We start from the raw sequence: 115,343 nt of genomic DNA on the forward strand, positions 1-115,343 counted from the left end.
CTTTTGGCACAGTGAAGCGTGAAGCAGAAGATCCGCATTTGAAAGATTGGCAAGAAATCGGCTGGCGTGAAGAACCAACAGCTATTTACCCCATGCTAAAATGGGTTAATGTTCACGATGATAAAAACAGTTGGACGGTTTTTGCCAAAGGAATCAAAGAATATCAATTAATCGGGGAAAATCACCATCAGTTAGCTTTAACCCTCTTTCGAAGTGTCGGATTTTTAGGACGGCCTGATTTGCTCAGAAGGCCAGGTGTAGCTTCTGGTAATGCTTTTAAGTACATCCCAACACCTGATAGCCAATTGTTGGAAAAATTAACATTCAAATTTGCCATAAGTTTAGAACAGGATTATAACCCCGCACGACTTGCTAAAAGTTACCTTGATTATGCTTTATCCTTGCCGTTCTATCAAATTCAGAGTCTAAATCTTTTTACAACGACTTTAAAATATTTTGTGTCAAATACCTTGAAAGAAAAAATTTGCAGTCCCCAGAATATCAGCTTGAAAGCACCTGACCTTGTCTTTAGTTCACTCCGTAAGAATAAGCTTTACGGCGGTTGGGACTTACGGGTGTATAATCCAAGTACCCAAGCTGTTCAGGGTGAGAATTTTATTCTGTCAGAGCAGGAGCTTCGCTATGAGTTTGTTGACTTGAAAGGAATCGCGCTAACCGAACGACAAAAAAATAGTAAAATTAATCTGGGAGATTTTAGAGCAGGACAGATTAAAACTGTTCATTTCATAGATTGAGGAAAAATCATGAAGGAAGATATTTTCATATTAATTGAATCGCACCGTTTGGAATTAACCTATGTTGAGGAGATTATAGCCAACTATTTTATCAGTAAAAAGGCACCGCTGAATATAGATAAATTAGCACAAACACTTGCTGTATCAAAGGCATCGATTACTCGCTTTTGTAAAAAGATTGGTTTGGATAATTACAAGGAACTCATGTTTTTATATAACCTTTCCTTGGATAAAAAAGAAGAGCCATCGATTTCATCGGCAGTGACAGCTATTTACCATGCCTTAGCCACACGAAGTGACAATGCTTATTCCGAGGTGGAAGTGGACAAGCTGTGCGCTTTAATAAAAGATCATAACATCATTCATTTTTTTGGAAAGGGCTTTAACAGTTATACAGGAGCTGATTTTTCATTCAAATTTTCACGGTTTGGCAAGTATGTTCGTGTCATTTCAGAGGAAAAGTCAATCTTAATGTCAGCAGAATTTGCCCGTGAGGGTGAAATGATACTCGTGGCATCCTTGAGAGGAATAGACAGCAACCTTCTTGAAGCGATGACCATAACAAAGGAAAAAAATATTCCGATAGCACTGATTACTTCCAATCCTAATTCTGATTTGATTAAACAAGCAGATATTACACTAATATCAGCGGGCTTAACACATGAAGAATCTATCGGGAATATCTCACCACAAATTCCGATTTTGATTCAATTAGACATACTTTACGAACGCTATCTTCATCTCTTTTCTGATTCTGTAAAGAAATGGATCAAATCTGAAGAAATTTTACATAAAAATAAAAAATAAGAAGGTTTAAACATGAAAAAATTTCCTGAAGGATTTTTGTGGGGTGCAGCTTTATCCGGTCCACAAACTGAAGGTTATTCTCTAAAAGAGGGTAAATCTGCTTCTACATGGGATTACTGGTTTAAAGAAAATCCTGAAAGATTTAATGAAAAACAAAGCCCAGAAATAACTTCTAATCTTTACGAAAATTACGCAGAGGATTGCCAACGGATGAAAGCTATCGGGCTTAATTCGATTCGTACCTCTATCCAATGGACACGACTACTTCCTGACGGTAAAACGCTCAACCCTCAGGCGGTTGATTTTTATAGAAATTATTTTACAAAGATGAAAGAAAATGGTGTCAAGCCAATAATTAACCTTTTTCATTTTGATATGCCCATGTGGTTGATGGATAAAGGTGGGTGGGAAATCCGAGAATCTGTTGAGGCTTTTCGTTTTTATGCCCAAACAGCTTTTGAATGCTTTGGTGATTTAGTTCAGGATTGGACCACTTTCAATGAACCAATGGTTCATGTGGAATGTGGTTATTTACAAGGCTTTCATTATCCTGCAATTGTTGATATCAAAAAAGCTGTTCAAGTGGCTTATCATACCTTAATGGCACATGTAAAAGCTGTTCAAACCTTTAGAGAACTTATGCCGCAAGGATCCATCGGTATTATTCTTAATGTATCTCCGAGCTATGCGCGCAGTCAGTCAGCAGCAGACTTAAAAGCTAAAAAAGCCGCTGATTTAGTCAATATAAAAAGCTTTCTTGATCCTGCGGTGCTTGGAAAACACAACACTGATTTGGTTGAACTTCTCAAAATTAACCAACTCTTACCTGAAACATTACCAGAAGATGAAAAAGATGTAGCAGCCAATACAGTAGACTTTATCGGTTTAAATTATTACCAACCGAGTCGCGTTCAAGCACCTGAGAATGCGAGCTTCCCCGCTAAAACCTTAGATGATTTTTACCAACCTTATGATTGGCCTGAAAAGAAAATGAATCCTTATCGTGGGTGGGAAATTTACCCGCAAGCCATTTATGATGTAGCGATGATGATGAAAAAGGACTATCATAATCTTCCTTGGTTTGTCAGTGAAAATGGCATGGGGGTAGCTGATGAGGAGCGGTTTATGGATGATTCAGGCATGATCCAAGATGATTATCGCATTGAATTTATGAAGGAGCATCTCAGTTACCTTCATCAAGCCATTGAAGAAGGAAGCAATTGCTTTGGTTACCACACGTGGACTTTTATTGATTGTTGGTCTTGGCTGAATGGTTATCGCAACCGCTATGGTTTTTATCGGGTTGATTTGGAAGAGGATTATAAACGTACCGTGAAAAAGAGCGGACTTTGGTATAAGAAATTAAGTGAGCATAATGGATATGAAGAATAATGGACATAAGCTCGCCGTGTTTGATATTGGCGGCACAGCAGTAAAATATGGTTTATGGGATGGAGAAAAAATCCTGAATAATGCTTCTTTTAAAACACCTGAAAGCTTTGAAAAGCTTACTGCGAAGATGGGCAGTATTATCAAGGACTATCCACAGCTTAAAGGAATAGCGATATCGTCTCCAGGCGCTGTCAATACAGCGAAAAGAAGGATTGAAGGAATCAGCGCCGTACCCTATCTGCACAATCGTCCTATATTTGATGAAATTGAACAATGCTTTGACTTGCCCGTGGCTATCGAAAATGATGCCAATTGTGCAGGGATTTGTGAAATTGATTATGGTGCAGGAAAAGAAGCCCAGAATGCTGTTTTTTTGGTCATAGGTACAGGAGTAGGTGGAGCTATCTTTATTAACCGCAAGCTTTATAAAGGTGCGCATCTTTTTGCTGGCGAATTCGGTTTGATGAAAAACACGAAGCATAAAACTTTTAGCGAAACCGGACCATTGGTTAAAGCTGCGGAAACTTATTCCAAAGAGACAGGGCAGAAAATTTCAGGTAAGGAACTGTATGACTTAATGGATCAAAAAAATCCCCAAGCTACTTTACTTATCGAAAATATGCTGGAGATTATTTCTGATTATTTATATAATATCCAAGTTTCGCTTGATCCAGATACAATTATCATTGGTGGCGGAATGTCAGCGCGGAAAGATTTGCCAGAAATCCTCCAAAAAAAATTAGCAGAACGTCTTCAAAATTATGATATAGCTCATATCCTGCCAAGAATTGAAAGTTGTCATTATATGAACAATGCAAATCTGATTGGGGCAGCTTTAAATTTTTACACTATTTTCCCGAAAGCTCAGAGATGATTTGACAAAAAAACCAGCGCTCTATATACTTAAAAGAAAACGCTTTATAGAGGTAAAGAATATGGCAAGCACTGATCGTGTAAAACAGATGAAATTTGAAACCGTTTATCCGCTTTACTTGGCAAAAGTAGAGAAAAAAGGACGGACAAAAGAAGAATTAGATGAGATTTTGACTTGGTTAACAGGATACACGAATCCTAGCCAGCTCACGGGTAGCTTGGGGCAATTGATTGAAAATCAGCCTTTTAATGACAATGCGCCTCTTATCACTGGAGTGATTTGCGGTGTTCGTGTAGAAGAAATCGAAGACAACTTTATGAAAAAGCTACGTTATATGGATAAAGTAGTAGATGAACTCGCCAAAGGGAAAAGTCTGGAAAAGATTAAAAGAATAACCTCATAACTCGTGGACATAATGAAGCTTTATGTGTCCAGACTGAGTCCAATTCTTGCATTTACTAAGGGAATTTGTTATTATTAAAGAACAATATTGAATATGAATTCCCAAAGGGGAGTAGCGTCGGTGCAAACCGAAACAAAGTCGTCATTCCGTGAGCATTAATCTCACCGGCTTTGTTGACATGGATATGACATGTTTAGCAAGACCTTTGCCAGATTTGGCAGGGGTCTTTTTAATACGCTACATACAAGCATTGAAAGATGTTCATGCTGGAGGGAAAATCATACTATCTATCGATTACCGTAGCGTCTTATTCGTTTCGAATCAAAAAATATTGCTTTTGATATCAAGCGTCATATTTAACTATTGGAGAAGGAGCTAAAATGGAATTCTACAACAAAGAAACAGAGCTTGTCCTTGAGGAATTGCAGACAACCGTTGAAGGTCTAACGGAGCAAGAAGTCAAAGAAAGACAAGAACGAGACGGCTTTAATGAGCTGAAGAGTAAAGACAAAGTTCCAACTTGGAAAATATTACTGGACACTTTTAAAGATCCGATGGTTATTGTCCTGCTGATTGTTACCATTGTTCAGCTGGCATTAGGCGAAGTGGTTGAAGCCTGCATCATTCTTGGTGTAGTATTAATCAGCTCAATCGTCACTGTGATACAAACCAAAAAAGCAGAAAGTTCATTGGATGCCTTGAAACAAATTTCGGCGCCCCATGCAAAAGTGTTACGTAATGGTGAAAAAATAACGATTCCAGCACGTGAACTTGTTGTGGGTGACCTTGTCTTGCTTGAAGCAGGGGACTTTGTTCCTGCCGATGGACGTGTCTTGACTTGTAAGAGCTTGCGTGTAGAAGAAGGCATGTTAACAGGTGAGTCCGAAGCAGTTGAAAAGACAGATGTAGCGCTTGAAGGGGAACTTCCTTTAGGCGACCGTAAAAATATGCTCTACAGTGGAGCGCTCACTGTTTATGGGCGTGGAGAATTTATCGTTACCGGTACCGGAAGTCAAACAGAGATTGGTAAAATCGCCACGCTCCTTGAAACGGCTGAAGATAAACAAACACCCTTGCAACAAAAACTGGAGAAATTCAGTAAACAACTGGGTATTGCTATCCTGATTCTCTCTGTTGCTATCTTTGCAATTCAAGCGGCACGTATCTTCTTTGCTGGAGACGGTGCAAATATTGAAGTGAAGATGTTAGATGCCTTCATGTTTGCTGTTGCTGTCGCTGTTGCCGCAATTCCAGAGGCACTTTCTTCAATTGTAACGATTGTCCTTTCAGTAGGTACAAACAAAATGGCAAAACAACATGCTATCATTCGTAAGTTGCCTGCAGTTGAAACTTTAGGTTCAACAAGTGTTATCTGTACGGATAAAACAGGGACATTAACCCAAAACAAAATGACGGTTGTCGATTACTTTTTGCCTACAACCACAAAAGAAACTTTCCCAGATCAGCCAGAAACTTGGACGTCGGACGAAGCACTGCTGATTGAAGCAGCTGTCTTGTGTAATGACTCAAGTATCAATGAAGAAGGGCAAGAGCTCGGCGATCCAACAGAAGTTGCACTTATTGCTTTTAGCAACAAGGTAGGTAAACCTTATCAAGAACTTCGTGAAGCTTACCCTCGTTTAGCAGAACTTCCTTTTGATTCCGACCGTAAGTTGATGTCAACGATTAACCTTATTGATGATGAAAAACTCATGTTGACTAAGGGTGGACCAGACGTGATGTTTGCACGTTGTTCGAAAGTTCTTATCAACGGTCAAGTCCAAGACTTTACTGAAGAATTAAAAGCAGAATTCCAAAAACAAAATGAAGCATTCAGTAACAAAGCACTCCGTGTTTTGGCTTATGCTTACAAACCTTTGGCGCAAGACAAAGAAGTTCTGGATTTGGAAGATGAAAATGACTTGATCTTGATTGGTTTAACAGCCATGATTGACCCACCACGTGAAGCTGTTTATGATTCAATTGCGGAAGCGAAAAAAGCAGGTATCCGTACAGTGATGATTACGGGTGACCATAAAACAACAGCGCGTGCGATTGGGCAAGATATCGGTCTCTTTGGGGAAAACGACATTGCTGTGACTGGGCAAGAATTAGATGCTATGTCAGAGCAAGAGTTGGATGACAACTTGGCGAAAATCTCTGTTTATGCGCGTGTGTCACCGGAAAACAAGATTCGTATTGTTCGCGCATGGCAGAAGAAAGCAAATGTTACTGCGATGACTGGTGACGGAGTTAATGACGCCCCAGCCTTGAAACAAGCCAATATTGGTATTGCTATGGGTTCAGGGACAGACGTTGCCAAAGATGCATCATCAATGATTTTGACCGATGATAACTTCGTTTCTATTGTTAATGCTGTAGCGGTTGGACGTACAGTCTACGATAATATCAAAAAATCAATTGGTTACCTCTTCTCAGGTAACTTAGGGGCGATTATTACCATTGTTTTTGCCTTAGTTATGAACTGGGCAAGTCCATTTACAGCCCTGCAATTGCTCTTCATCAACTTGGTAAATGACTCTGTACCAGCGATTGCCTTGGGTATGGAAAAAGCAGAACCCAATGTCATGAAGAAAAAACCACGTCCTTCTGACGAAGGTATCTTCGAAGGCGGTTTGATGGCAAGTGTTGCGGTTCGTGGTGTATTGATTGGTATTGCAGCGATTATTTCTCAATATATCGGGATGCAAGTTTCAGATGAGTTGGGTGTAGCTATGGCCTTCACGACTCTAATCTTGGCACGTAGCTTACAAACTTTCACAGCACGTTCAAATTCACAAACAATCCTTTCATTGGGCCTCTTCTCTAACAAATATGTTTTAGGTGCGGTAGTATTCTGCCTTGGACTTTACAGCTTGACAACTTTACCTTTCACACGTGAATTCTTCAGCATTCCGGCAAACTTCAGTATGCACTACTGGTTACTTGCTGCTGGTCTTGCTTTAGGTGCTGTCTTGATGATGGAAATCATCAAAGCACTTCGCGTACTTGTTAGTCAGAAAAAAGCAAAAGCAACAGTAAACAAAGTAGGTTAATTATCCTTTAAGAAAATTAAAAAAACGCTCCCAGCTTTTGGAGCGTTTTTTTTTTAGTTAAAGATAATAGCAATAAACAGAGTCAAAGCCAAGCTGCCATTGTAAAGAATTAGATTTTTAATTTGATAATGAAAGGTTTCGCTTTTGACTTGCTTGTGGAGGAATTTTTTCATATTAGGAATCAACTCGAAGAGGATGAGCAGCATTAAGGCAGACCATATAGGCAAGATACCTAAGATTATCGCTAGACTAACACAAAGAGCAGGAATGATATACATGACTTTATAAAGTACTAAGCTGGCAGGAATTTTAAGATAATAAGGTAAGGTGAAACGTTGATTGCGAATGTCTTGTTCCAAATCACAAATGTTATCGGAAAGCATGACATTGAAGTTCTGACAGAAACACATAATACCTATGAGAACAATCGGAAGAAGTTGGGAAAAATCCCACGTCCAGTTCATTTTCCAGCCGTCAAATTGAATGAAAAAGTACTGTAAATCATAAGAATTAATATACACAGCGAGAAAGAAACCGAAAAATCCTTCACATAGGCCAGCTAAAAATTCACCTAAAGGAAAGCGACTGAAAGCAAAGGGGCCATATGTATAAAAGATTGCTACAAGAAAGCAGAGGCCGCCAACGGGTAAAATGGCAAGATTGGTGATAAGCATAACTGCAAGCCCAACTACGATATCGATGAAAAGAAAGAGCAGGCAAATTTTTAGTGCTAACTTAGGGTTGATATTGCGATTGCTAATGATATTTTGCTGGGTTTTATATTCTGGATCCAGCGCTTTATGGTAGTCCATCAAATTATTCCATGCGGAAACAAAAAGATTGATGGCAGCAAGACCGATCAGAAAAAGAAGGGTTGGTAAAAGATGAAAAGAGTGAAAATACCATAGCGAGAACATAATTCCTGCAAGTGGCGAAAGCAGAGCCACGGGTAAGGTTTGGATTCTTGTAAAGTTAAGAAATGTTTTGACGTTCATAATGAGAATTATATCACAAAAAAAAGAGGCATTCTTAGTTGGAAAGAAAGATAGACAGTGCTCCAAGCTAGAGTACTCAAATCTCTTCAGTAAAAAGTTAAATTATAATTCTTTTTGCATATTAATATCAGTAATTTCAAAACCCATTTTTTTATAGACGTGTAAAGCTCTAGAGTTACTTCCAAAGACATGTAAAGCTAGGGATGAAAAGCCAAGTTGTTTAGCTTGTAAACTAATTAATTCAAGAGACGTAGAGCCGAAACCTTGATTTTGAAATTCTTCATAAATTTCGAAATCATAAATAAAAGCAGTTCGAGCATTGTCTGTACTTTGAGCCGTCCAAATATAACCAATGACTTCTCCCTTTTCAAGGATAGAATAAAAATAGTTATTGGGGGTTTGGAGGCCTTCAGGCAGGAGTAAATTGTATTCTGCCTGAGCCTTTGAAAAAGCCTGTTCTTCAGCCCAAGTACCGTTTAGGACTTTTTCTTTAGCAAAGGTTTCTACGGCGGAGAGCATGTAGTGTTGAAATCTTTCTTGTGTCATTTCAATAAGTTTTAGCATAATTCTCCTTAATTTAAAAAAACATCTGGTATGGGTGAGCTTAGTTTTTCCTAAATTATACCATAGGCGAGGATAAAGAAGTGATGTATAAATATTGGCCACATGGGGAAATCTCCCCATTATTTTGTCTTTAACTTTTATGAGGTATAATAGAGAAAGCGAAAAAAGTAGAAAAGGGCTGAAATTAGTGAAATTTTTACATACATCAGATTGGCACATTGGCAGAACCTTGAACGGTTGGAGTCTTTTAGAAGAGCAAAAGCACGCCTTTAAAATTATGCTGGCCGCAGCCAAGCAAGAAAAGGTTGACGGTATCATTATTGCAGGAGATCTTTATGACCGGACAGTTCCGAGCGCAGCAGCTGTGACGACCTTTAACGAAATGCTGCGAGAAATGAATATTCAGGAGAATTTTCCTATTTATGCAATTTCGGGAAATCACGACGGAGCACGACGACTAAATTATGGGCGTGAATGGATGGAATTTAACCATTTGCATTTGAATACATTATTAGAAGAAGCTTTTGTACCCATTGAAACAGCGGAGATTCAGATGTTCTTGCTTCCTTACTTTGATCCAGCTGATGCGCGTGTTTATTTTTTACAAGCGGGTATGCCGGAAGAGGAAGTGAAAGAAATTAAAACCTTGTCTCAGGCATTAGAACTAGTACTTGAAAAAATGCGAGAAGCCTTTCACCCTGAGAAAAAACAAATTTTAGTGACTCACTTTGCTGTGAGCCCTTCTGCAGATCAGGAGATTGAGCTGACAAGTGAAACCAAGTCCAAAGCTGGGGGGCTAGCTACTGTCACAGTCCAGCAGTTTGTGGATTTTGACTACGTTGCTTTGGGGCATATTCATACACATCATGCTTCACCCAGTGAGACAGTGCGTTATTCAGGAAGTCCTGTCAAATTTAATATCAAAGAAGCGAAAACGAAAAAAGGCTATTATATCGTAAATGTGGCGGATAAGGTTGAGACTGAGTTTTTCGAAATTCAACCGCAGACGGATTTGGTTGCTCTTGCTGAAGAGTGGGAAACGCTTATTGATCCAGAGTTTTACCAGCAACAACCTTTAGAATCTGCTTGGTTTGCTATATGTATTAAAAACTTTGACCGCTTTGCTCATGCTGGGCAAAATTTACGTGCCCAACTTCAGAAAATCTATGGCACTATTGTCGAACTGGATTATGAAGATAAAGAACGCATCATAGAGCATGAAACCCATCAAAATATGGAAATGATGAGTGAGGAAGAAATCGTGCAAAATTTCTACCAACAGGTGGCAGGAGAGGTACTTAGTCCATTTCAGCGAACTTTTATCGAAGAAACTTTTATTGACTTGAGAGGGGAGAAGTAGACATGAAACCAATTTACTTAGAAATGAATTATTTCGGACCTCATGCTCACTCGGAAATTGATTTTAGAGCTTTAGATGAAGCACCATTATTTTTGATTAGCGGCGATACGGGTGCCGGAAAATCTACGATTTTTGATGCAATGACTTATGCTCTTTTTGACAAGACGACAGGAGATCGTGAAGCGAGAGAAATGCGCAGCCAGTTTGCACAACCAGACCAACATACCGAAGTCATTTTCTATTTTGAGCAAGGTAACTTTCTTTATAAGGTACAACGCTGTCCTGAGCAAGAAGTCTTTAAGAAAAGAGGGACAGGTACTAAGACGGAAAAAAGTCAAGCCAGCTTAGCTATTGTAGATAGGGTATTTGGCATAGAGCAAGCCAGCTTGGCTACAAAACCGGTCGATGTTGCCAGTGAAATATATGGTCTTTTAAACCTCAGCGCCGAGCAGTTCAAGAAAATCATTTTACTTCCACAAAATGACTTCTCACGTTTTTTAAAATCAGCCACCAATGAAAAAGAAGAAATTCTGAAGAAAATTTTTGGTACGGCAATTTTTACGGTCTTTTCTGAGGAAGTGCGGAATCAATACACAAAAAACAATCAAGAAAACGCAGCTCTTGATTCAATCTTGCAAAGCCAATATAGCTCTTCTGTCTGGACGGAGGAAGAAGCCAAGGCTTTGGAAGAATGTCCAGATAAGGAAAAATTTGAAAAAGCGACAGAATTTCTAGAGCAAAAGCAGATGCAAGAAAGCAAGGCTCGTGACTTAGCAAAAATAGCGCAGCAACAAGTAGAAACTGTCGATAAAGCTTACGAAGATGCCTTGCTGCTGGAACAAGAGTTCCTTGAAGCAGAAAAGACTCAAAAAGAATATCAGGAAAAAATAGCAGAGCAGGCAGCGCTCTATGAGCAACAGAAAGAAGCCTACGAAGCCCGCAGCTGGGCGCAACAATTTAAGGATATTTTACGTGACTTGGAAGAGGTTGAAAAAGAATTAGAAGCTAACCAAGTACGTGAAGCTGATTATCGCTCAAAAGCCGAGCAAGAGCAGAAAATACTTGGAGAAGTGAAAAAACGTGAGCAAGACTTAGATCAGAAAGCTTCAGAATTTGGAGAAAAAGATAAGGATATTGAAGAGCTGACTCGCACGATTACGCAAGCCGAGCAGGCAGAAAAACTTATCCGGCAGAAAAAAGATTTGGAGAAAAAGATTGTCCACTTGCAGCTTAAGCAAAGTGAGACAGATGTGCCCCTAAAAGAAGCACAAGTCAAACTTGAACAATTACAAAAAGAGATCCTTGATGAGAGTATCTTGCAGGCGGAAAAAGATGCTTTAAGTCGTCTAAAGTTGGACTTTCACCAGCAACTTTCTCCCTTAGCAGAATATTTGGAGCGCTTAAAACAAGAAAATCAACTTGCACAAAAGGAATTAAACTTTGCTGAGGAAAACATTACGACACTGCAGCAAGATTTCATGCTCAAACAGGAAAGTTATCAGGAAAAGCGAAAATTACGTCAAAGTCTCATGATTGCTCAACTGCAAAAGGAACTCGAAGATGGGTTACCATGTAAAGTTTGTGGTGCTACAGAACATCCTTTATCACATGTTGAGCTTGATGTTTCTGACGATGACTTAAAAGAAGCTATGCAACAAGTTGACAAAGCTCAAGAAGCCTTTGCTGCTGCAGAAGAAAGGCAAGAAAAGGCTCAAAGCGAACTTGAAATGGCTCAAAAAAAAGCTGCAGAAAAAGCTGAAACACTGCAAGAAATGGAGCAGAAGTTTGACCAAGCCTACAGTCAGTTTTGTCAGGCACATGAAGACAGTTTTCCTAAAGTGTTTAGTCGCCAAGAGCTCAATATCATTTTTCAAGCTCGAGAAGACAGTTATAGGCAGAAAAGCACTGCACAAAAAGAACGTTCTCTGGAAAAAGACAAGCTGTCTGTTTTAGTAGAAAACTTAGAAGCTGAACGTCAAGGGTTGTTTCAGGAGAGCGATAAAGTCAAGGCACAGCTCGAAACAATCGCTCAAAGTTTAGCTGAGTTTGGGCAACTGCAATCCAGTCAAGCTCTAAAAGAGCAGAAGGTTATATTGCGCCAAGAAGTCGATAACTATTATACAGAGTGCCAAGAGGTGCGTGAGAAGATAATTGCCCTTGAAAAGCGTTATGCAGAACAGAAAGCAAAACATGAAGAACGTCTGATGCGTATTGAAGAGCAAAAACTGAAGCTTCAAGAAGGACAGCGCATTATCCACAAAGCATTGGCAGCCCCAAATGCTTGGACCAGTGATTTAGTCACGCTGAAAAATTGGCTTGCAGAGGATAAACTTCCTGAAATTTCCAAGTTTATTAATACTTATGAACTTGAAGAGAAACGCTTGAATCGTGCTTTAGCAAAGTATGAGGAAAAATTAAGCGGTAAGCAAAGACCTGATCTTACTGAGTTGAGAGAAGAAAAGCAAGCCTTAAACGAGCGCTATAGCCAAGCGCAAAAGACAGTTATTGAGCTATCCAATACACGACAACAACTCGAAACAACGGTTGCTAAGATTGAACAAATACTTGAGACACAAGAAAAGGCAGCGGATAAGGCGCGTGAAATGACTAAGCTCTACAATGCGATAGCAGGAAAAACAGGAGATAAGCTCAAGCTTGAAACCTTTGTTGTCCAACATTATCTTGAAAAAGTTTTGATTTATGCTAACCAGCATTTCATCAATCAACTTTCCAATAACCGCTATCGCTTTGAGTTGGCCAAAGAATCCGCCAATAAAAGGCGCGATCATGGCTTGGACATCAGCATCTATGATAATGAGACAGGCGCCTCACGTTCATCCAATACTTTGTCGGGTGGAGAAACCTTTATTGCTGCTCTGTCAATAGCATTAGCACTGAGTGAAGTAGTCCAGAATTCTGCGCAAGGGGTTCAAATAGAAGCACTTTTCGTCGATGAAGGATTTGGCTCACTTGATCAAGAAACACTCCAAAAAGCCATGACAGCGCTCGAACAAATAGGAGAAAATCGTCTTGTTGGCCTTATCAGTCACGTAGAAGAAATGAAAGATTCAATCGCACAGCAACTACGTGTCGAAAAAGTCGGAGACGGACAAAGTCAGGTAAAACTCTTTTCGAAATAAAATCTTTTAGTCAGAAATCAAGATAAAAAGTTCCGACTGCTTTCCAAAGTAGCCTTTTGAGAAAAACAATGAAATATGGTAAAATAGTAGAGTTCAAAACTCTACTCACAAAGGAGTGTGGAGTGAGATGTATGGGAAAAAGCTTTTCCAGCAAACAGCAGTAAAAAATGATGAAGTTTAGTCCTGCTGGAAAATCGAACTCGAACCAAATAGAAGAGCGCATGCTTTTAGGAAGAAATAGGAAAAATAAAAATGAGCTTGTTTTTAGATACAGCTAGAATTGAAGTAAGAGCTGGTAAAGGTGGAGACGGAGCAGTCGCTTTCCGTCGTGAAAAATACGTACCAGACGGTGGTCCTGCTGGTGGAGATGGCGGACGCGGTGGTGATATTATCTTCCGTGTCGATGAAGGGCTTTCTACTCTGATGGACTTTAAATACAACCGTATTTTCCGTGCGAAACCAGGTGAAAAAGGTATGAACAAAGGGATGCACGGACGTGGAGCAGAAGATTTGATTGTTAAAGTTCCGCAAGGAACCACAGTCAAAGACAATGAAACAGGACAAGTAATTGTGGACTTGATTGACAAAGGTCAAGAGTTTGTCGTTGCTAAAGGTGGTCGTGGCGGACGTGGAAACATTCGCTTTGCAACACCACGTAACCCTGCACCAGAAGTTGCTGAAAACGGTGAACCAGGGGAGCAAAAATGGCTTATGCTTGAATTACGCGTCCTTGCTGATGTTGGTTTAGTAGGTTTCCCTTCTGTAGGTAAATCAACGCTTTTGAGTGTTGTCTCTAATGCACGACCAAAGATTGGAGCTTATCACTTTACCACAATCACACCAAATATTGGTATGGTCCAAATCGGCTACGGTGACAGTTTCGTTATGGCGGACATGCCTGGACTGATTGAAGGCGCACACTCAGGTGCAGGTTTAGGGATTCAGTTCTTACGTCACATCGAGCGTACACGAGTTCTCTTGCATGTTTTGGATATGTCAGGCATCGAGGAACGTGACCCTTACGAAGATTATGTAACCATCAATAAGGAATTGGAAAGTTACAATCTTCGCTTGCTTGAACGTCCACAATTGATTGTGGCCAACAAAATGGATATGCCAGATGCGCCAGAGATTCTTGCAGATTTCAAGAAAAAGTTAGCTGAAAATCTACCTGAAGGGCAAGAAATGCCTCAAATATTTGAAGTTTCTGGTCTAACAAAAACAGGCTTGCAAGGTCTGTTGGCACGTACAAGTGAACTCTTAGCTGAAACACCAGAATTCTTGTTGTATGAAGACGAAGACTTCATCGATGAAGAAGCATACTATGGCTTTGAAGAAGAAGAAAAACCATTCAGTATTTCACGTGATGATGATGCCGCTTGGCGCTTGTCTGGTACTAAGCTTGAGAAACTCTTCAAGATGACTAACTTTGACCGTGACGAATCTGTCATGAAATTTGCGCGTCAACTCCGTTCAATGGGTGTTGATGAACAACTTCGTGCAGCAGGTGCACGTGATGGTGATTTGGTACGTATCGAGAAATTTGAGTTTGAATTTGTAGATTAATAGCGTAGGAGGATTGAGATGGGCTTTAAGATTATTTCTGACCGTGATGAAAACGGTGAATTTATTGCCTCAGCAGATTTTTGGACAGATGAACGGATTGATGCTTTGATTAAGAAATATAATCCCTCAGGTAAACTCCGTCTCTCTAAAGCTGCACAAGAAACAAACGAAAAAGAAGATGAATAAAAAGAAGACCATGTTTTTCATGGTTTTTATTTTTATAACATGGGAGAAAACAAGAGCAATTAGCTTGAATTTATAATTTAGTCTTGCTAAGCTAAATGAAGCAAGTTAAGAAACGAAAAGGAGAACACATGGCAGTAAAACTTTTTATCGCCCAAACATTAGACGGGTATATCGCTGATAAGCAGGATAATTTGGATTGGCTGATGGCTGTTGAAGGAGAAGGAGACAATGGTATATCGCGATTTCTCTCATCTGTAGATATTGTTATCATGGGCAGCAGAACTTACCAATGGCTTTTAGATCAAAAGTTAGAAACATGGCCCTATGAGGATAAAATGACTTATGTATTTTCAAGACAAACTTGGGAAGACAAAACCAATATCAAGTTTGTGCATCCAAGTAATCTAACATCATTTGTCAAAGAGCTTCAAGGAGAAATCTGGTTAGTTGGTGGCGGTCAGCTGATTAAGGATTTCATGGAAGCTGACCTTATCGACGAGTACCAAGTAACAATTGCTCCAGTTATTTTGGGAGAAGGTATCCCGCTCTTTCCACAAGGTAATTATGCGGCAGACTTAGAGTTACAAGGAACAACAAGATACGGACAATTTGTTGAATTGGCTTATAAGCGCAAAACGAAAGCGAAAAGTTAGTTAAAATATATTTTCTCTCTTAGGAAATTTTTAAAGCTAAAATATGGATTTGACTTAAAATACTCCATATGGAATAATAAATTTATGAAAAAAATAGCGATTATTGGTGGCGGCATCATCGGCATGACCTTGGCCAATTACTTAGATACAGAAAAATTTGACATTACAGTTTTTGATTCTGGCAAACATCAGGCGACAGGTGCCAGTGCAGGGATTATTTCTCCTTGGCTGTCCAAACGAAGAAACAAACAATGGTATGCTTTAGCTAAAGATGGTGCTGCCTTTTTTGAGCAACTGGTCAAAGACTTGAGTTTAGATGAAAACATTTACGAAAAGTGTGGGACGCTCTTCGTCAGAAGTCCACAAGCGCTTCAAGACCTCGAACAGCTTGCTTTAGAGCGACGTGCAACGGCACCAGAGATTGGGGAAGTGCGCCATCTCACCAAAGAAGAAACGACAGACATGCTGCCTTTGCTAAAACCTGTCGAAAGCTTATACATCTCTGGAGGCGCACGACTTGATGGAAAAGCTTACTTGCAACATCTTCGGGAACGTGCCCAAACACGCGGTGTTCGTGTAATAAGCGAAGAAGCCCAAGTCAAGAAGGAGAAGGCAAAATGGCGTGTGACTTCAGTGCAAGAGGAGGTGGAAGTAGATGAACTTGTTTTGACACCGGGACCAGCATTGAAAACTTTACTGGATCAACTGGGTTATACAGCCAAGGTCTCGCCCCAGAAAGGGCAACTGTTGTCTTTTGAGACCAATTTTGAAACAGAGAAATGGCCGGTTGCTTTCTTAGAAGGTGAAGCCGACTTGATTCCTTTTCAAAATGGCCGTCTACTCTTGGGCGCAACGCATGAAAATGAAGCAGGTTGGGATTTAGAACCGACACAAGAAGCTTTTGAGCAACTGACTAAAGGCGTGCAGACCTTCTTAAAGGAAGATTATTTTGCAGACACAGCTTATAGCTATCGTGTCGGGACCCGCGCATACACTGCTGATTTTGCTCCCTTCTTTGGACCTATAGTACAAGAGAGAGGTTTGAATATTGCGAGTGGGTTAGGTTCCTCAGGACTAACTACAGGACCTTACATTGCCTATCTTTTAGCGCAACATTTAAATGCAGATAATTCAAAATGGGAGATGAGTCATTATCAAAAGGAAATGAATCTCTATGTGAATAAAAAAGAAGAATGAGCTTAAAAAACATTTCAAAACAAAAGACGTCTTGTAGGGTGTGTTATAATAGAAAAGATAGATTTAAAAAACAGAAAGATAATAATGGCAAAAATATCAGATTTAATTATTAATACACCAGAAAAAAACGAAGTTGAAGGCGTTTTTCATAAGCATCCGAAGGGATTTGGCTTTGTGAACCCGCTCGATGCGATTGACAAGAGTAATGACATTTTCATCTCACCAAAATTCACCAAATCAGCAATGGATGGAGATACAGTCCTTGTTCGTGTGCTTCATCAAAAAAATGCTAAACGTGGTGCAGATGGACAGATAATCAAAATCACAAAACGTTCAGTGACGGAAACTGTTGGGAGCTATCAAAGCTTATCTAGCCGTCAAAGCAAACTTACAGGCTACAAAGGCACGATTCAACTCTACAATGATAAAATCACAGATCCTTTATACATCAAGCAACCGCTGCCTGAAGTACAAGAAGGTGATGTTGTCCGTGTCAAAGTAACGCAACATCCTGATGAAAATAAAGCATTTGAAGGTCAAATGTTAGAAATTATCGGACACAAGGATGATGTGGGGATTGATATTTTGGAAGTGCTTTGCGCTATGAAAATTCCGCAAGAATTTACAGCAGAAACAATGGCTCAGACCGAAGCAATCCCAGAAGAATTAACGGAAGAAGATTTTGTAGGGCGTGACGATTATCGCTCAGAAATCACTTATACGATTGATGGCGAAGATTCTAAAGACTTGGATGATGCCATTCATGTTAAGAAGTTAGACAACGGAAATTATGAACTGGGTGTTCATATCGCTGACGTTTCTCACTATGTCACTGACGGTTCACCTTTGGATGAGGAAGCTTTTGCACGTGCTACATCTGTCTATGTTACCGATCGTGTCGTGCCAATGTTACCTGTTAAGCTGTCCAATAATCTTTGTTCACTAAATGAAGCGCAAGAGCGGTTGACGATGTCCTGTGTGATGGAAATCAATAATTCCGGTAAAATTATCAATTATAAGATTGGTCCGTCTGTGATTAAGACAACTTATCGTATGACTTATTCAACAGTAAACAAGATGCTCAATAAAGGGCAAGAAGGACATCGCGAAAGTCTAGAGCAATTCCCTAAAATTGTAGATTCTGTCGCTATCGCTGGGGAACTTCACGCGCTACTCGAAGAGATGCGTCATCAACGTGGCATGATCGAATTTGACGAAAGTGAAGCAAAAGTTATCTTGGATGAAAAAGGACATGCGATTGATGTTGTGAAACGTGAACGTGGTACAGCAGAACGTATGATTGAATCCTTCATGTTGGCAGCCAACGAAACTGTTGCCCTTGATTTCCAAAAGAAAAAATTGCCGTCACTTTACCGCGTACATGACAAGCCGAAAGAAAAAGCATTTGCTAAATTAATGGAAAAGGCTGCTGATGCGGGCTTTAGCTTGAGTTCAAACTCTCATGAAGCTGTAAATTACTTTGCGGAAGAGATTAAAGGAACAGCTTTTGAAAAAACACTAACGTATCAATTACGCCACACGATGTCGACAGCTCTGTATTCAGAAAAAAATACACAGCACTATGGATTAGCTGCGACAGACTACACCCACTTTACCAGTCCGATTCGTCGTTATCCGGACTTGATTGTGCACCGTTTACTTCATCTTTATCCAAAAGATCACTCAAACCGTACGAAAGAAGAATGGAAAGAACGTTTACCTGAAATCGCTAAACAGTCTTCTGATATGGAACATCGCGCAGTTGTGACGGAACGAATCGTGGATGCTATGAAAAAAGCGGAGTACATGCAAGATCATATCGGTGAAGTTTACTCAGCAACCGTAACTGGTGTTCAAAAATTTGGCCTCTTCATGGAACTTGATAATACGGTTCAAGGTTTGATTCGTACGGTCAATCTTCACACAGGTGTTGAAGAAGCCATTGAATTCGATGAAGAAGAAGATATCTTCAAAGGTAAAAAATCTGAGAAAACTTATCGTATGGGGGATGTCCTAAAAATTCGTGTCATTTCAGCCAATAAACGTAAGGGAACCGTTGATTTTGAAGAAATTATTGAAGAATAATAAAAAAAGTTCTATCCTTCAAGATAGAGCTTATTTTTTTTAATATAATCGATAACAGATTGAGGCATGAGGTAAACCGGCTCGATTCCATCTTTAAACATCTTACGTAAAGAAGTACTGGAAGCAAAAGAAAGAGGTAAGTCCACCCATTGGACAGGATAAAGACTTTCAATAGCTTCAGTTGAACGTTGAACAGCAACAAACTGAACCAAGTCAAGTAAGGCATCAATCTTGTACCATTTCGGAAGATATTCCACCATATCGCTACCAATGATAAAATAAAAATCAGTATCTGGATAAGCTTGAGTGAGGTGCTTCATCGTGTCATAGGTGTAAGATTTCCCACCACGTGCAACTTCTCCCAACTCAAGTGATAAACGTGGACTATCTGCAATCGCCAGCTCCAGCATTTTCACACGATGCTCAGCCGAGATTGTTTTTTTCTCATCAATATGGGGAGGAAGAGCCTCGGGCATGAGCCAAACTTTATCTAATTCAAGACGTTGAGCGACCTGATCAGCCATCATCAGATGGGTAAAGTGGACCGGGTTAAAGTTACCGCCCAAAATTCCGATTTTATTTCTTTTTGCTTGTTCCATTAGTGGATATATAGCTCCTTTTTAATTCTTTTCATATTATACCAGAAAAGCCCACTTTCATCAGTCACATGAGCATTTTCAAATAAGAAAATAATAATTTATTGAGTTTAAACTCATGAAGAATTTAAGAAGCATTGAGATAATTTCAACATGAAGATAGAAATGTCCCTGAATATTTGTAAATAAAGGTGATGACAATACAATTTACCGTCAAATTTTGTTAAAATAGAGTTAGAATATAATTTGTCACTCATAAAAGGAGTCACCATGTCACTATATCCAGACGATAGTTTAACTTTACATACAGATCTTTACCAAATAAATATGATGCATACCTATTGGGAGCTTGGACGTCATAATCGCAATTCTGTTTTTGAAGTCTTTTTCCGTTCAATGCCTTTTGAAAACGGCTATGCTATTTTTGCAGGTCTGGAACGCATGGTTAACTACTTGAACAATCTAAGATTTACCGAAACAGATATTTCTTATCTCCGTGATTTAGATTATCCTGAGGATTTTTTGAACTATCTGGCACAGCTTCGCTTTACAGGTACAGTCCGCTCTGTCCAAGAAGGAGAACTCGTTTTTGCCAACGAACCTTTGGTTCAGATAGAAGGACCGCTGGCTGAATGTCAGCTTATCGAAACGGCTGTCCTCAATATCATTAATTTCCAAACACTGATTGCAACCAAGGCATCACGCATCAAGTCTGTGATTGGTGATGATCCTTTGCTTGAGTTTGGTACACGCCGTGCCCAAGAAATGGACGCTGCTATTTGGGGGACACGTGCGGCCTATATTGGTGGTGCAGATGCCACAAGTAATGTGCGTGCGGCTAAGATTTTTGGCATTAAACCAAGCGGAACACATGCTCATGCTTTAGTTCAGAGCTATGGCAACGATTATGAAGCTTTTAAAGCTTATGCACAGACACATAAAGATTGTGTTTTCCTTGTGGATACATATGATACTTTGAACATTGGTGTTCCCGCAGCTATTCGTGTGGCACGTGAATTTGGTGACAAAATTAATTTCCAAGGTGTCCGCATTGACTCTGGAGATATGGCCTATATCTCGAAAAAAGTACGTAAGCAGCTGGATGAAGCTGGCTTTACTGATGCCAAAATCTATGCTTCAAATGACTTGGACGAGTCAACAATTTTGAACTTGAAAATGCAGAGAGCGAAGATTGATGTTTGGGGTGTAGGTACCAAGCTCATCACGGCTTATGATCAGCCTGCGCTTGGTGCTGTCTACAAGCTCGTCTCAATGGAGGATGATCAGGGCGAAATGCAAGACACCATCAAACTGTCGAGCAACGCAGAGAAAGTTTCCACGCCTGGGAAAAAGCAAATCTGGCGTATCACAAGAGAAAGTGACGGTAAGTCTGAAGGAGATTATATTACTTTTGACGGTGAAAGACCAGACCAGAGTGAGGAAATCTATATGTTCCATCCTGTGCATACCTTTATTAATAAAAATGTACGTGACTTTACTGCTAAACCCCTACTTAAAGAAATTTTTGTCAAAGGCCAGCAAGTTTATCCTTTGCCTACCTTAGAAGAAATCAAAACTTTTGCTGAAGCCAACTTGACCGAACTTTGGGATGAATATAAGCGCAACCTCAATCCCCAACCATATCCCGTTGACTTATCACAAGAATTATGGAACCATAAGATGCGTTTGATTAGTCAAGTACGCACCAAGGTTTCTGGAATGAAATTGGATTGATACTATGAGAATAAAAAATATTGAATTAGGACATGCTGAAGCATTTGGTCAGCTCCAAATGGAAATTTTTCAAGAAAATAACTTTATGCTGGTTGAACCGGACGAACATAAAACTAAACTTCATGAATTAGCCAATCAAGTTGCCTCAACGGACTTTTTGATGGGCGCCGACAATGATCAAGGTGAATTAGTTGCCTTCTTAGCTGCCTATCGGGGCACTTACCGTCGCAATAGACATTGTGCTAAAATTGTCATTGCTGTGCTTAAGGATTATCGTCGTCAAGGGATTGCGAGCCGGCTCTTTGCAGCTTTAGAAGAATGGGCACGTAAAGAAGGAGTTTCACGTTTAGAACTCACGGTGGCAATGAACAACAGTGCAGCTATTTCATGTTATAAAACAAACGGTTTTGTGATTGAAGGAGTACGTAGCCAATCTCTTAAAATCAATGATGAATGGGTTGATGAATTTTATATGGCTAAAATTTTGGAGTGAATATGTCTTTACAAGAAAAAATTATCAAAGAACTAGGTGTTAAACCAACAATCGATGCACAAGAAGAAATCCGTAAATCAGTGGATTTCCTCAAAGACTACTTAAAGAACTATCCGTTTATTAAAACCTATGTTTTAGGAATTTCTGGAGGGCAAGATTCAACATTGGCTGGCCGCTTGGCACAGATTGCCATGGAAGAAATGCGTGCAGAAACGGGAAACGAAGCTTATACATTTGTAGCTATTCGTCTGCCTTATGGTACACAAGCAGATGAAGATGATGCGCAAAGAGCACTGGACTTTATTAAACCAGATAAAAGTTTAGTTGTGAATATCAAAGAAGCTGTTGATGCTCAAGTTGCGGCTTTAGAAGCGACTGGTGTGGAGATTTCTGACTTTAACAAAGGAAATATCAAAGCCCGTCAACGCATGATTAGTCAATATGGGGTTGCTGGAGGGATGCAAGGTGCTGTTTTGGGAACAGATCATGCAGCTGAAAATATTACTGGCTTTTATACGAAATTTGGTGATGGTGGCGCTGATCTGTTGCCGCTCTTCCGTCTCAATAAACGTCAAGGTAAAATGTTACTCGCTGCTTTGGGTGCCGAACCTTCTCTTTATGAAAAAGTTCCAACAGCAGACTTGGAAGATGGTAAGCCCGGTTTGGCAGATGAAGTTGCTTTGGGCGTGACTTATGAGGATATCGACAACTATACAGAAGGACGATCAATCAGCCCCGAGGCACAAGAAAAAATCGAAAATTGGTATCTTAAAACGGAACACAAACGTCACTTACCTATTACCGTTTTTGATGATTTTTGGAAATAATATATAAGAAGACGTGAGCGATTAAGCTGGCGTTTTTTTATACGTAAATCAATAAAATGAGGGTTGAGAGTATGGTATAATAGAGTAGTACAAACGCTTACAGGAGGGATATTATGTCCTATATTGAGATAAAAGATGAATCAAAAATATATCAATCCGGTGGAGAGAAAATCTATGCCAATGATCACGTAAACTTTGCAATTGAGAAAGGAGAACTAGCAGTTATCCTAGGAACGTCAGGTGCGGGTAAGTCCACAATCTTAAATATTTTAGGCGGCATGGATTCGAGTGATGAAGGGCAAGTGATAATTGATGGTGTAAATATTGCGGAGCTGTCTGCTAAAGAACTGATTACTTACCGTAGACGTGATGTTGGTTTTGTTTTTCAATTTTATAACTTGATTAATAATTTGACGACCAAGGAAAATGTCGAATTAGCTTCAGAGACTGTCGAAAATGCGCTTGATCCTGTAGAAGTTCTTCAAAATGTCGGCTTGGGTCATCGCTTGGATAATTTTCCCTCACAACTTTCGGGGGGAGAACAACAACGTGTGGCTATTGCGCGTGCTATCGCTAAGAATCCCAAAATCCTTCTCTGTGATGAACCAACCGGAGCATTAGACTATCAAACAGGCAAGCATGTACTGAAAATACTGCAAGACATGTCGCGCGTTCAGGGTGCAACAGTGATTATTGTGACCCATAATGCTGCCATTAGTCAAATTGCGGACCGTATCATTCATGTCCATGATGGTCGGGTCAAGGAGATTACAGTCAACGACAGTCCGGCAGATATCGAAACGATTGAGTGGTGATTCGATGAAAACAAAAATCCTCAATAAAAATATAAGACGGTCGATTACTGGATCCTTTGGACGTTTCATGTCTATTTTCTCCCTCATGGCTTTAGGGGTCTTTGCCTTTGTCGGTTTAAAAATGTCTGGGCCAAATATGAGGGCAACGGCTGAGGAATTCTATGCGCGGCATCACTTGGCAGATTTGAGTGTTACCTCAACGATGGGTTTAAATGCATCGGACCAAGCGCTTATTCGCCAGGCAGATGGACTCAAAACGGTGGATTTTGGCTATTTTCGTGATGTTTTGCTGCCCGATAAGAAAACTTCCTTGCGTATTTTCTCGCAAGCAGACAACCTTTCGACTTATGAGCTCATTGCAGGAAAAATGCCCCAAAAAAGCAATGAAATTGCCCTTGATTTTCTCTACCAAGACAAGTATAAGCTTGGCGATACAATCCGCGTAACCGAAGAAAAAAATGAGGGATCATATCTTCTAAAAAACCATGAGTTTAAGTTGGTCGGTTTTGTCAAATCAAGTGAATTTGTTGATAAAAGTCTATACGGTCCGACCAATATAGGAACGGGACAGCTTAACGGCTATGCCGTTGTTCCTCCTGAAGCTTTTCAGTCAAATGTGTATATGATTGCACGCTTGAGTTTTAAAACCATGCAAGGCCTTAGTCCATATGATCCACAATTTACGGAACGCTCAGACTATTACCAACAAAAGCTTAAAAATCTTTTGGAAGGACAACCTGAAAAGCGTTTAGCGGAGATAAGAAAAGAGCCACTAGCCCAGCTAAAACAAGCCCAAGATAAACTGAAAGCAGAAGAAATAAAACTGCAAGAATCACAGAATGCGCTTAATCAACAAAAAGCTCTAGCTGGTGAAAATCCTCAACTCCAAGCCCTGCAGGAAAGTTTGAATACAGGTAAAGCAAAACTTGTAGAAAGTAAAACTCAACTGCAAGAACAGAGAGATAAACTAGCAGCGCTTGAAGCTCCAGAATATACCGTAAATAATCGAAAAGAAGGAAACCCGGGCTATCAAACCTTTGTTGATAATTCCACTCGTATCGATGCCCTCTCAAACATTTTTCCCGTCGTGCTCTTTGCGATCGCCGTTCTTGTCAGTTTAACGACGATGACACGTTTCGTGGAAGAAGAACGAGGCAATATGGGATTACTTAAAGCCTTGGGTTACACCAATGCTCAAATTCGGAAAAAATTTATCGTATATGGAGCTGTTTCAGCCTGTGCCGGTGCAACTGTAGGTGTTATTTTAGGTCATGTTGTGCTTCCTCATGTGGTATTTAACGCTTATTCGGCTTCCTCTACATTTTCAGGATTGATTTTGACTTTCTCACCTTTCTGGACGCTTGTTTCCTTTGTTATTGCGCTTGCCTGTACCGTTTTGCCCGCTTATTTGGTGGCTCAATCTGAGTTGCGTGGCGCACCAGCAGCACTTTTCTTAGCCAGACCACCTAAAGCAGGTTCGCGTATTTTCTTGGAGAGAATCAAGCCGATTTGGAATCGTATGAGCTTTACTTATAAAGTGACAGCACGTAACCTTTTCCGTTACAAACAGCGAATGTTGATGACTATTGTTGGGGTTGCGGGGTGTACAGCACTTCTTGTTATGGGCTTTGGTATCCGTGATTCTATCTCAGGGCTGAGTCAACGGCAGTTTGGTGAAATTTTACACTACAATATGCTTGCGGTTTCTCAGGATAACTTGAATAAACAGGAGCAAGATGAACTTGACCAGTTTTTACAGTCAGACAATATTAAGTCTTACGCTCCAGTTCACTTTGAACAACTGCATCAAACGATTAACGATAATCGTCAGGATATTAGTTTAATGGTTCCGGAGAAGGAAGAAAACTTTAAGCAGTTTGTAACACTGCGTAATCGTGTAAGTCAGGAGAAACTGGCATTACCAAAAGATGGTGCAGTAATAAGTGAAAAACTGGCAGAACTGCTTGGAGCAAAAATTGGACAGACCATTTCGCTAAAAAACGATCAGGATAAAACAGTAAAAATAAAAGTTGCAGGTATTACCGAGATGTATATGGGGCACTATATTTTTATGAATCAAAACCAGTATAAAGCGCTGTTTGAAACACCGATAAAGGCAAATGCGCATCTCTTGAAGCTTAGAGATACATCAAGGGATAAAAGTCAAGCAGCTGCGGCAGACTTTATGCGAAATGCTGGGGCGCTCACTGTATCGCAAAATAGTGATTTACAAAATACAATTGATGCCTTTTTACACGGTATTAACAGTGTCATGTTTGTGCTTATTGGCTGTGCTATTCTATTGGCTATCGTTGTTATTTACAATCTAACCAATATCAACGTTTCTGAACGAATTCGAGAGTTGTCAACGATTAAAGTACTGGGCTTCTATGATCGTGAAGTGACACTTTACATTTATCGTGAAACGATTTTACTGAGCTTTATGGGAATATTAGCTGGGTTTGGCTTAGGGGCTTACTTCCATCATGTGATTATTACCATGTTACCGACCGATATGATTATGTTTAATCCTAATCTGTTATGGAGTAACCTGTTGCTCTCAACACTCATTACCCTAGCCACAACTTTAGGCTTAAGTATTGTCGTCCATCTGAAACTCAAAAATGTCGATATGCTGGGTGCATTAAAGTCTGTGGATTAAAAAAACTGTAGATTTATTCTACAGTTTTTTAGTTTAATGTTCGTAATGTTCAACTTTACGTTTGGCATCCGTGATTTGTTGTCCTTTTTCTTCGTGGGCGAGAATTTCCTCGAAGGCTGGAAGTTCCAAGTCTTGCCCGTATTTTTGATACAAGGCAGTTGTGATGAGACGATAGGCCAAGCGTGCATTGCGCGAAAGGATGGGACCGTGGAAGTAAGTACCAAATGTATTTTTATAGTGTAGCCCTTCGGTGTCATCGTCGGGATTGTTCCCGCCACCATAAACCACTTTACCTAAAGCTTTTTCGCCTTCACCAAGATAGGTAATTCCCGAGTGATTTTCAAAACCATAATAAGTTTCACCAAACTCTTCGTTATGAATTTGAATATCACCAATAAAACGGTCATTGCCAAGGTTTTTGGTGTAGTGCGGCAAGATACCGGTACAGTCAATCTTGTTGCCAGCAGCATTGATATAGTACTGACCTAACATTTGATAGCCGCCACAGATGGCAAGCATAGGCTTTTCAGCCTCAATATAGGATTTGAGTGGTGCTGTGATATTTTTGAAGCTGTCCGCGATGATTTCTTGTTCATAATCTTGACCACCGCCCCAGAAGACAAGGTCATAAAAATCTTGATCAAAGCTATCTTCAAGGGAAACGATGTCAAAAGTCATTTCAGCGCCTAATTTTTCGCCGACATACTTAAGCATGAGGATGTTACCGTTATCGCCATAAGTATTCATCAAGTCCCCATAAAGATGGGCAACATGAAGGTTGTATTTAGGATTTTCTAAATTTGATGTTAAAGAAGTATAAACCATTAGTGCATCTCCTTTCCAATCATCTTGTTTTGTGCAAGCAACTCACGCATTTCTAACATTGCAGTGTAGGTTGCTAGGATATAGATGTGCTGATCTGCTTCATTTTTGAGGGCATCAAGGATTTGGGGTAGCGACTCAAGTTCATGAATTTTGCTTTCGTCAAATCCAGAAACACGATAACGGCGAGCCATTTCACTATGGCGGACACCACCAACAAAGATTTGGTCAATATCCATGTCATGGACCAGCTCAAAGTTAGCATCCCAAATCCAGCTTGTGTCAATACCGTCAGCATAGTTGGCATTGAGCAAGCTAACCAAGGTAAATGGATAATCAGCAAGTTTCATCATTTCCAGTGCCTGGTTTGCTCCAACAGGATTTTTAATCAGGACAATAGTAGCGGACTTATCACCAATCTTAAAGGTTTCTTGACGGCCAAAGACGGCTTTAGATTGTTCGAAACCTGCCTTGATAGTTTCAGCAGGTACACCGTAAAATTCAGCGACAGAAACAGCAGCAAGAGCGTTGTAGATATTGTAGAGCCCACCCACGTTGATTTTATAAGAATGATTATCAATGACAAACTGAGAAGAAGTATTGGTAATTTCTGTGAGTTCAGAAACACGGTAATCCAGCTCAGGACGTTTGAACCCGCAGTTTTGGCAGATGTAATCGCCAAGGTTAGCATATGTATTGAGCTTATAATCTAAGATATGGTGGCATTCCGGACAAACCACCCCTTCAGTATTATAATGCGCACGTTCAGGCGCATGACTTTCATGGTCAAAACCATAATACTTGACGGGATTTACCAAAGTACGTGAATGGAAGAGCGGGCTATCACCATTGAGAAGAACAGTGGCTTCAGGTGCATTAGCGGCTCCCTTGACGATAAAGTCATAAGTTGTATAAATCTCGCCGTAACGGTCCATTTGGTCGCGGAAAATATTTGTGAAAACAAAAAGTGAAGGCTTAATGTATTCGGTGATTTTTGGCAGTGATGCTTCATCAATCTCCAGAACAGCAAAGCCTTTTTTCCCTTTTTTAACCTTAGGTGCTGTCAAGAAAGTAGCAGTAATCCCAGTAATCATGTTAGCACCAGAAGTATTTGTGACAACTTTTCCAAAAGCTTTTTCGAGTATACCGACAGTGAGCGCTGTGGTCAAGGTTTTACCATTGGTCCCTGTCACAACGATAATTTCATAATCTTTTGTTAATGTAGCTAAAATTTCAGGATCAAATTTTAAAGCAATCTTACCAGGCAGCGTACTTCCACGCTTAAAGATTTTCTCTAAAACTAAGCGTGAACTCTTTCCTGCTAAAGTTGCGAATGAAGTTTTCATAGTCATAAATGATATTATACCATAGATTGCGGTGTTGAGGAGGATAAACTTCTCGTTGGAAAAGATATTTTTTTGCTGATAAACAAGGTAATAAGAAGTTGTGTGGGGTGTTCTAACTTCATCAGATTTTTCGTTTTTCTTGCTCTTAGGAGAGCACTGTATTATAATAAATATAAAGAAAAGGACTTGCGCTAACAAGACCCATGCAGCCGTATTAGGAACGGTAGCCGATTTTTAGTTAAAAATAACGTCTTCTCGACTAAAGTAGGACGTTATTTTTTATCGTTTTTATTAACCACTGTAATCATCAATGAAAGTGTTTCATATATTGATAAAAATTGTCGCCTTTCGTTTTTGAGAGGCCAGCTCACGATAAAGCTACCATGTTATAGTATAATTACAACAAAAAAAGCTCTTGGACATTGCCAAGAGCGGGGTGTAGGAGTTTTGAGAGTTCCTCCTCTTAGTATAATATAAAAAGTACAAAATTGAAAGAACGGAGTTTTGTAGGTGTTAAACGACAAGCAAGAAAGCTTCAAAATATGCTAAAATAAAAGCATGAAAAATGCGACTGAAATTCTGCAAAAGATGAATCCTAATCAAAAGGTAAATTATGATCGGGTTTATCAAAAAATGCGTGAAAGCTGGGAGGCTGAAGGTCTTCGGCCCAAAATTTTGCTTCATTCCTGTTGTGCACCCTGTTCAACTTATAGTTTAGAATATCTTTGTCAAAATGCTGATGTGACAATTTATTTTTCGAACTCGAATATTCATCCTCGTGCCGAGTACGAAAGGCGTGAGAAAGTGCAGGCTGATTTTGTTCAAGACTTTAATGTAAAAACAGGAAATAATGTTCAGTTTATTGCGGCACCTTATGAACCCAATAAATTTATGCAGATGGTCAATTTGCATCAGCTCGCAGAAGAACCTGAAGGTGGTTCGCGTTGCACAGCTTGTTTTCAAATGCGTTTAGATATTGTCGCAGAGAAAGCTCAAGAGTTAGGTTATGATTATTTTGGTTCGGCACTCACGCTCAGCCCCAAAAAGAACGGCCAACTCATAAATGAAATAGGCTTAGATATGCAAAAAATCTATGCTGTCCAATACTTGCCTAGTGACTTTAAGAAAAACAATGGCTGGAAACGTTCCGTAGAGATGTGCAAAGAATACGATATTTACCGCCAATGCTATTGTGGCTGTGTCTTTGCAGCACGTCAACAAGGAATTGACCTCAAAGAAATTAATAGAAGTGCTGTAAAATTTATAAATAAAGTAGGCGACAAAAAATAAAGAACATGCTATAATTGTTGCATGGTTAAAAGTTTTATAAATAAAATGAGTGCAATTTTTCAGCATGGTTCTTTTAACACCCTGTATGGTGGCTTTTATGAAGGGACCATAACTGCTGGAGAAGCTTTAAAATATGGACAAATTGGTATTGGTACCTTAGATGGTGCTGATGGAGAAGTTATTATTCTTGATGGCACTGCCTATCACGGAAATTCTGAAAATCAGGTTCGCATAGTTAAGCCAGATGAAACTTTACCGTATGTTGCAGTGATTGATCACCAACCTTTTGCGACTTATAAAGTTAATGGACTGACGATGCAAACCTTGCATGATCTGACAGAGAAATTCCCAACACGGAACACAGCTTACAGTCTAAAAATGACTGGACACTTTGAGTCGGTGGAAATTAGCTCTAAACCTGCAAAGAATACGAAAAATTATTTGGAAATACTGGCTGAACAGCCTCATTTTACCGAAAAAAACATTTCGGGAACGATTGTTGGTATCTGGTCGCCTAAGTTTTTAGAAGATCTGTATGGTGATGGTGCTCATTTACACTTTTTAAGTGATGACAAGACTTTTGGCGGTCACTTGACAGAATTCTTATCTGGACAAATTACCATTGAAGTTGGTCAAGTGGGGGAAATGAAACAGGAATTTCCTCAAGAAAATGAAAATTTCAAGGCTATGCGCTTTGAGTAATAATAGATAAAAACTACCTTTAAAAGGTAGTTTTTTGTCGTTAAAATTTCTATGTGAAATAAATCGTAAAGTTTATCTTGAGCTGAGGTAAATTCCCACAAATAAATATAATTATGTTGCAAGATAAATTATAAAATAAAGAAGTGAGTTTATTCAAGGTGGATTCACATAATCTTATAAAAATTTATAGAGGAGATGTTTATTATGAAAAAAGCATTTTTAGCAACGATGGGTATGGGAATCTTGGCTAGCATGACGATGGCTTCAGCTACTACAGGATTCGCGGATGAAGCAGAGGCAAAAAATTCTACTGCTAACTTCACGATTACCGCTAAAGATCCAGGAAATCCAACGGATCCAGATAACGGCACGTTAACATTGAAAGAAGTACCAAGCTTCAACTATGGTGTTCTTGAAGCCAGCTCAATTTACTCAGGGTTCACTGGAAAAGCAGCTCAAGCTGAAGGAAAAGTTTTAGTTAGCGATACATGTTTGGGTACATCAGACTGGACATTGACAGCTAATATGGATAAATTTACAAATTCTAAAACTTCATTGGAAGGTGCAGCTTTAGACCTTTCAGCGGTCGGTACTTTAGGAGAAGATTTTACAGGTGTGATTAAAGATGACAAGAGCCCTGTAGAACTTGCAAAAGGTAATGGTTCGCATGGTAAAGATGAATTCCTTATTTCTGCAGAAAATGCTAAATTATCTTTGGGCGCAAATCCAAAGGCAAACTTGGCAGCTGATGATGCTTTTGAAACAACAATCAACTGGAACTTGAGTTCTTCACAACACGTCGCTCCAACTGCATAATCTTTGTTGTCGGATAAATGAAAATGTATAAGCAAGTACGGGCAAAACTTAAGATTTGTCGGTTCTTGCTTTTATTTTTTAGTGGAGGTTGAAAAGCATAAAATTTATAAAAGGATTAGGCTGCTTTGCCATACTGCTATTCACCTTATTTCTACCTGTGAATGCACATGCGGAAGAGGGTGCAGGTTTTACTGTCACCCCAGTACTTGGAAAGGGTCAAACGGATCCAACTGCAGGCTATTTCTCAATTAAGGGTGAACAAAATGAAAGTTATCCAGTAACGGTAGCTGTTCAGAATTTGACAGAAAATGAAAATCAAGATTTTGATGTTCAGCTTGTCCAAGCAACGACAAGTAATAATGGCCATATTGATTATACTCCCAGCTCCAAAAAAATGATAGCAGGTGGTCTTTCCCTCAAGGATTTGGTAGAGGAGAAAAAGGCGACTCAAAAAGTAACAGTTGCTGCTGGGCAGACAAAGAATATTACTTTTAATCTTAAGCTACCTCAAGATAATATAAAAGGTACTGTTTTAGGCAGTGTCTATGTTCGCAAAGTACCGAAAGAAACAGCAAAGTCTAAAGGTGTAGGTGTTCGTAATGCCTTTGCAATGACAATTCCTGTCATAATATCGGAAGATTTCAATAAAAAAATTACGCCGAAACTGGCGTTGACGAACGCACAGATGAAGTCGGATACAGGAGTGCCTAAAGTTGTAGGTGAGGTTAGTAACCAAGCTCCAAGCATGTTTGGGCAAATAAAAGTAGAGGCATGGGTGACTGAAAAGGGAAAAACGGACAAGCTTTATCAGTCACAATCAGAAAAATGTGAGATGGCCCCTTATTCTTCATTTGAATATACAATAGATACCAATAATCATCTCTTAAAACCGGGGAAATATACCTATCATATGCTGATGAAGTCGGGTGATAAAAGCTTTGATATGGCACGTGACTTTACAGTTGATAGTAAAAGTAGAGAAACCGTCAACAGCAAGCTGCTTGAGGGAGAAAAATCAAATACAAAGCTTTGGTGGATCATAGCTGCAGTAGTTGGTAGCAGTATTATTATTTTCCTCGTGGCTTATGGGCTAGGAAAAAGAAAGGGCGATACAGATGATGAAGATGAATAATAGCAAACTAAAAGTTAGTTTAGCACTCTTAGGTCTCTCTTGTCTGACGAATCTTTTCCTTATACAGCCAGTGAGCGCTAATATGATGCAAAGTAAAATTGGTTTTACTGTTCATCAGGATGTAAGAGATGCTGGTGTTTTGCCACCTGAAATTCCTCAAAATGGACAGTTGGTGCATTACGATCTCTTGCCATCTACAGGAAGTGCTCAAGAATATTCTTTAATCTTGTTTGGCTGTATGCTATTGATGTTAGTTGCTGTCTTTTTCTTGGCTCGTATATATGTAGAGAAAGGAAAACTTCAATGAAAAAAATAAATATAGGGTTTATATTGCTTTTTCTCTTGCTACATGCTGCAAGCCCTGCAGTCTATGCCTTGGACAGTGATGTGGAAGCACAGTCTTCATCTAGTGCAGCGAATGATAAGGATAGTAGCTCAAGTCTGCAAGAGTCAGAACTTGAAACACCAACATCGGATACAGATCAAACTATTGAGTCTGAAAACACAAGGGATCAAACATCTGAAGAGACAGCTCCAATAGAAAAAGAAGCACCAACAACATCTGAGGCGCCAGTACAAGAAAAGTCTCCAGAAGATAAACCTCAATCTGAAAAAGCAACTTCAGTTGCTAGCTTATCATCAGATGCAAGCTATACCGATTTGCCAGGTGCCCATGAACCAGATCGTAATGGCCTTTATTTACTCTTTCCACTACGCACAGGGATTCTTTCACAGCCCCAAGAAGAGCAGTATATTGTTGAAGGTACAACTGCTGATTTAAGTATTAAAACTACATCATGGGTGACTTCTTTGGGTAAGGTTAAAGTCAAAGTAAATGCTTGGCAGGAACAAGACGATGGAAGTTGGCTAAATATGGGAAGTATTGGTGAATTTTCGGATAGAAGTGGGATACTTGGCTCAACAAAGCAAAGCATTGACATCCCTGTAACCAATCTGCAAGCTGGTAATTATTATTTTCAGCTAGAAACAAGGCTCAATACCCTGCCAATTATTGGGAGCATCTCTGCTATGACCTATTACTCGCAACTTGCTAAAGTCACGGTTAAGGATAAGCCAGTTGCAGCTAGTGGTATTTCCATTACGACTCCGAATGTGGTGTTTGAAAAAGCGACTTATTCTGCAAAGGCTGTGACAACACCACGTGATGCGACGGGTAAAATTACTTGGAATAGTTCTTTAAAGGGAATTAATTTCCTCAAAACAGAGGGACGCAGTGTTGAATTTGATGCTGGCGATCAGCTTGATGAAGTAAACACTGATGTGCAAGCGCCGGGTATCCCTTTCACGATATCTGCAGGAATTAGAAATGATGATGGAACAACGCCAACAGATAATAAGACAATCTATCTCGGTGGTTTAGCAGCTAAAAATGTTGCAGAAGATAGTGGTATGAGCTGGGAACTTGATGGACAAGGTTTAGCAGATTTGAACAAATCGGTTGAAAGTGCCGAAGTATGGAGTTATGAATGGAAATACATAGAAGGGAAGACTTCTAAAGCTTTCTCTGAAACTCAAGGGGTCAAAAACTATAAAGGTACAGTAAGCGATTTGACCAGTCTCAATGATACAGATCACATCCTTTCTTTTGCTCAAGACAGTGCCTTTATGAAAACTGCACGGGAAGCGACAGAAAATGGGAAACCTTTTGCAGTTCAAGTCACTTTTTCAACAACGATTGATACAGGGGACGGCAAAAAGGAAACAGTTACTCTTTCTTCAAATAAGGCTCAACTCCTGGTTAATAAAGCGACAGGAAAGCTTCTTTTACAGCAAGTACCAAACTTTGATTTTGGTAAATTGCCTGCCAGTTATATCTATGATGGAACAAAAGATAGAGAGCCCACTGCACAAGATCATCTTGAAATTGTGGACAGTAGAGCAAAAGGTGGCTGGCGACTTTCTGCAAAGATGAGTCGTTTCCAAAGTAACAATAATCATAGACTGAAATTTAATAGTCAACTTACAATGTCCACTTATCCCTTTGAGATAAATCTTAAAGATGATGATATAGATAATTACATTGTAGATTCGGTAAGCAGTGAAGCTTTTGATTTAACCGGGCAGTTGCTCTTACAACCTGATCCGCTAGCCGATCTGAGTGCAGGAGAGACTTTTAGCAGTACGATAACTTGGAATCTTGTATCGACCACTAAGAGTACACCACCAGCATAAAGTTATAATAAATATAAAAACAGCGTTTCGCTGTTTTTATATTTTGAAGGCTTGAGGTAATAAAAGATGTTGGAAGATGCAAAGCGAGGAATGGAAATAGGAGAAAAAGTTATGATAGAGCTTTTCACAACGCCAAAGGAACAAGTTAAGATTGAACTCTTTCAGTACATCTTGTTTTCTCGGGCAGGTGAATTTTCTAAAGATTTAAAGGAGAAATTGAACTTGAAAAATGAGACTTTTAGACGGTACAGCAAGGAACTTGAAGAAGATATCCATGAACTTTTTGGTCAAGATATTAAGATAATAAAAAAGTCTTCAAAAATAGTCATAAAAATGAAGAATGAAATGACACCAGATTATATCGTGACCCGCTTGAAACTGAATTATATGCGGAAAAGCCCTTTATATAATCTCCTCTCTACACTTATCAGTAAAAGTTACACATCAATTCCTGAAATTGCTTATGATTTGAACTTTAGTGAACCAACAGTCTACAAGTTATTGACACAAGTGAAGGAGATTATGCTCCCTTTTAAAGCCGAATTTGACTTGGCAAATGCGACAAATTTTTCGGGAGATGAACTTGGTGTACGCTATTTTCTCTATCTCACACATTGGCATCTTTTCAATACCTTAGGAAAAAAGCCTTTCTCTGATGCCTTTCCGCCAGAATTTATCGATATAAATTTTTTAAAGCGTTCTTTAAAAATTGAGCGAAAACTTTCTAAAGCTCAGGAACAAAAGTTGCTTATACTTGCAGGCGTGACCTCCTATCGTATCGTTTACTTTAAGAAATATGTCAAGGTTGAAAAAGCATTTTTAGAGGATATTTCGATATTTTATCGAGGTCACCACTGCTTAAATCTTGCTTCTTTTAATGTAGACCCAGAGATTATTGAGAAAGAGTCAATACTTCTTAGTTTTTTAGTCAGAGGTCTTATTTTTGAGTTTGATGATATGTACGAGAAAAAAAGGGTTGTTGAAAGATTTCAAAATTCGAAACTTTCTGTTGGTTATGAAGTCAGCCTGTTTCTAGAAAAATTTCGCGAGACGTTCTCTTTTGAGTTTTCCGAAGAAAATTATGTCAAATCATACTATCTTCTAGTACTTACCAACCTATATTCACGTTACATACAATTTAATGTTGATTTTTACCGTGCAGTTCCTATCGAAAAAAATTATGAATTGTTTGAAAAAAAGCCTCGTTATCGTGCTGTTAAAGATAGGCTGAATCAGATCATTACCTATTTTCCTTCTTCACAGCAGTTGAATGATTTAGAGAGAAAAAGTTTGACAGCACTACTTTATACAATTTACGAGCTCAATGCGCCAAGTATCCCTGTCCAAGTCTATATTAATCATACCTCAAGCATTGTGAATAGCTTCTATATTCAAAACACCTTGAAAAAATTTTTTAATAGCGATTTAATCGCTTTCTGCAAAACGACACCTGAAGCTGATGTTATCATTTCGAGTGATCCCGAAGGAAATTTCCTCTCCAAAGATGTTTTTTACTTTAAAAATATTTTTGATAAAGAAACATGGACCGACTTGATTGAGTTTTTGTCTAAATCGCTTTATGAGAAGAGGTTTCGTTAAAAATAAAATCCGCCGTGTTAATGTCAGAATAATACATAGAGTAAAAAACTCTTTTTATCTATTTCTTTATTTTGAGAAAGTAACTTTATGTTATAATGATACTAATAGACTTTTTATTAAGGAAATAATGATGAATATACAAGAAATGAACGCGCGCAAGGAGAAAATCCGTAACTTTTCGATCATTGCGCATATTGACCACGGAAAATCAACGTTGGCTGACCGCATCCTTGAACTGACAGAAACGGTTTCAAAACGTGAAATGCAAGCACAGCTTTTGGACAGCATGGATTTGGAGCGTGAACGTGGTATCACGATTAAGCTCAATGCTATTGAGTTAGAATACACGGCTAAAGATGGAGAAACCTATATTTTCCATTTGATTGACACGCCTGGACACGTCGATTTTACCTATGAAGTTTCCCGTTCTTTAGCTGCCTGTGAAGGTGCTATTCTTGTTGTCGATGCAGCTCAAGGGATTGAAGCCCAAACCTTGGCCAATGTCTATTTGGCTTTAGATAACGACTTAGAAATTCTTCCCGTCATTAATAAAATTGACCTTCCTGCGGCAGATCCAGAACGAGTGCGTACTGAAGTTGAAGATGTCATCGGTTTAGACGCTTCAGAGGCTGTTTTAGCCTCTGCTAAAGCAGGTATCGGTATTGAAGAAATTTTGGAACAAGTTGTGGAGAAGGTTCCAGCACCTCAAGGTGATGTTGAAGCACCACTCAAGGCTCTGATTTTCGACTCAGTTTATGATGCTTATCGTGGTGTTATCTTGCAAATCCGTGTAGTTGACGGTTCTGTAAAGGTAGGTGATACTATTCAACTGATGTCAAACGGTAAAGAATTTGTTGTGACAGAGGTTGGGATTTTCACGCCTAAAGCAGTGGCGCGTGACTTCCTCATGGCGGGTGATGTTGGTTACTTGGCAGCTGCAATTAAGACAGTTGCGGATACACGGGTTGGTGATACAATCACTCTAGCTAATAATCCTGCAGAGGAAGCCCTTGCGGGTTATAAAAAAATGAATCCAATGGTCTTCTGTGGACTTTACCCGATTGATTCTAACCGTTATAATGACCTTCGTGAAGCCCTAGAACGCCTACAATTGAATGATGCCAGCTTGCAGTTTGAGCCAGAAACATCACAAGCGCTTGGATTTGGTTTCCGTTGTGGTTTCTTAGGCCTTTTGCACATGGATGTTATCCAAGAGCGCTTGGAACGCGAATTTAACTTAGACTTAATCATGACCGCACCATCTGTAATTTACCATGTCAACACGACTGATGGTGAAACAAAGGAAGTGGCAAATCCAAGTGAATTCCCTGATCCAACGCGTATTGAAAGTATTGAAGAACCATTTGTCAAAGCACAAATCATGGTGCCTAACGAGTTTGTCGGAGCCGTTATGGAGCTTGCTCAACGCAAACGTGGTGAATTTGTGACGATGGATTATCTTGATGCTAACCGTGTCAATGTTATTTATCATATCCCGCTGAGTGAGATTGTCTTTGATTTCTTTGATAAGCTCAAATCTTCAACACGCGGCTATGCAAGTTTCGACTATGAAATCTCAGATTACCGCCCATCACGCCTCGTAAAGATGGATATTCTCTTGAACTCCGAAAAAGTCGATGCCCTTAGCTTTATCGTGCATAAAGATTTTGCTTACGAACGTGGTAAAGTTATCGTTGAAAAACTCAAAAAACTTATTCCTCGTCAACAATTTGAAGTACCAATCCAAGCCACTATTGGTCAAAAAATCGTGGCACGTAGCGACATCAAAGCCTTGCGTAAAAATGTCTTGGCTAAATGTTACGGTGGTGACGTTTCTCGGAAACGTAAACTTTTGGAAAAACAAAAGGCTGGTAAGAAACGCATGAAATCGATCGGTTCAGTAGAAGTACCACAAGAAGCTTTCCTTTCTGTTTTGTCTATGGATGAAGAATAAAGGTAAAAAAGCTACTTTATATCACAAATAAGTAAAAGACAGTCTTTGAGGCTGTCTTTATTTTTTGGATAAAAATATAATCGTCCTGGAGATAAATCATGAAGAAAAATGATATAAAAAGAATTTATTTCATTAAATTTAAGTGAATTTTTTAGTAAATATAAGATTTGTTGTGATAAAATGAAAGTAAAAAGAAGGTAAGAAGTCGAGCATATTTAATGCTAGCCAAGTGATATTATTGAATGTTCGCGAGAGAGTACATTTTTTAAAATATGCTGTTTAGGAGGAGTGACCATGATTTATAAAAAATATGGCGAAGTTTTTAAAAAATTACGCTTGCAGCACCACTTACTTTTAAGCGATTTTGAACGTGTGGGTTTATCAAAATCAACATTGTCCTATTTTGAAAATGGTAAATCAATGATTTCGTTAGATAAATTAGACCTTGCCTTACAAGAAATGCACACGACTTTTCGTTCCTATATGCTGATGATTAATAATGATGAGGAGGATTATTGGTTATCTCAATTTAAGGAAATTGAGAAAGCTTACTTTAGCAATAACCAGAAAAACCTTCAGGATATATACATGAAAAATGTAAAATATGATATGGAAGAAAACCAAGTCATTGCTCTCTCAGCCAAAGCTTGTTATACAAAGCTTTCAACTGACGAAATAAAGTATATAGAAAACAAGCTTAAGTCTTATCAAGTTTGGTATAGTTATGAAATGTATATCTTAGTGAACACACTAGAAGAAATTAATCCTGACTTAGTCTATCATCTGATTGAAAGAATTCCATCACAAAACAGTCAGTATTTAAAAGAAATCACAGAATTTAGAAATTTATTAATTAGATTAATCATCCGTACTATTCTTTCCATGATTAGAAGAGAGCAAAAGAAATTTTCAGAGAAGTTAATAGAGGAATTAGATAAATTAACACTTGTTTTTGATACCTATGTAAGAATATCTTCTATTTTTGTAAAGGGATGTTGGATTTATAAATTTGAAGATAAAAATATGGGAACAAAACTTGTTAGTAGGTCTTTAAAGATATTATCAGAAATAAATGCTTTAGAACTTCGGGGCATTTTTAAACATAATTTTGAGAAAATAAAAGGATAGACTTATCGTAAAGGATATATGTCTCACCACATTCATAGTTAAAAATAGCAGTTACTGGCGCAATCGATCCAGTAACTTTTTTCATTTAAATTTTATTTTTAAAGTCTATAAAAGAGAAAACATAGCTAATATGAGTTCGATTTCTTGAACTATTTCTTATAAATTAAATCTGGGACTCAATGGATGAAGGTGCTTAATAGCTCCTTGACGCCAGTCGAAATGTATTGTGTAGACAATTACAGCGAAAAAGAGATTGATTTAATTTTTTTCTTATTATAATATAATGATATAAGGAATGATAAAAAAGAAAGGACAATTCTAGAAGGGTAAAGTAGTTCTAGTGGTGTTGCCCATAATAGAAGGAGGAGGAGAAAAAATGAAAAAATATCAAATATTACACAAAGTACTGTCTTTGAGAAGGCTTATGATGTTATCTGTCACGTTAATATTATTTATACTGTTAAATATAATACCTGTAGGGGTTCTTGCAACAAATGGTGGACTAGTCACAACTGCAGATAAAACTTATGCTTTTGACTACAAAACCCACATTCCTTGGGTCGGGGCTGCCAATAGCTTGTTTAAAGCTTCATTTAATATCCCCTCACCAGGTACAAGTACGATTGATGGCGACCGTTATCAGGAGACACTTACATTTACGAAATTACCTAACAGTGATTACCGACTGGTAAAGGTGATTCCATACATGGATTCTCCTACTTTTACTATTACGAATTCTGGTGGATCTACAGCTGCAACTGGCTCTTATAACTGGAATGAAGCTCTCCAAGCATGGACTCTTCCTAACCCACTGATAGACAATACGGCAACTAATGTTGATACGAGCCAAGCATTGAATGGCAGTGAGGGGATTAAAATCTACATGGCAGGACCTTACACGAGTTTTATGCCATTAAGTATGCTTAAAAATGATCCCACATTGCTTGAAACAAGACCGGTGTTTTTAGTGGGAGATGTTGCTGCGCTTGCCCCTAATCTTGCGCAAAATATCCCTTTCACCTTATATCAAGAAAGAGCTTATGATGGTGATCCGAATAAATGGCATGCTTTCAACTTTAATGTCCCCGCCTTAGTGCAATACGAATATGATGGACAGGTTACGGGGACTAATCCTAATGATCAACTTGATTTAATCCCAGGAGAACTTGCTCATTTTGAATCTGAGGTAAATTTATCTTCAGCGCAGAGAATAATAGTTGATATGATATGGCAAGTAAGTACAGATAAAGGTTTGTCCTTTAATGATATTTCTGAAAGCCTGACGAACTCAGCTGGTGATAAAACAATTCGTAAAACATTCGACTTTACTTCCGATATTTCAAATGAAGGTAATTTATACCGTTTAAAAATTACACCGCTAGATTCAATAAATAATGAACCTATTTACACTGAACCTGCTGTTTTAACATTCAAATCTGAGAGTTTAAGCTTTAATATTGCTTATGTTCTCAATGGTGGAACAAACCATCCTGCGAATCCTTTAACATATAGTTATGGTCAAGGAATAAGTCGTTTTGAAGCACCACAACGCGAAGGTTACACTTTCACAGGTTGGACAGATGGAGATGGTAACAGTATAACCAATATTCCTACCGATGCACAAGGCGACAAAACACTCCATGCAAATTGGAAAACAAATACTTATAAAATAAACTATGTTTTAAATGGTGGAGAAAATTCGCAGCAAAATCCAGATTCTTATATTTATGGACGAGGAGTAAACCATTTTGAACAAGCAACGAAGCAAGGCTATACTTTTACGGGCTGGACAGATCAAAAAGGTAAAAAAATAGAAGGCATATCAGCGCAAGAACAAGGTGATAAGATTCTCTATGCCAGTTGGGAAAAAGTTCCAGTAGCGTCAAATGAAAATGAAGAACCGAAAAATGAATAAGTAGCAAAAAAACAGGAAGATACTAATGCTAACATAAAAATAGAGAAGAGCACAGCATCACTGAGTACTAAGAAAACTCAAGATACTACTAGGTCGCTTGGATCTAGAAAAAAACTTCCGCTGACAGGTGAAAATGCAAAACCATATCTTTATGTCTTAGGGGGAAGCATTCTCGTCGCCCTTTCCTTATTGGGGGTAAAAAAATACTTAACAAAAAGGTAAAATGAAATAAGAAAAAAGACTAGCTCTCGGCTAGTCTTTTTTGTCTGGCTTCTTTCAAAAAGCATCTAACTTGGTAAATTTTTTATTTTTGAGTTGGTAGACAACATCAGAGTTTTGAGCTACCTCTGTTTCATGAGTCACGATAATTACAAGTTTATGATCTTCATGCGCTATTTTTTTGAAAAGCTCGACAATTTGGCGCGTCGTATTTTCATCAAGATTTCCTGTAGGCTCATCCGCAATGATGATATCATGATTTAAAACAAGGGCGCGTGCGATAGCCACACGTTGCTGCTGTCCTCCTGAAAGTTTACTTACAGGCTTGTATATTAAGTCCTCTGTCAAACCAACTTTTTCCAAGCTATCAATAATTGACTGCTTCTCATCGTCAAAGGAGACTTTTGAGATCCTGAGCGCTGTTTTTACATTTTCAAAAGCTGACATATAGGTTAATAAATTATAAGCTTGAAAAATGGTAGAAACGATGTTCTTACGATAATTGGTGAACTGATTTGCTTTTATCTCGTCTCCATTAAGTTTAATCTGTCCAGACTTGGGCATATCTAAACCTGCTAGAAGAGAGAGTAGTGTTGTTTTTCCACTTCCAGATTGGCCGAGAATACTGTACATAATTCCTGCTTCAAAAGTTTCTGTGACATCTTGAAAGAGGTAATCTTCAGGATGGTTATAGTAGTAAGTCAAATTTTCAATGTTTAATACTGTCATAATGTCCTCCTTCTTTAATTTGTCAGCACTTGTTTAGGGTTTAAGCGTAAAATACCAATTGCTGCTAAACCAACGGCCACAAGCGTAATCAAGAGTGCAAGAGCTGCTAAAATCGCGATTTGTTGAGGATTTGTTTTAATTTCGAGCTCATTTATGGCCTTGAGCTGTTCATTATTTTGTCCCATACCAATCGCCGTACGCATTCCGCCAGGTTGAGCATTAGGATCTCCTTTTTCAGCCTGAGGTCCATCTTCTTGTCTTTGAGTACCATTTATTTGGGTAGGTTGATTGGTTTGACTGGTTTGAGTTTCTTGATTAAGTAACTGTTGGCCGACGGCATTGCCCACAAAGTTACCAGTAGCTGAGGCTATACCGATAGAAACGACCATTATCATAAATAGTTCGGTAAAGAATTGCGCCACAATTTTTCCTTTTGACTCGCCTAAGCTCATCAAGACACCAATTTCAAAGCGACGTTCTCGCACCATGAGCATGACGATAAGCGCAAGGATGATGGCACCTGCAAGTGTCACAAGGATAACAATATTTTTAGAAAAACTGCTGATATTGTTCAGAGGTTGTAGCATTTGTTGGTAAATAGCATCATTAGACTGTACTTCAAATTTATCTGTATCGATAAGCTTGGTAGCTTCTTTGACAAACTTCTCTGAATCTTCTGGGTTTTCCAGATTAAAGATTGCACTTCCAAGCGTTCCTGTTTTACCATCGATTTGGTTTGGTACACTCAAAGCAGTGTATATCTGATTGGCTGGGTTCATAAAGCTAAAGTCTGCGGCCAAATCATTTTCTGTTGAACCTGATTTGTAAAGTCCTACAACAGTCATTTTGTAAGTTTTATCATTACTATCTTTGAGGGTAAATGTTGAGTTTACTTTGAGGTTGTTCTGTTTAGCCAAGCTCTCTTCAATGACAACATTATTCGTTCCTTCATCAGAGGACTGAATTGCGCGTCCAGAGGTTATTTTATTTGTCCCACCCGAAAACTCTGAAGAGGCGAGCAAGTCGTTTGTACCAACGATTTTGAAATCACCGGGAGTACTTCCGCTCATTTCCGGCCCTGCCATAAAGACAGCTCCTTGTTTATCATTATTTTCTGAGGTGTCAGATTGACTGATTGCTTCGATATTGCTTTCGGCATTTGCTGTAGCTTGTTTTGTATACGAGTAGGATTTTACTCCAGAAAGTTTCGCTATTTTTTCAGCATCTGCTTGAGTAATGTCAGGCATATCGGACTTGTTCGTTTTCTCTGTTGAATCATTCTTAGAAAAATTTTCCATCATTGCAGAACGATTAATGGAGAGTGTAACAGTCGCTCCGGCACTCTTCTTCGCATTTTCGATGGAACGGTTAGAAGCTGTATGAATAACCAAACCCGAAAGAACAAAAATAAGTATAGTTGAAAAGGCCACAATAAGTAGAAGGGTTCGTGATAGTTTGGCTTTAGTAAAAAGCCAGGCGCGTCTTATAAAATCCAAATGAGATTCTCCTTTGTCTAAATTAATAAAACAAATTGTATGCTTATTTACTTAAAAATTAGTTAAACGATACATAAGCGAAACTTAAGAAACATTTTATTGTAAAAAAGAGATGCGTTAGTAACTTTGAGTAGAGAGTTTAAGTCAATATTCTTGAAATTAATTAGAAAATAGAGTATTATTGACCAGTCAATGATTGATTAGTCAATTATTGTGGAAAAGAATAAAAGTCACAGAAAGAGGATGGACATTTGATTATTGTTAATGCTAAATTTTTTATCAAAGACGAAAAAAGAGAAGAATTTTTAAGAGATACAGAGGAACTGATTGCTTCTTCCAGACAAGAAGAAGGATGTTTAGCTTACGATTTATACGAAGCAGTGCTTTCAACAAATGAGTTTGTGATGATTGAAAACTGGGCTTCCTTAGAAACAATCGAAAAACACAACACCAATCCTTTGCTGCTAGCTTTCGCGCAAAATATCAGTAAGTATAGTGTTAAAAAGCCGGAATTGCAAATTGTAGAGAAGGGGGTAAAATAAGCTTATGTCAGTCATAACAACTATTTTAGGAGTCTTGGTCGCCATAGAATTCTTTTATATTACCTATTTAGAAACGGTAAAAACGACTTCTGATGCAACAGCTAGAGTGTTCAAAATGACCAGCGAGGATTTACAAAACAAAAACGTCCAAGTACTGTTTAAAAATCAAGGCGTATACAACGGGTTGATTGGTATTGGGATACTTTATGCACTGTTTGTTTCTGCCGCACGCATTGAATTATTGAGTGTCTTCTTGGTATATATTATTTTAGTTGCGCTGTATGGGAGCCTCACGAGCGACCGCTTCATTATTTTTAAACAAGGTGGTTTAGCCATCTTAACTTTACTCAGTATTATTTTCTTATAAATAGATAAAGTAATTCAATACTGAACAATAGTCTTTATAAGAATTTCTAAGCTTTATAAGAAGGTATAAGTGAGCCCAAACTGGAAAGGAAAGAAAAAAAAGACGAAAAAAATATTAATCATAGAAACAAATATGCCCAAATATGATAAGACAAATAGAGCTACAGGGCTCTGGTTGGGCGAGACAACTCATTTTTATGATGAAATAATCTCTGCAGGTTATGAAGTTGACTTTGCAAGTCCAAAAGGTGGCTATGTTCCCCTTGATCCTGAAAGTTTTAAATATGCGAACGAAATCGATTGGAAATGGTATACAGAAAGAAGTTTTAGGGAAGCTGCTCTTTCCAACACGAAAAAAATAACGGATTTAAATCCTCAGGATTATGGTGCTATATATTTTACAGGTGGCCATGGTGTACTGTGGGATTATCCGGAAGATAAAGAGTTGATGAAAGTTGCTGAAGCAATTTATTATGCGGGCGGATTTATAACGTCTGTTTGTCATGGTGCAGCTGGTCTTTTGAACTTGAAAGATGAAGAGGGGCAATACCTTATAAAAGATAAAGTCGTTACCGGATTTACAAACGAAGAAGAAGAGCTTAATGGAACAACAACTGCTGTTCCGTTCTTAACCGAAACCGAGTTAAATCAACGTGGAGCGCGATACAAAAAAGCCGCAGCTTTCAAAGAGTATGCTATTAGAGATGGGCGAATAATTACTGGACAAAATCCTCAATCTCCCCAAAAAGTCGCTGAATTACTTGTAGCTGAGTTACGTAAATTAAACCACTAAAAAAAGAAGGGTCTACCTTCTTTTTTAGTTTGAAAAATAAGAGTGTTATGGTTCTCGTTTCATATTTTTCATGATGTTATTAAGTTGAGAGAGTTGCATAATCAAACTATTATAATTAATTTCATCAGATTGTCCTGCAAGTTCTTGTCCAACTTGTAGGGAAATAGCAGGAAGCATTTTTTTGAGTTTTTTTCCATCTTCACTTAAAAATAGTTTGACAATACGCTCATCCGAACGCGAACGTTTTCGAACAAGATATCCTTTTTGTTCCAGTTTCTTTAATAAAGGACTTAAGGTACCAGAATCTAAGTATAATTCTTCCCCCAACTCATTCACGGTCATGTCATCTTCTAATGCCAGCAAAGCAATAAAGCTTGTGTATGTTAAGTCATACTTTTTTAAATACGGCTTGTACTGTTTGATAATTTCTTTAGAAGCAATGTATAGTTGAAAACAAAGTTCCTTGTTTAAAATCGAATTACTCATGGTGTCCTCCCAAATATTTTTATTATAACTGATTTCATATATTTGTCAAATTCAATTATATTTAGTAAAATTAAATTGTGCACAATTAAAAATAAAAAGAGGTAAGGTAATGCAAAAAATATTTTCAACAAAAATGATAAATACAGGTGGCCGTAATGGTGAAGTCCACTCTCCCGATAATAGCTTTAAATTAGACATCGTAGCGCCAGGAAGTAAAGCTGTGGATGCGACAAATCCAGAACAGTTATTCGCAGCGGGGTATAGCGCTTGTTTTAATAGTGCTTTAGACTATGTCAAAAAATCAAGAAATGTTGATGGAGAATCAACTATAGAAGTAACTGTATCTCTCTATAACTTAAGTCAAGGCGCAGTACCTGACGTTGTTTTAGGTGTTGATATCGTAGGACATATAGACGGTGTGAGCTTTGAGGAAGCAAAAGAATTGTTAGAAATGGCCCATGAAACCTGTCCTTATTCTCGTGCGACAAAAGGTAATATTGAAGTTACGATTGATATTTTTTAAAACTGAGAAATACTGGTAGAATAAGTATCAGGGAATAATATAAATAGAGATAGAGATAGCTACGAGCTATCTCTATTTGTTTAGACAATAACATAAAATATTATCCAATTATAAATTGTGCATAATAGACAAATAGTGTATAATTGTCTGATATATATATTCTAGGAGGAATTATTTTATGATTAAACTCATAGGTGTCTTGATTGTCTTGATTGGTTTTGTTTTCAAGATAGAGACCTTATTTGTTGTTGTTGTTGCTGGGATTTCTACAGGTCTGGTTGCAGGTTTGAGTATTCAGGAGATTCTAACTATTTTAGGTCAATCTTTTGTCGATAACCGTATGGTTTCGCTTTTTGTTTTGACTCTTCCAGTTATCGGTGTTTTGGAACGTAATGGACTTCGCCAACGTGCAGTAGATCTTATTGGCCGTATCCAGTCACTTACAACAGGTCGTATTGCCCTTGTTTATGTTTTTATTCGTTTTATTGCAGGCGCAATGTCTATTCGTATTAGTGGGCATCCACAGTTTGTTCGACCACTCATTCAGCCGATGGCCAAAGCTGCCGCAGTGAGTAAATTTGGTGATGTGGAGTCTGAAGACGATGATATTAAGGCAATTTCTGCCGCAGCAGAAAACTATGGTAACTTCTTTGGGCAAAATCTCTTTGCAGGGAGCGCCGGTGTTCTCTTGATTACTTCAACCATGTCAAGTTTTAACTATGATGTTTCAGCCGTAGACGTAGCAGTTGCCAGTATTATCATGGCTGTCCTTGCCTTTCTAGTGACAGCTATCCAGTTTATACTGTATGACAGAAAACTTCTTCGAAAATTTGGAAAGAAAGAGGTAAAATAAACCATGCAAGCTTTTATTGACGTTTCATTAAATATTTTTTATGTCCTTATGGGTTTACTCATGATTTATATGGCCTATAAAGCTTTAACTACAATACAAGGAAGCAAACGTTTCGGAACGGCTCTTTTTTGGATTTTAATTGCTATACCATTTATTTTTGGTGCACTTATCCCAGCCTGGCTTGTAGGACTCTTTATTGTTTTAAGCAGTTTGCTTACACTAACTAAGCAAGTGACCTTTGGGAAATATAAAGCTTTGGACGACAGCTTTGGCGAAAAACAGTCTAAAGTCTTGAAGAATAAAATCTTTATTCCTTCCTTTATTCTGGCATTTGTAGCTGTTGGCATTGCGATGGCTTTAGGTAAATTTACCAATGCTTCACTCTTTGCTATCGGTGTAGCTTCGGTTGTTGCCTTAGTGTTTGCATTGTTAATGACAAAAGCAAAAGTGACAGAATCCGTGGAGGATGGCGCACGCCTCTTTGATTCGATGGGGCCGGTTGCGATTTTACCACAATTGTTGGTTGCCTTAGGTGCACTCTTTACAACCGCAGGTGTTGGTGAAGTTATCTCGCAAGGGATTACAGGTATTGTCCCTGCGGATAACCGCTTGCTCAGCGTAGTAGCTTATGTTCTTGGCATGGTGATTTTCACGATGATCATGGGGAATGCTTTTGCGGCTTTCTCTGTCATCACAGCGGGTATTGGGATTCCGTTTGTCCTTGCCCAAGGAGCAAATCCCGTAATTGCTGGGGCATTAGCACTGACTGCAGGATATTGTGGTACTTTACTAACCCCAATGGCAGCCAACTTTAATATCGTGCCCGCTGCCCTGCTTGAGATGAAAGATGAGAATAAAGTGATCAAGGTACAAGCGCCAGTTTCACTTACGCTTATCGTTCTGCACATTCTCGTAATGTACTTTATCGCATTTTAAAAAGGAGATTATTCTATTATGAAAATTTTGTTAACAGGTTTTGATCCATTTGGTGGTGAAGCACTCAATCCAGCTGAAGAAGCTGTGAAACGTGTTGCATCAGAAATCAACGGTGCTGAGATTATTAAGTTGATTATTCCGACTGTGCGTTATAAATCACTCGAAAAAATTGAAGAAGCTATTGAAAAACATCATCCAGATGTGGTTGTAAATATTGGCCAAGCTGGTGGACGCTTTGCGATTACGCCAGAACGTGTCGCCATTAATGTGGATGATTTCAGAATTCCAGATAATGAAGGCAATCAGCCTGTCGATGAGCCTGTAAAAGAAGATGGTGCTCCAGCATATTTCTCTACATTGCCAGTTAAAGCAATTGTTAGCGAATTAAATAAAGCTGGCATTCCTGGAACCTTGTCTAACACAGCCGGTACCTTTGTATGCAACCATGTTTTCTATGGTGTGCGTTACCTCTTAGAGAAAAAATATCCCGAAGTTAAAGCTGGTTTCATTCATATTCCTTATGCTACATCACAAGTCATTGATAAAAAAGATACACCTTATATGTCATTGGACGAGATTGTTAAAGGGATTGAAGTTGCCTTAGAAGCATGCACGCACTATTCTGAAGATTTACGTGTTATTGGTGGGGAAATATGTTAAGGAAAGTTTTTGTATACGGTAGCTTACGTACAGACATGTTTAACTATGAAAAATATTTAAAAGGTGAGGTTCTGGAAAGTACACCAGCAAAAATTAAGGGCAATCTCTTCCATATTGAAAATAAGGGTTATCCCGCAATCTTTGACGGTGATTCAGAAATAATAGGAGAAGTTTTTACCTTTTATGACTTCTCAAAAAGTATTCGAACGCTCGATGGTATGGAAAACTTTAACCCAGAAAGTCCAGAAAACAGTGAGTACCTCCATCGAAGTACCACAGCCTCTCTCAGTAACGGTCAAACGGAAGAAGTTTACTATTATCACTATAATCCAAATGCAAGTCTTAATTCCAATGATCAGTTAGTACCTGTTGACTCAGGAGACTGGTTGGAATATATGTTGCAGACGGTTGAATAAAAACAAGAAGTCGTTGGACTTCTTGTTTTTTCTATGAAAGAAGCGTTACTCAAAAGAGAGTGAGCGATAATTTGGAGTACAAACACTCTTATTAATAAAAGTGAAAGAAAATGGAAATAATCTAATACATGTGCTATACTTCCTTTGGAAGCGTATATTTTTGATTTGTTACAAAGTAAAATTCAGAAGTAACTCTTGGAGAAGATATACTCTCACTTTACTAAAAGAAATAGACAGAGAAGTTTGCTTTATCTTTATCCTCAAAAATAAAACACACAATAAAAACCCTGACACAATAAAAAGTGCCAAGGTTTTTTTATGAAACATAATCGAAAGCGTTTACAATCTAAATATACAATATTAATTATCTTATAAGGAGTTGTAATGAAAGAAAAAACTAGTCTTAAAGTGCGGGTTCAGAAACTTGGAACAGCACTCTCAAATATGGTTATGCCTAACATTCCAATCTTAATTGCTTGGGGTGTTCTCACGATGTTCTTTATCCCAGATGGTTTCACACCAAACAGTACTTTTGCTGCTATGGTTGGCCCAATGCTTGTCTTTCTTATTCCAGTCATGATTGGTTATACAGGCGGTAAGAATATCTATGATCACCGCGGAGGTGTTGTTGGTGCAATTGCCACATTTGGTTCGATTGTTGCCACAGCAACAACTACGATGGGCGGTCTTAATGAAAACGGCAATGTTCCGATGATTTTAGGTGCTATGATTTTAGGTCCTCTTGGAGCTTGGCTGATTAAAAAATTCGACCAAGTCGTGCAACCTCATATCAAAGCAGGGCTTGAGATGTTGATTAACAATTTTTCAGCCGGTCTTGTCGGTTTTGGTATTTCATTATTTGCTGTAAAAGTAGTTGGTCCATTAGTTGCAGCTTTAACAGATATTATGGGGCAAGGAGTTGATTTCCTTGTTTCCAACCACCTTATTCCTTTAGCAAATGTCTTTATTGAACCTGCTAAAATTCTATTTTTAAATAATGCCATTAACCAAGGTATTTTGACGCCTTTGGGTATCCAACAAGCCAGTGAACAAGGAAAGTCACTATTGTTTTTACTCGAAGCAAACCCTGGACCAGGTCTTGGTATTTTGATTGCCTTTTGGCTCTTTGGTAAAGGTTCAGCAAAAGCTACAGCACCAGGTGCGATAATTATTCAATTTATTGGTGGTATTCACGAAATTTATTTCCCATACGTGATGATGAAACCAGCTCTGTTTTTCGCAGTAATTGCTGGTGGTGTATCAGGTACTTTGACAAACAATTTCTTGGGGGCAGGCCTTCAAGCACCAGCATCTCCAGGTTCAATTATTGCCATCACAGGAATGGCTTCTGGTAAGGCTGCAGGAGGCTTGGGAAATATTCTTAGTGTTTGGGTCGGTATTCTTGTAGCTGCCGGTGTTTCCTTCCTTGTTGCGTCCTTCATTTTGAAACGTGACAAGTCAATGGTTGATGATTCAGCACTTGAAGAAGCACAAGCCAATCTTTCGGAAGCGAAGGCTGTTGCCAAAGGGCAAGTTGCTCCATCTCACGAAGCAGTTGATTTTTCAGCGGTTAAACATATCATTTTTGCTTGTGATGCGGGTATGGGTTCATCTGCGATGGGTGCATCCATCCTAAGAAACAAGGTAAATAAAGCTGGTTTGCCACAAGATGTTACAAATATTGCTATTGCTAATCTGAAAGCAGGGCCAGATACTATCGTTGTCACACAAGAAGAATTAGCTGCTCGTGCGGCGACAATGTCACCAGATGCAATTCGATATTCTGTTTCCAACTTTTTAAATTCACCAAAATACGATGAGATTATTTCCCAATTGTCTCAAACACAGGCTTCAGAGCCATCTAAAAGTGAACCGGTAACCTTAACGAACAGTCCAACAGTAGAAGAAGAAATAGATTTGAATCAAATCGATGAGGTTGTCTTTGCTCATGATGGTGAGCATATCGGATCCGCAACGATGGGTAAAGAAACATTAGGTGCCATCTTTAAGATGAATGGCATTCAGCTTCCGATTTCAGATGTAGAGTTTTTAGGTTTAGCAGCTTTCAATGCAACAAACATCATGATTGTAACTACAGAAGAGTTTACCCATCGTGCTAAAAGAGTTGCGCCTAATGCTCAATATCTAGAAGTTGAAAGTCTGATTACAACACCAAGATATGATCAACTTGTCGCACGTTTGAACAAGTTATAAACCAAAAGTAAAGGGGGAAACCTCGTGTTAGTAACACAACGTGAACAACAAATCATCCAAGAATTTTTAGTGAAGAAAACCCTGACCGTTGCAGATATGATGGAAGCGACTGGAGCCAGCAGAAGAACAATTTATCGGGATTTAGATAAATTTCAACTGACTTTGCCTAATATGGGTATTTATTTACGTACTTCAACAGAAGGCTATTATTTAGAAGGAGATCTTGCCCGGTTAGAGCAACTTCAGGAGCTCAAGGAGTTTTCGCCTCAAGAAAGACAAAAAGCTGAGATTGTTCTTTTAGTCACGAAGCATCATTCTCTTGAAGAATTAGCAGAACGTTTTGCAGTAAGTTTGCCCACTGTTATTTCGGATTTGAAACATTTAGATAAAATTTGTGAAGAAAATGAACTCTTTTTACATCAAGATGACGAAATTTGGATTACTGGAAAAGAAGAAAAAATTCGTTCGGTCTTGGTTTCGATATTAAATGACTCGATGAGTATCAGTGAAGCATTGAATGGCGATTTTGCGGAAGGTAAAATTTCTTCATTTTTGGAAACACAGTTTTTAGAGACAGCAAAAGCAATCTTTGAAAAAAATGTCGAGATAAAAGCGGTCGATAAAAGTAAGGTTTTGATGCAATTTTTCCTTGGCATAACACTGCTAAGGATTAACCAAGGAAAGACAATTTCATCTGGACTTTGGCGTAAACCAAGTAAAGAAGCAATTGCCTTTGTAAGGGAAATTATCCAAGAGCTAGGGGGAACATCTTTTAGTCTCACAGAGATTGTATATCTAGCCAGTATTTATGATGTACTTTACTTTGGTTTTGGTCGTGAAGTTCTTTTTATGGAAAAATTTGACAGTCAGTTTTCGTATAAAGTACGCCAACTGATCAGTGAAGTTTCACAAAAAATGGATATTGCTTTTATCAAAGACGATAAACTCTATGGCCTTCTTTATGCTCATCTAAAAGAAACAGAAATTTTACCGGATCTTTCCTCCGAAAAAGAAAATAAGTTTATCAAAAAGATTGAAGCGGACAACAAAAAAGTTTTTAAAGTGGTGCAGGATGTTCTGCCGAAAATATTTTCACGGAAATTCTCCAGCACAGATACAGCTTTTGTAACTTTGCATTTCGTAGCGACTCTTGAAAGAAGTGATTTGGTTCTTCCCTTAACAGCGGCTATTGTGACAAGTCGGGGGCGAATCTCTTGTGAATTTTTGATCAGTCACTTAAAGAAAAATTTCCCCTTTTTGAAGCGTATCGATATTATCCAATTGTCTGAAATACCGGATCTGGAGCACTATGATGTAGTATTTACAACAGAAAAAGAGTTGGATTATATTTATGTGAGTCGTATATTGGATCAGAAAAATACGGATGATATTCGTCACCAATTGCGTGTGATTCAACAAGAGGCAAGGAAAGAAAATAGAGAAGAAGAGCCTCGACATACAGTAGATCTAAGCAGGTTATTCAGTATAAGTAATACTATATTAGAAGAATTTTCTCTGGAAACTTTAGAAAACCCACCCCATTTGCAAGCTGTTATTGAACTTATTGTACAGCGCTTGGGTTTTTCAGAAAAAGAAGGATTGGCTCGGCTCTTGTTAGAACGTTTTGAGGCGACACATTTGGCCATTCCGGATACAAATATTGCACTGCTTCATGGTCTCCATGGAACAGTGCCATATCCGCTTTTCAAAATATATGATCTAGAGGAGCGCATAGAAGTAATTGCCATGAACCAAGAAAAGATAAGCGTTAATCGTGTTCTCTTGTTATTAGCACCTCCAGAAGTTGACCATTATACGACATATCTCTTGGGAAGAATATCGAGCTCAATCATCGAAAATAAACTGTATACGAAAATTTATGATTCCGGTAATCAAGAAGTTGTTGAAGAGCTCTTAAAAACGATTATGACTGAATCAATCCAAAAATATGGAGAATAAAATGAGAATTCAAAGAAATCTGATAAAACTAAATAAACATTTTGAAACAAAAGAAGAAGCGATTGAATATTGTGGTTCCTTACTTCATGATGCAGGCTGTGTGACCGCAGCCTATATTCCAGCTATGGTTCAACGCAACGAGGAACTTTCTGTATATATGGGGAATTTTATCGCCATCCCTCACGGCACAGATGAAGCAAAAAAAGAAGTTAAAAAAACCGGCATATGTATTGTGCAAGTTCCTCGGGGCATAAACTTTGGTGATGCTGAAGAACGCAAAGTGGCGACTGTTTTATTTGGAATAGCAGGTGTGGGAGACGATCATTTGGAGCTTATCCAAAAAATCTCGCTTTTCTGCGCTGATGTCGATAATGTCGTTAAAATCGCAGATGCACAAACTGTTGATGAAATCGCAGCATACTTTGAAAACTAGACAATCTCAAAAATCTTGGCACAGTAAAAAGTGCCAAGATTTTTATTTAGTAGCGTAAAGAAAACGATTACAATGAAGGAGTAAAAAGAAGAAATGAAGGTAAATACAAATGAAAAAAGCAGTACATTTTGGCGCAGGAAATATCGGACGTGGTTTCATCGGAGAAATCTTATATAAGAACGGTTTTGAAATTGCCTTTGTCGATGTTAATGAAAAAATCATCAACGCTTTAAATGAGGAAGGGAAATATACGATTGAGCTGGCAGATCAATCGCATGAAAAAATTCAAGTCCATAGCGTTTCGGGCATTAACAATGCGCAGAATCCTGAAGCAGTAGTTGAGGCTATCGCAGAGGCTGATATCGTTACTACAGCAATTGGACCCAACATCCTTCCTTTTATTGCGGAACTGATTGCCAAAGGTATTCAAAAGCGTAAAGCCCAAGGAAATCAAAAACGATTAGACATCCTTGCCTGTGAAAACATGATTGGGGGTTCCGAATTTCTTTTTGATAAGGTCAAAGAATATTTAACTCCAGCTGATTTAGAATTTGTAGATTTGAAGATTGGCTTTCCCAATGCGGCAGTCGACCGTATCGTGCCCAATCAATCGCATGAAGATCCGCTCTATGTTGTCGTTGAACCCTTCCGTGAGTGGGTTGTGGATGAAAGTCAACTGAAGAACAGTGAAGTAAAACTTGAAGGTGTTCATTATGCCAGAGATTTGGAACCTTATATTGAACGTAAACTCTTCTCTGTTAACAGTGGTCATGCGACAGTGGCTTATACAGGCGCATATTATGGTTACCAAACTATTTTAGAAGCCTTGCAAAATAATGAAGTATTGGCCTCACTTAAAGACGTCCAAGCTGAAACACGCCAGTTGCTCTTAGCCAAATGGGACTTTACTGAGGAAGAGTTGAAAGCTTATCATGAAACGATTATTGAGCGCTTCTCAAACACAGAGATAGTGGATGAGATAAGCCGTGTAGCACGAACTCCGATGCGTAAGCTAGGCTACGATGAACGCTTTATCCGCCCAATCCGTGAACTTTCTGAATGCGGTTTATCTTATCGAAGCCATTTGGCAGTTGTGGGGAAAATATTTGCCTACAAAGACGAAAACGATAAAGAAGCTGTGGCTTTGCAAGAAGCATTAAAAGAAAAAGGGCTTAACGCAGTCATTCGTGAAGTCATTAGTCTTACAGATGAGAGCTTGATTATGGAGATTGAGGCTAGTGCGAAAAAATATATGAAGTGAATTTCCATTGAAAAAAGTTACGTTTTGATGAGGCTTTTAACTTATTTAGAAGACTAAAATGGTGAAAGAAAGGACTTTTCTGATATAATAAAACTATGAAGAAAAAAGTAATCGCTATCATCATCGCCCTTTTAGTTGGTGCAGTTGGGCTCTTCCTTTGGCAAACGAAGGTCTTTGCTCCAAAAACGGCAAAAGAAGAAGTAAAACAAGAGGAAAAATCAGGTCCTGTACGCTCAGAACTTACAGGCCTTGAAACGACAGCTGATAAGGCAAAACGCCCGGTAACTGCCGTGATGGTGGAAAATTCACCAGAAGCGCGACCGCAATCCGGTCTTAAAGATGCGGGAGTGGTTTTTGAAGCTGTCGCTGAAGGAGGCATCACACGCTTCGTAGCCCTTTATCAGGAAGCACAGCCTGATTTGATTGGCCCTGTGCGTTCTATTCGTCCTTACTTTGTGGAGTGGGCAGCTGGTTTTGATGCTGGCTTAGCTCACGTGGGTGGCTCAGAGTTAGCTTTGAACATGGTTAAGTCGGGTGATTATGTCGCAGACTTAGATCAATTTAAAGCACCTGAGGGTATCTTCTGGCGTTCTGAGGACCGCGTGGCACCACATAATATGTATACGAAAATGAGCGGTTTGGACAAGTATATGACCAAGCTGGATAAGAAGAAATCTGATTTCCAAAGCTGGGACAGACAAGCACTCAAGTCAGATAAAACAGAAAGTGACCTGCCAGCTGCTCAAGCTATCAGCCTTCCAGTCTCTACCGGTATTTTTGAAGTCAGCTATCATTACGATACAGCCAGCAAGACCTATCAACGTTTCCAAGGTGGTGAAGCACATCAAGACCGAGAAAAGGGTCAAATTTCACCAGATGTAGTTATTGCAATCATGGTCAATCAAAAACTATCCGCAGACGGTAATCACATGGACATCGAAACGACCGGCACGGGCAAGGCGTATATTTTCCAAAACGGCAAAGTCCAGGAAGGAAATTGGGCCAAACCAAATGCACAAATAAATATCAGCTTCACCGACGATCAAGGAAACAAAATCCCGCTCAAGTCAGGTCAAACTTGGATAACGGCAGTTGATAATAGTCGTGAAGTTGTTTGGGAGTAGTATATGCTTAAAAAGAACAGTGAATCTCGCTGTTCTTTTTTATTTGAAGTCCTGCATGTTATAATGGTGAGAGAATAATTTGATGGAGAAACACAAAAGGATATAGGTTTTATACATGAAGCAAGTTTTTATTTTTTCGGATAACCAAAAGGACAGTATTTTTTGCTATGAACACGATCCAGTTATCTTAGTTACAATGAATCGCGAAGATTTCCCTTATCTTAAGGAGCAAGAATTTTCTAAGTTTCCTGCTGTTTATGTGTTAATCGGGCAGAATAAAAGATACGTTGGACAAACAGCGGGTCAAACTATAACTCAGCGTCTATCTCAACATATATCTGATGAAGCAAAAAATTGGGCAGAATCTGTGGTCTTTTTTTCAAGAAAAGATGGAAAGATGTCTAAAACGGAAACAGAGTATCTTGAGCATAAGCTTATTCAAGACTTTAAAACAAAATCTGATTTTGAGTTGACAAATTTGAATAATGGGAATACGTCTTATATAGGAAAACTTCAAAAGCTCCAAGCAGAAGCGTTATATGAAACAGTTTTTGAAATAAATGAAGATATTGCAAGTTTAAACTTCTTTGGAGAGGAATCACCTTCTTATGAATTAAAGCATAAAGAGGTCAAAACAGACAAGTTTGTGATTTCTTACGATAAACAAAAAATAACGTCAAATTCAGCAAGGAAGTTATTTGTAGAGTTTGTGAGAAATCTGTTGAAGGATAACAAATATTCAGAAAAAATAAAGTCATTAATTGTGGATGACCGTCCAAGTCATGCCTTTATTTTAGGAACAAAACGTTCAACTTATGGTGGACGTCCAAGCTCTGTTCAAGTTTCAGAGAATATTTGGCTTTATACCAATTTGTCACGTAAGGATACTCGGCGAAAGTTGGAGAAATTGGCTGCTGATCTCAGTGTTAAAGTGGAATTAATTTGGGAGTAGTATAACAATTATTAATATTTAAATAAAAAGATATAAAAGAGTGTCTACAAACGTAACACTCTTTTATGCTATAATAAAACACTATGCAAAACCCGAAAATAAAAACACCTCCAAGAACAAGTAAAAAAACTAAAAAGAAAACGAAACGTATCCTCTTATCTATCATAAGCGTATTTATATTGCTCATCGTTGCTCTGCCTTTCTATGCTTGGAAAGTTGAGCCCTTCCTTGTGCATGTCAATCATGTCGAGCTGGGAAAGAAAAATGAGCGGACACCACTAAACGTTGTGCAAATCTCTGATTTGCAGGTTTCCGAGTACTATGAAACCAATCGTTTAGATAAGGTGATTGAGAAGGTTAATGCCCAAAAACCAGATATTCTTTTGTTTACAGGAGATTTGTTTGATAATTATTCCAAGTATCCAGAACAGATGGCACCAATGATTGAAAAATTAAAAGCTTTTAAGGCAAATATTGGGAAGTATGCCGTTTGGGGCAATCATGATTATGGTGGCGGTGCTGTCCGCGTTTATGAAGATGTTATGTCGGCGGGTGGATTTACCGTGCTAAGAAACCAGGGAGAAACTCTAACATTGAGCGATGGTCGCCAAGTTTTCTTAGGTGGACTCGACGATTCTCTTTTAGGAAATCCTTCGGTATCCGATACGCTTGCTTACCGTCAAAACTATGCCATCACGATGACACATGAGCCAGATGTGGCGGATGCTTTTATCGGTACAGATACACAGCTAGTTTTAGCGGGTCACAGTCACGGTGGTCAGGTCTGGATTCCCTTCTATCCGATAAAAAATGTTCTGGCTGAGAAGTATACACGGGGCTTATACCAGCTTGATGCCATTACACAATTATATGTCAATACAGGGATAGGAACCACATCGATTCACGCGCGTTTTGGAGTTATACCTGAGGTAACTCAGTTCACCATTTATATATAAATGAAAAGAGGGTCTACTCTCTTTTTTTTTTTTTTACAAAAAGAGCTTTGCCATCTCCTGTAAAGTGACTATTTTGCAGCTTTAAATATTATAAAATAGAAGAGTTGTCTATATATGAAACGGAAAGAATTGTAGGTGAAGCCTTGATTAGAGTATACTACCGCAAACCTTGTACCGCCAGTCAAAAAGCAAATTCGTGGTTTCAGAACTATGGGATAGAAGCGAAATATGTCCGAATTGAAAAAATATCAGAAACGGATTTACTGGAAATTTTATCTCTATCTGAAGGTGGTTTTGCAGAAATTACTAAAAAATCACGAACATCTTCAAAGAAGACCTTGAAAGCCCTAATGGGACTCAATAAATTAACTTTTAAAGAAGCTCTTGCTTTCGTCACTGAGCATCCAGAATGTTTGATTACACCCATTATTATTGGTAAAAATAAGATGTTGGTAGGATATAATGAAGTCGAAATGAGGAAGTTCATTCCACGTTATCTGCGCGATTAAAAACTGTAATGTTTACAAATTTAGAGTTATAATAAGGAGATAGGGCATTCAAAAAGTAAGGGATATTTATAATGAAAATAACAGCGATAGAAGATAGTGTGAGTTTGGAGCTCAAACTTTTGGAACTTATGAAAGAGAAGGGCGACTGGATTGATGCCGAAGAAATGGCAAAAACTTTGGGGATCAGTACAAAACGTACGACCAGTTTGATTAATAGTTTACTTCATGAGATAAGATCTTTTGACTCTGACAATCTCAATCTCAAAATATTAAAAGGGCGCGGAAACCTTTTAGAAATTAAGGATGCGCGTGATTATCGAAAATTTCGCCAGAAACTCATCGAAAATATCATTATTTATAAGATTCTCTTTTCGATTGCTTTAAATAAAGATGCAAATCTGGAACGCTTGGCTATGGAGAACTTTGTCAGCGAATCTTTGATTAAAAAGCGCATCGCAAATGCCAATCAAATGATGGCCAATCTAGGTGTGAAGGTTGTAACCAGAAAAAAACAGTATCTTTTTCAAGGGGATGAACAACAAGTCAGAGGAATGCTAAATATTCTCTTTTGGCGCCTTTACCGAGGCGATGAGTGGCCTTTTTCAGGAGTTAATAAAGAAAAAATCATTAACTTGATTTCGCAAATAAGTCTTGAGATAGACTTACAGATGAATCAGTTTACAGCTTATCAAATTGCCTATATGTTCGCCATAAATTTCAGCAGATATCAACGCGGCTTTTCAGTAAACTTGGAAGAAGGCTGGGAGAAATATCGTTCGATTTGTGAATGGATTGATGAGAAGACGGATATTTACGCTTTATTTTACAAAAATTATGGTTTTCCTAAACATGAAGTGGATTTTTTACTGATTGAAGCCATGACTAAGAGCAAAATTTACAATAGTCTTGAGCATAAAGCACCCGATTTTTGGAGTGTTCTTGAAGGGACACCCGCCTTTGAAGCTACAGAACGTTTGGTGCAAAAAATGGAAACCCACACAGGAAAACTCTCTGAAGAGAAAAGAAGATTGTTCTTGCGGTATATTTATCCCTGTCATTTGCACGCGGACCTATTCTCAAATATCATTTTCTCAGAGTCTGGGCACCATGCAATTAACGTTTCGTCTTACTTTTTCCCAGTCATGCGCCAGTCTTTGAAAAAACTCCTTGCTGAGCTATATCAAGAAAGTGGTCTCACACTCTTTTTAAATGAAGAATATTTGATTGGCGAGTATATATTGGCTTTATCCTTCTTTATGCCCGTCCAGTTTCAGGAAAAAGAAATCACGCTCTTCATTGATACTGACTTGTCCGAGATGCTAGAAAAATTGTTAATCCGACAAATTTTTAATCAATTTGGTCATCTTTATAATTTAAAAATAATCACAAGTCTATCAGAACCAGAACAAAATGTAGATATCGTTATTTCGACAAGCGCTATGGGTGAGCACAGTAATTTGAAAAAACCAGCGCAGTTATTCCTTGTTCATCCTTTCCTCACGCGAAGGGAAATCGAGGATATTGAGGACTATCTACATATTTTAATCACCAAAAATGACGAGTAATATTCGTCTTTTTTTGTTGCTTCCCATCTGCCTTTTTTTACCCCAATATCTTTTACTATAGTGATAAGCTAGAAGTATTAAAAAAGACGATAAGAGGTATTAAAATGGCTTTAGATGATATAAAAATATTACAAGATGTGGTCCAAATCAACTCAGTCAATGGCAACGAAGAAGAAGTGGCGAACTATTTGCGTGCGTTACTTCAAGAGCATGATATTGCAGCCAAGATAATTCCTTACAGCGAGGGACGCGCCAGTCTGATTGCCGAGATTGGAAACGGTAATGGTCCGGTAATAGGTTTTGATGGGCATGAAGATACAGTATCTTTAGGAGATGAAAGTAAGTGGACATATCCGCCTTTAAGTGCGACTGTAACCGAAGAGGGAAAAATGTACGGACGTGGCACTACAGACATGAAGTCTGGCCTTGTTGCAGCCGTTGTAGCTATGATTAATCTCAAAGAAAGTGGCGTTTCTCTGAATGGGACAGTGCGCTTACTCGCTACTGTAGGTGAAGAAAAAGGTGAACTTGGAGCAGGTCAGCTTGCAGAACTTGGTTATGCCGATGATATGGAAGCTTTAGTTGTCTGTGAGCCAACAGGCGGAGACTTCGCCACATTGCAACAAATGAAAGATACTATTCCGCTCGATATTCCGAAGTTCGACGGGGAGATGCGTCTCATCTTTATTGGCCATAAAGGTTCCGTCAACTATAAGGTACATGCCAAAGGCAAGGCTGCACATAGCTCAATGCCAGAGCTGGGTCAAAATGCCATCGAAGGTTTACTTAAGTTTTATGATAAACAAAAAGCATATTTTGATAAGCTTACAGAAGAAGATGATCTTTTAGGTTCAACTATTCCAGTCGTGACTTTGATTAATGGTGGTGAACAGATCAATACTGTTCCGGCCAACGCGAGTATGGGTGTGAAAATCCGTACCATTCCCGCATTGTCTAATGAAAAATTGATTGCGGATATTCAAGCGCTGATTGACGAATGCAATCGTGAGCAAGCAGTAGAGTTATCTTTAGAGGTCACCGAAAATGTTTCTCCTGTCAAAAGTAGCCCAGACTCAAAAATAGTAAAAGTAACTTCTGAAGTTTTGGAAGAACATCTGCAGCAGAAAGTACCACAAGTTGGTGTATCTGGTGGAACAGACGCCTCACAGTTTGTAAGAGCTAATCCTAATCTTGATATTGTGGTTTGTGGGCCCGGAAATGCTACAGCGCATGCTGTTGACGAGTATGTCCTTATAGATAGCTTTTTAGACTTTATCAAAATATACGAAAATATGATTCAAAAATATTTTGCAAGTTGAAACGGATAGGAGGAGATAACACTTTTGGCCAAGTAGCCTTTCTTGAGCCAAAGTGTTATTTTTTTGTGACTTTTCCTCAATTTTCTTCCTATATGAACTTCTATTATCTTTTATTGGCTCTATATAGTATAATAAAGAGTATGAAAAAAATAATCTCCCTTGGCTTAATACTTCTCGGTATTCTTGCAGATCAGCTATTGAAAGCTTGGACTGTTGCTAATATTCCATTGGGAGGAGAAAAGGAATTTATTCCTGGTATCCTCAGCCTAACCTATCTTCGAAACGAAGGCGCAGCTTGGTCGATGCTCGAAGGAAAACAATGGTTTTTCCTCATCTTGACACCGATCGTGATTATAGGCGCCCTTTATTTCCTTAATAAAAAACTAAATCAAAACTGGTACTTTGCCGCACTGACGTTGATTATTTCGGGAGCGCTAGGGAACTTTATTGACCGGGTGCGACAATCTTTTGTGGTGGACATGTTCCAGACGGATTTCATCAATTTTCCAATATTTAATATCGCTGATATACTGCTTTCAATAGGTTTTGTAGTACTCTTTATCGCGATTATTTTAGACAAAGAGGTAGAATAAATGACAGTAGTAATTATTGACGAGCCAAATGCGGGGCTTCGTTTAGACAAGGCTTTAGCAAACTTGAGTGATGCTTCACGTTCAGTATTGACAGAGCTGATTCGTGATGGGAAAGTAACGGTAGACGGGCAAGTAAAAAAAGCAAAATATAAAGTAAAAGCAGGGGAAACTATCGCCTACGAATTACCAGAAGTTGAAGTGCTTGATATCCAAGCTGAAGATATTCCTTTAGATATTGTTTATGAAGATTCTGATGTGGCAGTAATTAACAAGCCCCAAGGAATGGTTGTTCACCCAAGTGCGGGACATGCTTCAGGTACATTGGTCAACGCCATTATGTACCACATCAAAGATCTTTCTTCTATTAATGGTGTGATTCGCCCCGGAATTGTCCATCGTATCGATAAGGATACTTCCGGTTTACTGATGATTGCCAAAAATGATGCCGCACATGAGTCTTTAGCGGCACAGCTCAAAGCAAAAACAAATAAACGCCGTTATATTGCACTTGTGCATGGCGAGTTACCAAATGAAAAAGGTACGATTGAAGCCCCGATTGGTCGCAATCCTAAAGAGCGTAAGAAGCAAGCTGTGATTTCAGGTGGAAAACCAGCCAAAACGCATTTTACCGTTTTGGAACGTTTCCCTGGATATACTCTTGTTGCCCTTGAGCTTGAAACAGGGCGTACACATCAGATACGTGTACACATGGCTTATATTGGCTTCCCAATCGCTGGAGATCCTCTCTATGGCCCAAGTAAAACTTTAACGCCAAACAATGGACAATTTCTCCATGCCGAAACCCTAGGTTTTGAGCATCCTGCAACGGGCGAACTGCTTGAGTTCCAGGTCGACATTCCTGAAATATTTGCTCAACAACTTGATAATTTAAGAGGCTTGTCGTAAGACAGGTTTTTTATGTCCAATACGCCTTAGGTTATTGTATAATTTCAGAGTGCCTAAGTCCGTTGTGAATTCTGAGTTATTGTTAAACAAAAACCATCAAGCTGTTTTATAAATTTTTACCGTCCTAGAATGAATTTGTGGTAAAATAGTTCTATGCTAAAAAAATCTGATTTCGAAAAATTTCCTGATTTGCTTGTCAAATATGACGAGCCATTGTCAAATTACACCTACACCAAAGTTGGCGGACCAGCAGATTTTCTTGCTTTTCCCGCTTCAAGTGAAGAGTTAAGCGAGCTTCTCGACTTAGCACGAGCAGCAGAAACACCAATTACAGTATTGGGTAATGCATCCAACTTAATCGTTCGTGATGGTGGTATTCGTGGTTTAGTGATTTTACTTGAAAAAATGAATCACGTAAAAGTAGATAAAAATGTAATCACAGCTGAAGCAGGCGCAAAATTGATTGACACCACACATGTTGCGCTTGATCATGCCTTGACGGGCTTCGAGTTTGCATGTGGTATTCCTGGTTCTGTTGGTGGGGCAGTCTTTATGAATGCTGGCGCCTATAGCGGTGAAATCGCCCATGTTTTACTCAATTGTACTGTTATTGACCAGGAAGGTCATCTCCGTGTATTAGAGGCAGACCAAATGAAATTCGGCTATCGCCATTCTGTTATTCGTGATGAGGACTTGATTGTTGTATCAGCTCAGTTTAAACTTGAAGCTGGTGATGCTTCAGTTATCAAAGCGGAAATGGACCGCTTAACAGGACTACGTGAAAGTAAGCAACCGCTCGAATATCCGAGCTGTGGTTCAGTATTCAAACGCCCTGCCGGACATTTCGCCGGACAGCTTATCCAAGAGGCAGGTATGCAAGGGCACCGTATCGGTGGTGTGGAAGTATCTAAAAAGCATGCTGGCTTTATGGTTAATGTCGATCAGGGTACAGCTACAGATTACGAAAATTTGATTGCTTATGTCATTGAGCATGTGAAGGAAAATTCTGGATTAACACTAGAAGCAGAAGTCCGTATTATCGGTGAGAAATTAGAAAGATAAAAACAAAGAAAAATGATTAATGCAATAGTTTTTGACGTTGACGATACAATTTATGACCAGCAAGCACCATTCAGACGTGCCATTTTGAAAGTCTTCCCAGACTTTGACCTGACCGATATGAACAAAGCTTACATTCGCTACCGTCACTATTCAGACCTTGGTTTCCCAAAAGTAATTGCGGGCGAGTGGGATATTGAGTATTTCCGTTTTTATCGTACAAATGAAACACTTAAAGATTTAGGCTATCCTGAAATTTCACGTGCTACCGGAGATTATTTCCAAGAAATTTATGAATATGAATTGGAAAATATCACGATGCTTGATGAAATGCGTTTGACACTTGATTTTCTGAAAAAACGTAATATTCCAGTAGGTGTGATTACTAATGGCCCAACAGAACATCAGCTAAAAAAAGTACGTAAACTTGGTTTGTATGATTATGTTGAACCAAGTCATGTGATTGTTTCGCAAGCAACTGGTTTCCAAAAACCAGAAAAAGAAATCTTTAACTTGGCTGCGCAACAATTTGGTATGAATCCTGAGACAACTTTGTATGTAGGGGACTCTTACGACAATGATGTTATGGGCGGTCACAACGGTGGCTGGAAAACAATGTGGTTTAATCACCGCGGACGTAGTATTTCACAAGGAAAAAAAGTACACGACGTCGAAATTGATTCTTTTGAGCAACTCTTTGGTGCCGTAAAAGTTCTTTTTGATCTTCCAGATAACAAGTACATCATGGATTCCAATGACAAGACAAATCCTGTCCTTGAGTTGGGTATTAAGTCTGGTGTAAACCTCGCAGCAGAGCGCCTTTTGTCTACAGGGAAATTTGACTTAGAAGCGGTAGCTGATATGCTAGAATTAAGTAAAAAACAGGTCGAATTCCTGACTTTAAAAGGATACAAATAAAAAAAATGAAATCAGAGAAGTCTCTGATTTTTTAATTCGCTATGAGCAATTGCTTGTAAAGCTACTAAATCCCAAACGGCAAGCTCTATGAAATCTTGCCTAATATCCAGGAAAAGAGAAAATTCACTCTTGCATTGACATAAAATTTACGTTATAATTATAAAAGTTTCTGCTCAGCAGAAAATAGGACTCGTTTTTGCTGTGAACAAGCGAAAACTAAGGCCATACGGACAGCCAGAGTCACAGCCGATTGGCAATTTTATTGCCTTATTGATTAAGCAAATTATTTTGCTTATGGAGCTTCACACTCCACCCAAGAAACACGCTTGCGCGCATCAATAAGAGTACTAAAAGTTGACTACTCGGTCTCTCCGCAGTAAGACTGCTTTTTATATGTAATCAAAGATTGAATGTGAATCCAAGTGTGTGTACACTTGGATTTTTTGATATGCTACCATCATTGCGCCTGAAGGCGCTAATGATGGACGGAAAGTCCTATAGGACCTTTCCTGAGCATCTCATTAGTCAAAAATCAAAAAAATATCGTTTTTGATTTTTGCCGTCATAATATGCTGTTGTTCATTTAAAGGCCCTCATTAGTTGAAAAACAAAAAAGATATTTTTTGTTTTTCAACGTCAGGTGCCGTTATAATATGCTATTGATATTTACCATCAGGTAGCTCACCTTTAGCTCTATTTGCAAATAACGAAAACTTATTTCTTTCACCGGTTTTGAGATTCCGGTGTTGGTTGCCAACAATTAAAACTCTAAATCCAAGACGAAGGATAAAAATCATGACCAAAAATATCATTGAATTTAAAAACGTAACGAAAACCTATGAAGATAGTGGTACGACAGTGCTCAAAGACATTACTTTTGAGATTGAAGAGGGGAAGTTCTATACCTTACTGGGTGCTTCTGGTTCAGGTAAATCAACGATTTTAAATATTATTGCTGGACTTCTAGATGCCACATCTGGAGATATTTTGCTAGACGGTCAGCGTATCAATGATGTCCCGACAAACAAGCGCGACGTGCATACAATTTTTCAATCTTACGCATTATTCCCGAATATGACGGTCTTTGATAATGTGGCTTTTGCTTTGAAAATCAAGGGAGTAAACAAATCAGAAATCGCACAACGTGTTTCTGAGTCGCTTAAGCTTGTGCAACTAGAAGGCTTCGAGAAACGTGCTATCAGTAAGCTCTCTGGGGGGCAAAAACAACGTGTTGCTATTGCACGCGCCATTATTGACCGACCCAAAGTTCTCTTGCTGGATGAATCCCTGTCGGCTTTGGATATGAAGCTTCGTAAGGATATGCAATATGAACTGCGTGAGTTGCAACAAAGCCTGGGTATCACTTTTATTTTTGTGACTCATGATCAGGAAGAAGCTTTGGCCATGTCCGACTGGATCTTCATTATGAATGAGGGCGAAATTGTTCAGTCAGGCACCCCAACCGATATATATGACGAACCGATTAACCATTTTGTAGCTGAGTTTATTGGTGAATCAAATATTATCAATGGCCGCATGATTGAGGACTATCTTGTCGAGTTCAACGGTCAACAATTTGAAGCTGTCGATGGCGGGATGCGGCCTAATGAGCCGATTGAGGTGGTCATTCGTCCTGAAGATATTGAGTTCACCCTACCAGATGAAGGAAAATTCAATGTGAAAGTCGATACACAACTCTTCCGTGGGGTGCATTATGAGATTGTGGCTTATGACGATTTTGGTAACGAATGGCTGATTCACTCCACCCACAAGGCCTTGGTTGGAGAAACGGTTGGTTTAAACTTTGAGCCTGAAGCCATACATATTATGCGTCTTGATGAAACCGAAGAAGAATTTGATGCGCGTATCGAAGAGTATGTTGAGGAAGAAAAGCAAACTATCGGTATCGCCAATGCGGTCGAAGAAGAAGCTGCAGAAGAAGAGGCAGCCATCATGGATGCTGTTCAGGAAGCCTTGGAAAACACAATGGACTTGACTGAGCTGGCGCAAGCTGTAAACGATATTTTGCATAAGCAAGAAAACGGGGAAAGTGAGGAAGAAGAATGACTAAAAGACTCTTCTCTGTCCCTTACTTTCTGTGGGTTGGACTGTTCGTAGTAGCACCTCTTATCCTCTTACTTTGGCAATCTTTCTTCAACATTCAAGGACAGTTTACCTTTTCTAACTACAGCCAGTATTTTACAAGCTCAACTTATCTGATGATGACTTGGAATTCGATCCTCTATGCCCTCATCATTACAGTCGTTACACTCTTGATTAGCTTTCCTGTGTCCTATGTGTTAACGAAACTCAAGCACAAACAGCTTCTCTTGATGTTAATTATCTTGCCCACTTGGGTGAATTTACTGCTGAAAGCTTATGCTTTCATTGGTATCTTCGGAAAGTATGGCTCTGTGAATAGTTTCTTACAATTTATCGGACTTGGCCGACCACAGATATTGTTTACAGACTTTAGCTTTATCTTTGTAGCAACCTATATTTCTATTCCTTTCATGGTGTTGCCTATTTTTAATGCTCTTGAGGATTTGGATGAAAACCTCGTCTTAGCCAGTTATGATTTAGGTGCAACATGGTGGCAAACCTTTATTCATGTGGTTTGGCCTTTATCGCTCAATGGTGTACGCTCAGGTGTCCAAGCTGTTTTTATTCCGAGCTTGTCACTTTTCATGCTGACACGCTTGATTGGCGGAAATAAGGTAATAACATTAGGTACTGCAGTTGAAGAACATTTCCTCACCACCCAAAACTGGGGGATGGGTTCAACCATTGCCATCATCTTAGTTTTTGCGATGATGATTATTATGTTAGTGACAAGAGAAAGAAAGGTGGGTAGCTAATGCGTAGTAAAAACCGTGTCGGAAAAATCTATCTGGGCTTCGTGCTCTTTATCCTTTATGCCCCAATCTTTTTCTTGATTTTTTATGCCTTTAACGAAGGCGGGGATATGAATCAATTTACAGGCTTTACCTTAGATAACTTTAAAGAACTTTTTCAAGACAGCCGTTTAATTTTGATTGTCGTACAAACCTTTTTCTTGGCTTTCTTGAGTGCTTTAATTGCCACAATCATTGGAACTTTTGGTGCCATGTTTATCGAAAATCTTAAAGCCAAGGGTAAGACGACTTTCTTAGGATTAAACAATGTCTTGATTGTATCGCCTGACGTTGTTATTGGTGCAAGTTTCTTGATTCTCTTTACCTTAGTCGGAATGAAACTTGGCTTTGCCTCAGTTTTGTTGAGCCACATCGCCTTTTCTATTCCGATTGTTGTCTTGATGGTGTTGCCACTTTACCAAGAGATGGATAAATCTTTAGTTGAGGCTGCCTATGATTTGGGGGCAACGCAGACTCAAGCACTAAGAGAAGTGATTCTGCCCTATTTGACACCTGGTGTCATCGCTGGGTTCTTTATGGCCTTCACTTATTCCTTAGATGACTTTGCCGTTACCTTCTTTGTCACAGGAAATGACTTTACGACAATGTCTGTCGAGATTTATTCACGTGCTCGTGCAGGAATCTCCCTTGAGATCAATGCACTATCCGCAATTGTATTTCTTTTCTCAATCTTACTGGTTATAGGGTATTATATAATCATGAGAGAATCAGATACTGCCGGAAAAACGCCAAATATTACTTAAGAAAGGACAGTTATCTTGAAAAAATTAATCTATTTCTTGTCAGGGATTTTAGCAATTACTGTCCTTCTTGGGGTTACAGCTTGGCGGATGTCCGCTGCGACAGGTGTTTCAACCTCTACCAATAGCTTGACGATTTTTAACTGGGGCGAATATATCGATCCGCAGCTTCTCAAAAAGTTTGAAAAAGAGTCCGGCTATAAGGTTAATTATGTGACATTTGATTCCAATGAAGCCATGTATTCTAAAGTTAAACAAGGCGGTACCGCTTATGATATTGTTGTGCCCAGCGAATATATGGTGCAAAAAATGGCCAAAGAAAATCTTTTGCTTCCTTTAGATCATACCAAGATTAAAAATCTTAATTATGATAATCCGAAGCTCTTGGATGCGGCATTTGACCCTAAAAATACTTATTCTGTGCCTTATTTCTGGGGGACTTTGGGGATTGTATATAATGATAAATACATCACTCACCCACCCACAAAATGGGAAGACCTTTGGTCTAAAGACTACAAAAATTCGATCCTCCTCACAGATAGTAGTCGAGATGTGATGGGGATGGGCTTAATCGCTACAGGAAGCTCTGTGAATACGACGAACCAGTCAGAGATTGATCGTGCTTATGACAAGCTCCTACAGCTCACACCCAATGTTAAAGCTATTCTCGGAGACGAAATCATGAGTTATATGATTAATAACGAAACACCGTTATCTGTCGTTTATAGTGGACAAGCATCCGAAATGACTTCAAGCAATGAACATTTACACTATGTGGTCCCTGCCCGAACAAACATTTGGTATGATAACTTGGCTATCCCAAAAACAAGTAAAAATACTAAAGCGGCCTATGCCTTTATCAACTTCATGCAAGAACCAGAAAATGCAGCGGCCAATGCTGAATACGTTGGCTATTCAACACCTAACGTTAAAGCAGAAGCACTCTTACCTGCAGAAGTTCGTGAAGACAAGTCTTATTATCCTGATGAAGCTCTGATAAAAGAAGATGAAGCTTATGTTAATCTCAGTCCATATTGGACAGGTATTTATAATGATTTGTATCTTCAGTTTAAGATGAATAAATAAAAACAGCTCTAGCCTTTGTGGTTGAGCTGTTTTTAATTTCATTGTGCCAAATTATTTTTTTCTATTTATTTTGCTAAAAATATCAATAACTTTTTTGTCTTCCGCTTTTTCAAGTTCCTTGATTATATGTGAATATGTATCAAGTGTTATGGAAATATTAGCATGCCCAAGCCTTTTAGAAATAGTCATAATATTTACTGATTTATAAATTAAAACGGAAGCATGTGTGTGCCTTAATCCGTGTGTTGTTATTCTATTTTCTAGCCCAGCCCTTTGACAAATTTGCGCAAGTTCTTTATTAACGACGGCATTTTCTATAATTCCTCTTTTGGGATGCCAACAGACTAGGTTGAGTGGATTAGTAACCTCGGGTTCACTAAATACTTTGTTTTGTCTATTTTTATATCTATATAATAACATTTTAAAAGTTCCGTCTATAGTAATTTCTCTAACAGAACTTTTATTTTTTGTGGGCCCAAAATCTTTTTTATCGTTTCTCCAAGCTTTATCTACTTTTATTTTGTTGTTGGTGAAATCTATATTGTCCCAAGTCAAGCCAGCTACTTCGCTGTACCTCATTCCTGTCATTGCGCCAATATAACACATAATGGAAAATACATTTATTGGACTCATTTCTTTTTGGAGAGTACTAACAAGTTTTTCAAATTCATCAAAATCCAAATATTTTACCCAATTGCCTGTATCCTTACCTCTCCCTTTGATCGCAACTCCTTGAGTGAAATCATATTGAATACTCCTTCAGATACTAGAAACTTTATGCATGAGCGAATTTGACGGTTAAAGTTTTTTATTGTTCCGCTTGATAATTCTTTTCCCATTTCGTTAATCGCATATTGATATGAAATTCTATCAATGTTTTTTACTGTAGCATTTGGTAAATATTTGTTTAAATATGCTAAAGTTGATAAATAAGTTCCATATGTGGAATCCTGTATTTTACCTTTTTTAAAAACCTTGATCCATTCAGTGAATGCAGTTACTAATGACTTATTTTTTGTGTTAACTTTAAAACCTTGTTTTAATCTCGATTCAATATCTCCAGCTTCGGCTATCGCTTCACCTTTGGTCTTAAAACCAGATTTCCTTATTTTATTGAATGTACCATAATTATCTTTGTATGATATTTCATATTGCCATACTTTTCCTCGTTTAACGTACCTGGCCATAATTGATTTTTACTCCTTTTTCCTGTAAAATAGAGTACAAGAAAACTTCACGAAAATCGTGATTTTTCAAATACATATTGATTAAAGTCGCCCCACAGTCGCCAAACTTGGGCGGCTTTTTGTTATGCTGGTAGATTATTTATTGCGTATTGTGCTTCCTCAGGAGTGAATTTTTCACCATATTCGGAAATAAGTTGATCATAAATTGAATCTCTAGACATAGACATTGTTTCTTGATAATTTTTAGCCTTTTCTAAAGCGTTCTTATTATAATCTGCTTTTAGATTATCTATAGCATATTGAGCTGCTTCAGCTGTAAACCCTTCTCCATAAGACGAAGTTAGTTGGTCATAAATACCTGCTTTAGACATATGCATTGTATCTGAATATGCTTTTGATTTTCTCAGTGCATTTTTGTATTCTATAGGTAAAGCGGCTTCGGCAGCTTTTGCTTCAGCTTCAGCTTTTTCTTTGGCTTTCTTAGCCGCATCCTCTTCAGCTTTTTTCTTTTTTATTTCTTCATTTTGTTTTATTGTTACTTTTTCCGTAACATTATCAGAGCCGTCTTGTGCTGTAATCTCAATTACTTCGTCAGAATCATTTGTCATATCATAACTTAAACTAAATTTACCTTTTCCGTCAGAAGTAACAGAATCTCCAATAATTCCCATGCCAATTCTTACATCGGTATTTGGCAAAGTTGTACCTTCAATTATTGCTGTACCTGAACTGCTAGCAGTGACTGACTTTGGTACTTTCAGAGTTATGATTTTCTTTTCCTCTTTAGAATTAGATGATTGTATAGTTTTGCTTGACTGAGTAGTTTTAGTTGATGAGTCAGAATCTGCTTCATCTGATGGTGTATCTGATCCAGACGCACCGGCTACACCAACAATGATAAGTACAATCGCAATAATAAATGAAGTGAGTGGTTTAATTTTGGTTGATATTGATTTTCTAGATTTATTAAACGAATAAATCGCATAAACAATAGCCACAAGCCCAGCAATTAACGTTAAGGGCCAAATTTTAAAAAGTACAACTAACAAAACAATAAAAACTAATGGTTTAAACCATTTTGTATTCTTCCATAAATCTTCCAATTTTTCCATAAAATTTCTCCTTGCCCTTTTAACGTGATTAGCGCACGTATTATGTAACAACTTTTGGGTAAGTTTATGTTTATTATGAATTAATTTTTATTCTATTTTCTACAGAAAGTTGAACCAAAAATCTATAGAAATCTGAAACATCAAGTTTTTTTGGAAATTCAAAGTGATGGACAGAAAGAGAAGTTTCGTACGCTTTATAATAAGGGTTTGTGAGATAAGTAATGTAGATGTCAGTATCATCAAAACCAAATCCTGCAGCAGTAAATTTCACATCTACAATAGTATCAAGAAAAATTTGGGTGATGGCTTTCTTTTGACCGGTAACTCCTTGTGCATCAACAAATAGCAGACGATGATTAGTCACTACAATTTCATCACGAACAAGTTTATATGCCGATATAACCTGCTCATTTTCGATGAGCATATGAGACCATTTTGAGGTAACTGAATCTATATTTTGCTTCTGGTAATTCCCTAACATTCCTTGAAGCAGATTTCCTGAATCCGCACTGGTAACAGTATCATCAACTTTTTGTGTTACATCAGAAATTTTGTCAGCTGCAACCTTTGAGGCTTTATCAGCTACTTTGTTGAGGTTATCCAATAATCCCATAATTTTTCTCCTTACCCTTTTATCGTGATTAGCGCACGTATTTTTATATTAACAAGCATAATCAAGCTTGAGCATATTCTTAAAAAGTTCAACTGCTCTATCATAATTTTCATAAGGTAAATTGTATGCTTCAAGAAACTGATAAGTGTTGATTTGTTCCACAACATCGAAATGCGAAATGTAATCAATAACACATTCTTTTAGTGACATTTTACTAAAGTCTTTTTGGATGTTACCTTCTTTTTTTAATTCATTTATGACTTTTTCATTAACTTTACAAAGAAGAGAAAAAGAAGTATCACAAGGACATCCAGATATTTCAATAAACCTTTGAAAAATATCAAAGCTTCCACCCTCAGTTATGAATATGTCCCAAAGAAAAAGAATTGCTTCTTTATTAGTTCGTTTCTCTTGAGGGCTTGTAGTGTCACATTCACCTAGACGATAAGGATCATTATTTTTAATATGCATCAATTCATGGCATAGTTTAAATGCTTTAACCGTAGTGGGATTAAAAATTGTTATCTTTTTTCTATTGTTTGTTACAGCGTCTAAAGGAAATGAGTTGTCCCCGATAACTTCAATTCCATATTTTTCTATCTCAAGTATTATACGCTCTATTAGTTCCTGTTCGTTCATAGAGCCCCCGATTAGTCTTCAAGACGTTTACCCAAAATAAGTTTTAATGCTGTTTTAACTTCATCTGTGAGCGGTTTACCATCAAAAGACACCCACTCATCCCAATCAACTTTATTTTCATCTACTAAATCAGCAAGATCTATAGGTTCTTTAACTACTGGCATTTCTTCACGTCCTAACAGATAATCAATAGTAGTATGTAGTCTATCTGCTACTAAAGCTAGATCTTCCGCTTTGGGTTTAGTTTTTTTCCAAGCGTAAATGGCATTCTCGCTTAAATTAGCTTCTTTAGCTATTACTTTAACAGTTTTTCCTTGCTTTTTTGCAAGAGTATCAATTCTTTCAAATATAGTCATATCAAGCTTTCTAAATAAAAAACAAAAAATAAAATATTAATTTTCGTACTTATCCCTTGACAAAATGTATGAATTCTAATACAATATATTTTGTAAGGTAAGAAGTTAGAAAAAATATTAGAAAAACAACTTAACTGTAAACACCACAAACAAGCTTCCAGGCAGTTTAGAATGTTTCTATTAAGGCTTTTCATTATGCTTATATTGTATTAGAATTCATACATTTTGTCAAGCGCAAATATTAATAATCTAACTTTTTATCTAACTTTAGAAAATAAAAAAGCCCAGTGGGCGGAAAGAGTGGTTATATGTCAAATTATGATTGGATTAAAGCAATTATTACTCTTGTAGTTTTGATACTTGGTATAGATTTCATGGTGAATAGAACGTTATCTTCATTTATTAATCTTTCCAAGGTTGAAAAAGAAAATGAAGATGGTAAAGAGAGCTGAAATTTCAACGATGGCTGAAAATTGATTTATTGATAAAGCAAACAGAGCAACAGTGGGGATATAGCAACCTAATAATATTCTAAAGAGGGTCTCAATTATTTTTTTCTCTCTAATATTCAAATCTTCAAGTTTCCTTCCCGCCTTCCGTACCCTAAACAAGATAAACATTTCAGGAAGTGAAAACAGAAAAAAATAAACAATCCCAACAAAAATAAAAATTTTAAATAAATTGAAATAATCTATCTGAGTAATTACGGAAATTGCAGGTTCATTAGGTAACTTTATTTGTAAAAGTGTAGAGAAATAATAAGTTATCATAAAAAAAGTAATTAGCAAAAAGAAAATTAACAGTAAATAAAATAACCATTGTAAAAAACTTGTTTTTTTAATTTTATTCATAAAAAACTCCTATATATAATTTTAGTTTGGTCGCTTATATTATATCACGGAGTTATGATACGTGGCACTTGCTACAGGGAAGAAAGGCGAAGAGGTTCGATTCCTCAACTTCCCGTACTGCAAAAGCAGGATATTTAATTTGAGAAAGGATAAAAATGTCAGAAGTAGAACAAAGTTTTGATTCCCAACGATTAAAAATTGTGGAATTCATGGAGATGCAAGGAAAAAGTAACAAGGATATAATTTGGGCTTATGAAAATATTAAAAATCCTCCTTACAAGTTTGCTGCAACAGATATTAGTGCTGTATTGAATGGTAAAAGAAAATATACTCAATCAATTAAATGGTTTATTGCATTTTTGATAGAGTATTGGGACATCAAGTAGAAAGAGGTAAACATGATCAATCTTAGTTCACTAAAATCTGATGAGTGGGCAACTGATGAAAAATTAGCAGAGGCTCTAGGAGTTAAAAAAGAAACTATTCAAATTAAAATTCGCAAATTTCAAAAAGAAACCTCTGATAAAGAATATGTTATCGACTTGGGAAAGAGAATAACATTTGTACCAGCTTTTATAGCTTGGAGTAACCATTCGAAAAAATATCGAGGTGTAGCTCGAAAACCTAAGTTTGAATTTAAAGAAAACTAGAAAGGACTATTCATGTACCTAATCGTAGAGCGAGAGACTGGTGAGATACTTGCCGATTTTATCATTAAGAACACATGGTGCATGAATATGGCACTTGCTTTTTTTAAGATAAGATTTTCTTCTTCGAGTTGGGCATTCCTTTTTTGTAATTCTTGAATCTGTTTAGCAGTCAAGACCGTATTATCTTCAAGACGAACTTGAGAGTACTGCTTGATCCATTTTGCAAGTGCAGAAGGGGAGACACCATAGTCTTTACAGAGTTCGGATTGAGTTTTACCTGTTTGGTAGAGATTAACGAGAGATTGCTTAAATTCCTCGTCGTAACGTTTAAAACCTGACATAAAAGTCCTTTCATTTTTGTGTCTTAATAGACAGATTATAACACACAATTTTCTGTCCACTTTTATAGTATAGCTCCAAGCTTTGGGCAAAGCGTAAATATCTCTGAAGTAATTACTAGCGAAGGCATGAAGTGGGGAACATATACATCCTACAGTGGTGCGAAACGATATATTAGCATGGATTATTTGAAGAAATAAAAAAGAATGTCTGGTCAATTGACCGGGCTTTTTTGATTACTTTTAATTATCATGGTATAATGTGTATGAAAAATAAATTCTTTATCATTAACACTTAGCCCCTTCACGCTAGGTGTTTTTATATTTGTAATAATGTTTGTTTCATGTTATTATGTCTAGGTTAAGATTAATAAATTTTACCCTCAGCAATTGTGTTGAGGGTTTTTGTTTTGTCTAGATATTGAATAGTGATATAATATAATTATCAAAAGAAGAAGCTTGCTTCTAATTTTGTTTTTCTTAGTTCCCGGTCCTTTGACTGGGAGTTTTTTTGATACAATAAAGATATGTAAGATGTAGTTTCTCGGAATAAGGTACCAAGTGACTCTTTTGTTTTACTTTACTTCAATGGTATAGCATGTTAATATATAAGCATAAAATTTTTCACAAATTTTACTCCAAGACACCTCTGACTATTACATTCAGAGGTGTTTTTTGTTATAATATAAAAGGCAATAAAAATAAATTTTTGATTTATTATTTTTTCTATTTATCACGCCTTGCCAGCGTATTTTTTGTTAGATATTCACTTTTAAATATACTGTAGTTAACAGGTGTCTCCTTGGCACATAAGACAGATTCTTCGTGTATGAATTTCTTCGAGAGTTAGTTAAGTTTCTAACCGTTGGCATTTAATTCATAAGCGAAATTTTTTATGTCAATTTGACAAAAACAAATAAGCGTGATACTATGTACTAAGTAAGTTTAGTTAAAGTTATATATTTTAAATATGTCCTTTCACCATAATGATTTACAATCTAGTTGAAGGGAAATATATATACTATGACAAACGGAACAGTAAAATGGTTTAACGACTCTAAAGGTTTTGGCTTTATCACTGCAGAAGATGGGACAGATGTGTTTGCACACTTCTCAGAAATTCAAAGCAGTGGCTTCAAAAAACTTGAAGAAGGCGAAAAAGTAACTTTTGATATTGCGGAAGGCCAACGAGGCGCTCAAGCATCAAATATTTACCACGCATAATTAAAATCACTCTTAGGAGTGGTTTTTTTTGTATCATTATGTTATTGGACATATTAGTGTTATAGTAAGAGTGTTCGTAGGCTACTTCTCTGTGACGAAGTTAGACCTCAAATACGAACTCTAGTTATGACGAGTAATTATAACTAGGCTATTCATCAGGAAGGCGCCTCTCACATATCGGGTGTCTTTTTTGTATGGTTCGCTATTGTCAATCTATTGTGTTATACTGACTCTGTCAGGCAGCTATACAATCCACTTACAAAAGAGTAAAGTTTCTAATCAATGTCGATGCCTGGCAGAACTTCTTATTGTGCGGTCGTGTATCTCAAGAAGTTTTTTTGATATAATGTAAGTGTATCAAGCTCGCATAAACCAATCTTATGCGCTTTATAAGAAGTAGAGTTTGATATAGCTCCCTTTTCAGGTTGGGAGAACTTTTTTGTTAAATAATGCAATTACTTGACATACTTTAATAAATAAAATATGATGGTACTTGAATAGGTCTCTATTCAATATTGTTAGTCCGTCAGTACAGTACTGAGGGACTTTTTATTAAGTATTCTCTTTACAAAAATAAAGTGTTGTGTAATTAATACATTCATTTAGGGAGGATATGATATGAAAAGAAATAAAGGTAGGGAGTGGCTAGGTGGACCAGCCCTTGTGATATTGGTTATTATGGCACCATTTGCAGTGATTTTATTCGTTCAAATTATTACAGCCATTTATTTGTACCTATAGTTGATAATTGAATATCCTATAATAAACGTCTGCTCTTAATGGTAAGTCTCTGCTTCGGTGGGGATTTTTTGTGCCAAATTTGTGCCAAAAGTTTTTTATTTGTATATTTTATGTATGATTTGAAAAGCAAGAAATATTAATATATAGGCGTTTTTCGGTTCTATATTTTGTATATATAATAGAAGAAAGTTTAAGATGAATAAATGAAAACAGCTCTAACCCTCGTGGTTGAGCTGTTTTATTTTCTGTATTCCAACTTGGTGTACATATTTTTTGAAAGTTTTAGTATTCTAAACTTCCTTGATTATTATTTTTATTTTCAGGGAGACCATGCTAAAATTGATAATGTCCTAATTATATTCAAACCCTAGTATAATTTTGATTTTTCATAATAAATATCCAACCCATGGATATAACCTTGATGTCCCCCTTTCTCCATAGGGGGATTTTTGCTTTGTTCCTGCGCTTTTGACAGTTGCAACTCTCTTTGTTAACGCTTACTTTAGTGCTATAATATAGATAAGGTAAATACTGAATCCTTTATTTCAGTATACACCTTTATTTGGTCGCTCCATATCTGTGCTTTGGTTCTTTGCCCGCAGATGTGGAGTTTTTCTATATAAGCAATGATTTGTAATTATAATGTTATATAAGGTAATGAGAGGAGAAAGAGATGGAATTTCTTAGTGAAAACAAGATTTAGAAAAATAAGAAGAACAAGTGCATAAAAACAAGGAAAAATATTATGAAAAAGAGAACAAATACCATTATGAGAAAAAGTCACACAATAATTTGTTCAAGATTAAAATAAATACCATTATTGGTAGTTTAAGAAAATTATTCCAACATATGGGTAAGAAAAAATTATTTCTATTAACTGCCTCTCACATTAGAAAAAGAAGTTTTCGAGATAAATTCCTTAAACATCAATGATAATGAGCTATAAGAGTGTTTTAAGTCCAATATATAGTATAAAAAAATATGGAAATAAAAGAATGAAAACAAGAGCAATTTCTCCTTAATTTTTATTAAGAAAGTGGTTTAAAATCTTATTGTCTTAACTGAAACTAAAAATATTGAAAAAATTACTTAATTTAATTAGCAAAAATTTTTAATGTATTTAAATACAAAAAAAGACATGGTTAATTTTTTTAAAATAAGAAGCGCATTAAATAGGGGTTTTTATTATACATTTTTTCCATTTTGTAGAATAAATTTTCTGAATATTTTGTTTACAAATGTTTTCGCTTTCTTTTTTTTGTTCTGTTTATTTTAAGTTATGTTTAAGGTAAAGGTCATATAATGAGTCCCTCATGAAGGAAATGAATTTGACTTTGAAAATTTATTTTCTTCTGAGTGAACTTATACATTTTAAACCGTGAGCTTTCAAAGATATGTAATTTCGCAAGCAGCAGAGATTTGAAGGCTCCTTATAACAAACGTCCATAGCGTGCAATGACGTTAAACTGCTGACGGTAATCCTACACAAGCGTTCAAGACTTTATGATGTGTATGGGAAGTAACCATGATGATAGAGTATATACGGGGGTTCGTAATTGAGCTTTAACTCTATGGAATATTCTTAGTGGCGAAATTGAAAGGTCTAAATGAAATTCAGTAAAGTTGCTATTTCAACTGGTGTTATTGCTTCATTCATGTTTATCGGTACTGGTATGGCCCACGCGGACACACCGAAACAAACTACACATGATGTTGCAATTGAAGTTATTAACGGTAACTACGGTACAGGTCAAGATCGTGTCACAATGTTGACAAACAAAGGTTTTGACTTTGAAGACGTACAAACAGAAGTTAACAACATTTTGTTAGGAAAAGCTTCAGCAACTCCTACAACTGCCAAAAAAGTTGAAACACAACCTGCTAAATCTAAAGTAGCACAAACTGTATCAGGACTTGACTTAGGTCAAACTTCTGGTCAAGTAAATGTTGAAGCCCTTGCCAACTACATGGTTTCTAATACTGCCAACGCAGCAGGATATTCTGCAAGCGAATGGGTATATATTATTGAACATGAGTCTAATGGACGTGCAGATGTTGCAAATGCAAGTTCAGGTGCATACGGTGCGTTCCAATTGTTAGGTCACGGTGAATACGCTGGCATGACTCTTGCTGAACAAATCGAAATGGCAAGTAAACTCCCTGCAGGAAGCTGGGTTGTTTATAACTAATAGGAAGTGAATTACAATTCGTTTCCTGGAGTGCTTAACTAAGATTAAACATCCAAGGCTATCACAAACAGTGAAGGCCTTTTTGTTTTGCCTTTAACCTTTTTAAAAATCAAAAAATCAAAAAAACTCTTAAAAAATTTAAAATTATATGTTATAATAAAAGAGTAGATTTAGTAAAACGTACTAAATTCATAACAATTAAAGAGACAATATAGGTTGGGCGCAAGCTTCAAGAGATTTCCTCCGAGGGTAAGGAGGAGATTTTTTGATAGCTTGCGCCCTTTTTGTTTACATTCTTTTTTTCGATTGCTACGCTCTTGAAAAAAATGAAGTGTATGCCTAACTGTCGAAAATACAAGGAGGAAGCTTTTGGAATTTTATAAAAAAGCAAAAGTAGAAGTTATTGAGGAGTTTTTAGTTGACACTAAGACTGGCTTAAATCATGAACAAATATTGAAACAAAGGGAGCTTCATGGAGAAAATAAACTTCCGGATGAAGAGGAAGAATCATACTTAGCTACGTTCCTCAAAAGTTTTAAAGAACCTATCGTTATTGTTTTACTTGGTGCGGTAGCTCTGTCCTTTGCTAGTTCTTACTACGCTTTTCAATTTCAAAATGATAGTAAGCATGGGATGGAGGCACTATATGAAGCGATTGCTATCTTAATCTTAATTATCATAAATGCCTTTTTAGGCTTTTATCAAGAAATTAGTGCACGTAAGAGTTTGAACGCATTAAAAGAGATGAACAATCGTTATGTTACTGTGTTACGAAATGGTCAATTTGAAAAAATACTTTCAACAGAGCTTGTCACAGGGGATATCGTAAAAGCCTCAATTGGAGACTTTGTCGAAGCAGATGTCCGTTGGATTGAAACCAATGAGCTCCAAGTTATCGAGTCGCATTTGACTGGCGAAGCAGATGCGATTAGCAAGCACACAGATGCTATTCTCGAGACGACAGAACTAGGTGATCGTCATAATATGGGCTTCTCCGGTTCAAGCGTTTCTGGTGGACAAGGTTTAGGGATAGTTGTGGCTGTTGGGGAACATACTGAACTTGGTAAAATTGCCAAACTGATTCAAGCAGTTGAAAACAGGACGTCGCCACTGCAAAATACGGTTCATAAGTTAACCAAAACCTTGATGCAAGTTTCAGCCGGTATTGTTGTCTTTACCCTCGTAGTGGGTATCATCCAAGCTGGTGAATTAAGCATAGCATCAATTACATCTGTTTTATCAACCTCAATCGCCTTAGCTGTAGCCTCTATACCTGATGCTCTACCTGCTGTGCTTTCGATTGTTTTAACGATTGGCGCTGCCAAAATGGCGAAGAATAAAGGGCTTATCAAGTCACTTAACAGTGTGGAAACACTAGGAAGTACTTCCTACATCTGTTCAGATAAAACAGGAACACTTACCAAAAATGAAATGACCGTTACACATTTCTATACAAACGGCCAGTACTATGAAGTTTCTGGTCTGGGCTATACTCCAGAAGGGGAAATTCGTAGTCTTTCTGATGAAGAGCAAGAGCCTTCATATTCGGCCTTTATTGCAGGTGCACTTTTGTGTAACGAGTCTGCTCTCAAAGAAGTCGAAGGAAAATTCGTGCCTTTTGGTAATCCAACTGAAATTGCCTTGACTGTTTTGGGGCAAAAAGCTGGCCGCACAAAAACTCAACTTTTAGAATCACATGAGCTCATCCGGACGCTGCCTTTCACTAGTGATCGTAAAACAATGAGTGTCATTGTCAAGAAAGGCGACAACTATCTTCTCTATATCAAGGGAGCGCCAGATGTTCTGGTTGAGAAAAGCCGCGCCCTTTTGATTGATGGTGAATTAAATACTGAAGAAAGCGAAAAGCAAAAATTTATCACGACTGTAAATGATTATGCCAATGAAGCTTTGCGTACCTTGGCGGTAGGATACCGTATCCTCAGTAAGGAAGAAGCAGAACAAGGTCAGCTAGAAGATTTAGAAAAAGATATTATCTTGACAGGGGTTGCAGGAATTATTGATCCTGCGCGTGAAGAAGTCAAAGCTTCTGTTAAAACATTGCAAGATGCAAGTGTCGAAGTCGTTATGATTACAGGTGATCACGAAAATACAGCTCGTGCTATTGCTTATAATCTTGGCATTGTAAAATCCAAAGAGGCTAAAGTCATCAAAGGTATCGAAATTGAAGAAATGACAGATGAAGAGCTCTATGAAGTCGTTAAAACAACGAATGTCTATGCGCGTGTTTCCCCTGAACACAAGCAAAGGATTGTTAAGCAACTTCAAAAGCACGGGGAAGTTGTGGGTATGACAGGAGATGGTGTTAATGATGCGCCGGCTCTAAGAGCAGCCGATATTGGAATTGCCATGGGAATCGCAGGAACTGAAGTAACCAAGGATTCTGCTGACTTGATATTGCTTGATGATAAGTTTACAACGATTGAAAAAACAGTCGAAAATGGTAGAACTATTTATGCCAATATTAAGAACTTTATCCGTCATGAATTAACGACGAACGTCGCAGAAGTACTTTCCTTGATATTAGGCTTACTTTTCTTCACTGTAAGTATTGGGAATGTTGACTATACCACACCAACTTTAACAGCCTTAATGGTACTTTGGGTCAATATGGTCAGTGATGCCGTGCCTTCTTTCGCTCTGGGATACGATGTCGCTGAGTCAGATATTATGAACGAAAAACCACGTGACCCTAAAGAATCTGTCCTAGCTAACTACACATGGTCAAGAGTCTTGATCCGAGGCACAATTATGGGCTTGATGGTCTTTGTAGCCTTTGTTTGGGCCGCAAAACAAGGCATGTCAAGTAACGAAGCACAAACGGTGGCCTTCTTAACACTTGTTTATGGTCAGTTGTGGCATGTTTTTGATGCAAGAAGTTCACAAACTCTCTTCAGAAGAAACCCATTCGGCAACCCACGTTTAGTCCTTGCTGTTGTCTTTGCAGGTATCTCTTCATTTTTAGTGACGATAATTCCATTCTTTAATGTTGTCATGGGAACTGCACCATTGAGCTTACCTGTTTATCTTCTTGTACTCTTTGTGCCAGCTTTACCAACATTTATCCTATCAGGTATTAAAGAAATCTTTAAAGTGAAAATTTGGTAAGGAGAATTTTTGAGATGTGTAACTATAATATGCTAAAATAACAGTATAGTAATCCTTGGAAGGAAGTATATACATGGAAAAAGTAAAAAGCTTTTTTACACCCAAAAGAATTTTAGTTCTCTTGATTCTTTTGCTCATCGTAATTTTTGCGGTTCTTAATTTCTCACCTGTTAGTGTTAACATGCTTTTCTTTAACATTGATATTCCCATGTTCTACGGTATTATCGCTGTAGGGCTGATTGGGTTTATATGTGGATATGTGATGCGGGGGAGAAAATAGCCTGAAAAAATCAAGACTGAAGTGTGTTACACGCTTCAGTTTTTTTATATTATTAGGTTTCCTCTTACAAAAATATTAGAATTTAGAAAGGAGATTAAAAAGAAATGAGCATATAATATGGAAGAATTAATCCGGTTCTACATTAAAAAGAAGGAGTTTAAAAAGCTTCAAGTTATTCTTAAAGATTTACAAAGACATGAACTGAAAGAGATTTTTAAACATCTAAAGCAAGATGAACAGGTCATTTTTTTTGAAGTCCTTTCAGAAGATAAAGCAGTGGCGTTGTTCAAAATTCTTGGCACTCAGCAGCAAAAAAAATCTTTTAGATGCGCTACAACCGCCAATGGTGCAAACTTTTCTCAATCAGCTGTCGTCAGACGATCGTGTCAGACTTTTTGACCGACTACCTGAAAGACGAGTGAAGAGTCTTCTGGGTGTTTTAACACCCGATAATAGATCAGAAACACTCCATCTCCAAGCTTATGTCCCAGAAACAGCCGGTCGAATTATGACAACGGAATTTGTAACTTTGACAGAAGATATGACCCAAGAAGAGGCGTTGGCAAAAGTCACAGAGGAAGCCACGCGCAAGGAAAACATCTATATTTTGTTTATTATTGACGAGAAGTTAAAGCTCACTGGTTTTATAACTTTACATCGACTTTTGATGATGGCGCCAACAGCAGTCATTAATGAGCATATGTCGCGTCAACCGATTTCTGTTAAAACTTCTGAGGACCAAGAAAAGGTGGCACAAAAAGTCAAAGAGTTGGATCTTCTGGCTTTAGCTGTGGTGGACGATACTAATAAATTAGTAGGCATAGTAACCTTCGACGATGCAATGGAAATTCTTGAAGAAGAGGCAACAGAAGACATTTTGAACCAAGCAGGTTTATCCGACTTAAAAGATACAGAGGAGGACCGCAGCAAGCTACTTATTAATGGCAAGTTAAATAAAATTTTGGCAGTACGTTTACCCTTTCTTTTAGCCACCTTGTTGTTAAGCATGCTTTCTGGTTTAGTCATTGAAAATTTTGAACAAACTTTAGAATCCATCGCAATGGTGGCAATTTTTATCCCATTGATTATGGGCATGGGAGGAAATATTGGGACACAATCTTCAACAGTCTTTACACGAGGCTTGGTTTTAGGGCATATTGAGATTGAGAACTTCCTTGAGCACTTTTTCAAGGAATTACGTGTCGGTTTGACCATTGGCGCATTGATGGGAATTATGGCGGGGCTAATGGCGACCATATGGCTAGGTTTTCCGATGTTAGGTTTGGCAGTTGGTTTAGCCCTTTTTGCCACGATGACCGTCGCATCCTTGCTGGGCTTTTTAGTCCCTTTTATCTTAATCAAGTTAAAAATCGACCAAGCTGCAGGATCAGCACCAATCATTACAACGATTAAAGATTTAGTTGCCTTACTGATTTACTTCACCTGCATTTCGCTCTTCCTTGGTCATCTTATTTCATGAGTTTGATAAGATAGAAAAAATTTAATTTCTGTTAAAATAGACAAATATGAGACTAGATCACTACCTGTTCCTCAATGGATGGAAGGATAAGAAAGAATGCAAACGCTTGATACAGACCAGAAAGATTATAATTGATGGAGAAGTAGAGTATAACCTAAGTCGCAATGTCGATCCTCAGATGCATGAAATTATTGTCAATCAGCAACAGCTCACAACATTTGGACATCATTATTTTATGATGAATAAGGCAGCTGGTGTACTTTCAGCCAATAAAGATGAGCACCTGCCCACCTATCGTGACCTTGTGGAAGAAAAGAATGATGCACTTTATCCTGTGGGACGGCTAGACTTTCTAACGACAGGATTATTATTCATCACGGACAATGGGCCACTGGGCATCGATATGCTTAAGCCACAGCAACATGTTTCTAAAACATATTTCGTAGAGACATGGGAACCACTTGAAGTAAGTGATAGAGCTGCCTTTGAAGCAGGCCTTGAATTTATCGGAGGTGTTCGTACGCAGCCAGCGCAACTCGAAATTTTAGATGTGCATCATGCTAAAGTTACTATCCAAGAAGGCAAATATCATCAGGTCAAGAAAATGTTCTTAGCTTTAGGTAAAAAAGTTGAGCAACTTCAACGTTTAAGTTTTGGACCGCTGGTCCTAGATGAAGATTTGCAACCAGGTGCTTATCGCCCTCTTACGCAGCAAGAAATCTTGAGTCTGAAGCCCTATATGAGAAAGTAAGATTCTTTGACAGTCTGATAAGGCAAGTGTTATAATCATTATCACTTAGAGCCGATGAAGAAAGGAAGTGTCACTATGACTATTTATGATTTCACAGTGAAGGGAAAACAAGGAGATGATATCTCTTTGTCCGACTATAAAGGCAAAGTTCTACTCGTAGTGAATACTGCGACAAGATGTGGTTTTACACCACAATATGATGGACTTCAAAAACTTTATGATGAATATAAAGAGTCCGGGTTTGAAATTCTCGATTTTCCTTGTAATCAATTTAAAGAGCAAGCACCTGGCACAGCTGATGAGATTGATCAGTTTTGTACATTGAACTATGGAACAACTTTCCCACGCTTTCAAAAGATTGATGTTAATGGCGCGGATGAAAGCCCGCTCTATACATGGTTAAAAGAAGAAAAAGGAAGCCCGCTTGGAAAAAAAATCAAGTGGAATTTTACGAAGTTTTTGATCAACGCTCAGGGGGAAGTTGTCGCACGTTATGCTCCAGCAACAGAACCTGAAAAAATTGCCAAAGATATTAAAAAAGAGCTTGAAAAAGTAGAAAAATAGGAGCACGTGCCTCCTGTTTTTTCTTTTGGTATCATTATAAAGAAGCTCATATTTATAGCTGGTTTATGCTATAATTGAGTCATGAATATTCTGCTCGAAATCCAAACGAAATTAAGAGAACTTTCCCCTAACGAGTCAAAAGTTGGAAAGTATGTTCTCGCTTTTCCTGAGGCTGTCATCAACCTAAGCACTCAAGACATTGCTAAAAATAGTCAAGTGTCACCAGCTACAGTTATTCGCTTTGTCAAATCCATCGGACTTGAAGGTGTTCCCCAACTTAAGCAGCAACTTTCCGTCTGGAAGGCGAGCGCCCAATCGGATACAGATTTTCAAGAATTACGTCCTAATGAAGAGATAGACTCAATAAAATCAAAATTAAAAGCGCGCATTAATCATATGACAGAACTTGTTAATGGTCATTTAAACAATGAAAGACTTGCTAAAACGGTCGACCTGATTGATGAAGCGGAGTTAATCTTTATTTTCGGGATTGGGGCTTCTTTTCTTGTGGCACAAGACTTAGCTCAAAAATTGAACCGTATTGGCAAAATCAGTATTTGTGCGGACAATACGCATACGATGGCTGTTAATTTAACCAATAATAATCAAAAGAAACTCTTTATCGCTGTCAGTGACCGAGGGGAATCCCGTGAAGTTTTAGCTATGCTTGATTTGGCTCAAGCTGAAAACATTGAAACCATTGCGATTACCGGTATTGAAAACTCAAGTCTTGCTAAACGTGCCGAATATCCGCTCATTTCTCTATCAGGAGAGAATTTTGAGTTTAGGCATGCAGCTACGGTTTCAATGTTGGCACAATTGTATCTCATCGATTTGCTCTTTTATGCCTATGTCAGCAAAAACTTTGATGATGCACGAGAATCAGTGATTCGTTCTTTAGATATCGTTCGTCATCTGGAAAAAAATTATTGATGTGAAGTTATACATAAAAACAGTAAAAATCTTGGCGTTTTCGTTGTGAAGCGCGATTTTTACTGTTTTCTTTACCTTAAACTTTTTTATGTTAAAATAGAAGAATGATTTTACTACAAGGGAATGGGATAGCACGCACTTTTGGTGGCGATGTTTTATTCGAAAATATAAATTTTAATCTTCAGGACCACTCACGTATGGCTTTAGTCGGACGCAATGGTGCGGGAAAATCGACTTTATTGAAGATTATTGCAGGCGTTGAAGAACCTTCAGCAGGATCGATTTCTAAGGTCAAGGACTTGCATTTAAACTATTTGGCTCAAGATACAGGACTTTCTTCAGAATTAACGATTTTTGAAGAAATGTTGACGGTCTTTGAAAAACTCCGTCAAACAGAGCGACAATTGCGTCAGATGGAATTACAGATGTCGGAGTTAACGGGTGGTGACTTAGAGAGTTTGATGCACCGTTATGATTCTTTATCGGAAGAATTTCGTCAAGCCAACGGTTTTACCTATGAAGCAGAGATTAAGTCAGTACTTAATGGTTTTCGTTTCGATGAGAAGATGTGGGACCGTGCTATTTCTTCCTTATCTGGTGGACAAAAAACACGATTAGCTTTGGCAAAAATGCTTTTAGAAAAGCCTGATTTGTTGATTTTGGATGAGCCAACCAACCATTTGGATATTGAAACTTTGGCGTGGTTAGAAACTTACCTGAAAAACTATTCAGGTAGTCTTTTGATTGTCAGTCACGACCGTTATTTCTTAGATAAGGTTGTGACAGAAACTTTGGAGATTTCACGAGGCAAGCTGACACGCTTTGCAGGAAATTACAGTAAATATATTGAACTTAAAGCAGAGATGCTCGCCACTGAGCAAAAGAACTATGATAAGCAACAAAAAGAAATTGAAAAATTAGAAGATTTCGTTGCTCGAAATATGGTTCGTGCCTCCACAACAAAACGCGCCCAATCACGCCAGAAAAAGTTGGAAAAGATGGAGCGTATTGAAGCACCGACCGGAAGTGAAGCAGCTGCACATATGACCTTTTCCCCAGCTAAAAAGTCGGGCAACATCGTTCTTACAGTTGAAGATGCAGCAGTGGGATACGATAAAGTCCTCGCTGAACCTATCAATATCGATACACGCAAACATGATGCCCTTGCTATTGTTGGACCAAACGGGATCGGGAAGACAACATTGATCAAGTCAATTATTGGTCAAATTCCTCTTCTTAAGGGTCAGGTGAAGCTGGGAGCGAATGTCGACTTAGGATACTATGATCAAGAACAAGGAGCGCTGACACCTTCTAACAGTGTTCTTGACGAGATTTGGAATGAGCATCGTCTCTTACCAGAAGTAGAAATACGTAATCTTTTAGGGGCTTTCCTTTTCAGCGGCGAAGATGTGAAAAAGACCGTTTCGATGTTATCGGGAGGAGAAAAAGCACGTCTTCTCTTGGCGAAGCTCGCTATGCAACATGATAATTTTCTTGTATTGGATGAACCTACCAACCACTTGGATATCGACAGCCGTGAGGTTTTGGAGAATAGCTTGATTGACTTCGATGGTACTTTACTCTTTGTCAGTCATGACCGTTACTTTATCAACCGTGTTGCGACCAAAGTCCTCGAAATATCACCTCAAGGAAGTAAACTTTACCTGGGCGATTATGATTACTATTTAGAAAAAAAAAGCCAAGAAGAAGAGACACATCAAGAAGTTGTTTTGGAAGAACAACCAGAAAGTTCGGGCCAGATGGACTATGCACAACAAAAAGAAGCACAGAAAATCCGTCGCAAGTTCGAACGTGAAGTCAATGCTGCGGAAGAAAAACTTGCTGCTCTGGAACAACAAAGCGAAGAAATTTCCCGAGCTATGTTAGACATAACAGATGACTTTGTTAAACTAGGTGAACTCCAAGCAGCACTCGACCAACTGGCTGAACAAAAAGAAGAAACAGAGATGAACTTACTGGAAGCGATGGAAAGCTTAGAAAGTTTATGATTGCAAACTTACAGTAAATCTGTTAGACTATATAACAAGAAACCTTTAAATTAGCACGAGAGGCTAGCAAGGAAACCGTATAATTGTCTATTTGTATAGTATTTAGGTGCATTCTAAATATTATTGGCATATTTTTTTACGCACTTGCAGCTTTATGCAAGTGTTTTTTTGTGTAAAACAGCGTGCTATTGATATTAACTTAAGGGACTAGAAAGAGGATAACATGTCATTATCAAAAACTATCGCTGCTGATTTACTCGAAATAAAAGCTGTAAGCTTATCGCCGGGTGCACCATTTACATGGGCAAGTGGGATTCAATCTCCTATTTATACAGACAACCGTTTGACCTTGGCTTATCCAGAAGTACGCACTCGTATTGAGCAGGCTTTTGCGGATTTGGTCAAGGCAGAGTTTCCTGAGGTCGAAGTAATTGCAGGTACAGCAACAGCAGGTATTCCTCATGGTGCAATTATTGCTGACTATCTTCAATTGCCTTTTGCCTATATTCGTAGCAAACCAAAAGATCACGGCGCAGGAAATCAAATCGAAGGAAGTGTCTCTAAAGGACAAAAAATGGTATTGGTTGAGGATCTTATCTCAACAGGAGGCTCAGTACTAGAAGCAGTGGCTGCCGCACAACGTGAAGGGATCGAAGTTCTCGGTGTGATTGCTATCTTTACCTACCAACTCGAAAAAGCAGCAACAAAATTCCAAGAAGCGCAAGTGCCACTGCACACATTAACAAATTATTCTGAACTTATCCAAATCGCTCAGGAAACAGGTTATGTAACAGAAGCTGAACTTGAAATGCTTAAAAAATTCAAGGATAATCAAGAAACATGGAGTGAATAACATAATAAACATTATGTAAAATATAAAAAGGGGAACAGATGATACTCATAAAAAACGGCCGTGTAATCGATCCTGAGTGCGGTTTTGATCAAGTTGCTGATGTGTTAGTTAAAGATAAGAAGATTATTCGTATTGCCCAAGATTTGGAAGAAGAAGGTGCAGATATTATTGATGCCAGCAACATGATTGTTGCTCCTGGGCTCATCGATATTCATGTTCATTTTCGTGAACCAGGTCAAACGCATAAAGAGACGATACACACTGGTGCTTTATCTGCAGCACGTGGTGGTTTTACGACAGTAGTAATGATGGCAAATACTAAACCGATTTTATCGAGTCCTGAAGTGCTTGTAGAGACACTGAAACTTGCAGATGAAGAGAAAATTCATATTAAGTCCATTGCTTCTATTACCAAAGATTTTGACGGGCGACATTTGACGGATTTTGATGCTTTGTTAAAGGCAGGCGCAGTTGGCTTTTCAGATGATGGTATTCCACTGAGTGATTCAGGGGTCTTGCATGAAGCTTTGAAGAAAGCCAAGGAAACGGATAGTCTGCTCTCTATTCACGAGGAAGATCCCAACTTAGTGGATACGCTTGGAATCAATGAAGGCGAAGTGGCACACCAATGTGGTCTAACAGGAGCGACAAAGGTGGCTGAGTACAGTATGATTGCACGTGATGCAATGTTGGCTTTGGATACTCAAGCGCGTTTACATATTCAACATTTGTCTGCAGGCGAAAGTGTAGATGTAGTTCGTTTTGCACAAAAGATGGGCGCAAAAGTTAGTGCTGAAGTTACACCACAACATTTTTCACTGACAGAGCAAGCTGTCCTAGAGATTGGTACAAATGCAAAGCTTAATCCTCCACTGCGTCAAACGAAAGATATTGCGAAAATTTTGGAAGGCTTGAAAGACAACACGATTAGTGTTATTGCGACAGATCATGCGCCACATACCCATGAAGAAAAAAATGTTGCTTTGGCTGAAGCACCGAGCGGAATGATCGGCTTAGAAACTTCTTTGCAACTGGGGCTTACGCATTTGGTTACTCCTGGACATCTTGAACTGGCTCAATTGCTGGCGAAAATGACTGTTAATCCAGCCAAATTATATGGTTTTGATGCGGGATATTTAGCGGAAGGTGGACCGGCTGACATTACTATTTTTGATGCTCATAATACTTATAAAGTGGATGAAAACTTTGATTCCAAGGCAAGTAACTCACCATTTATCGACCAAGAACTTGTGGGACAAGTCAAATATACGATTTGTTCAGGAGAAATTGTTTACCGCCCATAAAAATCTTGCAAGAGCTTACATAAATTGTTAAAATGATTTTAATGTTTAATAAATTTTATTCTAAGCAATAGGAGAAATCTCATATGAAAATCAGTAAAACAATTAATGCTCCTGTCGAGTTTGTCTACAATCAGATTCTGGATTCATCACTTTACGATATCGAAAAAAATACTGGACACAGACCTGACATCAAGTCTCTTAATGGCTTTGAATACTCAAAAACATTTGGCAAAAACCAACATGGAACTATTACGATTGATGAAGTTGTGAAAGCCAATAAGTATGCTTTTACCACGAAAACCATCCGTAATACATTCAATACACGTTGGAATTTTCATCCTGTTGATGATAAGAAAACAGAGATAACTATTGAGGAAAGCCGTACTTCCAGCGGAATGATTCAAAAATTAAATGATATGTTTGTCGGAACGCTCCTGGGACACTGGAAAAAACGTCAGATGGTCGCTATTTTGAATCACATTGAACAAGCTTATAGTGGTGGGAAGTGAAAAGATGGAAAAGAAACACCATGAACTTTTAGACCTCGCGACTTATGCTTTTAATAAGCCCCGGAGTAAGGAGCGAGAAGAAGCGTTTGATAAACTTTTAAGTTTTTCAAAACCTTACAGTTACTGGGAAAACGATGAGCTATCCTCTATAATTATCGATACCTCTTTTAGGGTCTATTGGAAGGATGCAAAGCTAAAGATGTCAGGAATTGGTTATGTTGCCTCTTACCCAGAATTTAGAGGAAACGGCAGCATTCGTAAACTCATGACCGATATTTTAGAAGACAACTATGAAGCTGGCACCGCCTTAAGCTATCTGGCTCCCTTCTCTTATCAGTTTTACGGACAATTTGGTTATCATTACGCTTTTGACCAAAAAGCATATACGATTCCTGCACAAGAATTTCCTAAAGGCAAAAAAACAGTGGGTCAAGTGCACCGCCGCACTGTAAGTGAGGAGCTTTTGGAAGAAGTGGCTGAGGTCCATGATCAAGTCTATAACCAAGGTTCACTAGTCCGTCCACAACATGTTTGGGAATACTATTTCAAGTATAAAGCACAGCCCTTCTTTGCGACTTATGAGGAAAATGGCAGAGTCCTAGGTTACTTAATTTATGAATTTGCAGGTACGGCTTTTGTAATTCGTGAATGTATTACATTGACCCAAGAAGCTCAAGATGCACTTTATCGTTTTGTCTCAAGCCACGCTGCAAGTTTTGAAGTCATCAAATGGACTGCTCCTTCAAATGTTTTCCTCGAATATGATTTGGCTGAACCATCACGCATAGAGCTACAGTTGCAACCTTATATGCAAGCTCGTATTGTTAATCTGCAAGCATTTTTGAAAGTGAACGGTCAGCCTGAATTTTCTGCCCGTATTGTTGATGATATTTTGCCACAAAATAATATCTGTGTGGGCCCTGACACAGACCAACCAGAGGAAATGACCATTGGAGTATTTACTGCCCGTGTACTACGAGAAAATAAAGCCATTCTTCGTGAATATTTTTAAAATAGTCAAACTAAACACCGAATCTTAACATTTTTTGTAAGATTTGGTGTTTTTATTAATTAAAACTAAAAAAATAACATGATTTTGTTTCTAAATTTGTAACATGTTTCAGAAATCAGCCGGAAAATTAAAGTTTTTAATGGTTTGAAGAAAATGAAAGCGCTAAAAATAAGGGTTTCATTAAAAAATACTTGTTTTTTCGCTTAATATTGTTAGGACAAATTATATTTGAAATCGCTTTCTGAAACCGCTATACTATTGGTATAGATAAAAAGAAGGAGATCATAGAAATGGCAGAAAAAGTTATTGCATTAGCCTGTGCAGCAGGTATGTCAACATCATTACTCGTGACAAAAATGCAACAAGCTGCACAAGAAGCAGGAAAAGATTATGAAATCTACGCAAAGTCTGTAGCTGAAATTGACAACATGTTGTCTGGCTCAGAGAAACCAGATGTATTGCTTCTCGGTCCGCAAGTGGCTTACATGAAAAATGAAGTCATCAAAAAAGCAGCAGCAGTTGATGTTCCTTGTGATGTGATTAAAATGCAAGATTACGGCATGATGAATGGAAAAAATGTTGTAGCAGCCGCTGACGCATTAATGAATGGATAAAGAGAATTTGTAGAAATTCTAGATAAAGAAAGGAGTATTATGGGAAAACTAGGAATCTCGATTTATCCGGAACGTTCCAACTTTGAAGCTGATAAAGCCTATTTAGACTTAGCGCACCAATATGGTTACACCCGTGTCTTTACCTCACTTTTAGAAATCAAAGGAGATAAGGAAGCAGTTCTTGAGGGCTTTACGAAAGTGATTGCTTATGCTAATAGTCTTGGTATGGAAGTCATGGTAGACATTAATCCCGCCTTATTTGAACAACTTAACATTAGCTATGATGATTTAAGTTTCTTTGATGAAATGGGTGCTGATGGTATTCGTTTAGACCTCGGATTTACAGGAGCTGAGGAAGCACGTATGACGCGCAACCCTTATAATCTTAAGATTGAGATTAATATGAGTCAGGGAACAAGTTATGTGGACAGTATCATGGATTACTCGCCTAACATTGAAAACTTACTTGGCAGTCATAATTTCTATCCTCACCGTTACACAGGTCTAGCGTTTGATCATTACGTGAAATGTACCGAGAAATTCAAAAAGTATAATTTAAATACTATGGTGTTTGTTAATTCTCATGAAGCAACATTTGGGCCGTGGCCCACACAAGATGGCTTATGTACCTTAGAGGATCATCGTGACTTAAGCTTGAAGACACAAGTAAAACATTATAAGCTTTTAGATGGTATTGATGATATTACTATTGCTAATGCTTATGCGAGTGAAGCAGAGCTTAAAACAATGGCAGAAGTTTTCCATGCGCAAATGCCAGAACTGAAAGTTGTGCCAAGAGCTACGATGACGGAAAATGAACGAAAATGTGTCTTTGAGGCTACGCATAGTTATCGTGGCGACCGCTCAGAGTACATGCTACGTTCAACCATGACTCGCGTTATTTACAAAGACTTGGATTTTCCGCCACATGATACAGATACTATAAAACCAGGCGATGTGATTATTGACAATGATGGATATGGTCAATATAAGGGGGAAACCCAAATTGCTCTGAAGGAAATGAAAAATGATGGCCGGGTCAATGTTGTTGGACATATCGCGGAAGACGAAATGTTCTTACTTGACTTTATCAAGCCTTGGAGTTCGTTTAAATTTATTGAAAGTGATGAGCTATAATTTATAACCTTATACGCAAATAAATTAAAATTTTAGGAGGAATTCTATGAACGGAATTACGATGTGGATGGAGAAATATCTCGTCCCAGTAGCAGCAAAAATCGGGTCGCAAAAGCACCTGGTTGCCTTGCGTGACTCATTCATTGGTATCCTGCCAGCAACACTGACAGGTGCCCTTGCAGCGATGGTATCAGCCATCGTCACAACATTCCCACAGTCCATTCAACAAATGGTTTTGGGTCCAACCAAGTTTGCCCAACTCGCACCAGAAGATGTTTGGACGCTTGCTAATACACCAATCATTGGCGATTTGAATAACATTTCAACACTTGTCAACCAAGGGACTTTGACAGTTATTGGTCTTATCTTTGCTTTCTCTTGGGGTTACAATTTGGCCCGTGCTTATGGTGTCAATGACCTTGCAGGTGGTGTTGTAGCAGTTGCCACTCTCTTTGCTGGTTTGCCAAACCAAATGCCTAAATTCTTGGATGCTTTGGGTGTGAGCGATGCCGGCGTAGCTGCAACAGACAAAATCAATGGTGTATTGACTGGTCAAGGTCTTGCAGCATGGAAGCCACTCTTTGCTGCCGCACATATGGATGCTGGTGCTTACTTTACGATTATCATTATGGGTGCCCTTGCGGTGATTATTTATGCTAAACTTATGTTAGCAGATATCACTATCAAGATGCCTGAGTCAGTCCCACCGGCTGTAGCAAAAGCTTTCCTTGCGATTATTCCAACGATTGCTGCAATCTACGCTGTGAGCTTGATTTACTATGTTATTGATAAATTGACACATGATTCTGTAATTAATTTGATTACACACTATATTGCAGAACCCTTCCAAATTCTCTCACAAAATATTTTCTCAGTTCTTATTGTTACACTCTTCGTTTCAATCTTCTGGTTCTTCGGACTTCATGGACCAAACGTCTTGGCACCTGCTCTTGATGGGATTTGGCTTCCACTTGGTCTTAATAACCAAGCCCTTTACTTCCAAGTTCACTCAGACGGTATTCGTGACTTAGTAGCGCGTGGTGCAATTGATAAAGCACATGCGATTAATGGTGACTATGTCAGTCTTTGGGTTCGTGGTTCATGGGATGCCTTCGTCTGGTTTGGTGGTTCTGGTGGTACAATTACCTTAATCCTTGCCATTCTGATCTTCTCTAAACGTAAAGATTATAAGACAGTAGGACGTCTTGGTTTAGCACCAGGTATCTTCAATATTAATGAACCTGTACTCTTTGGTATGCCAATTGTACTGAACGCCATCTTCTTTATCCCATTTGCAATTGCTCCATTGGTAGCGGTTATTATCGCCTATATTGCAACGATGCTTCATTGGGTAGATCCAGTTGTCAGTGCTGTGCCATGGGTTACACCACCAATTATGAATGCCTTCCTTGCGACAGGATTTGACTGGCGTGCAATTATCTTAGCAATTGTCAACTTACTTGTAACCTTTGCTATTTGGACACCATTCGTTATTGCAGCAAACAAGATGGAAGAACCTGAATTATAAAAAACAGAAAGGAACCCAATGATTATTGTTAATGTAGCTATGATGCAAGAAAAAGTAATTCACCTTCTAGAAGAAAATGGATTTACTTATAAGGAAAAAAAGGGATTGAAACTCTATTTTCGAGGTCCGAATAGCGACTTAGCTACGGATGCTCAAACTGCAAAACGCTTAATTAAACAAAGTTCATTTGGTTCAGCATTATTCTTTAACGTCGAGGAGGTTTAAATATGGCTTGGATATATGCATTACTTAGTTTGTCACTCTTACTTCTAGCTTATCAAAACTGGAGTTTTGGAGGTACACTCTTTATTCTATCTGTGGTCATGCTTATACTTGCACGACAAAAGAAGAAAAAAGAAGAATAATAAAAAAGACTTGCTCCGGCAGGTCTTTTATTATGTTTGACTTTAAAGCAGAAGCGTTATAAGATGAAAGAAGTGAACATAGGCTTTATGATTTGAGGCAAATCTCATTCTTTGACTAAATACCCCTAAGGGTATATAATGGATATATCAAAAATTTGAGGAGAGAAATAGGCGTTCAATCCAAATGAAGCAATTAAAAGAGAAACTCGGTCAAGTTGCACTGATTGATGTTCGAGAAGAGGATGAATATCTCGAAGGACATGTGCCAACAGCAATCAACATGCCCCTGAGTGTTTTAGAGCAAAGATACTTAGAGATAGAAGATGAGAGCTATATTATTTGTCAAAGCGGTATGCGGTCTATGCGCGCTTGTCAATTCCTAGAGGCACAAGGAGTGGCAACTACGAATGTTACAGGTGGTATTCTGTCTTGGGATCAAGAATTAGAAAAATAAGAGGAAGAAAATGACGAAAAAATATCTTATCGTTGGGGGCGTTGCCGGTGGCATGAGTGCAGCCACTCGATTACGCCGTTTAAAAGAAGATGCAGAAATTATTGTTTTTGATAAAGGACCATATGTTTCTTTTGCAAACTGTGGGCTCCCCTACTATCTCTCTGGTGAAATCGAATCAAGAAATAAACTTATCCTACAAACACCTGAAAGTCTGGCACAGCGTTTTAATTTAGATGTTCGTCCTGAATCTGAAGTGGTTTCTATTGAGCCGGATAATAAAGAAATTACTGTAGTATCGAATGGGACAAGCTACACGGAAAATTATGATGCATTGATTTTGTCACCTGGCGCAAGTCCTTTTATTCCGCCTATAAAAGGTTTAGCGGAAGCGGATAATGTCTTTAGCCTACGTAACATTCCTGACTTAGATAAAATCACAAACTATATGGAAATGGAGCACCGCAAGCAAGCATTGATTATTGGCGCGGGTTTCATCGGTCTAGAGATGGCTGAAAACTTACGAAAACTTGGTTTAGAGGTTACAATCATCGAAAAAGCCAATCATGTTTTACCAACTCTTGATCAGGAAATGGCCATTCATATAGAAGAAGAATTGGCACATAATGGCTTGAAAGTACTCACGGGTGTCTCTGTTGTAGAGTTTCAAGACCAAGGAAAAACGGTTATTCTGGAAAATGGTGATAGCCTTAGTACGGATGTAGTTATCCTTTCTGTTGGGATTCAAGTGGAGTCAAAACTTGCTGCTGATGCGGGAATTAAGCTTGGGATGAGAGGAGCAATCCTTGTCGATGAGCAATATCAAACATCTGTGCCTGATATTTATGCCGTGGGGGATGCCATTCTTGTTAAAAATCAAATTACTGGTAATAATGCGCTCATCTCCTTAGCAAGCCCAGCCAATCGCCAAGGACGTCAAGTTGCAGATGTTTTGGCAGGATTGCCTGTTACAAATAAAGGGAGTATCGGCACAGCCATTGTTCGAACTTTCAGCTTGACAGCTGCCTCTACTGGACTTTCAGAGAAGCAAGTACAAGATTCGAACTTAAAATATAAGGCTGTGCATATCACAGCCAATGATCATGCAGGTTACTATCCTGGCGCAAGCTCTATTCTTCTCAAACTGATCTTCAATCCAGAAAGTGGTCATATCTATGGAGCATCAGCAGTTGGTCAAAAAGGTGTAGACAAGCGTATTGATGTTTTGGCAACAGCGATTAAAGCAGGGATGACGGTTTTTGATTTACCAGAACTTGAATTGAGCTATGCGCCACCATTTGGCTCTGCTAAGGATCCTGTGAACATGATTGGTTATGCGGCTATGAATATTGCTATGGGCTTGTCAGATAACATTCAGTGGCATCAGCTCGAAGCAGAACTTGCCCAAGGTAAAGTACTCTTAGATGTGCGTCAAGAAAATGAAGTGGCGCGTGGTGGTTTTAAAGAAGCGATAAATATACCATTAAACGATTTACGCCAAAGTATGGACAAATTAGATAAAAATAAAGAATACATTGTCAGCTGTCAATCAGGACTTCGCTCTTATACAGCTGAACGTATCTTGAAACAAGAAGGCTTTAAAGTAGAAAATCTTGATGGAGCTTATGGCTTGTACAGTAAGGTGAAGGACATTTAACTCAAACTGAACGAAAGGATTATTTTAGGATAGTCCTTTTTTCTTATTGAAATTTTTAATGAATTTGTAGGCAGCTTATGGTATAATATTAAAAAATATTTGTTAGATTTGGGGAAGTCATGAGACTTGAACTATATGAAGAAAAGCCAGAAGAAGCGAGTGCAGCTCTTGCTCAGGTTTTTGAAGCCTTTAGTAAAGAAACAGAAGAGGCCGAGTTGCAAACAGTACGCTATAACTTAGCTGAAGATGCGGACATCTTTGCGCATCATCCTGCTGTCAATCAAGCAATGAAAAAAATGGAAGCGGCTTTGCCTTTGATGTTGGTAGATGGAGAAATTATGACGATTGGCGCTTACCCTGATATGGAAGATTTGACGGAGATTACGGGTTTGAGTTTTCAAGATATTAGAACACGAGAATGTCAGTGTGGCAATTGTAACTGTGGAAAGGGATAAAATGATCGAAAATTTTCAACGACCAAGCAAGGAAGAATATTTTAAAGAAATCGTCGAAGTTGTAGCTAAACGCTCTACCTGTACGCACGCTCAAGTTGGTGCTCTTCTCGTGACTGCGGATGGGCAAATTCTTTCGACAGGCTATAATGGTTCTGTAGCACTTATGCCGCATTGTACAGATGTAGGGTGTCTGGAAGATAAAGACGGACATTGCATTGCGACTGTTCACGCGGAGCAAAATGCAATTGCCCAAGCAGCAAAGCACGGTGTTTCACCAGAGGGAGCAATTCTTTATACGACTTTATTCCCTTGTATCGCTTGCTTGAAGCTCGTCTTGGCATCGGGTGTAAAACATATCAAATATATCAATGAATACCATGCTAAAAATCCTTATGAGGAAGAGTTGATTGAAACTTTAGGTATTCAAGTTGAAAAAATATAAAAATCCAGAAATCATGCTGGTTTTTTTATTTTAACGTAAAAAACGGTTCCCTAAGTTTATCTGTAAAATTTATTCTTACTTGAGCTTTTTATGTCTGTTTTTGCTAAAATAAATAAATGGGAATAAAATACAGTCAAACACATAAAGTCGCTTTTTATGAGAGCGACACACGAGGCAAGATGAAAATATCAGATCTTCTTGCCGTAGCACTTCAAATTTCGGGAGAGCAGTCTTATACGTTAGACCGTAGCGACACATGGATTTGTGATAACTTCAATCTATTTTGGGCTGTTATCGAGCACGAAGTTCAGGTTCATCGCTTACCCGAGTTTAATGACCAGATTACAATTGAAACAGAAGCCACGTCTTACAATAAATTCTTTTGTTATCGTGACTTTATTTTCAAAAATACAGCTGGCGAAACCTTAGTAAAAATAAGTTCAACTTGGGTTTTGATGAACAAAGATACACGTAAGGTAGAACGTGTTGTTGATGAGATTGTGGCACCTTATGAGGCACCAAAAGTCAGCAAAATTGTTCGTCCTCACAAATATCTTACCTTGTCTGATCAAGCGCAATGCAGCCTAGCTTTTCCAATTCGTTTCTCTGATCTGGATATGAATGGACATGTGAACAATGCTAAATATTTCGACTGGGCTGTTGATCAGTTGGACTATGATTTCCGTATGGCATACGAACCTAAAAAAATATATATTCGCTATAATCACGAACTCCTTTATGGCAATCATGAGTTTATTCATCCTGTTTTTGAATTTCAAGGAGACACCACTTGCCATATTATTAGGAAAGATGGTGTAGATAATGCTAATATTGAGATTGAGTGGTCAAAAATAAGCGAGGAGAATGAACGAAAATGAGAAAAGGTTACAAAAAATATAAAGGATATCTGATTGATTTAGATGGCACGATTTATATGGGCAATCATCGTATTCCTGCAGGGGAAGACTTTGTTCATCGTTTGCAAGAAGCGAAAGTTCCTTATCTGTTTTTAACAAATAATACGACAAAAACCCCACGAGTGGTCCAAAAACGTTTGGCTACACAGTTTAATATTGATACACCTTTAGAAACTATCTATACAGCAAGTGCAGCTACAGTCGATTATATGAACGATTTAGGCTTGGAGAAGACTGTTTATATTATTGGTGAAGATGGCTTAAAAGAAGCAATCTATGAAGCAGGCTATAAAAAGGATCGTGAAAATCCAGCATATGTTGTTGTTGCTTTGGATTCTGACTTGACATATGAAATGCTTGCTTTGGCAACTCTTGCTATACATAAAGGTGCGAAATTCATCGGAACAAATCCTGATTTGAACCTTCCAAGCGAACGAGGACTTTTGCCAGGAGCGGGCTCTTTGGTTAAAATGATTGAAGCAGCTACACGTGTTCAACCCACCTTTATTGGAAAACCTGAGGCGATTATTGCAGAAAAAGCGGTGGAAAAAATGGGCATTCCTAAAGAAGATCTTTTAATGGTTGGTGATAACTATTTGACAGATATTCGTACAGGGATTGATAATGGTATCGACAGTTTGCTTGTTACAACAGGCTTTACAAAAGCTGAAGAAGTCCCTGGACTTCCAATACCACCAACCCATGTCGTTTCAAGTTTAGAGCATTGGGAAGTTTGAGATGCGTGATCGCCTGATTTTCACGAGTCTTATTTTATGGGGTATTGCAGCAGCAGTAAGTTTAACTTTACTTTTGGCTGTCCCACTCTTTTACATAGATATTCATTTGGAAAATTTGACCCAGATATCAGGACTTTCAGCAGAAGTACTAAGAAATAACTTTAATGTTCTGATGACTTTTCTGGTTAATCCATTTGAAAGTGTGTTACAGATGCCTGATTTTCCTTCGTCTCCCGATGCTTTACAGCATTTTAAGGATGTGAAAAAGCTCTTTATGCTTGCTTTAGGACTCGCGCTTGTCCTGAGTCCCGCGCTCATCTTATTTTTGAAAGAACATTTAGCCATTCTCTATCATAATGGCCTACGTTTTGTGATGGGAACTCCTTTGTTTATTGGTTTGGTTGCTGCCTTGATTGGATTTGATAACTTTTTTATCTATTTCCATGAGATTTTTTTCCCAGATGACACCTGGCTCTTCAATCCCGATACAGATCCGATCATTAATGTCTTGACGGAGAACTATTTTATGTTCACTTTTATTCTATTTGTCATCCTTTTTGAATTAATTTTTTTCCTCCTTTACTGGTCAGGAAATAAAAGACTGCAAAAGAAAACTTTCGGGAAAACCGAACAATGAGATGTAAAACTGATATGAAATCAGTTTTTTTTCTTTTGTTTTTATCAATATGCGTTAAAATAAATAAGGAAGGTTTGGTTTGCAGAGATTTTTATCGCCAAACTAGCGAGGTTGTCCATAACGGAAACTCGGTCGGTATTCTGTAATAACAAATGAATAAAGAGGCATTCTTATGAACACAATGGTTCCAGTTTTTGATTACGAAGATATCCAACTTATCCCTAATAAGTGTATTATTAACAGTCGTAGTGAAGCAGACACGTCAGTTAAGTTGGGGGATCACACTTTCAAACTTCCCGTTGTTCCAGCAAATATGCAAACAATTATTGATGAAAATATTGCTGAAATGTTAGCTAAGCAAGGTTATTTCTATATCATGCATCGTTTTGAAGAAAGTACACGTAAAGACTTTATTGAAAAAATGCATGCTCAAGGTTTGATTGCATCAATTTCTGTAGGTGTTAAAGACAATGAACGTCAGTTTGTACGTGAGTTGGCAGAAACAGCAACAATTCCAGATTATATTACAATTGACATCGCGCATGGTCACGCCAATTCTGTTATTGAAATGGTACAGCTCATCAAGCGTTTGATGCCACAAGTTTTTGTTATTGCGGGGAACGTAGGAACACCAGAAGCTGTCCGTGAGTTAGAAAATGCTGGTGCTGATGCAACGAAAGTTGGGATTGGCCCAGGTAAAGTTTGTATCACTAAGGTAAAAACAGGATTTGGTACAGGCGGTTGGCAGCTTGCAGCTTTACGCTGGTGTGCAAAAGCAGCAAGTAAACCAATTATTGCTGATGGTGGTATCCGTACGCACGGTGATATTGCTAAGTCTGTTCGTTTTGGTGCAACAATGGTAATGGTTGGTTCACTCTTTGCAGCTCACGAAGAGTCACCTGGTAAAACTATTGAACAAGATGGCAAACTTTTCAAAGAATATTTTGGCTCAGCAAGTGAATACCAAAAAGGTGAACACAAAAACGTTGAAGGAAAGAAAATTCTTTTGCCACACAAAGGTGCATTGAAAGATACACTTCAAGAAATGCAAGAAGATCTCCAAAGCTCTATTTCTTACGCCGGTGGACGTGATCTTAATGCATTACGTAAAGTCGATTATGTTATCGTGAAAAATTCTATTTGGAACGGTGATTCATTATAAAAGATAAAAACTGTCTAGTGACAGTTTTTTTATTTATATTAAATAGTAGAAAGTTAATTATTTTTGAATCCAAGTAGAAGATGATGTAGAATGTTAGTAAAGATAGAAAAAGAAAGCAGGGTGAGATATGAAAGTACTTGTCGTTGGTGCAAATGGAAAAGTGGCGAAACATTTAGCCAAAAACCTAAAAGACTATCCTAAACTTCAAGAAAAAGCTGTTATCCGTAAAGAAGAACAACAGGAATTTTTTAACCAATTAGAGATTGAAACTATTATCTTGGATATTGTCAATAATTCAATTGAAGAATTTGCTGCAGCAATGTCTGACGTTGATGCTGTTGTTTTTAGTGCCGGCGCAGGTGGTTCTGGATTGGATAAAACAATTATGATTGACTTAGATGGAGCGGTTAAAATTATGACGGCAGCCGAAAAAGCAAAGGTCAAACGTTTTGTTATGGTCAGCACTTTCCGAGTGGGAAGAGAAGAAATTACACGTCAAATTCAAGAAGATTCTTCGCTTAAGATTTACACGATTGCAAAGAATTATGCGGATGAATGGCTCAAAACACGAACAGAGTTAGACTGGACAATTATTCATCCTGGAATGCTTACAGACAAAGAAAGTACTGGTAAGGTAGCATTAGCAAGCCATGTGGAAGCAGGAGGAATTCCGCGAGAAGATGTGGCTAAAGTTATTTTGGAAACGTTGGTAAACGACGTGACCATCAGAAAAGAATTTGAAGTGGTCAGTGGAGTCACTCCGATCGATGAAGCCGTCAAAAATTTAAAGGATTAAAAGAAATGAACGTGTGACTTAAATCACACGTTCACTTTTTTTACATGAATGTCATATTGTTGCTGATAATATTGGGCAATTTCTTGACTACCAATTTGATGAAATATTTTTAATGCTTGAAGCATCATCGTATTTCCAGCCTTTTCATCTTTGAAACGATAGGTCCAGAAACCTTTGGAGAGGTTAAGGAGATTGCGCAAAAACATCGATTGTACGAGTTCTAGTGATTCAACCCGATTGAGAATATGTGCACTGTATTCTTGGTAGCCTTTGCTTGCTAAGAGTGCTATAGCACGACAGCATGCACAAACAAAAATTTCCAGATATTTCACGGAGTTAAATATTTTATGCTTTTTTTTCTAAGAGGAATAAGTCAAGAATATATAAAATATCGCGTATGCTTAATTTATTCATTGTAAAGTAAAATAGATAAAGCTCAATCTGGCCCCAAACTTTGATATCATAGAGATAATCTGTGATTGTATCAATATTTTCTGAACTTAATTCAGTATATGAAGCTTTTGCTGCTAAGGAGATATAAGGATAGCCTGCTTCAAAAGCGACTTTATAGAGATTGTCAAGTGCTTTTTTATCTTGTTTAAGAAAAGCCATCTCGATTTCCTTTAAAAGGGCTTCTGATTCATTGGGTGCATAATCGTTTAAAAGGTATTCGTATTCCTCAAGCCCAATCCCCATTAGTTGCAAAGCTTGTACGACTTTTTCAAAATTCATCATGGTTTCAGCTCGCTCAAAACGAGAAAGGGTGGCTTTTGAGATTCCTATAGAAGAAAAGTCCGATAAGGAGATATGTTTTTGCTCACGTATTTGTCGAAAAACATATCCAAATTTTTTATATACCATAAAATCTCCAGTCATTCATAGTGGCAGTTATAGCTATACTATCAGAAAATGCAACAAAAAATTAAAGTGTTATCAAATACGTGACGATAAAGAATATCGTTGCTTTTATGCAACGATATGAAAAGATAAAATTATTTATTATATTATAATATATTGTAAGAAGCAGAAGAAGAAAAGCCACTTTTCTTTTTCATCAAAAGGATAGAGGTGAAGATGATGGATCTTATCAAAGAAATACTGGGGCCTTATTTTTTTGCCAAATTATTTTTGATTCCGGCAATCCTAGGTGGTATATTTCTCACTAAAAATATCATCCATCGCAGTAAATACGCTGAAAATCCTTACTCTGCCTTTTGGTTCTATTCGAGTAATTTTACATTATGGATTTTTCTTTTAAAATTATTATTTATTGAAATAGCTCAGGATGGTGCTTATGGTTATTTACTGAGTGATATTTCGCTCATTTTTATTGCTATTGCAGTCGATTATTGTATTGTTACGCATTATGAAAAAATAGAATATGCAATGCTTCCGCTATTTACTATTTTCTATCTGTTTTATATTTACAACTATGGTTTTCATTGGAAGTCGATTTTATTAGTTACCTTATCTCTGGGTCTTTTTTGGCTGACGCTCTATTTTATTGCCAAAAATCAAACAGCTGTAATGCAAAGTTATGGTAAAATGATGCTGATAGGTTTAAGTCTGGTTGTTTCTGTGCAGCTCTTATTCCTTTCCGAATTTGCTTTTAGTTTGATACATTCATTAGAAATTTTCTGGAAAACATTTATACTCCTTGTGATTGCCAAGTTTATTTTGTTGGATATTTCTTCTATTGTAGGAGAGTATGCAAAGTACAAACGATATACTTATATTGATGCACTGACCAATGTATATAATAGGAGAAAATTTGAAGAAACGATGGATGAAATCCTCGCCAGTGATCAGATTTCCAAATTTTCATTAGTCTTTTTTGATATTGATAATTTTAAACACATTAACGATCATTATGGGCATAGCTCAGGTGATTATGTATTAAAAGAAATTTGTATGCTCATCAAAAAGTATTTGAGAGAAACAGGAGAAAACGGGCAACTTTTCCGCTATGGTGGAGATGAATTCTTTCTTCTTTTTCGCAATCGCAAAGGAGAAGTCGTACGTGATATTATGGAGCAGATAGCCAAGGAAATTTCCGAATATGTCTTTCACGCGAGTTCTAACACTATTAAAACATCAATTTCAGTCGGGGTGGTTGAAATTACGGATAAAGTAACACGTGACCAAGCCATCTATCGTGTTGATAAACATTTATATATTGCAAAAGAAAACGGGAAAAATCAAGTTTACTTTAAATAGAAAAAAAATTGATTTTTCTCTTTTTTTTTCTATTTCATTTTGTTTTAAGAAAGTTTTTAAGTATACTGAAGTTGTAGGAAACAGGAAGGTATGCTTTTACATTAAAGGAGTATCAGATATTGCAAAAGGAAGAATTAAACAAGGAACAAACCGAAGAAAATTACAGTTATTCCGATCTGTTCTTTGAAAAGGGACATTGGCTTTTAAAAATTAAACAACTCCTCATCGCTCTTTTGGGTTGGGTGTGCTTCATTGTGCCGACTTTTATTACCATAGCATCCTTTTTATATAAGACTTCAAATGGGAAGTATGGCATTGCCTTTTGGAAATTTTCCGAAGGAGTTTTGGAAATTAAATTTTTGTTGATTCTGCTGGCTTTCTGTGTGGTCATCACCTTTACTTATGCAGCGAGCATGACAATTATTCAAAATAACCGAAGGGAATCGGTCATTGAAAAATGGCCTACATTTGATTCGGTCTCCAGTATTGAGCGAAGAAAAAGGGGAAAGAAATTTATGGCGGACCGCTTCGGTGAAGAAGAATTCCGTCATAATGTAAAATATTTTGAAGTTCTACCAGAAAAGAATTTAAAAAATGACGAGCTTTCAAAAGTTCTAGGTAAAGATGAGGTTGATACTTATGATATCTGATATTTTCGGCCAGATGTTTACATCGGATAGTGGTCTACAAATGGTTATCACCGTGTGTTTAATAATCTTGTGTCTTTATCCCGTTATTGGTGCTTTGTTTTGATTTTTTGGCTCTTTGAGTTACCGTTTCCTAAAAAAAGGGCGAAAAGAGACAAATTTTGTGGAACTAGCACCTGATGAGCAACCGATGATTACGATTATGATTCCTGCTCATAATAAAGAAGTGATGATTGAGGAAACGATTGAGTACTTAGCTACAATGCTCAATTATAGTAACTATGAAATATTAGTGATTAATGATGGTAGTACCGATCAAACTTTGCCTATTCTCCAAAACTTACAAGAAAAGTACGATAAGTTGCGTGTTATTAATATCTTGAAAAATCAAGGAAAGGCACACGGATTTAACATTGGTACTTACTTTGCGAAGGGGGAATATATTTTAAGTAATGATGCGGATACAATCCCCGAAAGAGATGCGCTTATGAAATATATGAACTATTTCATGAGTGAAATCGATGTCAACACAGCTGCGGTTACAGCCAATATGGATGTGCAGAACCGGACGACTATTATGGGAAAATCGCAAACTGTTGAGTTTTCAAGTATCGTTGGTGTCATTAAAAGAAGCCAAACCGCGATCAATGATTCAATGTACTCGTACAGTGGAGCGAATACCATGTATAAAAAGCAGTTTTTGATCGACGGTGGCGGCTTTAGACAAGACCGAAGTACAGAGGATATTAGTATCGCTTGGGATCACTTAATGTATGGTGTGACGCCGCGTTTTGCCCCAGATATTATTTTTCACATGAATGTACCAGAAACCCTTTCGCAGCTCTATAAGCAAAGAAAACGTTGGGCTCAGGGAGGTACTGAAGTATGGTTTACTAACTCACTGAAGTTTATCTTGCATCCCATTAAGTACCGTTATGTTCTGTCAATGTTTATTGACACGACTTTTTCCATCATTTGGTCATTCTTCTTTTTCATTACGTCAATTATATTTATCTTGGCTATGCTCTATTTCCTTATTGTAGGTAATTATGAGCAGCTTTGGCATGGGTTTGCGATGTCCTTTATCTTTGTTACCTTCGAGCTTATAGCGGGCACCTTGCAGCTTTTAGCCGCACTAATCTTAGACAGTAAGGGACAAAAATTCAAATACTTTATTTTTGCTCCCCTCTATATGTTATTTTTCTGGATGGTCAATCCATTGACGATAATCACGACTTTTATACCAGCCATGAAGGCTTGTTTTGGTAAAAGTGAACACGCTGGTGCTTGGGTCAGCCCTACAAGGAAAAGCCTGAAGAAAGGATAAACGATGCTTTTAGATGTAATGTTTCTGTTGACAATAATCTTTATTCTTCTCTGCTTGCTCGGAATTGTGACCAGCTATGTTTGGGCGAAACGACAAAACAGAATTTATCCTAAAACAATGGAAGATGCTGAAAATTATACATTTTACTTTCAGACAATTATTGATAATAAAGGAGAAAAAACTGGTTTAGAAGCACTGCTCCGCAAGTATGATGTAGAAAAACAAGAATGGGTTTTCCCAGATGATATTGATAAATTTACCTTACGTGAAGTGATTTATCTGCTTCATAAAAGTTTTGTGAAAATAAACTATCCGTCACAATTTTTAGCCATTAATATTAGCCTGAAACAACTTGCAGATCCACGTTACGAATACTTTATTCGCTGGGTCAAAGGCGAATGCTATCCGATGGAACTGCGGATTGAAATCAATGTGGAGTTGACAGACAAGATTGGCTGGCTCATGAAATCAAGGATCAAGAAGAATTTGAAGTTAAGCCAAGACATTGGTGTTCATGTTATCCTAGAAAAAGTCGAACCAAGTAAAAAATACTTTCACAAGATCAAGTGGCTATTGAATGATATCTATGGTGTGAAAATCCCGCTTTCTAAATTTCAAAAGAAAAGTGATTCTGAATGGTTTGATCTCAACATGGGCGATTGGGTCCGTTTGATTAGAGAAAAAAACAAAAATATTGATATCACTGAGGTTGAAGATCGAGCAGGTATTGATTTAGCCGATAAATTAAAAATCGACAATCGACAAGGTTATTTTATAGACAAGCCTCATTATGAGAAATAGCTTGTTCTATTTTTTTGCTTAAATTAGTGCTTGAAAGTTGCATTATTTAGGAAAAAGAGTAGAATAGGTTTGAGCAAAACGATTTTAAAAAAATGTGGCGCATCTCAGACAATAATCAATGAAAAAAGGACGAGTACGGAAATGACTGAAATGACTTTTGAAGAACGCTTAAAACAGCTTCGAAAGACTTATCTTGAAGGCGATAGTGAAGATAAGGAAGCTCAAGAGATGAATGCTTTCATGAGTTTATCAAAAGAAGATAAAATCAAAAAAATTGAAGCCCATTTAACAGAAATTGAAAATAAAAGAGAAGCTTTGGAAAGCACTCTCTCCAATCAAACAGATGCTCTCTCACGTGAGAATATTCAGCATCATCTGGAAGCATTAGCTGACAAAAAAGAACTTATGCTTCAAAAATTAGAATATGTTAAAAAAGATGAATTTAGTGCTGCAAAACGAGAACGAATCAAACGTCAGTTGGCAGAACTGGAATTTAAACGTTGTCGTCTACGCATGAATAATAAGGACTGTTCAAAGTTGGACAAGAAAATTCAAGAGAAACAAAGACGATTTAGAAATGATATTTAAGGAGTTATATGCTTCAGTCTATCCTTCATGTGATCATTTTCTTGCTCGCATTAGTTTTTTCAAATGTTATCAATAAAATTTTCCCTAAGTTAGCCTTGCCTTTAGTGCAAGTTCTCATAGGGATTCTTTTTGGTTTTGGAGGTATTTCAGAATTTCTTCACGTTGATCCGGAATTCTTCCTTGGTTTCATTATTGCGCCGCTCTTGTTTAGAGAGAGTACAGAAGCAGAAGTGAAACGGATTGTTAAACACCGACATTTGATACTTGTGCTTATATTCCCGCTGGTTTTTGTTACTGCTCTTGGATTAGGTGGTATTTTACATCTGTTTTATATGAGCATTCCTTTAGCAGCTTGTCTGGCTTTAGGAGCTGCACTAGCCTCAACGGATGCAATTGCTGTGGGTACGTTATCGACCCGCTTTGTTTTTCCTCAAAGAATCATGAATATTCTCCAGGGTGAGGGACTCTTTAATGATGCATCTGGTATCGTATCCTTCCAGATTGCTGTGCTTGCACTTGTGACAGGGACTTTTTCTTTACCACAGGCGACCCTTAATTTAATTCTGTCCATTATAGGTGGCTTTGCTATTGGTATTGGGCTTTCGATTTTTAAAAATAAAATTTTAGAAATTCTTGATGATGTCGATGCGCGTGATGTCAGTGGCTATTTGATGCTGGAGTTCGTAATGCCGCTTGCAGCTTTGATCGGACATATTCCGTTTTTTGGCTGGTTTTTGTTGTACTACTTTTGACTTTTGCTCTATTTTTGCTAAGATTTTTAATCTTATTGTCTTATTATTTGGTGACTGTCAAAGACAAGGGAGAAATCTTTCACTCTTATTGGAGCGAACTGTTATTGTTGACTTTTTCTGGTACAAAAGGGACGGTTTCCATTGCGACCATACTTCTTTTACCTCAGCTTGCGGATAATACCAACAATCTATTAATCTTTTTTTGCGCCTCAGTTACTGGTTTAAGCTTTCTTGTGAGCTTGCTGACTTTGCCTTACTTTGCAGTTGAGAAAAAACGCACGGTCAATAATTTGGCAGTTATCGCAATTTTAGGTGACGTTGTGCAAGAATTACGGGAAAGAATTACTGAGAAAGCGCAAAATGGCTATCACCTTGTGATTGCTGATTATCAAAACCGGATTCAGAAGCTCATTGTAGAGCAAGAAAGTGCTGGAATTACAGAAAATTTTAACACCTTGCAATTATTAATTATCCGTGTAGAAATTGAAGGGCTTGAAGATGCGCTAGAGAAAGAAAAAATCTCGATGCGTACTTATCGCACCTACCATCGCTACATACATACTTTGGAGCAAGATTTGGCACATGACTTGGTTTCGAGTATCCAGTTTGCCCAAGTGGTTACTTTGCGTGCTTTGAAAGTTTTAAAAACACGTATTTCTCGTTTTGACTTCCAACTTTCCCGTCCAAAAGTTGAAGATATGGAAGAAACGCGCCAAGAGATTAGCAATCTTTATTTAGATAATACAGAACTTGTTCTTGAACTTTTGGAAAATTTAGGGACAATCTATAATGCACAACTTGTTGACTTTCTCCAAGCAGAACGCTTCCGTCAAGCAGAGCATATTGCTCAAGGTAACTGGAACTATGTTAATGGATTTCGTGTAGCTACAGAATTGACGAATATAGAAGAATTGATGGAAGCCTATTATTTAGAGCGTAAGGTGATTTTCGAATATGAGCATACAGGACGAATTGCGCTTAATGAAGCTAAAAAATTACGCCAAACCGTTAATCTTTTGGAAGAATATGCCTTAGCAAGCGATCACCGTTCCTTCCTTTACGATTTATTTGAATTTCGTAAAAGAAGAAAAGGAAAATAAAAAAGCGTGTGAGCGATCTTTTTTTTGACCAAAAATAATTTTTTGTGATATAATAAACGTATCTTCAGGGCACCGTGAAATTCGGGACCGGCGGTTAAAGTCCGCGAAGCTGAAAAGCTTGATGTGGTGTAATTCCACAACCGACAGTAAAGTCTGGATGGGAGAAGAATAGGAAATAAGACCAGCTCTTTTTGGGTTGAGTCCGTTTTCGTCAATATTCAAAAACTCCCTTCAAAATGAAGAAATATTATTTTCTATTTTGGAGGTTTTTTCGTGTCAAATTCAAAAACACGTCGACTCACACTTATCGCAATGCTCAGTGCAATTTCTTTTGTACTGTCCTACCCAATGTTCCAATTTCCTTTGGTGCCAAGTGCAAGCTTTTTAAAGATTGACTTCACAATCTTGCCCATTTTGATTGGACTATTTATGCTTGGCTTAAGCAGTGCTTTTGCTATTCTTATCATTCGTTCGCTTTTGTGGTTACTTTTAAATAGTGACGGAGTGAATACCTATATTGGTTTACCAATGAATATTTTGACAGTTACTGTCTTTGTGCTGGTACTTTGGTTCTTTCTCCGTCACAGGTTTAGCTTGCGTAACTATATTATGGCAGCCATTTTGGGGACATTGGCTTTGACTGTCTTGCAGGTAGTACTTAACTATGTATACGCTATACCCCTTTACGCAATGTTTGCTAATTTTGATATCGCAACAATGTTTCCTGGTGGTATTTCAGCTTATATTGGTGCTGTTATTGTCTTTAATATTCTACAAGGTCTCATTTTTGCAGGAAGCTTTGCTTTACTGTATTGGGCCCTCCGAGGATCAAAAGCCATCAAATTTATTAATGCTTAAACAGAAAAATAGAGCCTATAACTCAGGGCAAACTGAAAGAGAAAATGATCATGACTTCGTTAATGGTCATTTTTTTGTTTTTTTATTAATTTTTCCCTTGCATTTTTTAAAAACATCTGATATACTAATAGAAGTTCTGAAAAGGACTGACCGAAGACAGTTGGGGACATAAGTCATAAGCATCCAACCGAGGACAAACATTTTAAACAATGATTGAACTCTCTATGTCTTTTGGTCGTGGGGATTTTTATTTGTAAAAATTCCTACGAACAAAATAAAATGGAGGTAAACAAATGAGCGATTACAAAGTAAACGAAGCAACTATTGCTAAGAAAGCTGAGTTGGTTGACGTATTTGCAGAAAAATTCGAAGCTGCGACATCTATCGTTGTTGCGAGCTCACGTGGTTTAACTGTAGAACAAGACACTCAACTTCGTAAAGAGTTGCGTGAAGCCGGTGTGGAATTCAAAGTTGTTAAAAACTCAATCTTGCGTCGTGCAGCTGAAAAAGCTGGACTCGAAGGTTTGAACGACAGCTTCGTAGGCCCATCAGTAGTAGCTATCTCAAACGAAGATGCTATTGCCCCTGCTAAAATTTTGAGCGAGTTTGCTAAAACAGCAGACAAACTTGAAATCAAAGCTGGTGTTATCGAAGGAAAAGTTACAAGCAAAGAAGAAGTTGCAGCTATTGCATCTCTTCCAAGCCGCGACGGTCTTCTTTCTATGCTTCTTTCAGTGCTTCAAGCACCTGTCCGCAACGTGGCTCTCGCAGTCAAAGCTGTTGCAGAAAAAGAAGAATCAGCTGCTTAATTCCATATGGAATGACAGTAAGCAAATTTTATATCGGCGGATTTACGCAACAAACTAAAATTTACTAGGAGAATCAAAATGGCATTGAACATTGAAAACATCGTTGCTGAACTTGAAACAGCAACAATCCTCGAACTCTCTGAGCTCGTTAAAGCAATCGAAGAAAAATTTGACGTAACTGCAGCTGCTCCTGTAGCAGTAGCAGCTGCTGGCGGCGAAGCTGCAGCAGAAAAAGATTCATTTGACGTTGAATTGACAGCAGCAGGCGACAAAAAAGTTGCTACAATCAAAGCTGTTCGTGAAATCACTGGTCTTGGCTTGAAAGAAGCTAAAGAACTCGTTGATGGCGCACCAACAATGATCAAAGAAGGCGTTGCAACTGCAGAAGCTGAAGAAATCAAAGCTAAATTGGAAGAAGCTGGTGCTTCAATCACACTTAAATAATCATTTAAGTTCAATTTAGATGCAAGCTTCCAATATTTTGGATAAGATTGCAATAAAAAAACAGCCATTATTGGCTGTTTTTTTATATCGTTATGTAGTGAGTTGGCACAAGTATTCCCTTGTATTTTTACGTGAGAAATTATATTTTTGTTATACTAGATTTATAATAGAAACTGATTCGAATACAAAGAGGAGTGCATATGATTGATAAATACAACTTGCCTAAGGAAGAATTACTTTCTTTACTAATGGAAGAGTCCAAGTTAGCACCACAGCATCAGCTGCCAGGTGAAGAGATTGAGGGGGTGAATGTTACCATGCAGTTTTTACGTGATGAAACTGGTCAAGTGCGTTATCTCCCGCGCCGTAAAGTGATGGGCTATGATCTTGATGGTGTAATTTTTTCTATGAAGAAAGCCATTGAATATACCAATCAAAAATTGGGCACTAACTTAAATATTGAAACGATGGAAGCTATTGATTATGACTTGATTTATTATGCAACAATGGATGAAGACATTCAGCGAAAAATTATCAGAGAAAGTACACCAAATCGCAATATGGTCGAAGATTTGGCAGAAGAACATTTGAACGGAGCAGAAATAGTACTGATTACAGCACGTCATGTTTCTTATGCTAAAGAAACGATAGAATCGCTTAATCGTTTCGGTATTTATTATGACAAAATTTATTTTACTGAGGAGAAACTGCCGTTAATTATTGGATTGGATATTGATTGGTTCTATGATGACAAACCGGAAACCATTGCAGCCATTAAAAATCATAAAGTACGCACAAAAGCCGTGCTTGTCTCAGCGCCCTATAACCGTGGTGCCACAGACTATGATTATCGCTATAAAGTAGGACTTGAATAACTGTTTGGAGCTTCTTGCTTGAGTGCTGTGAGAGTTTACTTTCATATTTCTGTCACAGACCAGATATGGCATGAGGGATCTTCGATATTAATGACACGCTGGCCATGAGCAATGAAAAAAGGGTTTTCAGGCGTACCGGGAGCAACCAGTTGTCCACCATTGTCAAATGCCAGCACTAAAATGTTGTCAATATCCTTCAAATAGATTTGCAGACAAAGACCAACACCGCCTCGAGATTTCGGGGTGTTTTCTTTTACTTCAGCTAAAGCAAAGGGATAATTTTCTATTTTAAAATGACATCCATCCTGTATGCTTGCTCCGAAAACATTTTGATAAAATTTTATAGATTGCTTAATATCTTGCACAAAAAGATTAATTGAAATGTCCATAATAGCACTCACTTTCTATTCTTTATTGTACACAATGTGCGTGTAGTTTACTAATGATTTGTAATTCATTTATACGAGAAAGCATCAATATTATAATTAAAAATAAAAAGCTTTGAAAATCAGATAAAAACAACTAAAAAAATGATAAAATAGGACTTAAGCAACCCCCAAAAATTGAATTTTATAGTTTGCAGGCTCTTGTCTACGGACTTTATGAAGAAGGAGAAAACGATGCCTGATACGATTAGTGTCATTGCAGATAAGGTCAATAATTTAAAGAATGTGTCGCTTGAAATCCCCAAGAAGAAAATAACAGTCTTTACTGGTGTTTCAGGCTCTGGGAAATCAAGCCTTGTTTTTGATACTCTTGCCGATGAGTCACAACGCCTCTTAAATGAAATCTTGCCTGCATTTGTTCGACAGTTTCTACCCAAATATGAACGTCCTGATTTGGAGCGTATTGAAAATCTTCCGGCCTCCATCGTCATTGACCAAAAAACTTTAGGGGGCAATGCGCGCTCGACTCTTGCGACAATCACTGATATTGCACCTGTTATTCGTCAACTTTTTGCAGGTGGAGGAAGCCCCCAGCTTGGAGCAGACCATTTTTCGTTTAATCTTTCAGCGGGCATGTGTCCAGAATGTCAAGGTATTGGTAAAAAACTAGAGTTGAAAATGGAGCTTTTTATTGATAAAGAACGCTCACTTAATAATGGTGCAGTTCTTTTTAAGCCTTACCAAAAAATCATCAAAATGTATGTAGAGAATGGTCTTTTTGATGGTGAAAAATTATTGAAAGATTATACAGAAGAGGAGCTGGATCGCCTTTATCACGGCAAAGAAGTCGGCAAAATCAAAATGGGCGAATACAACCTTACCTACGAGGGAATAGTTGACAAGTTTAATCGTGGTTTCTTGCAGAAAGAAGGTGACTTGTCTGCAGGTGCCCAAAAGACACTTGCAACTTATACGCATGAAGCGCTTTGCCCAGTTTGCCAAGGGAAACGTTTAAACCAAGAAACACTAGCGGTACGTTGGTTCGGACATAGCTTTGCGGATTTGATGAGTATAGAGCTGACAGAATTAAGTGATGTTCTGGCTCCACACGAGGGAACAGAACACCTTAAACAACAAATTGATCATCTGATCAACCTTGGGTTAGGTTATCTCAGTCTTGATCGAGAAACGACGCCTTTATCTGGTGGAGAATCTCAGCGTGTAAAATTAGTAAAGCATTTAAATAACGCGCTATCGGATATGCTCTATATTTTTGATGAACCCTCTGTTGGTCTGCATCCGAGGGATGTGGCTCGTATTAATAGCATCTTTACA

Annotated in this window: 114 protein-coding genes, 3 pseudogenes, 2 riboswitches and 1 other annotated feature (2 of these 120 running past the window's edge); of the genes and pseudogenes, 98 read left to right on the forward strand and 19 right to left on the reverse strand. The window is 38.0% G+C overall.

All coding sequences use genetic code 11. From position 1 onward, the window contains the following. From J0J36_RS04325 to J0J36_RS04350, 6 genes are all read left to right on the forward strand, one after another. Positions 1–755, forward strand: the 3' portion of a protein-coding gene (locus J0J36_RS04325) for a glycoside hydrolase family 38 C-terminal domain-containing protein (RefSeq protein ID WP_019292548.1). The gene continues 1,864 nt to the left of window position 1, outside the view; only the last 755 of its 2,619 coding nucleotides appear in the window; its start codon lies beyond the left edge, outside the window; the stop codon is at positions 753–755. Positions 756–764: 9 nt separating this feature from the next. After that, positions 765–1,562 carry a MurR/RpiR family transcriptional regulator gene (locus tag J0J36_RS04330; RefSeq protein ID WP_019293546.1) on the forward strand — a complete coding sequence of 266 codons (798 nt, stop codon included), beginning with the start codon at positions 765–767 and terminating at the stop codon, positions 1,560–1,562. A 12-nt stretch (positions 1,563–1,574) separates the two neighbouring features. Continuing rightward, positions 1,575–2,954 carry a glycoside hydrolase family 1 protein gene (locus J0J36_RS04335; RefSeq protein WP_046401087.1) on the forward strand — a complete coding sequence of 460 codons (1,380 nt, stop codon included), beginning with the start codon at positions 1,575–1,577 and terminating at the stop codon, positions 2,952–2,954. Further along, positions 2,938–3,828: an ROK family protein gene (locus tag J0J36_RS04340; protein WP_019293544.1), complete on the forward strand. Its 891-nt coding sequence runs from the start codon at positions 2,938–2,940 to the stop codon at positions 3,826–3,828. The genes J0J36_RS04335 and J0J36_RS04340 overlap by 17 nt, the downstream gene beginning before the upstream one ends. A gap of 61 nt (positions 3,829–3,889) precedes the next feature. After that, positions 3,890–4,231 (forward strand): DUF2200 domain-containing protein, encoded by a 342-nt coding sequence (locus tag J0J36_RS04345; protein ID WP_019292551.1) that lies wholly within the window; start codon positions 3,890–3,892, stop codon positions 4,229–4,231. A 94-nt stretch (positions 4,232–4,325) separates the two neighbouring features. Next, positions 4,326–4,425: riboswitch (yybP-ykoY riboswitch) on the forward strand. A gap of 186 nt (positions 4,426–4,611) precedes the next feature. Next, entirely contained in the window at positions 4,612–7,287 is a 2,676-nt protein-coding gene (locus J0J36_RS04350; protein WP_019292552.1) for a cation-translocating P-type ATPase, read from the forward strand. Positions 7,288–7,340: 53 nt separating this feature from the next. Here the strand turns inward: J0J36_RS04350 and J0J36_RS04355 are convergent, their stop codons facing one another. Then, the gene (locus tag J0J36_RS04355) at positions 7,341–8,282 is read right to left on the reverse strand and encodes a UbiA family prenyltransferase (protein WP_040086295.1); all 942 of its coding nucleotides are present in this window, start codon (positions 8,280–8,282) and stop codon (positions 7,341–7,343) included. A gap of 102 nt (positions 8,283–8,384) precedes the next feature. Beyond that, positions 8,385–8,846: a GNAT family N-acetyltransferase gene (locus J0J36_RS04360; protein WP_019292554.1), complete on the reverse strand. Its 462-nt coding sequence runs from the start codon at positions 8,844–8,846 to the stop codon at positions 8,385–8,387. A gap of 187 nt (positions 8,847–9,033) precedes the next feature. Between J0J36_RS04360 and J0J36_RS04365 the strand changes: the two genes are divergently transcribed. From J0J36_RS04365 to rnr, 7 genes are all read left to right on the forward strand, one after another. Then, entirely contained in the window at positions 9,034–10,206 is a 1,173-nt protein-coding gene (locus J0J36_RS04365; protein ID WP_019335792.1) for an exonuclease SbcCD subunit D, read from the forward strand. A gap of 2 nt (positions 10,207–10,208) precedes the next feature. After that, positions 10,209–13,346, forward strand: coding sequence for an SbcC/MukB-like Walker B domain-containing protein (locus J0J36_RS04370; protein ID WP_153924740.1), 3,138 nt, complete (start codon positions 10,209–10,211; stop codon positions 13,344–13,346). 252 nt (positions 13,347–13,598) lie between these two features. Beyond that, a complete protein-coding gene (obgE, locus tag J0J36_RS04375; RefSeq protein ID WP_014024644.1) occupies positions 13,599–14,912 on the forward strand; it encodes a GTPase ObgE in 1,314 nt (437 codons plus the stop codon). Positions 14,913–14,930: 18 nt separating this feature from the next. After that, entirely contained in the window at positions 14,931–15,098 is a 168-nt protein-coding gene (locus J0J36_RS04380) for a hypothetical protein (RefSeq protein ID WP_019292557.1), read from the forward strand. Positions 15,099–15,226: 128 nt separating this feature from the next. Continuing rightward, positions 15,227–15,751: a dihydrofolate reductase family protein gene (locus J0J36_RS04385; RefSeq protein ID WP_019292558.1), complete on the forward strand. Its 525-nt coding sequence runs from the start codon at positions 15,227–15,229 to the stop codon at positions 15,749–15,751. A gap of 84 nt (positions 15,752–15,835) precedes the next feature. Continuing rightward, positions 15,836–16,948, forward strand: a complete 1,113-nt coding sequence (locus J0J36_RS04390) for an FAD-binding oxidoreductase (RefSeq protein ID WP_019335795.1) — start codon at positions 15,836–15,838, stop codon at positions 16,946–16,948. Positions 16,949–17,005: 57 nt separating this feature from the next. After that, positions 17,006–19,033, forward strand: a complete 2,028-nt coding sequence (rnr, locus tag J0J36_RS04395; RefSeq protein ID WP_255566842.1) for a ribonuclease R — start codon at positions 17,006–17,008, stop codon at positions 19,031–19,033. 11 nt (positions 19,034–19,044) lie between these two features. Here rnr and J0J36_RS04400 read toward each other — a convergent pair whose 3' ends face one another. Then, positions 19,045–19,632, reverse strand: coding sequence for a nicotinate-nucleotide adenylyltransferase (locus J0J36_RS04400; protein ID WP_019292561.1), 588 nt, complete (start codon positions 19,630–19,632; stop codon positions 19,045–19,047). Positions 19,633–19,899: 267 nt separating this feature from the next. On the opposite strand from J0J36_RS04400, the gene J0J36_RS04405 reads away from it, so the two are divergent. The 5 genes from J0J36_RS04405 (at position 19,900) to J0J36_RS04425 (ending at position 26,160) form a co-directional block, all read left to right on the forward strand. Then, entirely contained in the window at positions 19,900–21,363 is a 1,464-nt protein-coding gene (locus J0J36_RS04405; protein ID WP_153924743.1) for a nicotinate phosphoribosyltransferase, read from the forward strand. A 4-nt stretch (positions 21,364–21,367) separates the two neighbouring features. After that, the gene (locus J0J36_RS04410; protein WP_019292563.1) at positions 21,368–21,856 is read left to right on the forward strand and encodes a GNAT family N-acetyltransferase; all 489 of its coding nucleotides are present in this window, start codon (positions 21,368–21,370) and stop codon (positions 21,854–21,856) included. Between the two features lie 2 nt (positions 21,857–21,858). Then, positions 21,859–22,683 (forward strand): ammonia-dependent NAD(+) synthetase, encoded by an 825-nt coding sequence (nadE, locus tag J0J36_RS04415; protein ID WP_153924746.1) that lies wholly within the window; start codon positions 21,859–21,861, stop codon positions 22,681–22,683. Positions 22,684–22,796: 113 nt separating this feature from the next. Beyond that, on the forward strand, positions 22,797–23,498 hold the full coding sequence (locus J0J36_RS04420; protein WP_019292565.1) for an ABC transporter ATP-binding protein: 702 nt from the start codon (positions 22,797–22,799) through the stop codon (positions 23,496–23,498). A gap of 4 nt (positions 23,499–23,502) precedes the next feature. Then, positions 23,503–26,160 carry an FtsX-like permease family protein gene (locus tag J0J36_RS04425; RefSeq protein WP_153924749.1) on the forward strand — a complete coding sequence of 886 codons (2,658 nt, stop codon included), beginning with the start codon at positions 23,503–23,505 and terminating at the stop codon, positions 26,158–26,160. A 33-nt stretch (positions 26,161–26,193) separates the two neighbouring features. Here the strand turns inward: J0J36_RS04425 and gatD are convergent, their stop codons facing one another. Continuing rightward, positions 26,194–26,985, reverse strand: a complete 792-nt coding sequence (gene gatD, locus J0J36_RS04430; protein ID WP_019292567.1) for a lipid II isoglutaminyl synthase subunit GatD — start codon at positions 26,983–26,985, stop codon at positions 26,194–26,196. After that, positions 26,985–28,334: a lipid II isoglutaminyl synthase subunit MurT gene (gene murT / locus J0J36_RS04435; protein ID WP_019292568.1), complete on the reverse strand. Its 1,350-nt coding sequence runs from the start codon at positions 28,332–28,334 to the stop codon at positions 26,985–26,987. Before murT ends, gatD begins: the two co-directional genes overlap by 1 nt. Before the next feature lie 552 nt (positions 28,335–28,886). Here murT and J0J36_RS04440 point away from each other — a divergent pair. The 11 genes from J0J36_RS04440 (at position 28,887) to J0J36_RS10640 (ending at position 41,279) form a co-directional block, all read left to right on the forward strand. Beyond that, on the forward strand, positions 28,887–29,618 hold the full coding sequence (locus J0J36_RS04440) for an epoxyqueuosine reductase QueH (RefSeq protein ID WP_019292569.1): 732 nt from the start codon (positions 28,887–28,889) through the stop codon (positions 29,616–29,618). 21 nt (positions 29,619–29,639) lie between these two features. Then, positions 29,640–30,320, forward strand: a complete 681-nt coding sequence (locus J0J36_RS04445; protein ID WP_019292570.1) for an acetolactate decarboxylase — start codon at positions 29,640–29,642, stop codon at positions 30,318–30,320. 204 nt (positions 30,321–30,524) lie between these two features. After that, complete coding sequence (locus J0J36_RS04450; RefSeq protein ID WP_153924752.1) at positions 30,525–31,136, forward strand: WxL domain-containing protein; 612 nt, start codon at positions 30,525–30,527, stop codon at positions 31,134–31,136. Between the two features lie 97 nt (positions 31,137–31,233). Next, complete coding sequence (locus J0J36_RS04455; RefSeq protein ID WP_153925513.1) at positions 31,234–32,268, forward strand: DUF916 and DUF3324 domain-containing protein; 1,035 nt, start codon at positions 31,234–31,236, stop codon at positions 32,266–32,268. Next, the gene (locus tag J0J36_RS04460) at positions 32,261–32,575 is read left to right on the forward strand and encodes an LPXTG cell wall anchor domain-containing protein (protein WP_029346213.1); all 315 of its coding nucleotides are present in this window, start codon (positions 32,261–32,263) and stop codon (positions 32,573–32,575) included. The genes J0J36_RS04455 and J0J36_RS04460 overlap by 8 nt, the downstream gene beginning before the upstream one ends. Further along, complete coding sequence (locus tag J0J36_RS04465) at positions 32,572–34,461, forward strand: WxL domain-containing protein (protein ID WP_040086275.1); 1,890 nt, start codon at positions 32,572–32,574, stop codon at positions 34,459–34,461. The genes J0J36_RS04460 and J0J36_RS04465 overlap by 4 nt, the downstream gene beginning before the upstream one ends. 111 nt (positions 34,462–34,572) lie before the next feature. Then, positions 34,573–36,060 (forward strand): helix-turn-helix domain-containing protein, encoded by a 1,488-nt coding sequence (locus tag J0J36_RS04470; protein ID WP_242520645.1) that lies wholly within the window; start codon positions 34,573–34,575, stop codon positions 36,058–36,060. A 130-nt stretch (positions 36,061–36,190) separates the two neighbouring features. Then, complete coding sequence (gene lepA / locus J0J36_RS04475) at positions 36,191–38,014, forward strand: translation elongation factor 4 (protein WP_019292539.1); 1,824 nt, start codon at positions 36,191–36,193, stop codon at positions 38,012–38,014. A 294-nt stretch (positions 38,015–38,308) separates the two neighbouring features. After that, positions 38,309–39,142, forward strand: coding sequence for an Rgg/GadR/MutR family transcriptional regulator (locus tag J0J36_RS04480; protein ID WP_153924758.1), 834 nt, complete (start codon positions 38,309–38,311; stop codon positions 39,140–39,142). A gap of 376 nt (positions 39,143–39,518) precedes the next feature. Next, positions 39,519–41,057, forward strand: coding sequence for an InlB B-repeat-containing protein (locus tag J0J36_RS04485; protein WP_242520647.1), 1,539 nt, complete (start codon positions 39,519–39,521; stop codon positions 41,055–41,057). Positions 41,058–41,117: 60 nt separating this feature from the next. After that, on the forward strand, positions 41,118–41,279 hold the full coding sequence (locus J0J36_RS10640) for an LPXTG cell wall anchor domain-containing protein (protein ID WP_255566843.1): 162 nt from the start codon (positions 41,118–41,120) through the stop codon (positions 41,277–41,279). A gap of 54 nt (positions 41,280–41,333) precedes the next feature. Here J0J36_RS10640 and J0J36_RS04490 read toward each other — a convergent pair whose 3' ends face one another. Together J0J36_RS04490 and J0J36_RS04495 are read right to left on the reverse strand one after the other, a co-directional pair. Then, positions 41,334–42,005 carry an ABC transporter ATP-binding protein gene (locus tag J0J36_RS04490; protein ID WP_019335549.1) on the reverse strand — a complete coding sequence of 224 codons (672 nt, stop codon included), beginning with the start codon at positions 42,003–42,005 and terminating at the stop codon, positions 41,334–41,336. A gap of 14 nt (positions 42,006–42,019) precedes the next feature. After that, a complete protein-coding gene (locus tag J0J36_RS04495) occupies positions 42,020–43,501 on the reverse strand; it encodes an ABC transporter permease (RefSeq protein WP_019335550.1) in 1,482 nt (493 codons plus the stop codon). Between the two features lie 251 nt (positions 43,502–43,752). Between J0J36_RS04495 and J0J36_RS04500 the strand changes: the two genes are divergently transcribed. The 3 genes from J0J36_RS04500 (at position 43,753) to J0J36_RS04510 (ending at position 45,202) form a co-directional block, all read left to right on the forward strand. After that, positions 43,753–44,043 carry a putative quinol monooxygenase gene (locus tag J0J36_RS04500; RefSeq protein WP_019292535.1) on the forward strand — a complete coding sequence of 97 codons (291 nt, stop codon included), beginning with the start codon at positions 43,753–43,755 and terminating at the stop codon, positions 44,041–44,043. A 4-nt stretch (positions 44,044–44,047) separates the two neighbouring features. Beyond that, on the forward strand, positions 44,048–44,410 hold the full coding sequence (locus tag J0J36_RS04505; RefSeq protein ID WP_019292534.1) for a DUF1304 domain-containing protein: 363 nt from the start codon (positions 44,048–44,050) through the stop codon (positions 44,408–44,410). Positions 44,411–44,542: 132 nt separating this feature from the next. Then, positions 44,543–45,202: a type 1 glutamine amidotransferase domain-containing protein gene (locus J0J36_RS04510; RefSeq protein WP_173817048.1), complete on the forward strand. Its 660-nt coding sequence runs from the start codon at positions 44,543–44,545 to the stop codon at positions 45,200–45,202. Positions 45,203–45,247: 45 nt separating this feature from the next. Here the strand turns inward: J0J36_RS04510 and J0J36_RS04515 are convergent, their stop codons facing one another. After that, the gene (locus J0J36_RS04515) at positions 45,248–45,688 is read right to left on the reverse strand and encodes a MarR family winged helix-turn-helix transcriptional regulator (protein ID WP_019292532.1); all 441 of its coding nucleotides are present in this window, start codon (positions 45,686–45,688) and stop codon (positions 45,248–45,250) included. A gap of 109 nt (positions 45,689–45,797) precedes the next feature. Here J0J36_RS04515 and J0J36_RS04520 point away from each other — a divergent pair, with 109 nt between their 5' ends. The 23 genes from J0J36_RS04520 (at position 45,798) to J0J36_RS04630 (ending at position 69,585) form a co-directional block, all read left to right on the forward strand. After that, the gene (locus J0J36_RS04520) at positions 45,798–46,211 is read left to right on the forward strand and encodes an organic hydroperoxide resistance protein (RefSeq protein ID WP_153924760.1); all 414 of its coding nucleotides are present in this window, start codon (positions 45,798–45,800) and stop codon (positions 46,209–46,211) included. Positions 46,212–46,389: 178 nt separating this feature from the next. Then, positions 46,390–47,064: a DUF969 domain-containing protein gene (locus J0J36_RS04525; RefSeq protein WP_019292530.1), complete on the forward strand. Its 675-nt coding sequence runs from the start codon at positions 46,390–46,392 to the stop codon at positions 47,062–47,064. Positions 47,065–47,067: 3 nt separating this feature from the next. After that, on the forward strand, positions 47,068–48,000 hold the full coding sequence (locus tag J0J36_RS04530) for a DUF979 domain-containing protein (RefSeq protein WP_153924763.1): 933 nt from the start codon (positions 47,068–47,070) through the stop codon (positions 47,998–48,000). Between the two features lie 18 nt (positions 48,001–48,018). Then, positions 48,019–48,660 carry a pyroglutamyl-peptidase I gene (pcp, locus tag J0J36_RS04535; protein ID WP_019292528.1) on the forward strand — a complete coding sequence of 214 codons (642 nt, stop codon included), beginning with the start codon at positions 48,019–48,021 and terminating at the stop codon, positions 48,658–48,660. Beyond that, on the forward strand, positions 48,654–49,076 hold the full coding sequence (locus J0J36_RS04540) for a gamma-glutamylcyclotransferase (RefSeq protein WP_153924768.1): 423 nt from the start codon (positions 48,654–48,656) through the stop codon (positions 49,074–49,076). Before pcp ends, J0J36_RS04540 begins: the two co-directional genes overlap by 7 nt. Before the next feature lie 384 nt (positions 49,077–49,460). Beyond that, positions 49,461–51,290: a PTS transporter subunit EIIC gene (locus tag J0J36_RS04545; protein WP_019292526.1), complete on the forward strand. Its 1,830-nt coding sequence runs from the start codon at positions 49,461–49,463 to the stop codon at positions 51,288–51,290. 24 nt (positions 51,291–51,314) lie between these two features. Beyond that, positions 51,315–53,249 (forward strand): transcription antiterminator, encoded by a 1,935-nt coding sequence (locus tag J0J36_RS04550; protein WP_019292525.1) that lies wholly within the window; start codon positions 51,315–51,317, stop codon positions 53,247–53,249. A 1-nt stretch (position 53,250) separates the two neighbouring features. Next, positions 53,251–53,682, forward strand: a complete 432-nt coding sequence (locus J0J36_RS04555; RefSeq protein ID WP_019292524.1) for a PTS sugar transporter subunit IIA — start codon at positions 53,251–53,253, stop codon at positions 53,680–53,682. A gap of 109 nt (positions 53,683–53,791) precedes the next feature. Next, positions 53,792–54,943 (forward strand): mannitol-1-phosphate 5-dehydrogenase, encoded by a 1,152-nt coding sequence (locus J0J36_RS04560; protein ID WP_019292523.1) that lies wholly within the window; start codon positions 53,792–53,794, stop codon positions 54,941–54,943. A 95-nt stretch (positions 54,944–55,038) separates the two neighbouring features. Beyond that, positions 55,039–56,067, forward strand: coding sequence for a DUF3048 domain-containing protein (locus tag J0J36_RS04565; RefSeq protein WP_040086256.1), 1,029 nt, complete (start codon positions 55,039–55,041; stop codon positions 56,065–56,067). 115 nt (positions 56,068–56,182) lie between these two features. Next, entirely contained in the window at positions 56,183–57,019 is an 837-nt protein-coding gene (locus tag J0J36_RS04570) for a GIY-YIG nuclease family protein (protein WP_019292521.1), read from the forward strand. A gap of 83 nt (positions 57,020–57,102) precedes the next feature. Further along, positions 57,103–57,975, forward strand: coding sequence for a metallophosphoesterase (locus tag J0J36_RS04575; protein ID WP_206886792.1), 873 nt, complete (start codon positions 57,103–57,105; stop codon positions 57,973–57,975). 104 nt (positions 57,976–58,079) lie between these two features. Further along, positions 58,080–58,484 (forward strand): ArsC/Spx/MgsR family protein, encoded by a 405-nt coding sequence (locus J0J36_RS04580; protein ID WP_019292519.1) that lies wholly within the window; start codon positions 58,080–58,082, stop codon positions 58,482–58,484. Between the two features lie 71 nt (positions 58,485–58,555). Next, complete coding sequence (locus J0J36_RS04585; RefSeq protein WP_019292518.1) at positions 58,556–60,049, forward strand: helix-turn-helix domain-containing protein; 1,494 nt, start codon at positions 58,556–58,558, stop codon at positions 60,047–60,049. Between the two features lie 104 nt (positions 60,050–60,153). After that, positions 60,154–61,368, forward strand: coding sequence for an ArgE/DapE family deacylase (locus J0J36_RS04590; protein WP_153924771.1), 1,215 nt, complete (start codon positions 60,154–60,156; stop codon positions 61,366–61,368). A gap of 140 nt (positions 61,369–61,508) precedes the next feature. Continuing rightward, positions 61,509–61,961, forward strand: a complete 453-nt coding sequence (gene lspA / locus J0J36_RS04595) for a signal peptidase II (RefSeq protein WP_153924774.1) — start codon at positions 61,509–61,511, stop codon at positions 61,959–61,961. After that, positions 61,962–62,867 (forward strand): RluA family pseudouridine synthase, encoded by a 906-nt coding sequence (locus tag J0J36_RS04600; protein WP_019292515.1) that lies wholly within the window; start codon positions 61,962–61,964, stop codon positions 62,865–62,867. 153 nt (positions 62,868–63,020) lie between these two features. Next, positions 63,021–63,929, forward strand: a complete 909-nt coding sequence (murB, locus tag J0J36_RS04605; protein WP_019292514.1) for a UDP-N-acetylmuramate dehydrogenase — start codon at positions 63,021–63,023, stop codon at positions 63,927–63,929. A 12-nt stretch (positions 63,930–63,941) separates the two neighbouring features. Continuing rightward, positions 63,942–64,844, forward strand: a complete 903-nt coding sequence (locus J0J36_RS04610) for an HAD family hydrolase (RefSeq protein ID WP_019292513.1) — start codon at positions 63,942–63,944, stop codon at positions 64,842–64,844. Positions 64,845–65,639: 795 nt separating this feature from the next. After that, positions 65,640–66,911, forward strand: coding sequence for an ABC transporter ATP-binding protein (locus tag J0J36_RS04615; RefSeq protein ID WP_206886793.1), 1,272 nt, complete (start codon positions 65,640–65,642; stop codon positions 66,909–66,911). Beyond that, positions 66,908–67,702 carry an ABC transporter permease gene (locus J0J36_RS04620; protein WP_040086249.1) on the forward strand — a complete coding sequence of 265 codons (795 nt, stop codon included), beginning with the start codon at positions 66,908–66,910 and terminating at the stop codon, positions 67,700–67,702. The genes J0J36_RS04615 and J0J36_RS04620 overlap by 4 nt, the downstream gene beginning before the upstream one ends. Next, positions 67,702–68,502 (forward strand): ABC transporter permease, encoded by an 801-nt coding sequence (locus J0J36_RS04625; protein WP_017370221.1) that lies wholly within the window; start codon positions 67,702–67,704, stop codon positions 68,500–68,502. The genes J0J36_RS04620 and J0J36_RS04625 overlap by 1 nt, the downstream gene beginning before the upstream one ends. A 15-nt stretch (positions 68,503–68,517) precedes the next feature. Further along, positions 68,518–69,585 carry an ABC transporter substrate-binding protein gene (locus tag J0J36_RS04630; protein ID WP_019292511.1) on the forward strand — a complete coding sequence of 356 codons (1,068 nt, stop codon included), beginning with the start codon at positions 68,518–68,520 and terminating at the stop codon, positions 69,583–69,585. A 51-nt stretch (positions 69,586–69,636) separates the two neighbouring features. Here the strand turns inward: J0J36_RS04630 and J0J36_RS10485 are convergent, their stop codons facing one another. From J0J36_RS10485 to J0J36_RS04660, 7 genes are all read right to left on the reverse strand, one after another. Beyond that, positions 69,637–70,266 carry a site-specific integrase gene (locus J0J36_RS10485; RefSeq protein WP_242520648.1) on the reverse strand — a complete coding sequence of 210 codons (630 nt, stop codon included), beginning with the start codon at positions 70,264–70,266 and terminating at the stop codon, positions 69,637–69,639. A 5-nt stretch (positions 70,267–70,271) separates the two neighbouring features. Beyond that, the gene (locus J0J36_RS10490; RefSeq protein ID WP_242520649.1) at positions 70,272–70,772 is read right to left on the reverse strand and encodes an Arm DNA-binding domain-containing protein; all 501 of its coding nucleotides are present in this window, start codon (positions 70,770–70,772) and stop codon (positions 70,272–70,274) included. A 122-nt stretch (positions 70,773–70,894) separates the two neighbouring features. Next, a complete protein-coding gene (locus J0J36_RS04640) occupies positions 70,895–71,884 on the reverse strand; it encodes an Ltp family lipoprotein (RefSeq protein WP_019292510.1) in 990 nt (329 codons plus the stop codon). A 73-nt stretch (positions 71,885–71,957) separates the two neighbouring features. Further along, positions 71,958–72,497, reverse strand: a complete 540-nt coding sequence (locus J0J36_RS04645) for a PH domain-containing protein (RefSeq protein WP_019292509.1) — start codon at positions 72,495–72,497, stop codon at positions 71,958–71,960. 48 nt (positions 72,498–72,545) lie between these two features. Beyond that, on the reverse strand, positions 72,546–73,136 hold the full coding sequence (locus J0J36_RS04650; protein WP_040086243.1) for a hypothetical protein: 591 nt from the start codon (positions 73,134–73,136) through the stop codon (positions 72,546–72,548). 11 nt (positions 73,137–73,147) lie between these two features. Beyond that, entirely contained in the window at positions 73,148–73,492 is a 345-nt protein-coding gene (locus J0J36_RS04655) for an XRE family transcriptional regulator (RefSeq protein WP_019292507.1), read from the reverse strand. Positions 73,493–73,887: 395 nt separating this feature from the next. Then, positions 73,888–74,343 (reverse strand): hypothetical protein, encoded by a 456-nt coding sequence (locus tag J0J36_RS04660; protein WP_019292506.1) that lies wholly within the window; start codon positions 74,341–74,343, stop codon positions 73,888–73,890. 155 nt (positions 74,344–74,498) lie between these two features. On the opposite strand from J0J36_RS04660, the gene J0J36_RS04665 reads away from it, so the two are divergent. Both J0J36_RS04665 and J0J36_RS04670 read left to right on the forward strand, forming a co-directional pair. Continuing rightward, the gene (locus tag J0J36_RS04665; RefSeq protein WP_153924777.1) at positions 74,499–74,729 is read left to right on the forward strand and encodes a hypothetical protein; all 231 of its coding nucleotides are present in this window, start codon (positions 74,499–74,501) and stop codon (positions 74,727–74,729) included. A gap of 12 nt (positions 74,730–74,741) precedes the next feature. Then, on the forward strand, positions 74,742–74,993 hold the full coding sequence (locus J0J36_RS04670) for a hypothetical protein (RefSeq protein ID WP_153924780.1): 252 nt from the start codon (positions 74,742–74,744) through the stop codon (positions 74,991–74,993). Between the two features lie 78 nt (positions 74,994–75,071). On the opposite strand, the pseudogene J0J36_RS04675 reads toward J0J36_RS04670, so the two are convergent. Beyond that, a pseudogene (locus J0J36_RS04675) lies at positions 75,072–75,334 on the reverse strand (transposase); the annotation flags it as partial. 69 nt (positions 75,335–75,403) lie between these two features. On the opposite strand from J0J36_RS04675, the gene J0J36_RS10645 reads away from it, so the two are divergent. From J0J36_RS10645 to J0J36_RS04815, 30 genes are all read left to right on the forward strand, one after another. Continuing rightward, positions 75,404–75,532, forward strand: a complete 129-nt coding sequence (locus tag J0J36_RS10645; RefSeq protein WP_255566844.1) for an SH3 domain-containing protein — start codon at positions 75,404–75,406, stop codon at positions 75,530–75,532. Between the two features lie 822 nt (positions 75,533–76,354). Further along, positions 76,355–76,555, forward strand: coding sequence for a cold-shock protein (locus J0J36_RS04685; protein ID WP_017369912.1), 201 nt, complete (start codon positions 76,355–76,357; stop codon positions 76,553–76,555). Positions 76,556–77,173: 618 nt separating this feature from the next. Further along, positions 77,174–77,296: a hypothetical protein gene (locus J0J36_RS10650; RefSeq protein ID WP_014024878.1), complete on the forward strand. Its 123-nt coding sequence runs from the start codon at positions 77,174–77,176 to the stop codon at positions 77,294–77,296. A 1,607-nt stretch (positions 77,297–78,903) separates the two neighbouring features. Further along, on the forward strand, positions 78,904–79,485 hold the full coding sequence (locus J0J36_RS04690) for a transglycosylase (protein WP_153924783.1): 582 nt from the start codon (positions 78,904–78,906) through the stop codon (positions 79,483–79,485). Positions 79,486–79,854: 369 nt separating this feature from the next. Further along, positions 79,855–82,611, forward strand: coding sequence for a cation-transporting P-type ATPase (locus J0J36_RS04695; protein ID WP_019292724.1), 2,757 nt, complete (start codon positions 79,855–79,857; stop codon positions 82,609–82,611). Positions 82,612–82,684: 73 nt separating this feature from the next. Further along, positions 82,685–82,891 carry a hypothetical protein gene (locus J0J36_RS04700; RefSeq protein ID WP_153924784.1) on the forward strand — a complete coding sequence of 69 codons (207 nt, stop codon included), beginning with the start codon at positions 82,685–82,687 and terminating at the stop codon, positions 82,889–82,891. 117 nt (positions 82,892–83,008) lie between these two features. Continuing rightward, positions 83,009–83,290, forward strand: a complete 282-nt coding sequence (locus J0J36_RS10500) for a hypothetical protein (protein ID WP_242520657.1) — start codon at positions 83,009–83,011, stop codon at positions 83,288–83,290. Then, entirely contained in the window at positions 83,235–84,371 is a 1,137-nt protein-coding gene (mgtE, locus tag J0J36_RS04705) for a magnesium transporter (RefSeq protein WP_242520655.1), read from the forward strand. Before J0J36_RS10500 ends, mgtE begins: the two co-directional genes overlap by 56 nt. Positions 84,372–84,417: 46 nt before the next feature. Then, positions 84,418–85,122, forward strand: a complete 705-nt coding sequence (locus tag J0J36_RS04710; RefSeq protein WP_029346238.1) for a 16S rRNA pseudouridine(516) synthase — start codon at positions 84,418–84,420, stop codon at positions 85,120–85,122. A gap of 75 nt (positions 85,123–85,197) precedes the next feature. Further along, a complete protein-coding gene (locus J0J36_RS04715; RefSeq protein WP_019292720.1) occupies positions 85,198–85,686 on the forward strand; it encodes a glutathione peroxidase in 489 nt (162 codons plus the stop codon). 81 nt (positions 85,687–85,767) lie between these two features. Next, positions 85,768–86,619 carry a MurR/RpiR family transcriptional regulator gene (locus J0J36_RS04720; protein WP_019292719.1) on the forward strand — a complete coding sequence of 284 codons (852 nt, stop codon included), beginning with the start codon at positions 85,768–85,770 and terminating at the stop codon, positions 86,617–86,619. Positions 86,620–86,723: 104 nt separating this feature from the next. Beyond that, the gene (abc-f, locus tag J0J36_RS04725; protein WP_040087784.1) at positions 86,724–88,628 is read left to right on the forward strand and encodes a ribosomal protection-like ABC-F family protein; all 1,905 of its coding nucleotides are present in this window, start codon (positions 86,724–86,726) and stop codon (positions 88,626–88,628) included. 223 nt (positions 88,629–88,851) lie between these two features. Continuing rightward, positions 88,852–89,481, forward strand: a complete 630-nt coding sequence (pyrE, locus tag J0J36_RS04730) for an orotate phosphoribosyltransferase (protein ID WP_153924787.1) — start codon at positions 88,852–88,854, stop codon at positions 89,479–89,481. 38 nt (positions 89,482–89,519) lie between these two features. Continuing rightward, positions 89,520–90,785 (forward strand): dihydroorotase, encoded by a 1,266-nt coding sequence (locus J0J36_RS04735; RefSeq protein WP_019292716.1) that lies wholly within the window; start codon positions 89,520–89,522, stop codon positions 90,783–90,785. A gap of 83 nt (positions 90,786–90,868) precedes the next feature. Further along, a complete protein-coding gene (locus tag J0J36_RS04740) occupies positions 90,869–91,294 on the forward strand; it encodes a DUF3284 domain-containing protein (RefSeq protein ID WP_019292715.1) in 426 nt (141 codons plus the stop codon). Positions 91,295–91,298: 4 nt separating this feature from the next. Continuing rightward, a complete protein-coding gene (eis, locus tag J0J36_RS04745) occupies positions 91,299–92,306 on the forward strand; it encodes an enhanced intracellular survival protein Eis (RefSeq protein ID WP_019292714.1) in 1,008 nt (335 codons plus the stop codon). A gap of 290 nt (positions 92,307–92,596) precedes the next feature. Continuing rightward, a complete protein-coding gene (locus tag J0J36_RS04750) occupies positions 92,597–92,920 on the forward strand; it encodes a PTS sugar transporter subunit IIB (protein ID WP_019293481.1) in 324 nt (107 codons plus the stop codon). A 39-nt stretch (positions 92,921–92,959) separates the two neighbouring features. Beyond that, positions 92,960–94,057 carry a DUF871 domain-containing protein gene (locus tag J0J36_RS04755; RefSeq protein ID WP_019292712.1) on the forward strand — a complete coding sequence of 366 codons (1,098 nt, stop codon included), beginning with the start codon at positions 92,960–92,962 and terminating at the stop codon, positions 94,055–94,057. Between the two features lie 46 nt (positions 94,058–94,103). Next, positions 94,104–95,585 carry a PTS sugar transporter subunit IIC gene (locus J0J36_RS04760; RefSeq protein ID WP_153924792.1) on the forward strand — a complete coding sequence of 494 codons (1,482 nt, stop codon included), beginning with the start codon at positions 94,104–94,106 and terminating at the stop codon, positions 95,583–95,585. Positions 95,586–95,603: 18 nt separating this feature from the next. Then, positions 95,604–95,810, forward strand: coding sequence for a hypothetical protein (locus J0J36_RS04765; RefSeq protein ID WP_019292711.1), 207 nt, complete (start codon positions 95,604–95,606; stop codon positions 95,808–95,810). 2 nt (positions 95,811–95,812) lie between these two features. Further along, the gene (locus J0J36_RS04770; RefSeq protein WP_014024702.1) at positions 95,813–95,950 is read left to right on the forward strand and encodes a hypothetical protein; all 138 of its coding nucleotides are present in this window, start codon (positions 95,813–95,815) and stop codon (positions 95,948–95,950) included. Positions 95,951–96,134: 184 nt separating this feature from the next. Further along, on the forward strand, positions 96,135–96,404 hold the full coding sequence (locus J0J36_RS04775; RefSeq protein ID WP_019292710.1) for a rhodanese-like domain-containing protein: 270 nt from the start codon (positions 96,135–96,137) through the stop codon (positions 96,402–96,404). Positions 96,405–96,414: 10 nt separating this feature from the next. Continuing rightward, positions 96,415–98,058, forward strand: coding sequence for an FAD-dependent oxidoreductase (locus J0J36_RS04780; protein WP_019292709.1), 1,644 nt, complete (start codon positions 96,415–96,417; stop codon positions 98,056–98,058). 119 nt (positions 98,059–98,177) lie between these two features. Then, positions 98,178–98,513 (forward strand): arsenic metallochaperone ArsD family protein, encoded by a 336-nt coding sequence (locus tag J0J36_RS04785; protein ID WP_019292708.1) that lies wholly within the window; start codon positions 98,178–98,180, stop codon positions 98,511–98,513. A 1-nt stretch (position 98,514) separates the two neighbouring features. Further along, a complete protein-coding gene (locus J0J36_RS04790; protein WP_004257543.1) occupies positions 98,515–98,955 on the forward strand; it encodes a cytidine/deoxycytidylate deaminase family protein in 441 nt (146 codons plus the stop codon). Between the two features lie 116 nt (positions 98,956–99,071). After that, positions 99,072–99,833: an acyl-[acyl-carrier-protein] thioesterase gene (locus J0J36_RS04795; RefSeq protein WP_019292707.1), complete on the forward strand. Its 762-nt coding sequence runs from the start codon at positions 99,072–99,074 to the stop codon at positions 99,831–99,833. Beyond that, positions 99,830–100,609: a TIGR01457 family HAD-type hydrolase gene (locus tag J0J36_RS04800; RefSeq protein WP_019292706.1), complete on the forward strand. Its 780-nt coding sequence runs from the start codon at positions 99,830–99,832 to the stop codon at positions 100,607–100,609. The genes J0J36_RS04795 and J0J36_RS04800 overlap by 4 nt, the downstream gene beginning before the upstream one ends. 1 nt (position 100,610) lies before the next feature. Beyond that, positions 100,611–101,246 (forward strand): TIGR01906 family membrane protein, encoded by a 636-nt coding sequence (locus tag J0J36_RS04805; protein WP_206886794.1) that lies wholly within the window; start codon positions 100,611–100,613, stop codon positions 101,244–101,246. 172 nt (positions 101,247–101,418) lie between these two features. Beyond that, positions 101,419–102,408 (forward strand): GMP reductase, encoded by a 990-nt coding sequence (guaC, locus tag J0J36_RS04810; protein ID WP_019292704.1) that lies wholly within the window; start codon positions 101,419–101,421, stop codon positions 102,406–102,408. 127 nt (positions 102,409–102,535) lie between these two features. Continuing rightward, positions 102,536–103,204, forward strand: coding sequence for an SDR family oxidoreductase (locus J0J36_RS04815; protein WP_019291910.1), 669 nt, complete (start codon positions 102,536–102,538; stop codon positions 103,202–103,204). 23 nt (positions 103,205–103,227) lie between these two features. On the opposite strand, the gene J0J36_RS10655 is transcribed toward J0J36_RS04815, so the two are convergent. Then, positions 103,228–103,536 carry a hypothetical protein gene (locus tag J0J36_RS10655; RefSeq protein WP_255566835.1) on the reverse strand — a complete coding sequence of 103 codons (309 nt, stop codon included), beginning with the start codon at positions 103,534–103,536 and terminating at the stop codon, positions 103,228–103,230. A gap of 13 nt (positions 103,537–103,549) precedes the next feature. Next, positions 103,550–104,065: an Rgg/GadR/MutR family transcriptional regulator gene (locus tag J0J36_RS10660; protein ID WP_255566836.1), complete on the reverse strand. Its 516-nt coding sequence runs from the start codon at positions 104,063–104,065 to the stop codon at positions 103,550–103,552. A gap of 213 nt (positions 104,066–104,278) precedes the next feature. On the opposite strand from J0J36_RS10660, the gene J0J36_RS04825 reads away from it, so the two are divergent. The 10 genes and pseudogenes from J0J36_RS04825 to J0J36_RS04870 all read left to right on the forward strand — a co-directional run bounded on the left by J0J36_RS04825 (position 104,279) and on the right by J0J36_RS04870 (position 113,622). Continuing rightward, positions 104,279–105,421: a GGDEF domain-containing protein gene (locus tag J0J36_RS04825; protein WP_019291908.1), complete on the forward strand. Its 1,143-nt coding sequence runs from the start codon at positions 104,279–104,281 to the stop codon at positions 105,419–105,421. A 119-nt stretch (positions 105,422–105,540) separates the two neighbouring features. After that, a complete protein-coding gene (locus tag J0J36_RS04830) occupies positions 105,541–106,071 on the forward strand; it encodes a hypothetical protein (protein WP_019291907.1) in 531 nt (176 codons plus the stop codon). Next, positions 106,061–107,395: pseudogene (locus J0J36_RS04835) on the forward strand (glycosyltransferase). Before J0J36_RS04830 ends, J0J36_RS04835 begins: the two are co-directional and overlap by 11 nt. Positions 107,396–107,398: 3 nt before the next feature. Further along, positions 107,399–108,196, forward strand: coding sequence for an EAL domain-containing protein (locus J0J36_RS04840; RefSeq protein ID WP_019291906.1), 798 nt, complete (start codon positions 107,399–107,401; stop codon positions 108,194–108,196). 141 nt (positions 108,197–108,337) lie between these two features. Continuing rightward, the gene (locus J0J36_RS04845) at positions 108,338–108,784 is read left to right on the forward strand and encodes a hypothetical protein (RefSeq protein WP_019291905.1); all 447 of its coding nucleotides are present in this window, start codon (positions 108,338–108,340) and stop codon (positions 108,782–108,784) included. Between the two features lie 8 nt (positions 108,785–108,792). Then, positions 108,793–110,636 (forward strand): annotated as a pseudogene (locus J0J36_RS04850) (cation:proton antiporter). A 56-nt stretch (positions 110,637–110,692) separates the two neighbouring features. Then, positions 110,693–110,809, forward strand: a riboswitch (FMN riboswitch). A gap of 100 nt (positions 110,810–110,909) precedes the next feature. Beyond that, positions 110,910–111,494 (forward strand): ECF transporter S component, encoded by a 585-nt coding sequence (locus J0J36_RS04855; RefSeq protein WP_019291903.1) that lies wholly within the window; start codon positions 110,910–110,912, stop codon positions 111,492–111,494. Positions 111,495–111,626: 132 nt separating this feature from the next. Next, positions 111,627–111,753 (forward strand) — a sequence feature (ribosomal protein L10 leader region). Between the two features lie 34 nt (positions 111,754–111,787). After that, positions 111,788–112,303, forward strand: coding sequence for a 50S ribosomal protein L10 (gene rplJ / locus J0J36_RS04860; RefSeq protein WP_004257506.1), 516 nt, complete (start codon positions 111,788–111,790; stop codon positions 112,301–112,303). Between the two features lie 78 nt (positions 112,304–112,381). Continuing rightward, complete coding sequence (rplL, locus tag J0J36_RS04865; protein ID WP_004257497.1) at positions 112,382–112,747, forward strand: 50S ribosomal protein L7/L12; 366 nt, start codon at positions 112,382–112,384, stop codon at positions 112,745–112,747. Between the two features lie 200 nt (positions 112,748–112,947). Then, entirely contained in the window at positions 112,948–113,622 is a 675-nt protein-coding gene (locus J0J36_RS04870; protein WP_019292334.1) for a hypothetical protein, read from the forward strand. Positions 113,623–113,663: 41 nt separating this feature from the next. Here the strand turns inward: J0J36_RS04870 and J0J36_RS04875 are convergent, their stop codons facing one another. Next, complete coding sequence (locus tag J0J36_RS04875) at positions 113,664–114,011, reverse strand: VOC family protein (protein ID WP_019292333.1); 348 nt, start codon at positions 114,009–114,011, stop codon at positions 113,664–113,666. A 231-nt stretch (positions 114,012–114,242) separates the two neighbouring features. Between J0J36_RS04875 and J0J36_RS04880 the strand changes: the two genes are divergently transcribed. Further along, positions 114,243–115,343: the beginning of an excinuclease ABC subunit UvrA gene (locus J0J36_RS04880; RefSeq protein WP_165719031.1), read on the forward strand. Its footprint extends 1,101 nt past the window's final position; only the first 1,101 of its 2,202 coding nucleotides appear in the window; it begins with the start codon at positions 114,243–114,245; the stop codon falls past the right edge of the window.

Source organism: Lactococcus sp. LG1074, assembly GCF_017309525.1.
Lineage (GTDB): Bacteria > Bacillota > Bacilli > Lactobacillales > Streptococcaceae > Lactococcus > Lactococcus petauri.

Bases quoted from the DNA above. Each gene is read 5' to 3' on its own strand.
- J0J36_RS04480 (WP_153924758.1), top strand. From the start codon at position 38,309: ATGATTTATAAAAAATATGGCGAAGTTTTTAAAAAATTACGCTTGCAG.
- J0J36_RS04570 (WP_019292521.1), top strand. From the start codon at position 56,183: ATGAAGCAAGTTTTTATTTTTTCGGATAACCAAAAGGACAGTATTTTT.
- J0J36_RS04540 (WP_153924768.1), top strand. From the start codon at position 48,654: ATGTTAAGGAAAGTTTTTGTATACGGTAGCTTACGTACAGACATGTTT.
- J0J36_RS04450 (WP_153924752.1), top strand. From the start codon at position 30,525: ATGAAAAAAGCATTTTTAGCAACGATGGGTATGGGAATCTTGGCTAGC.
- J0J36_RS04335 (WP_046401087.1), top strand. From the start codon at position 1,575: ATGAAAAAATTTCCTGAAGGATTTTTGTGGGGTGCAGCTTTATCCGGT.
- J0J36_RS04505 (WP_019292534.1), top strand. From the start codon at position 44,048: ATGTCAGTCATAACAACTATTTTAGGAGTCTTGGTCGCCATAGAATTC.
- J0J36_RS04525 (WP_019292530.1), top strand. From the start codon at position 46,390: ATGATTAAACTCATAGGTGTCTTGATTGTCTTGATTGGTTTTGTTTTC.
- J0J36_RS04530 (WP_153924763.1), top strand. From the start codon at position 47,068: ATGCAAGCTTTTATTGACGTTTCATTAAATATTTTTTATGTCCTTATG.
- J0J36_RS04825 (WP_019291908.1), top strand. From the start codon at position 104,279: ATGATGGATCTTATCAAAGAAATACTGGGGCCTTATTTTTTTGCCAAA.
- J0J36_RS04715 (WP_019292720.1), top strand. From the start codon at position 85,198: ATGACTATTTATGATTTCACAGTGAAGGGAAAACAAGGAGATGATATC.
- J0J36_RS04545 (WP_019292526.1), top strand. From the start codon at position 49,461: ATGAAAGAAAAAACTAGTCTTAAAGTGCGGGTTCAGAAACTTGGAACA.
- J0J36_RS04805 (WP_206886794.1), top strand. From the start codon at position 100,611: ATGCGTGATCGCCTGATTTTCACGAGTCTTATTTTATGGGGTATTGCA.
- J0J36_RS04600 (WP_019292515.1), top strand. From the start codon at position 61,962: ATGACAGTAGTAATTATTGACGAGCCAAATGCGGGGCTTCGTTTAGAC.
- J0J36_RS04740 (WP_019292715.1), top strand. From the start codon at position 90,869: ATGAAAATCAGTAAAACAATTAATGCTCCTGTCGAGTTTGTCTACAAT.
- J0J36_RS04775 (WP_019292710.1), top strand. From the start codon at position 96,135: ATGAAGCAATTAAAAGAGAAACTCGGTCAAGTTGCACTGATTGATGTT.
- J0J36_RS04670 (WP_153924780.1), top strand. From the start codon at position 74,742: ATGATCAATCTTAGTTCACTAAAATCTGATGAGTGGGCAACTGATGAA.
- J0J36_RS04355 (WP_040086295.1), bottom strand. From the start codon at position 8,282: ATGAACGTCAAAACATTTCTTAACTTTACAAGAATCCAAACCTTACCC.
- J0J36_RS04390 (WP_019335795.1), top strand. From the start codon at position 15,836: ATGAAAAAAATAGCGATTATTGGTGGCGGCATCATCGGCATGACCTTG.
- J0J36_RS04625 (WP_017370221.1), top strand. From the start codon at position 67,702: ATGCGTAGTAAAAACCGTGTCGGAAAAATCTATCTGGGCTTCGTGCTC.
- J0J36_RS04755 (WP_019292712.1), top strand. From the start codon at position 92,960: ATGGGAAAACTAGGAATCTCGATTTATCCGGAACGTTCCAACTTTGAA.
- lspA (WP_153924774.1), top strand. From the start codon at position 61,509: ATGAAAAAAATAATCTCCCTTGGCTTAATACTTCTCGGTATTCTTGCA.
- J0J36_RS10500 (WP_242520657.1), top strand. From the start codon at position 83,009: ATGGAAGAATTAATCCGGTTCTACATTAAAAAGAAGGAGTTTAAAAAG.
- J0J36_RS04460 (WP_029346213.1), top strand. From the start codon at position 32,261: ATGAATAATAGCAAACTAAAAGTTAGTTTAGCACTCTTAGGTCTCTCT.
- J0J36_RS04445 (WP_019292570.1), top strand. From the start codon at position 29,640: ATGGTTAAAAGTTTTATAAATAAAATGAGTGCAATTTTTCAGCATGGT.
- pcp (WP_019292528.1), top strand. From the start codon at position 48,019: ATGAAAATTTTGTTAACAGGTTTTGATCCATTTGGTGGTGAAGCACTC.
- J0J36_RS04345 (WP_019292551.1), top strand. From the start codon at position 3,890: ATGGCAAGCACTGATCGTGTAAAACAGATGAAATTTGAAACCGTTTAT.
- J0J36_RS04470 (WP_242520645.1), top strand. From the start codon at position 34,573: ATGATAGAGCTTTTCACAACGCCAAAGGAACAAGTTAAGATTGAACTC.
- J0J36_RS04585 (WP_019292518.1), top strand. From the start codon at position 58,556: ATGAAAATAACAGCGATAGAAGATAGTGTGAGTTTGGAGCTCAAACTT.
- J0J36_RS04690 (WP_153924783.1), top strand. From the start codon at position 78,904: ATGAAATTCAGTAAAGTTGCTATTTCAACTGGTGTTATTGCTTCATTC.
- J0J36_RS04485 (WP_242520647.1), top strand. From the start codon at position 39,519: ATGAAAAAATATCAAATATTACACAAAGTACTGTCTTTGAGAAGGCTT.
- J0J36_RS04790 (WP_004257543.1), top strand. From the start codon at position 98,515: ATGATCGAAAATTTTCAACGACCAAGCAAGGAAGAATATTTTAAAGAA.
- J0J36_RS04760 (WP_153924792.1), top strand. From the start codon at position 94,104: ATGAACGGAATTACGATGTGGATGGAGAAATATCTCGTCCCAGTAGCA.
- J0J36_RS04685 (WP_017369912.1), top strand. From the start codon at position 76,355: ATGACAAACGGAACAGTAAAATGGTTTAACGACTCTAAAGGTTTTGGC.
- J0J36_RS04385 (WP_019292558.1), top strand. From the start codon at position 15,227: ATGGCAGTAAAACTTTTTATCGCCCAAACATTAGACGGGTATATCGCT.
- J0J36_RS04765 (WP_019292711.1), top strand. From the start codon at position 95,604: ATGATTATTGTTAATGTAGCTATGATGCAAGAAAAAGTAATTCACCTT.
- J0J36_RS04720 (WP_019292719.1), top strand. From the start codon at position 85,768: ATGAATATTCTGCTCGAAATCCAAACGAAATTAAGAGAACTTTCCCCT.
- J0J36_RS04555 (WP_019292524.1), top strand. From the start codon at position 53,251: ATGAGAATTCAAAGAAATCTGATAAAACTAAATAAACATTTTGAAACA.
- J0J36_RS04780 (WP_019292709.1), top strand. From the start codon at position 96,415: ATGACGAAAAAATATCTTATCGTTGGGGGCGTTGCCGGTGGCATGAGT.
- J0J36_RS04370 (WP_153924740.1), top strand. From the start codon at position 10,209: ATGAAACCAATTTACTTAGAAATGAATTATTTCGGACCTCATGCTCAC.
- murT (WP_019292568.1), bottom strand. From the start codon at position 28,334: ATGACTATGAAAACTTCATTCGCAACTTTAGCAGGAAAGAGTTCACGC.
- eis (WP_019292714.1), top strand. From the start codon at position 91,299: ATGGAAAAGAAACACCATGAACTTTTAGACCTCGCGACTTATGCTTTT.
- J0J36_RS04465 (WP_040086275.1), top strand. From the start codon at position 32,572: ATGAAAAAAATAAATATAGGGTTTATATTGCTTTTTCTCTTGCTACAT.
- J0J36_RS04770 (WP_014024702.1), top strand. From the start codon at position 95,813: ATGGCTTGGATATATGCATTACTTAGTTTGTCACTCTTACTTCTAGCT.
- J0J36_RS04620 (WP_040086249.1), top strand. From the start codon at position 66,908: ATGACTAAAAGACTCTTCTCTGTCCCTTACTTTCTGTGGGTTGGACTG.
- J0J36_RS04870 (WP_019292334.1), top strand. From the start codon at position 112,948: ATGATTGATAAATACAACTTGCCTAAGGAAGAATTACTTTCTTTACTA.
- J0J36_RS04795 (WP_019292707.1), top strand. From the start codon at position 99,072: ATGGGAATAAAATACAGTCAAACACATAAAGTCGCTTTTTATGAGAGC.
- J0J36_RS04575 (WP_206886792.1), top strand. From the start codon at position 57,103: ATGCAAAACCCGAAAATAAAAACACCTCCAAGAACAAGTAAAAAAACT.
- J0J36_RS04845 (WP_019291905.1), top strand. From the start codon at position 108,338: ATGACTGAAATGACTTTTGAAGAACGCTTAAAACAGCTTCGAAAGACT.
- J0J36_RS04840 (WP_019291906.1), top strand. From the start codon at position 107,399: ATGCTTTTAGATGTAATGTTTCTGTTGACAATAATCTTTATTCTTCTC.
- J0J36_RS04645 (WP_019292509.1), bottom strand. From the start codon at position 72,497: ATGGGATTATTGGATAACCTCAACAAAGTAGCTGATAAAGCCTCAAAG.
- J0J36_RS04380 (WP_019292557.1), top strand. From the start codon at position 14,931: ATGGGCTTTAAGATTATTTCTGACCGTGATGAAAACGGTGAATTTATT.
- J0J36_RS04665 (WP_153924777.1), top strand. From the start codon at position 74,499: ATGTCAGAAGTAGAACAAAGTTTTGATTCCCAACGATTAAAAATTGTG.
- J0J36_RS04440 (WP_019292569.1), top strand. From the start codon at position 28,887: ATGAAAAATGCGACTGAAATTCTGCAAAAGATGAATCCTAATCAAAAG.
- gatD (WP_019292567.1), bottom strand. From the start codon at position 26,985: ATGGTTTATACTTCTTTAACATCAAATTTAGAAAATCCTAAATACAAC.
- J0J36_RS04800 (WP_019292706.1), top strand. From the start codon at position 99,830: ATGAGAAAAGGTTACAAAAAATATAAAGGATATCTGATTGATTTAGAT.
- J0J36_RS04750 (WP_019293481.1), top strand. From the start codon at position 92,597: ATGGCAGAAAAAGTTATTGCATTAGCCTGTGCAGCAGGTATGTCAACA.
- J0J36_RS04510 (WP_173817048.1), top strand. From the start codon at position 44,543: ATGCCCAAATATGATAAGACAAATAGAGCTACAGGGCTCTGGTTGGGC.
- lepA (WP_019292539.1), top strand. From the start codon at position 36,191: ATGAATATACAAGAAATGAACGCGCGCAAGGAGAAAATCCGTAACTTT.
- guaC (WP_019292704.1), top strand. From the start codon at position 101,419: ATGAACACAATGGTTCCAGTTTTTGATTACGAAGATATCCAACTTATC.
- J0J36_RS04400 (WP_019292561.1), bottom strand. From the start codon at position 19,632: ATGGAACAAGCAAAAAGAAATAAAATCGGAATTTTGGGCGGTAACTTT.
- J0J36_RS04405 (WP_153924743.1), top strand. From the start codon at position 19,900: ATGTCACTATATCCAGACGATAGTTTAACTTTACATACAGATCTTTAC.
- J0J36_RS04425 (WP_153924749.1), top strand. From the start codon at position 23,503: ATGAAAACAAAAATCCTCAATAAAAATATAAGACGGTCGATTACTGGA.
- murB (WP_019292514.1), top strand. From the start codon at position 63,021: ATGCTAAAAAAATCTGATTTCGAAAAATTTCCTGATTTGCTTGTCAAA.
- J0J36_RS04710 (WP_029346238.1), top strand. From the start codon at position 84,418: ATGAGACTAGATCACTACCTGTTCCTCAATGGATGGAAGGATAAGAAA.
- J0J36_RS04420 (WP_019292565.1), top strand. From the start codon at position 22,797: ATGTCCTATATTGAGATAAAAGATGAATCAAAAATATATCAATCCGGT.
- J0J36_RS04490 (WP_019335549.1), bottom strand. From the start codon at position 42,005: ATGACAGTATTAAACATTGAAAATTTGACTTACTACTATAACCATCCT.
- J0J36_RS04330 (WP_019293546.1), top strand. From the start codon at position 765: ATGAAGGAAGATATTTTCATATTAATTGAATCGCACCGTTTGGAATTA.
- abc-f (WP_040087784.1), top strand. From the start codon at position 86,724: ATGATTTTACTACAAGGGAATGGGATAGCACGCACTTTTGGTGGCGAT.
- J0J36_RS04590 (WP_153924771.1), top strand. From the start codon at position 60,154: ATGGCTTTAGATGATATAAAAATATTACAAGATGTGGTCCAAATCAAC.
- rplJ (WP_004257506.1), top strand. From the start codon at position 111,788: ATGAGCGATTACAAAGTAAACGAAGCAACTATTGCTAAGAAAGCTGAG.
- J0J36_RS10490 (WP_242520649.1), bottom strand. From the start codon at position 70,772: ATGGCCAGGTACGTTAAACGAGGAAAAGTATGGCAATATGAAATATCA.
- J0J36_RS04360 (WP_019292554.1), bottom strand. From the start codon at position 8,846: ATGCTAAAACTTATTGAAATGACACAAGAAAGATTTCAACACTACATG.
- J0J36_RS04660 (WP_019292506.1), bottom strand. From the start codon at position 74,343: ATGAATAAAATTAAAAAAACAAGTTTTTTACAATGGTTATTTTATTTA.
- J0J36_RS04560 (WP_019292523.1), top strand. From the start codon at position 53,792: ATGAAAAAAGCAGTACATTTTGGCGCAGGAAATATCGGACGTGGTTTC.
- J0J36_RS04350 (WP_019292552.1), top strand. From the start codon at position 4,612: ATGGAATTCTACAACAAAGAAACAGAGCTTGTCCTTGAGGAATTGCAG.
- J0J36_RS04515 (WP_019292532.1), bottom strand. From the start codon at position 45,688: ATGAGTAATTCGATTTTAAACAAGGAACTTTGTTTTCAACTATACATT.
- J0J36_RS04655 (WP_019292507.1), bottom strand. From the start codon at position 73,492: ATGACTATATTTGAAAGAATTGATACTCTTGCAAAAAAGCAAGGAAAA.
- mgtE (WP_242520655.1), top strand. From the start codon at position 83,235: ATGGTGCAAACTTTTCTCAATCAGCTGTCGTCAGACGATCGTGTCAGA.
- J0J36_RS04785 (WP_019292708.1), top strand. From the start codon at position 98,178: ATGAGACTTGAACTATATGAAGAAAAGCCAGAAGAAGCGAGTGCAGCT.
- J0J36_RS04410 (WP_019292563.1), top strand. From the start codon at position 21,368: ATGAGAATAAAAAATATTGAATTAGGACATGCTGAAGCATTTGGTCAG.
- J0J36_RS10650 (WP_014024878.1), top strand. From the start codon at position 77,174: ATGAAAAGAAATAAAGGTAGGGAGTGGCTAGGTGGACCAGCCCTTGTG.
- J0J36_RS04815 (WP_019291910.1), top strand. From the start codon at position 102,536: ATGAAAGTACTTGTCGTTGGTGCAAATGGAAAAGTGGCGAAACATTTA.
- J0J36_RS04340 (WP_019293544.1), top strand. From the start codon at position 2,938: ATGGATATGAAGAATAATGGACATAAGCTCGCCGTGTTTGATATTGGC.
- J0J36_RS04565 (WP_040086256.1), top strand. From the start codon at position 55,039: ATGAAGAAAAAAGTAATCGCTATCATCATCGCCCTTTTAGTTGGTGCA.
- J0J36_RS04610 (WP_019292513.1), top strand. From the start codon at position 63,942: ATGATTAATGCAATAGTTTTTGACGTTGACGATACAATTTATGACCAG.
- J0J36_RS04735 (WP_019292716.1), top strand. From the start codon at position 89,520: ATGATACTCATAAAAAACGGCCGTGTAATCGATCCTGAGTGCGGTTTT.
- J0J36_RS10660 (WP_255566836.1), bottom strand. From the start codon at position 104,065: ATGGTATATAAAAAATTTGGATATGTTTTTCGACAAATACGTGAGCAA.
- pyrE (WP_153924787.1), top strand. From the start codon at position 88,852: ATGTCATTATCAAAAACTATCGCTGCTGATTTACTCGAAATAAAAGCT.
- J0J36_RS04700 (WP_153924784.1), top strand. From the start codon at position 82,685: ATGGAAAAAGTAAAAAGCTTTTTTACACCCAAAAGAATTTTAGTTCTC.
- obgE (WP_014024644.1), top strand. From the start codon at position 13,599: ATGAGCTTGTTTTTAGATACAGCTAGAATTGAAGTAAGAGCTGGTAAA.
- J0J36_RS04640 (WP_019292510.1), bottom strand. From the start codon at position 71,884: ATGGAAAAATTGGAAGATTTATGGAAGAATACAAAATGGTTTAAACCA.
- rplL (WP_004257497.1), top strand. From the start codon at position 112,382: ATGGCATTGAACATTGAAAACATCGTTGCTGAACTTGAAACAGCAACA.
- J0J36_RS04520 (WP_153924760.1), top strand. From the start codon at position 45,798: ATGCAAAAAATATTTTCAACAAAAATGATAAATACAGGTGGCCGTAAT.
- J0J36_RS04615 (WP_206886793.1), top strand. From the start codon at position 65,640: ATGACCAAAAATATCATTGAATTTAAAAACGTAACGAAAACCTATGAA.
- nadE (WP_153924746.1), top strand. From the start codon at position 21,859: ATGTCTTTACAAGAAAAAATTATCAAAGAACTAGGTGTTAAACCAACA.
- J0J36_RS04875 (WP_019292333.1), bottom strand. From the start codon at position 114,011: ATGGACATTTCAATTAATCTTTTTGTGCAAGATATTAAGCAATCTATA.
- J0J36_RS04650 (WP_040086243.1), bottom strand. From the start codon at position 73,136: ATGAACGAACAGGAACTAATAGAGCGTATAATACTTGAGATAGAAAAA.